Raw genomic sequence first — 115,343 nt, 5'->3', positions numbered from 1 at the left:
CTGAATGGCAGCTTTGACCTTGACTATGTTAACACCAACCTCAATGGCCCTATGGTATTTGAGCTACGTGAATCAGGCGGCCGTATCTTAGCAAAAGTGGGTGGTGTCGGTATCAGCTCTACGGCAAAAATTACCTTAAAAAATACCCCATCTTTTATTTTTAAAGCCTATGGCAGGATCAACTCCCCCGAAATCTGGGCAACCGCAGACTACAATGCCTTCAGTGGTGAAGTGAGTAATATCAGAGTGAACCCGGTGAACCTGAACATTGACTTTGAAACGCGCTTTTTGGGGATCAGCATCCCAGGCCTGTCAAACCTGATAGACAACTTTGTTGAGTCCAAGCTATCGAGCATGGCATATGCCGCCATTAACAGTGATAAGTTAACCGGTTCTCGTACTATTTTCTCCCTGGATAAAGCGATCCCGAGCGGTGAATTTTTCTACGGTGGTGAAGATTTGGGTGTGAAGGCAAAAGATGCGATTCGCCACATCATCAGTGGCCAGTCCGTCCGTATTTCAGTCTCGGGTAATTCACTGGGCTATACCACGCATTCCGCTTCTTTAAACGTTAAGCTCTCTGACACGCTGGAAATACAGTTAGATAGTCAACGCAGAAAGAACCCGCTGGGCCCTGATAACTGCCCAGTAACCTGCCACTAGAAAACTTAAAAAGTAATCTGAGGCACCGCTGTCAGTGCCTCATATTTCTGAACTCAACGCGTGCTTACTTGATCACCCACTTTAGGTAAGGCGCGTTTATCTAGCAGTTTAAAATCACGCAAATCGATCAGGGCACTGAAAACCTGTTCCTGTCGGCGATACACTATCAATAAGTTGCCCTGTTTGTTTACAGCCTGTGTTATCAGCTCGCTGTAACCGCTGATGATTTCGGTGTAGCCGGAGCCATCAAGACGACTCAAAGCAAAAATAAAATCATCATTGTAATCCAGCTGCTGATCCGCATTACTGTCTTCATTGATGAGCTCGTAGAAAATCGCCTCATTTTGCTCATTCAGCCGAGAGCCTTCTTGTTCCAGGGTACCGAAGCGATAGATAAGCTGATCCACTGAGTCGAACAGCCAACGTGATTCATTGGTACTGGCGTTGACCAAAATGGCGTTTTTCATACGCGACTCTCGATAACTGCTATACATTTTGTGTGGCCCACTCTGGCGATTAAAACCTTCTACCATAGAGAGCTCTGTCGCGTCGACAGTCAGCTTTTCAGATTCCAGTGGGATTAAAAAGTAATCGTAGTCTCCCAGTTGTACCGGATAACCCAGGTCCCAGTTCTCTTCCTGATCTTTATCCTCAGCCAGGTTCAACGGTACGTTTTGCTCATTACGCTCCCTGAACAGGTCCTTGCTGACTTCATAAACAAAGAGTGCGCCCAAAGACAACGCCATTAGCAAAATGATCAGGCCGTTAATCCGCCAGATCCAGGAAAAAAAAGTCTGTGTTTTCATAGTGGCACAGGGTCCTGTGTAGTGTGATAATTTACTACTATGCCTTTATTTCAGGCACAAAAAAAGGCGCTGATCGCAGCGCCTTCTCATTATGGGTGTTATGCCTGAGAGGTCATGGGCTCAGCGCCAATTGACTGTGCCTTCATTTCCTGCGCATACACGCGTTTCGTTGCGGCCATACAAATAGCAGCCAATAGCAACAGCATAGTATCCACCAGCAAAACGTCCCGCAGCGCAGCACCGTCGAGCAGGCTGGACGTGCTGTAGAACAAGGTCCAGTCGCTGATAGCCGTAATTGCAAACAGCGCAGCAGACGCGCTCAGCAACGCCTTACAGAACAGCTTTTGGTTGCTCATCAGTTGCGATACCACAATACTGATAACCCAGATAAGGTAGAAGCTCAGTTCAATCAACTCTACCCGCCCCAGATACTCAACCGGCAGCGCTCGTGCCAGTACGAACCCTGCCGCAGTAGCCGCCACAACACCAATAAAGCTTCCTGAGGTTAAGCGCCTTACAAAATTAAGGCTACGCTGGCTTTGGTTACGTTGTTTAGCGCGTTTAGCAATCCACATCAGATTACCTGTGATGATCACATAGGCAGTCGCCAGACCAAACAAGAAAAACGCCAGGCGCATGCCATAACCCGCAAAATCACCAAAATGCAGACTGGCAATGGTCGACAAGCCGCCACGCACGGCATTGTCATAGTTGTCCATGGTCAGATAAATTTGCTCCTGACTGCTCATCAGATAGCGCACTTCACGCCACAAGGAAAAGTCTTCGTTACTGGTCGCGGCGAACACCAAAATCGCATTCTCATCACCAAAGTGCTCAATGCTGATCCTTTGTATAGTGACATCACCCATAGTAGCCATAGCTCGACGATACATGTCATCGACGCCTGTCATGGCCATACGCTTATCGACTTCTTCGAGGTGAGGCTGATCGAACCCGGCCGCATCCAGCAAGGCTTCCTGATTGCCCTGATACAAAATTACCGCGTAGGAGATCTGGTAAATAATCACCAAATTAAATACCAGGCCAGTAAATGCATACATCAGGTGCATCGGCAGGCCCATAGTACCTATCAGGTTATGTGCATCAAGCCATTTATCTTTATTACCGTCTTTTCGATACTGAAAGAACTTGCTGAACAATTTGCGCCAGTGGATCACTATGCCACTCAGGATCGCCACAAAAAAGAACAAGGTAACCAGACCAACAAAATACAAGCCTGCGCGTCCCAGCCCCAGGTCGTAGTGCATTTTGTACAGGAAGTGAGCATAGTTATGCGTATCGCTGCTGGCTACGATTTCCCCTGTAATAGCGTCCAATAATAAGGCCTGATGAAGATGGTCTTCACCGGTGATAGGATCTGGCTGAGCCAGCTCGCTCTCAAACCGGGCCTCAATAAACGGATTGTGCTGGTCAGGGGCATATATAAACATGCCACCATGCATATCCACCTGATAATTTTTCTCAATAGTGGCAATGGCTTTATCAAAAGCCGGATGCTCAGTGTTATGAGCAGCATCAACCAACAAAGGAGTGCGTTCCCAGCTGGTGATATTGTCCTTAAACAAAGTAATAGCACCGGCAAAAAACACCACAAACAAGACGGTAGAAATGATCAGACCGACCCAGGCATGCGCATTGGTCAGTGATTTAAGGGTTTGATTGTTCATTGTCTGATTTACCTCAGCACCATCAGGGCAGTATTAAGTAAAACGGATGGCACCAGCGCCAACATCAAGGCCCTGAAAGACTTCCAGGCCGAAGGAAATGAGTAAGCCCATACCAGCGCCGCAGCCCAAATGGGAAACGCCAGAATAAGGCCAATTAAGAGACGGGTTCCCTCTGAAAATGGCAACAGTAAATTCAGGTTAAGCACCACAGAAATGGATAAGAACAGACCAATGAACAAACCCGATAGTGTTTTAGGCCACATAGCTTGCTCCCCCAAAAAGCAGGCTAAACAAACACACGCCTCCCGTAATCGACAAGGTGCGCCCTCTGGAATAACCCGAGCTAATCGTCACCGTAAACAAACTCAGCATAAACACCACCAGCGCCGCCAACATCGACGAAACCCAGGGGTAATCAAAGCTAAAAGTTACAATACCAAGTAAAAATAAAGACATAGCACCAAATCCAGCTAAAGGTCTGGGTAGTGCACGCGGGATGACAATTTGTCGCTGACTGCCGAGATACAAACTCAGTGCAGCAAGCCAAAGCGGGATAATTGCAATAAAACTCATATTTATACTAATCGTTATCATTTGCAATTATGGTACGGTTTTAAAACCAGACATTCAACTACAAAGCACAAAATATAGTCGCTCTGGCGCGAAGGTCACCCCTATTCGGTCATTATCTGTGTGTCCTGGTCATGGCTATTCAGCTTCATTAAAGTTTTGTTTCTTTGAACAATTTCTGCTTGCAACCCCGATGACTTTGGGATTAGATGAATTCAGGGCTGCATGAATAGGGTCCTCACTAGCCGATACATAAAGTATTGCTGCATATCCACGCACTCTGACAAAATGATCAGAATCAGAACAAGGAAAGGACCATGCATATTGAACTAAAACAGGCCTGCGATATCGACAAACCCTATTTGTTAAACCTACGCCTGCAAACTATGGTGGAGCACCTGGAACGGGAGGGGGTTTTTCTCAGTGACGAGGCACATTTGTGTCGGCTTGAGGAAGACTATGCTCATTCTCACTTGCTGATCATTGATCAGGTAACGGTCGGTACCCTCAAATTCCGACTGAGAGACAAGCAAGTGGAAGTGATGCAGTTACAAATTGATCCTCAATACCAAAAGCAGGGGCTTGGCCGTAACACACTCAGGCACATGTTTGCGCAATATCCCGAACACACTTTTCTCCTGACTGTGCTTAAACATAATCCGGCCCGTCATTTATATTTTTCACTGGGCTTCAGAACCTATGATGAAGACGAATTTGAATATCATATGCGCCGGCCAGCACAGAGTAAATTTACTGCTTAGTTTGCACAGAGCCGGATAACAGACGCTGAAAATGTAAATCAATCAGTCCGTCAATGGCTGCCTGATTGCGCACGATGGCCAGATTGAACTGCTGCAATTGTTGTTCACTGAACAAGCCTGGCCGGATCATATAATGTGCGGGGTTTTTATGGACGGTCAGACGACTTGCTCTCACATGCGCCTTGTAGGGGTTACGATTTATTAAATAAATACCCGTGAACAAATCTTCCACCGCATAGTCGACACGCTTTTTGACCAGCAAATCAAAACGCTCTGTGGCCAGGTTAATATCCACCACACAATCCGGACACTGCTGAACTATGCGTGAAAAGGCGTCGCCATAGACACTGCCGCGATTCACGGCCACGATAGATTTGGTTAAAAAGCTTAAGGTTGGCGCAAATGCACTTTGAGGACTCAAAGGGTTATCAACGTGACGAAATAACTGCATCACCTCATCCCGGTACGGCAAACTGAACTCCGAAAACCGACGTCGTTCCTGGGTAAAGCTGGCTGCAAAAATCACATCGACTTTGCCTTTTTTAAATTCTTCAAAGGTACGGCTGGATGAGGGAAATGATACATAGCGCCAACATAAATTGGCACTTTTCAGGACCAGCTCGAGGATCTCAATATCCAGCCCGTGATATTGCTCGTCTACCCGGTAAGAATAGGGTGGCCAGTTGTCGCTGGCACTGACCGTAACGGTTTGCGCACAGGTCTGTGCCGCTGAAAGAAATGGGGTAAAGATCAGCATACTGGTCAGCAAAAAGCTAACACAATGACGAAAAAGTCGCATTTTACCCACCTCACCAACTAATTACCTGTTTATAACATAGCATTCTCTTTAATCGACCACTTTATAAAGTCATAAACTTTACACAACAAATAAAATCAAGCTAATGATTTTTATGACTTTTATAGAAACCCCATCACGGGTACAATCATAAACTGGGTAAGCTAATGCTCTACTCTTAGGATTTTATTTTTAAACAAAGGAAAAACAATGAAAAAGCTCATTGCCAGCGCAGTTGTGGCAATCGCACTCAGTGGGTGCACATCCGTCAACATCACCAGTTATGTTGACCCTAAGTTTCGTTCTGTAAAATACGCCAATATTTTGGTGGATGCAAACATGCAAGACTTCGCCATGAAATCAACATTGGAAACGGCTGTATGTGACCAGTTTGCTAAAAAGCTCAGCGAAGTCACTTGTCTAAAAGCAACAGACCATTTCCCGCCAACACGCCAATACACACAGCAAGAGTGGCGTACACAGTTCGAAGGCTCAGGTGCACAGGCCAGATTGCAGATAGAATTGCTATCCAAAGAAAAAATGGCCATAACCAGTACCAGAATGAGTGCCAATCAGTTTGGTTTTAATAGTTTCAGCTCAAACACGACCACGAATATCGAGAACAAGTTTCAAATTACCATGATTGATAAAGGCGATCAGGCCGTTGCCATGACAGCAACGGGTGTACTCAAAGCGCAGGAAACTATTTTTGCCGGAAATAAAGCCTATATGCGCGTCCTGGCGAAAGAGATTACTAAGGAGCTGCTTAAAAAGCAGTTGCTAGAAACGCGTCAGGCAAGTTCCGATAAATAAGCGCTATAGACAGCAACTTTGTTTATAAGCCCTTTTGATATGCGACGTGAGCGCATCTAGCCAGCATTGGCTCACAATGCTGGCATCACTATTCAACTCAGCCATCAAACCCACTTCTTGCGTGCGAACAAAACGAACCTGTAACCAATGATAGCGCTGCGCGAACGCAAATACCTGCTCATCTGTCAGCCAGTCCTGCCCACTCAGACCAAACCTTGGCTGAGCAAACAACTGCTGCTCCGGCAATTCACTCTGATCTGCAAAAGCGACCGACACTCTGGGTGCCTGGGTTTGCACCAGCGTTTTAAATGCCTCATCTATGCTAAACATACTTAGCCAGCCATAACTGTGCCCACCCACCGGGTATCTGGCTAAATCCGCTTGCGTCTGTGCCAATTGTGAACCAGGTTCCTCACCCGCATGCAGCAGCAACGGCGCACTGTGAGCAAACCAGCCCACAGCCTGCCCCACTTCCACCGAGATCCCGCTGTCATCGCCTGTGAAAGGCTGTCTGCCATTGTTTTCCAGTGCCACCGCAACGGCATTGTCACCGCTACATTGATGGTAACTGTGTGCCAGGGCAGCAAATAACACCACTTGTAGTGATGTGCCCTGACGGGCTAAACGCGGCAATAGCAGAGCTAGCTGCTGTGGATTGGCCAACTGTACCTGGCTATAAATAGGCTTATTGTTGTGAAGCTTTGTGAGTTTACGCTCCGCTTCCTGACAAAATGCACCACGCGTGCTGAGCGCTTCCCGCCAGTAGCTGAGATCGGCATTAAAATGGCCCGCCATGACTGCATTGTGACATTGCCGCTGCCAATGCAATAGCGCCCAGTCTCGCTGTCTGTCGAAGTGTTTGGGGGCGTTCAGCAGGCTTTCGAGGTCGCTACTGAGTACTTGCAAGCTGATATCATCCACCAACAAATGGCTGATCCCTACCGCGACTATATGCCCATAGCGACTGCGATAGCTGGCGATGGAAACCAACTGTTCAGTCAACGAAGACTCTGCCAAACAAGCTTTAAATGCCGCTCGGGCTTGCTGTTTAAAATCATCAAAGCTCGATACCGTGAGCTCAGCACTGAGGTGTAAAGCCCCTTTACTCACATGCTGCGTCATGTTTACGGGGTCAAAGCGCAACCTTAAAGCCGGGTATTTCAGCAGTAATATACGCACAACCTGATGGACTTTTTCGCAGCTCAGCTGTTGTTGAGTAAACAACATAGTACATACCTGCCAGCGCTCAATCCCATCAATATGGATCATGGCCAGCTTATTAGGCAGAGCAAAGTTAAGCAACGCTGGCTCAAAACGTAATGAGGTGCGAGCTGATGAAGACGTTAACCGGGCCAAAGGTACATCGCTGAGCAACTGACTTAACGATACTGACCAGCCATGTTGTCTGGCACGGGTTTGTAACGTCAGCGCTTTCAGCGAGTCACCTCCCTGTGCTTTGTAACCTTTGTCCCTATCGAGTTCGGCCAAAGATACATTCAGACTTCGCGCCACCAGCTCTGGCAACGTTGCCACCTGTTCGCGTTGCTGTAATCTAAGTTCGGCAACACGCTTTAAAGCTGGCTTATCAATTTTACCAATCGCAGTGGTTGGCAGCTGCGTGTAATAAAAAAACTGCGCTGGCAACATATAGGCAGGTAACGCCTCGCTCAGCATTTTACGCAGCGCGGTCGTATCCGCATCATTGAGGTCGCCCGCTATAAAAGCGATCAGCTGAGTGTCAACACATAATACCGCCGAACTGTGGATGCCCGGGTACTGATCCAGCACGGCTTCAATGCCTTCCAACTCAATCCGATGGCCAAGCAAGTTAACCTGATTGTCCAGCCGCCCAAGATAGGTGATCAGCCCCTGCTCATCCCGGCACACCAGATCGCCACTGCGATAGAAGCGCTGCGTCCTGCCAAGGCGCGCCATTGAAATAAACTGCTGGGCTGTTTTTTGCGGCTCTGCCAGATATTCCAGAGCAACCCCTGCACCACCGATCAGTAACTCACCTTGTCTGGCCGGTCTGCCCTGCTCGTCCACAATCAGCAAAATACTGCCCGCCGAAGGCCTGCCAATGGGCACCCGACTGCGCTTTAAATCTGCCCGGGTTACCTGATGTAAGCAGGAGGTCACTGTGGCTTCGGATGGACCATACTCATTATATAATGCAATGTGTTCAAACAAATTAAGCCTATCCCATTGACGTACTATGTTGTGACTGAACTCTTCACCGCCAAGGATCACCGTACTCAGGTGCATGCTCGACAGCCAGTGACGTGCTTTGGGGTCTGCCAAAAAGTTCGCCATCAAACTGGGGGGCACATCAATATGGGTGATTGCCTGCGAGATGCAGACCTTTGCAAACTCGGCCGGATCTAGTACTGAACCTTGTGTGAAACACACACAAGCTCCGGCTGACAGAAACATCAATAATTGCTGCAAAAAGGCGTCTGTTGAGCTGGATAAAATACATAAGGCACGATTGCCCGGTGTCAGCTGGTATTGTTGCTGAGCGGCCTGGATCTGCTGAGCCAGGCTGTGCCGCGAAATCGCGATGCCCTTTGGCTGGCCTGTGCTGCCAGAGGTATACACATGGTAGGCAACGCGCGTAGTCTCATCCTGATTGTCTGTCGATACATTACAAGTCGCCGATGCATCATCGGCCAAAACGCAATCCAGCTCGACTCGACAACTTGGACCACCTAAACCTGGGTCATCCTGACTATAAAGTACAACGCGCGCGTGGCTGCGTGCCAACATATGCTGCTTGCGTGTAACAGGAAAATGCACGTCCAGACAGACAAAAGTACCGCCAAGCAACAGTACGCTGATTATCCCCACGGCGCTTAAGCGCGGATCATCGCCATACACAGCAACACAATCATTTGACTGAATTCCCAAGCTGCGCAGCTGCTTAACACATCTCATCACTTGCCCGCGCAGTTCGCCATAATTGCAGGTCCAGTTATCGCCCTGAAGTGCCACAGCCTGACTCGGCTGATTCAGGATATTGGCGACCATATCGGCCAGGTTGACTACGCTCATGCCGACTCCCTGTGGGGTGCAAGCCCGGTAAAGCCATTGACACCGAGCAGCATATTGCTCCAATGTATCAGCTCCTGACCTTCCATCCAGGGCTCATCATTATCAAAGGTATATTTACGGGTAAACGCCAGCCCGGGCCGGCTGTGTTCAACCAGCTCGTCATGAAAGGTGGCCACCAGCAGAGCGACCTGAGCATTTGGGCACACTTGCTCAAGCGTCGCTTTTAATTGCAGCGTGTTAGCCAGGATCTCGTCCGGCGTTTCAAACTGCCAGTCGGCATTTTCTTCCAGCGCCACACTTAAAAAAAACAGCACACTGTCAAGTTCGGCCAGTTCAGAAAAGAAGCGATTGCAAATACCATCAAACTTCTCACGAAATGCGGGATACTCACGCACCAGATCATGATTTTCAACCGCAAAGTCATGGGCAGAAAGATATCCCGCTGAGCGATCGGCATATTTTCGATATTCTTTGCAATCAGGTTCATAAGGCTCCAGGTTCTCCAGTAAGAGTACCTCTTTGCACCGCGTTTGCAGTGCCTTGTCGAGATCGGCCACAGAACGACCACCGATCCAGTCAAATGGTCCACGCCGACAGCCCAGCTCCAGCTGACGGGTCAAATGACGGGGACGGCAATCCATGCCAAGACTGTGTACACGGCTATACTGCCCAGCAATGAAAGGGTTACCAGTTTGGGCTACAAAGTGATTGCTCATGCGCACGCTCCTTTACCTTGTAGTTTGTTCAGACAAACTCGTCCTATCACCCGCCACCAGGTTGGCACTTCCAGCAGTACGCGTGCAAATGGAATAAGACACAACTTCAGCTTATGGTAGGGAATGGTGCGAAACTCGTCGCTGGCTTTGCTGTACAACCAGAAGGTTTCAACAAAGCCCAGTGCCGTCCACGTCAAAACCAGGGCCACGCCGGCAGTACTGCTGATGAGAAATGCCAGCAGTAAGATCAGCGGCATTAATAAAAAAATGCTCACTGAAATCATATCGATCCGATGGCGCAGTCCCAATACGGTTTTCTCTGCCATCTGGTTGCGATAAAACGCCGCTTTATGCAGCGCGACCTCCACAAACCCTTGCGACCAGCGCCGACGCTGATGCAATAAAGCACCGAAGGTTTGCGGCGGCTGTGTCAGCGCCTCGATCTGAGGTGCGTAAAACACCGTATAGCCCAGCTCCAGACCCAGCAAACACGTTTCTCTGTCTTCACCGCTGCGCAGCCCGCTGTGCCGGGACAACAGATCTTCTATGACTGGCCGCTTATACAAGCAGCCCGCACCCGGCATAATTGGCACACTGCCCTCATTCTTACTGAATTGATAACTCGCTCGCTCCAGCGCATATTCCAGCATCTGAAACTGCACCGCAGGCGTGCTCCCGGCTGTGGGGCGCATACTGAAATAGCAACCCATTGCAGTGGCGTCCGCCGCTAACTTATTGTATATATCAGGCAGGTTATCCAGTCCCTGAAGCTCAGTATCAAAGTCGGTAAAAATGATGTACTGATGAGACAAAGCTTGGATCACAGTGTAAAGCGCCCCAATCTTTTGGCCATTTGGCGTCACCCGGCTGAGGCTAAGATGTGTTAGCTGCTCTGTGTTGGCCAAGAAGGGTTGATCGGTAGAGCCATCATCAATCAGGATAATATCAAGTTCGGGATGACGGGCTGCCAGCCCATCAAAGTAAGCCAGTCGCTCGGCAAAGTGTGTTTTATCACCCGCTTCATTGTAAAACGGCACCAATATTGCCGTCGTTTGCGTTGTCACCCTTGGTGCCAACCAGGTTAACTGATAATCTTTCATAGCAAGCTCCTTAGTGGGATTTAACCAGCGACAACGACTGTGCCGGATAGGGATGAAGCTGACCATCACGCATCAGGTAATGGCAGTCACAACAATCAAAGTACGCCTCATCATGGGTGATCACGAACAGGGTTTTGCCCATGGCCTTCAATGTCGGTAACCACTGACGGTAAAACACCTGACGACTTTCCGGGTCGATGTTGGCGGCAAATTCGTCCAGCACCAGAATAGGACGTTCTTCCATCAAGGCCTGCACCAAAGCCAGGCGCTTCATCTGGCCTGTCGACAAGCGGGTATTGGTAAAGCAGCCGTCACGAAACTGCACTTTGTCGCTCAACGCCAGCTTGTCCAGCCATTGATTGATCAAGGCCTCATGCATCGGCTGACCATAGCGATTGGCAAAGACCACACTGTCGGCGGAGATGCCGGAAAACAGCTGGCGATAAGCCAATAGCTGAACATCATCCAGTTGGGTGTTATCAAGCCAGATCTGGCCGCTTCGCGGCGCATACAAGCCACTGAGTAAGCGCATAAAGGTCGTTTTTCCGGAGCCATTACCGCCAGATATAAACACGATATCGCCTTGATTAACCTCCAGATTAATCGGCCCCACAGTGAACCCTTGCTGGTACTCAAACATTAACTTGTGGAGCGTCAGCCGATGCGAAAACGACACGTTAGATGGCGCAACACTCTGCTCCCCGGCTTCACTGGCCAGTTGCTTGATTTCAGATAACTTTTGTTGAGAAACCTGGAGCTGACTAAGCACCCGGAACAACTCCATACTGCTGTGGAACGGGCTCACCATAAACAAAGTGATGATCACAAAACTGATACTCTGCTGGGGCGATAAGGCAAACCACAGCGGCGCAACAAATACTGCCACGGCAGCCAATAGATAAAGTGCGGCCATCAACATCAGCTGATTATGCGCAAAACGACATTCCGCCATGATTTTATTGTGCTGGACCGCAGTCGCATCCCGGGTCAGATGTTCCTGATACAGCGAGTCATTGCGCACAGCATTTTGCTTCACTTCCCGGATCCCCATCAGCAGATCGTGCAAGTGTGTAAAGAAGCTGTCCTCAGCCTCTCGCGCACGTTCATATCCCTGATGAATGCGGGCAAAGCGTAAGCAATAGGCCGTCACTGCAATCGCTATCAGACCCAGTGCAAGTAATGCCCCCATAGGGGCAATCACAAACATGTAAATCAGTGCCGCTATCACGGTGAATAGGTGTCCCACACTTAACGCGACGAACTGATTAAGCTGGCTGAGTGTGTTGGCATCATAAGCAATCGCCGAGAGGATCCGCTCCTGGCCAAATTGCTCAATCATCTGTAACCGGGCGTGACGCACCGCATCCAGAATATCCAACCGCACAGTCTTGATAGTGGTTTCGGTCAGTCGGATCACACTACGCTGAAAGGTCAGCTGCACCACCACAAAACCCATGAATGCCACTGAAAACCACACAGCGCCCTGAGCCAGGCTGGCCGAATTGCTGCTATCCAGTTGCAGTGCCATGGTGAAGGTATGTAGGATCAAAATGGTGGTGCAAGCGCTTAAGCTGCTCAATAAAACCAGTTTGAGTGACAGCACCTGCCACAAGGCTCTGCATTTTTCTATCATGCCTGTCCTCCCAGACTGCGGGCATACAAACGCGGTGAAAGCTGCCATAACACGCCACCGAGCAACAACGAGCCGTAATACCGCAGATAACCATGAGTGCGGAACTTACGCTCGTTGTGAACAAAGTAGCTTTGACTAAGCCACACATAATGTCCCCCCTCGCGCTGGCAACGCACGCCCAGATCGGTGTCTTCGCCACGCAATAAACGTGTGTTGAAGCCACCAACGGTTTTAAACAAGTCGGCCGAAACAAAACAATTGCCGCCCATGCTCAGATGACGCTGATTAAAACGATTGATATCAGTCGCGACAAAACGACCGAGCCAGTGACCACTGTCGCTCCTCAGTGGCGCAGTGCCATACACAGCTCTGTGCTTGTCTTTGGTAAACTGAGCAATCTGCGCTGGTAGCTGTGCACTGCACACAGTATCAGCATCGAGAAATAGCAGCATGCTGCCACTTGCCTGTGCAGCGCCATAATTACGCGCCGCAGCGGCACTGCCTGCTGAGATAGTAAAGACCTGTTCAGTGTAGGCCCTCGCCACCTGTACGGTAGCATCCGAGCAGGAATCACAGACCACGATCAGCTCAGCATCCAGAGGCAACTGCTCAACCAATAGCGGTAAAGTCACTGCTAACGTTTTTGCTTCATTATGAGCAGGCAAGATCACGGACAACATACGCACCTCTAGAGTAAAAAGTTATGCGCGTCGGGACATGCGTTGAGCACCTTTAGGCTTTGCTCACGCATCGTCTTAGCTGCGCGCTGGTATGGCTCAGATGCAATGAGCTCCTCAATTGGGGTATCGAGTACATTACCAAATACCAGATCAGGGAACTGCTTGGTCATCACCAGCTTGCCACCAATATCAACATCCAGTTTCACACCCATTTTGAGATAATGTGGCCGTGCTGGCATTTTGCCGCGATAGTACTGACGGATTTCATCCGCATCATAATCCGGCCCGAACAACACCGGGATCTGTGCCGGATAGGCACGCAATGTGTCTATGGTGTCGATGACGTGTTCAATATAATCCGGGCGAAAGTCCCCCATATCAAATCCGGTATAGGAGTTAGGCACAGTGTCGAAGTCTTCACAAAAGCGGTGGTATTCGCTGCGCGCCATCATGTCCACGACCCACAGGTGGTTGTAGATCATCCAGTCAACACCGGCCTGTTCGCACTCATTAAGTAACTCAGTCGCCCGGTCCAGGTTTTTGGCCATCATGGTGTTCTCTACCCCGATCAGCCACTGCTTGCCCTCTTTTTTACCGTCAGCCAGCAACTTAATACCGGCCATGGTTTTGTTATAGGTGCCTTTACCCCGGATCGAGTCATGGATGTCTTTCGGTCCGTCGATGGAAATCAAAAAGGCCAGCTGATCATGATACTTACTCAATACCTCAAAGTGGCGCTTAATCATCAGGCCATTCGTACAGATGTAAATAAAGCACCCGGCTTCAGCCAGGCGGCTAAGAAACTTAGGAAAATCAGGGTGTAAAGTGGGCTCTCCCCCGGTCAGTATGATGTCGCAGCGCTGACGCTCGACAAAATCAAACAAATGACCACTTTGCTCATAAGGGATGGCCGTGGGATCCAGGCCATGGTGAAAGCCTGTTTCACGCCACTGAAAGCACTGTTCACAGCGCAAATTACAGCTGCTGGTCATTTTAATGACCAGCTTGCAGATATTATCTGCTTCGATTTTTCCGCTCGCTGCATAGCGTCTGAGGGCGTTAGCCACTCGCTCGGTGCTGGCCTGATGATGGGCGGTAAACCCTGGGTTTCTGACCATAAAATTCTGATGTGCCTGCGGTAATTCGCTGACCGCCAGTTGCGTGGCTTTCTTAGTCCACATAATCGACTCCTACAATATTATTTGCTACTTGCGAGTAAATGATGACAAATCTGGTTTGATGCATTGGCGTTCACTAAAGTGGCAGCCTTCATGATGGTCTGGCTGCGCAGTGATGCCGATGCCTGTATCTGGCTGAGCAAGTCACTGAGCTGCTGATCATTGCGTGCATTCAATGCCGCGCCCTGAGCGACAAACACCGCTCGATTGTGTTGCTCTTGCCCGGGTAAAGCGCCATGAATGATCAGGCAGGTATTGGCCAGGGCCGCTTCGGTCAGGGTCAGACCACCGGCTTTCGTAATTATGATGTCCGCTTGGGCGTAGTAAGGCTGCATATCCGACACAAACCCGGCCAGTTGCAACTGATGTTGGGCTATTTCTTGTGCAAAACGAGCCCGTAGTTGCTGTTGTAAAGTCTCGTTCTGGCCGCAAATGACCGTTACCGTACCCGATGGATCCTGAGCCAATAACAACGCCACTGTTGAAGCCGAAATGCCCAACCCCCAGCCACCGCCACAGAGTAAAATGTTCAGAGCAGCCTCGTTTTTCTTCGCGGTATCTTTGTCTGTAACCGTTAAGTCCCGGGCTACCTCAGTCGGGATCCCCAGCGGCAATATGTCGGTCCCTCTGGCGCGATGCCAGTCCAACACAGGATGACTGTACTGATGAGAAACAAACAATTGAGTTAACGGGGTCCGCCAGCCATTAGAGATTTGATAATCACCCAGCACGCCACTGACTTCGACCTTATGCCCTGCCAGTCTGGCAAAATAACGGGCAAAAAATGCACCGTAATAACTACAGGCAACCACTTGGTTATGGCGACGCAGCACCGCTTTCGCTTCTTGCAGCTTGTCATTGCCTTTAAGCGCCAGCCACAGCGGTAACAGTCGATAGAGAAACGGGTAAAACCAGCGGCTTGCATATAACTTGCTGTGATGTTGCTTACCCGACATGCACCACTGGTAATACTGACCAAACAGTAAGTCGGACAGCCACTGTGGCAAAAGATCGGACACTGACATCAGCTCAACGGTTTTGCCTTGTTTACGAAAACCGCTCGCCAGAGCCTCTGCCAGTGCTCGTGACCCCGCGCCAGACTCCACATATAACAGGAGCATGCTACTGAACCCGCTCAAGTGGACGTGTGGTGTTAAGCCATAAAGCTCTAACTTCAGCCAACTCCAGCTTCATCACCACCATATCCTGTTGCGGACCATAGAAGCTTTCGAAACGACCCAAAGAAGTAAACTGCAAAGAATGATAGATATTGAGAATATTGGACTGCGTGGTGTCGGCAAACACCTCAATATACAGCTCTTCATAGTTGGTTTCTTCCAGCAAGACCTTTAGGGTATCGAGCAGCATTGCCATTTTTACCAGAGGTGAGACATCTTGGTCAGCTACAAACCAACCACCCCAGACAATGCTTTTTGGGTCCCATAAGCGATAATGATAACCGGACATGCCAACCAGCTGTTCGCCTTGTTTAAAGCACCAGTAGTGACGACCATTGTCTATCCCCGCCGCCAGACAACGACGATGAAATTCAATGGTGCGGATGGTATCTTCGTTCAGTCCATCTACCATAGCATGCTCGATAAATTCGAGTTGCTCGTCGCCAAATGACACCGCTGTCTTTTCGAGTTGCTGATGACGCATAAAGCGCTCGGTACGGCGCATTTTTTGTACCAAAAGTTCTGCTCTGCGATCTTTAAATTGCTGTTCCATATCCGGCCACCCATTTTGTTGCTTTGCTTTGATGGGCTGCAAGTTATTATAAGTATTGGATAAAATCGCTTATGAAAAAGTGATGAATGGTTACGAGAGCCCTATGAAGGCTGATCAATGGTTATTCTAACTGATGATAAAACAGCCCATTTCAAAGCCATTAACATGGTCTTTTTTGCTTAACAACAGGCTACAGAATCCGTCTTATTTCCGAGCTGGAAAAGCACGTTTATCTGTGTCATCTTAACCGGAACTTGTGCAAACAAAGAGGCCAATCATGCCGATAATCAAGCCACAATTTTGCTGGCTGATACCACTCTTTTTGTCTTTAATGGCATGTGTATCACCGCCACCCAAGGTCGTTGAATGGCCAGGCGGCAATTTGTTGTTATCAGAAGAGGCGGCTACATTCAGCGGCGAAGTTGGACGGCGAACATTCGAGGCGACTATCTCTGCACTGTGGCATGAAGGCGCACACTGGTATGTCATTTATGCCTGCAGCGCTTATGAGCAAAACACGGACACAGAGCGTTTTTCTGTTGGTGAGATAACCTCTGAGTCAGCGCCCATCGGTACTCCTATCACACTTGATTGTGGCTTAGGCGTTACTTTGACTGTACGACCGTGATTATGGGCCGTTATAGTGCAGAGGGAAAGGCGGCTGTGATGCCACGCAAAACGCCATCAACGGGTTCATCCAGAACAAGAGCCCGTGTCGAACGTGGGATGATGGATGAAGAGGGTCAGATTTGTGCTTTACCGTAAGACACCTGAAATGGCTATTCGAAATACCCAAACACCAGCCAGAATAAGAAAGCGCACCACATGGTCACAACAACTTTCCCCGTCATGCAGGCCTTGAGCAGGTATCAGATTGCGGGCGATTGGAGTGCCGAGCAATACGCAAACCAAAGAACCACCTTAAACAAAAATGTCCCGAAAAACATCCCAACAAGCCTTGCACTCATTAAATGGTTGAGTTAAATTGCCAATTCAAACAACTTGCACACACAGTTTTAACAAACAAGGAAACAAACATGAAATTAAAGTTAAGCAAAAAGAAGATGAAGACTTTGTCAGCTGACAACTCAAATCTGCCATTTAATATGACACCAAATGTTGCGGGTGCAAGAGTCAGAACCACTGGTTGTGCTATAAACAACAGTGAAATCGGCTTAACACATTGCCTGGAGTTCACATGCGGTGTTGATGGATGTCGAGGCACCATCTAAGGTAGTTTATAATAAGCTCTTAGCCATCCTAATAAGGATGGCTGTTAGCGTAAACTGCTTTATCAGAGATTTATTTTAGCTATATGTCATAGCATTTCATCACCGCTTTGGACACACCACTTTCTCGGCTTTTAGGTGATACATTTCAATATCCGGATGACTGAAAAACCCCACTTCCCAGGGGTTTTTAGAGATAAACAACTCTCTCACTTCATTAAACAAAGCACTGTTGGTGGCTATCTGATGCACCCGCCCGGTGATGATGGAGTAGTTCCATTCAACATAGTTTTCAAAGGTAAAACTGGCACGATTGTCGATGGCAAAGTAGCACTGATTATCGCGCTTCATCAGGCTGGATTTAAAGGTTTGTGGCAGAGTAATAAAAAAGACATCATCATCGGTACTGGATAAAAACGCCATCACTGTGGTGTGCGGTTGTGATTGCGCCTTAGTGATCAACACCCCGACTTTGTTGTCGTGTTCCTCATCATCCATCACAGGGGTTGTCGTTAACGGCGTGCATGACAAAGGCGTTTGCACACGCGGATCGACTGGAAACTCATACCCCGGCGCACGGTATTCCAGTTCCACCGAAATCCCGTAATAAACCTGATACTCAATTGGAGAAACGGTTACCTCTGTCTCGTTCAGTGCAGTTACCCGACCTTTGTAAGACAAACGATAAACACTCAGTTCAGCGTCATATTCACTGACACCGGTGCGATTATCCAGATGTACCGTGACCAAATCTCCAGCCTGCAATGCATGCGTTTCCCTGAGCTGGAGAAGGAGTTGATTGTCATCGTCAATTTGCGCAAAACAGATGAACACATCGATGCCGCCCAGATGTGTCTGGTAAGCTGAAGCAACGGCAATCACGGGCGATGGAATAAACTGATTTAAAGACGACATAACACTCCCTGAAACTGGGTTAGCAATCTACTTTTGACTGTATAACTCTAGCATACGGGCGTAAAAGCGCGTGCTCTGCAAAGGCACACAACCATTCTTTTTTACAGAATGATAGATACGAAATTCGCACATTTTGTTCTCTATTCAGAATCCGTAAAGTGGGGCTATCACAGCTTAGGAGCGTCATCACTATGCCATTACTTCGTCGTGGCTCAGAGCGGGGTCAGGTAAACCTGGGCTGGCTGCAAAGCCTGCATACTTTTTCATTTGGTCATTACTACGACCCAAAACATATGGGATTTTCCATGTTACGCGTTATCAATGACGATACAGTGGCCCCGGGTATGGGATTCGATACCCATGGCCACCGGGATATGGAGATCATTTCTTATGTGATGCAAGGTGCGCTGGAACACAAAGACAGTAAGGGCAATCATCACGTTATTCCGGCCGGAGATATTCAGCTGATGAGCGCCGGTACTGGGATCACCCATTCCGAGTACAACTATTTTGCGACTGAGCCAACCCGCTTTTTACAGATCTGGATCCGACCTGGCAAAAAAGGGCTCAACCCCAGCTACGCACAGGCTACGATTCACCAAAAAGGGCCCCTTACGCCACTTGTGACCCCGGACGGACAGAGCGACTCACTGGTCATTCATCAGGATGCCAGGCTCTATCGTTTGCAGTTATCTGCTGGCGAGAATGTGATCCTGAACACACCTGGGCGCTGGGGCTACCTGCACCTCATTAAAGGCGCGGCTCAAACCTCGCAAACACATCTTCACACAGGTGATGCAGTGGGCCTCACAGAAGAAGAGTCTATTGAGCTAACCGCAACAGCCCCACTTGAGGCGCTGTGGTTTGAATTACCACCCGGTTGAGTTGCGCTCTTAGGCATGATCCCTTAGGGTAGGAAGCTTGCACCTAAAGCACCAACAAAACAATGTAAATACTCACTACCTGCATTGTTTCTTATCTTGAGGGAGTAAGGCATGCCAATACATGTGCAATACAATCAATCACAACTACTACAGCGCCTGAGCCATTCATTTGATGACTACAGCGGGCCCGCTCGTTTGCTGCACAAACAGCTCAACGACAGCACAACCTTTGACGTGCTGGGTGAACATGCCGTTGCGAGTGGTGCACTGATTGTGACGCTGCTGGATCACCCGGTGCACAGTCAAGCACCGGCAAGTCAGACAACCTCTCAGACTACGTACTCAACGACCCAAAGCAGCGCTGAGCCCCGTACCTGCTGGCTCAATTATAAATTGTCAGCATCACTTGGCACCACCACGATGCAACCCCGCCAGCAAGCAAATAACATATCGGGCCAGGCCAGTGCGCAAATGCAACTGACAGCTTGCCTGAGCGCCCGCCCCGGTAACATCATCGCGGACACACTCGCAACGCAATTGACCACTTTGCCTTGCATTTATTCCTGCGAGGACGTCAAAGCGCTCAAGCCCGGCGAGTCTCTCGCACTTGATACGCAGGGTACATTAACGGTCCATACTTCCATAAAATGGAGTGAGTTGCTGTGTCGAAACTTTCATCTGTTCAGCCGCTGGCTTGCACAAGGAGAGCTGCTGGATCTGTCGTTCAATGCCAGTCTGAACGCCGACCTTGAGGTCTCCATCGAGGGAGGTTTTCAGGTGATATTTTTCCGGCCTGTCGACACACCTCATATACTACGTCTTAGCTATGTCAAATCGACCTCAAACAGCACACAAGGCACAGTAAATGCCAATATCACTGCAAAACTGAGTAACCGAGATGCGTTTCAGGTCGCATACACAGCTATCGTCGAGGCTATCTTTCAGCGCTCTGAGGAAGAGATTGAGGCGCTGACAGCCCACTTGCCTCCACATGCCCTGCCAGATCAACTGCTCCCCGTTGCGACAACGCTCTTAAAACGACTGGGCCTGGACAAACTCGAAGAACTAAAACCGCGGATCAAAGAAATTCAGCAGTGCCTGGAAACCTCTATCTGTACAGCCGCTCAATCAGGTGTTGAGCTAAGCTTCTACTACCATTACCATCGTGTGCAGATGCATCAGGCACTTTTGCAACTGACAGTGTGCGACGACGCACTCACACCGGCATTGCATGAAGCCACAGTGACCGGCACACTGATGAGTCAACTGGACACACACCTGAAACAGATAAATGTTGAGCAGTTTTTCAATCAGCGTTTAACACAGCAACATCACACCTGGGGTTTTCACTTCAACGTCTTTTCCTGGCAGGCGATGAGCCGCGAAGATACCAAGTTTCAGATTATCACCCAGGAAAATGTTCATGGTGAAGTCAAGCTGTCCGGGCAAGGCCTGCGGTGTTATCAGGACCAAACGGACGAAGAGAAACGCCAGTTTTATATCGACTTTGAAGCGGCTATGCCAACCTTTAAAGCCCCGGTTGTGGTGTCAATGCAGGACTTTGATCTAACGCTGACCCTGGCACATAGCACACATCAGGACAGCCTTAGCGAACAAGCAACCTGCCAGCTGGCTGATGAGTTAGCGATCTGGGGACTCATTCCACCCGGTGAAGTCGATACTCTTGCCGGACAACTCTATCACAAGCTCAAAGCGCAGACAGATATTCAGGTCACTCTGACACTCACCATATCTCATGATGTATTTCGTGACTTGTTGCCAACACTGGCAAACGCGGACTCGACCCGATTGTCCAAGGCACTGGCAGCCGCTTTGCCTCGTCACCTTCAGATGCCTAACTGTCGGGCCAATCCATTATTAAGAAGCGCTTTTTATGCACCAGCCTTTGCACACTACCTCAGTGCCGACGAGTCAGACGCCGCTACCCTGATTGAACTTGCAGCCACACGTTTGAAACAACTCAGACAATATGACAGCGCGCATAAAGAACGAGACTGGCGCAGCAAATCAGGTCCGACGCTTGGCCGAGTGATGCAAATGCACCCGGATCTAAAAGCAGATCTGGACAATCTGATAGCAGGCATGCACAAGCTGAATGGACACGACACGCTCAATGGCGACCCTGAAGTACTGCAAGCCATCTATCATTTATTCGATAATATGGGTTCACAACACTTTTATATGCGCTTTTTTGCTCACTATCTGCAACTGAGCCTGACTGAGTTGGGTTATCAGCACACCGCGCTGCAGAGCACAGGGCTGATTGAATTTGGCGCAGCGACCGCAAGACAAGCCTGGTTGCTGTCAGGTGTTGCGCCAACGCGCCATTCTCTGTGACTGGCACATTGACGAAGCCAGCAGTGTATCTTAACCAAGGCTATGATTATTTTGCAGGCAGTGCCCGGTATCCGGGTAACTGCTCAAAGCGCGCCAGCCAGTCAAGTACGCGTGGAAAATCACGTAAGCTCGGCTCAAGTTTGGCAATCAGCGCAGTATAACTGTACAAGGCAATGTCAGCCAAAGTTGGGGTCTCTCCAGCAAGCCAGGGGCTTTGCTCAAGCTGAGTGCTTAACAGTGAAAATAACCTCAGCGTCTGCTGCATGGCATGCGCTTCATTGCCGGGCTTCCCAAGCACCCGGATCCCGCGCAGTGCCACGGGACCGGTGCACAACTCACTGGCAGACAGGGCAAACCACCGCTGGATCTCAACCTGAGTCGCCAGATCGGTAGGATACCAGGCTCTGGCAGGATCATATTGCCGGGCAAGATAAAACAAAATGGCGTGAGAGTCGGTGATAACCGTGTCCCCATCAACCAAAACAGGTATCCTGGCAGCCGGATTGAGGTGGACAAACGACTCAGACAAGTGTTCACCGGATTTAATATCAACGGTCACAGTCTCTATGCTCAGATCCAGCATTGACGCAAGTGTGAGCACTTTATGGCTGTGCCCGGACAGTGGAAAATAGTAAAGCTTAAGATGACTCATAATAGCAACCAAATGCTCCTTATCGTGGTATTGGTCAATCATTAAACACCAAATGTCTGACAGAATAAAATGAAGAATATTGCTGACTGACTCTAGGAGGTTGCTGCGATGGCTGTTTTTCGCTCAGCGTTTAAAGGGCACGCTTACAATGCTCACTCATCAGATCAATAAAACATCGGATCTTGGCCGGGACATACCCTCCGGGTCGATAAACAGCATGCACAGGAAACCCCTCGAGCTGATAATCGGGTAACAAGGCCACCAGCTTGCCACTGTTCAGCGCTTCTTTGAATGCCCACCTAGGTCCCAGATGCACCCCCTTGCCTGCCAGTACAAGCTGCCTGACAGCAGATACGCTGTTCACTGTAAACCCCCCTGACACTTTGACTTGGGTCGCTTTTTTGCCTTTGAGCACTTTCACCTGAGCATTACCCTGTGCACGGGAATAAAACACAAACTGACATCGCTCAAGCATAGAAGGGTTATTCATTTCGCCCACTTGGGTGAGGTAATCCGGACTGGCAACCAATACCCGCTCAGCAGTACCCAGCCCTCGACAGATCAACCCGGAATCGGGCAACACACCAATACGCACAGCCACATCGATGCCATTTTCGGTCAGGTCTTCGAAATGGCTCCCCAGCCGCAATTCAACCTTGAGATTATCGTAAGTCGCCTGCATCTGACTGAGTACAGGCACGACAAATTGATTGCCAAAATCGACCGGCGCGGCAATGGTTAAAGTCCCGCTGGGCTGGTCCTGCAAACCCCGCAGACGATTTTCTAATTCTATCTGCTGTTCCGAAATATGTTTTAGCCCCTGAAAATAAACCAATCCGGCTTCCGTCGGCTGGGATCGGACCGTGGAGCGGTTAATCAGTTTAACACCCAAGTGCTGCTCTAATGCCGCCACCTTACGACTCACTGAAGAAGGGTCTGTGTTAAGTTGCTCGGCAGCACCTTTCAAACTGCCGGCTTCAATGACCTTGAGGAATGTCAGCTCATTTGCATTCATTACTTTTTGCATTTTTCGCAATTAATAAATGAAAATTTATGGGATACCTGAAATAAACGCAAGCAACTAAGCTTACTTTCGTCAACTAATCCAACAGGAGTAAGTATTATGTCCACCTCAAACACGCTTTTTGATTTGACTGGCAGAGTCGCCATTGTCACTGGATCTGCGCGTAATATGGGTCGTGCCTTTGCCATTTCACTGGCCGAACGAGGCGCGAATGTTGTGGTGCATTATCATAGTGATGCATCGCTGAGTGACGCACAGCAGACCGCAGCCGAGATCACTCAGATTGGCAGGCAAGCACTCGTGGTTCAGGGCGATCTGAGCCAGGAAAACCAGGTTCAGTCGCTCTACAGTCAAACACTGGAAACCTTCGGCCGGGTAGATATTGTGATCAACAATGCCGGTAAAGTCCTGAAAAAAGCCATTGCAGATATCTCAGAACAAGAATACGACCAGCTGTTTGCCATCAACACCAAAGCCCCATTCCTTATGATGAAACACGCTGCCCGACATATTCAGGATCAGGGTCGCATTATCAATATGGGCACCTCTCTACTCGGAGCGTTTACTGGCCTGTATGGTGCTTATGCCGGTGCCAAAGCGCCGCTGGAAGACTTTACCCGGGCACTGGCAAAGGAAATTGGCAACCGTGGTGTCACTGTCAACGTCGTGGCACCAGGCCCGATAGATACCGCATTTTTTCATGGCGAGGAAAATGCACAATCCGTGGCTTATCTGAGCGCAGCCAGTGTTCTGAATCGCCTGGGTAACGTCGACGATGTGGTGCCCATGATTGATTTTCTGGTCAGTGAAGAAGCACGCTGGATCACCGGCCAGACTTTATTTGTCAATGGTGGTTTCGTTACCCGCTAGAATCGATATGACCAGCTCAGGCGCAGATTGCGGGGTGCCTGAATATACTTCACAGGAGAGACGCCCCGGGCATTGCCATGATAATAGGTTTTGTCTAACAGATTTTCGATATACAAACCCAGGGTGCTCTCTCCTTGTGTATAGGTCAGGTTCACATTGAGAGTGGTCCATGCAGGTATGGTGACTATCTCAGTGCCGCTTTGTTGAAAACGGTTAGCTTCGGTCTTTACTTTATCCCAATGATCAACAAAAGCTGAGATCTGCCAGTGTTGATCCAGGGTGTAACCCAGTCCCAGCTTGACCTTATGACTGGGTACATCCAATCTGACTGATTGCGCTGCCACCTGGGTTTTGTCTGGCGAAATATAGCGCAGGGCCAGTTGTCCGTGCCAGCGCCGGGCCTGCCAACGCAATTGGTTTTCCCAACCTGAGACTCTGTGTTCTCCTGCGACTATAGTGCGCCAGATCTGGGTATTCGGATCCTGTACTTTTTGATAGAAGTTCTTCGCCTGCATACTATACAGAGCAGAAATATTAGCAAATTCAATCTCGCGCCAGCGAAATTTCTGGCTCCAGTTAAGCTCATACATCTGCATGCTTTGGGACTCTATCTCGTCATCAACCACCAAATCGAATTCAAAAATGGTTGGCGGACGAAACGCCTTACCATAGGTCAGTTTGAGTGCCTGGTCTGGGTCTGGTTGATAAACCATGCTGATCCGGGGCAACCAGCTGGCATTGGTGTAATCCTGGCGGTGATATCTGAGCCCGGCATTGACCTTAAGCGTGCGCTCGCCAAAGTGCCACAGCCTGGAATATTGCCCAAACACAGCATGCTTATCAGAACGTTCTTTGTCTGTCGGCCAGGAGTCAGGGGTGATCAGTTTAACGCCGTCTTCAGTTTGCCGATATTTGATTTTACGACCAATTTTGGTACGCCAGCCATCATACCCCAGTATCCAGTCCTGATCGGCGCTGGCCTGATAGGTCCATTGGGTATTGAGCCGAATTCTGTCCGACGGACCAATATCTTCGCGCTCTGTATATAACATCAACGCTTCATACCGGCTTGCCTGCTCAGAATTATCAACACTAAGACGGTATTTCTCTTTGTACTCACGAAAATAACTCAGCTCAACATTGCCCGACCAGTTTGCCGACGGTTGCATCTGCTTACCCAGATAGTAGCTACTATACCCGCGATAAGCGTCATCGCCGGTAATATAATCGAACGCCACCGCTTCTATGCCACTCACATTGGTTGTGCGGGTGAGGTTATTGCCAAAGTAAAACCAGGGGGTGCTGAGCCGGGTGTCCAGCGTGATGTTTTTCTCACGATTGCGAAAATCATCCGGGTTATGGTTTCTTAACCCATCTTTGCTGTTTCGACTAAACGCTTCATCATCGACGATAAATTCACGTATTTCACGATAATCCAGATCACTTTCAAAATAACTGGCCGATACCGCCAGCTCAATCTCGCCTTGTTGAAAATGAAGCAAGCCGTGACCGTGACGTGTCCCCACCTCACCGAGCATTAAAGCGACTTCATTCACACCACTTTCCAGGCGAGTGATCACGTTGATCACCCCTTGGGTTGCATTGCCACCGTACAGAGTTGAGTTTGGCCCTTGCAAAATTTCAACACGCTCAATTCTGGCACTGGGAAAGTTATTCATAATGAAGGCTTCGTTAGCCAGCAGATTTTGTACTTCCCGGCCATCTATGAGCATCAAAGTACCCGACATATTGCCGGTAAAGCCTCTCTGACCACCCGGCAACCAGGCCCATTGATAGAAATAATCCATATTGGGTACAGAGGCGAGGATCTCTTTTAAATCGCGCCAGCCATAACGTTCGATATCAGAGCGACTAACCACATACACGGTACCGGATGACGCCAGCCAGGTTTCGCTTTTACGTGCCGCAACGGTCACATCCTGATCGAGTAACTCTTCAAACGACATCGCAAATACCGACTCCTCCTGCGCCTGTGCTACAACCAGCGAACAAGGCAATATCGCGAAGAAAAACAAACAAGTAACTAATCGAGTCATATACTGCTTACTGAACAAAGCACCTTTGGCAAGTATAGCTAAGCATTTTGACTTTTGAGTGAAACCTGGATGCAAAAAAGCCGCCTTAATCACTTAATATTTCGTCATAACGATGCGATGAGTATATTTCCTTTTTGCTCATTGCATATGCTCACTCTATGAATACTCAGGTTGCAGTCTGATGTGCTTTAAAGTAAAAAAGCCAGCTATATCGCTGGCTTGTTATTTATATCGAACTCAATATGGTCACTTAAAGTTGGTCTTTTAGATACTCAATTGCTGCCATTAGTTGGTTATCTTCGTTAACAATAATCGAATCCAGCGTGCGGGGAACATAAATATCAGGTTGCACACCTCGCGCAATCAAGGCAGAGCCATCTGCATTATCTGCACGCAGACCGGTATAAATTAAAGTGACTCCACCATTTGGGTCTGAGCTAAAATAGCTGGCGGGCATATAGTCTCCATTAATACCTGACGTGGGCACACCTAAAACAGGGATCCCCGCTTCCTTAACAAAAGTCAGTGCATACTCAGTTTGACTACGCGCAGTCTTTGATGATAGAGCAATTACAGGTACATGCAGTGGGGAAGTTGACACTTCGATCGTCGACGGTAACGGCAGCTGATAATTGGCACGTCGCCCGGGTCCCTTTTGCCAGTACTCATACAAAGTATGATTAGTGACAGGCTGTTTAATAAACCAGGATAGCCCTTCATGCCAGGCTAAAAAATCTCTCGGGTAATGTCTCAAATCGAGTACAACAGCGCGCGCCTTTTGCAGTTGTAATTTCGCTTCCTCCAGGTTTTCCTGAGTCAGGTTATACAGTGAAAGCTGCCATAGCCCTTCCTCTAGCTCTGTCACCACACTGGACTCTCTGGGCACAACGGGGTGGTGTATTGTATAGTTTGCTTCACCAACCGGTATGGGCGTGGCTTCAACCTGAACGCTTGATCCATCCGCTTTTCTGAATTCAGCACGGATAGGGTCATTTAAAGCGGTATAATTCAACAGCAAAGTGGCCGAGTACGCACTGATATGCTCACTGCGAGCAAGCCAACTGGCTCTGTCATCAACCATACTCGCAAAAGATTCATCATTAATCGCAATTAGTTCATCACCAATCTCAAGCAACTGACTTTCGGTCTCGCTGATCCCGGTTACCACCGCCTTATCTTCAACCCACCTGACTCTAAAGGGATATTCGTAGGTATTTTTGGGCTGATAACCATCGGGAAAGTAAATATAGACATGATTATCCTGCAACTTTTTAAACTCACGCTGGATGGCTTTTGCCCGTTCAAACTGCGTCTCTGCTGCACAGGCCTTTAGCAAGCGACCAAGCGCTTGTTGCCAGTTGACTTCTATTTGCTCAAAATAAGGCCAGAAATGCTGAATTTCACTCCACATCCCCGACACAGTCGACATACAAACAGGCAATGATTTGAAATCCGTACCGACTTGCCAGCGACGATAATCGCGGTAACTTTGCCCCTGTTCACTCGCATGCTGAGGCAAGACCAGAGGCAGTAAAACCGTGCGCCAGCCATAACGAACTCGGACAAAGTCACGCTCTGGCAGAAACCGGTTTTGTTTTATTTCACTGTATGTATGGTGCGAAAGTAACCGCTGATAGGCATAAAATGTTCTGGCAGCCGACTGCTTCCAGGCCACAGCCGGATCGCTATCGGACAATTCCGGCAGTTGCTGCCACAAGTCATTTATAAATGGCGCAATTTCACGTAGCTTTTGCAGGCCGAGTTGGTGTCTTTGATATGAATGGACCTGACTCATTGCCACCACTGTCTCGGCAACAAACTTATCCCAATCCGTTTCCGCGACCGCTTGGCTGGGGTAGAAAAACCTCACTTTATTTGCCAGTTTAACGAATTGCTTCACATCTTTGAGTAACGCCCTGTCGAGCTTCAATTCGGGTAGTGGCATCAGTGAGGTGCCATCCGCCTGATGCTCCGTGCTCTGCGCCATTACAGCCGGCGCCGTACAAAACCCTGATACCACCAAAGAGGCAATAGCTAAGTTCCTTATTTTTATCATTTTTAATCTCCTTTTGGTCAATCAATTTTTAACCTAGCAGCAAATAAAGGTACATACAACGGCAAAAAATAACCCGAAAAACAAGGGCAGCCCGCCATCTGAAGAGGTGAAAACATCAACAATCCGGTAAGTTGGAATAGTGAAGAAAAGTGTTCATTAACAAATCATCTAAATTTCATTAAGAGGTTCAATGGCCGCATAAACCACTTACATACAGCCACAAACAGTTCGGTTCATGCTGAAATAACAAACAGCCAAAATAAAGTTTCATTGATTTTTTCGATACAATAAAGTTCATATATATTAAATGGTTAGGTGATGGTATTGATTTTCAAAAAGCAACACTTACAAAATGTCAACCTTGATATTCCTCTTTGTTCACCTTAAAATTTATTTTTATTGAACGATCAATTAATAAAAATATGCCAAAAGTCGGAATGGAACCTGTGCGTCGCCAGCAGCTTATTGAGGCGACTTTGCAATCAGTAGCTGAGCTTGGATTACAGGCCACCACAATTAACAGCATCAGTAAAAAGGCAGGCATGTCTTCGGGGATCATTAGCCACTATTTTGGTGGCAAACAAGGTCTCATAGAAGCCACAGTGCGCTATCTGCTGAGCAGTCTGCAACGCAGCTTATTGCAACGCACAGCTCAGGGATGTACGCCGGAGCAACGCCTGATGTTTATTGTCGAAGCCAACTTTGCCGTGGTGCAACAACAGCGAGACACCACCCGTACCTGGTTAAGCTTTTGGGCGCATTCCATGCACGATGCTGAATTACATCGCTTACAACGCGTCAATGCTCGCCGACTTTACAGCAATTTGTTGTACTCGTTTAAACAGTTAATGGCCCCAGCCAAAGCGCGCGAAGCCGCAGAGCTGAGTGCCGCCATGATCGACGGCCTGTGGCTCAGAGCCGTTCTCAATAAAGCCGATGATGCGCAGTTTGATAGCGCGCAGGATCTGGCCAAGCGTTATATCCAGTCCCTCATCCAACAACTTGGAGTCTAATATGTCCACACCTGTCTACCAGAACTTTATTCACGGCCGCTACCTTGCCAATCAGACCGGCGAGCAGTTTGCGGTAAAAAACCCTGCGACCGACGAAGTCATTTATCACGTTGAAGTGGCCGATGCGCACATTCAGGAAGCCGCCATTGACAGTGCCAAAGCCGGGTTTGCGCAGTGGTCTGCCATGGCACCCATTGAGCGCAGCCGAATTCTGAATAAAGCAGTGGTGCTGTTACGTGAACGTAATGATGAACTGGCTAAAATTGAGGTGCTGGATACAGGCAAACCCTGGCAAGAAGCCGAGTGTGTTGACATTCAAACCGGTGCTGACGTAATCGAGTACTTTGCTGGACTGGCGCCTGCACAGGTTGGCCAGCAACAAATGGTCGGCAATGATTTTTACTACACCCGCAAAGAGCCGTTAGGCATTTGCGCGGGTATCGGTGCCTGGAACTATCCACTGCAAATTGCCTGCTGGAAATCAGGCCCGGCACTGGCGGCAGGTAATGCATTGATCTTTAAACCGTCTGAGGAAACGCCTCTAGGCGCGCTGAAACTGGCCGAGATTTTTATCGAGGCAGGTATGCCTGCGGGTGTCTTTAACGTCGTGCAAGGTGCAGCTGAAGTTGGACAATGGCTCACGCTACATCCGGCAATTGAAAAAGTGTCATTCACCGGTGAAGTGGGCACCGGTAAAAAAGTCATGCAAAGCGCGGCTTCTAATCTTAAAGACGTGACTATGGAACTGGGCGGTAAATCGCCGCTACTGGTGTTTGATGATGCCGATATCGAGCAGGCGGTCAGTGCCGCTATGCTAGGCAACTTCTACACTCAGGGCGAGATCTGCACCAACTGCACCCGTGTTTATGTACAGCGCGGGGTGTATGCGCAGTTCCTTAAGCAACTAAAAACCCGTACAGAGCAAAATATCATCGCCGGCGATCCCCTAAACCCCGAGGTGAACCTGGGCGCATTGATCTCGAAAAAACATCAGCAGCTGGTGCTGGATTACATCGAACAAGGCAAGCAAGAAGGGGCCACTGTGCTTACCGGCGGTCATGCCCTGAGCCCGGCTTCGGCGCCTAACGGCTACTTTGTCGCACCGACCATCTTCACTGACTGTCATGAAGACATGACTATAGTTCGCGAGGAGATCTTTGGTCCAGTAATGTGCGTCATGGTGTTCGATGACGAACAAGAAGCAATTGAGCGCGCTAACAACACCCATTTAGGCCTCGCAGCTGGCGTGTTTAGCCGTGATATTCAACGTGCACATCGTGTTATCCACCAACTGCAAGCTGGTATTACCTGGATCAATGCCTATGGTAATTCTCCGGCCGAAATGCCAGTTGGGGGATATAAACAATCCGGTATTGGCCGCGAAAATGGTATCGAAACACTGGATCATTACACCCAGACCAAGTCTGTTTACGTAGGTATGAGCCAAATCGAAAGCCCATTTTAAGCAAGGAGCCAGACTATGAAAAAAGTATTCGACTACATCATTGTCGGAGCTGGCTCAGCGGGCTGTGTACTGGCAAATAGACTGTCTGCCAATCCACAACACCGGGTTTTACTACTAGAAACCGGTGGCAGTGACAAAAGTATCTTTATTCAGATGCCCACGGCATTGTCAATTCCGATGAACACCGACAAATACGCCTGGCAGTTTCATACTGAGCCCGAGCCTTATCTGGACAACCGGGTGATGCATTGCCCACGCGGCAAGGTACTGGGCGGCTCATCATCAATTAACGGCATGGTGTATGTGCGTGGCCACGCCAAAGATTTTGATGAATGGCAGCAACATGGTGCGCAGGGGTGGGATTATCAGGCCTGCCTGCCATACTTTAAGCGTGCCGAAAGCTGGTATCTGGGCGAAGACCCGTACCGGGGCAGTGAGGGTCCGCTTGGCACCAACAATGGTAATGAGATGGCCAACCCGCTTTACCGCGCATTTATTGAAGCCGGTGCACAAGCTGGATATGCCACCACACAAGATTACAATGGCGAGCAGCAAGAAGGCTTTGGCCCGATGCACATGACAGTGAAAGATGGCCGCCGATGCTCCGCCAGCCGTGCCTACCTTGACCCTGTAAAGGGGCGTGACAATCTGACAATCGTGACTGGCGCCCTGGTGCATAAAGTACTGCTGGCAGGTAAACGCGCAGTCGGTGTTGAGTACCAATGTAAAGGTAAAATCCACAGCGCCAGCGCCGAGCGTCGCGTCGTCTTAAGTGCCGGCCCAATTGGCTCGCCTCACTTGTTGCAGTTGTCGGGCATCGGCGATCAGGCAACTTTGCAGGCCGTCGGTGTTGAAGTTCAGCACCACCTGCCAGGTGTCGGTAAGAACTTGCAAGATCATCTGGAGTTTTATTTCCAGTATAAATGTAAGCAGCCGATCACACTGAATGGCAAACTGGACTGGTTTTCCAAAGGCTTGATCGGTGCTCGCTGGCTCCTTAATAAATCAGGTCTTGGCGCCACCAACCATTTTGAGTCCTGTGCTTTTATCCGCTCTAAAGCAGGCGTAGAGTGGCCGGATATGCAATATCACTTTTTACCCGCTGCCATTCGTTATGACGGCAAAAGTGCATTTGACGGACACGGTTTTCAGGTGCATATCGGCCATAACAAGCCAAAAAGCCGCGGTGAAGTCACCCTTAAATCAGCCGACCCCACACAGGCGCCTAAGATCCAATTTAACTACCTGGCCCATCAGGGTGATATTGAAGGCTTCCGGGCGTGTGTCCGACTCACTCGTGAGATCATTGAACAACCGGCGTTTGATGCTTATCGCGATGGTGAAATTCAGCCAGGAAAAGACGTACACAGCGACGCAGAAATCGACGCCTTTGTGCGCCAGGCGGTTGAAAGCGCCTACCACCCATCCTGCTCATGCAAAATGGGTGAAGATGACATGGCTGTGGTGGATTCAAACACTCAGGTGCATGGCATTGAGGGACTGAATGTGGTGGATTCATCTATCTTCCCGACAATCCCTAACGGCAACCTCAACGCGCCAACCATTATGGTCGCAGAGAAAGCCGCAGACATTATTTTGGGTCAGCCAGCCCTTAAAGCAAACAACGCTCAGGTTGCCATTGCGAGACAATGGCAGACAGTACAACGTAGCACGGAGATTTAACAAAGCCACCTGCGGCCCAACCGGGTCGTGGGGTCTGCAGTGGTGCTCGATACAAATTGGTTGTATCGGGTTAATGCGGAAACAATAAAAAACGGAGAGACAATGAGTTATTTTTACTTATTTTGGGAGGGTGACAATGACAGTATGGCTTAGTGCAGGCATTGTATTCACCCTGGTTGCTATCGCTTTTATTCTATTAAAATGGGGAAATTTACGCTGTGTCGGTGTGACACCGGTTAAAACTTTTACCTTTATTGCTATCTTATTTACGTCCGGCCTGGATGTTGGACTTATCATGTTTCCGCTGACGGAGTTTGCGGGTTACGCAGACATAAAAGCAAGCCCAGAATATGCGTTTGCCAATCCACTCGCCATTGAATTTGGCTTTTGGGGCTTCCTGATCTGGGGATTTTATTTTCTGACGTGTTTTTATTTCTGCGTAATAGAACCTAAGGTGAAGTTCTTCGAAATTCCCTGGGTTAAATTTATCAATAATGTCGTTATTATTGGTACTTGCGCCTTTACGGCCTATCTGTTGCTGACTAACCTGCCCTGGTATATGCCAAGTGTGGGCGATGGCGAGTCCATCGTGCCAACCTTTTATCTCATCGTGTTCGCCGCCATTTGTTTTGCGGTGTATTCAAGCACCAGCCTGAAGTATGTACGCATTCTGAGTATCTCTACGACCTGGATGTTTATCGCCCTGATCGCCTTTATGTGGGCCTCTGCGTTCGTATTTGGTGACAGTGAGATGAGCGCCTTTACGAATAACATTGCGATGCTGGGTAGCTACTTCAGTAATATCAACGAGTTTGTGTTGCCACTTAACGATTACCACGAATTTTATCTGTTCTGGTGGTTTGCGTGGAGCATTATGATAGGTCAGTTCACCTCGCGTTTTGTCGGTGGCCTGAAAACCTATCAGGTACTGGCTGCGATGCTGGTGTTCCCGTCTATTCCCATCGCTGTCTGGTTTAGTGTCTTGTATCACTATCATGAAGCGGGGATCGACACTGCGGGCATCAAGAACCTTGCCATGGTAGTGGTTGGCGTGATTTTCGTGATCAACTCTCTGGACTCATTAGTCCGACTGTATACCGACAACCTGGGTTTGACGGTTAAAAAACTCGGGAAACGCAACTATATTTTGTTTAATATTGCCGCCCTGTCGTTGCTGACGCTGCTATTTAAACTAAACTTTTTGCAGATACAATGGGTTGGTGCACTGGTTATTGCGCTCTTTTTTGGCTGCTTTGGCTATATTTGCTATAGCAAATTCAAAACAGTGGCCAACATTACCCGTTCACCGAAAGAGAATACCATCGACTTCAGCCGTATCGAGACCGTAAACTAAGGTTCAAAAGAAATGAAAATAAATTTAAAAACAACACTCTGCGCACTCCCTTTGGCTATGCTATCTAATCTCGCTGTGGCAGGTTTGTCGACCACCATTACTGCTACGTCTGACTATACCTTTAACGGTGTTTCACAGACGCAAGGCGATGCGACTATCCAGGGCAGCCTGGACTATGCCGATGATGCGGGTTGGTATGTGGGTACTTGGGGATCAGGGGTAGATTTTGGTGACGACACCAGCCATGAGCTCGATTTTTACGTTGGTAACACCACTGACCTTTCAAGTGCCTGGTCACTGGACTATGGTATTGCCTATTACAGCTACCACGGCTTCACCGACGCCAGCAGCTTTAACTACCCAGAAGTCTATTCCAAGTTTGCCTATGCCAGTAGCCTGGGGACGACGAATATCAACCTGTGGTACAGCTGGGATTACGCCGGTAAAGATGTTGGTCATACCATTATGATGCTGTCGCATACCTTTGATATCGCCGACAACCACTCTATTACCCTGAGCGGCGATGTATCTAATTCATTCGATGCAGATAAACATGCCTGGGATGAACTCGGGCTAGACAGCTCCTATACACACTATTATATCTCTTATACCACCACCCAGTTTGATTTCGATCTGACCTTTACGCTGGAAGACACCACGATTGATGGCGAACATTCCGACGACCGGTTCGTGTTCGCGATTTCAAGAACATTTGACTTGTAATCTCTAAACAACCAGGCACTTAGCGCATAAGTGCCTGGCTAATTGCTACTCTGTTAACCTCAGCAGTAAATGACAATAACTCCTTATTTCACCCTGTTAAAGCTCATCAAACTCAATACTCGTCCCAATCAGAACAACAAGCGTTTTGCTGCCAGAACAAACACCAAAAGTGCGCTCTAATTAGTACGTTTAGCGTTGGGATCAAGACAATCAGCTGGATATCTATGGACTCAAATTAAAAACAAAAGATTGACTACAGGTTAACATTTTATTAGTTTCATAGTGTCACAAAAATGACATGTTATAACAAAACAAGGATACAACACTTATGAAATTTACAGTTAAGAAGACTAACCTCAAGCGCCTCTCAATGGATAAAAAGCTCATTATGCTCAATAAAACCCGCCGTATTGCAGGTGGACAAGATGACAACTACCCTGAACCAGTAGAAACTGACATGACTTGTGAGTCAGGGTGCATGTGTGATTCTGATATGTGTATAGAGGTCACCAAAGAATCGTGTGTTTGGTGTTAATACAGGTGATTATTGATTTTTACACTTAGGCAGCTGGCGAGTTCAGCTCGCTGCCTAAATAAAGCTATTTTGCAAATAAACCTATATACACCTACTCAGATTTCATGACTGTCACCTTACGAACCACAACGAAAAGCACTTGGTACAGCGCCCGTCCAACGTTTAAACGCGCGTCGAAAGCTATGCACATCGGCAAACGCCATGGTGCTGGCAAGCTGACTGTTATTCCACTGATTAAGGTCCATCAAGTGCAACGCTTCTTGCCCCCTCACTTCATCAACCAACAATTTAAAATTGGTGCCGTCTTGTTTGAGACGACGCTTGAGTGTGGCCGGGCTCATGCCCAGATAATTGGCGGTATATTCCAGCGACCAGGCCTGTCCAAGGTTCTTTCGAAACAAGCGACGTAAGTGTGCCTGAAGCAATTGCGGTGGGTGCGATACCTGACTGGCACTGCGTTTTGCCTGAGCAAAGCGCAGTGCACTGGCCTCTTTGAAAGGCTGATACATCACCTCGTCTGACAGCACAATCGCGCAACGCGGTGCATTAAACCGCACATGCTCACCCAGATAGACCGGATAATGAAAATCCTGCCCGGGTTGCGACCAGGGCAGCTCGATCTGTATCCAGGTCTGTGCGCCTAGCTGCTCTTTCAGCAACAAGCGACAAGCCGACAGGACAATCTCAAACACCATTCGTTGTTGAGTGCTCAACGACGCTGATTCAGTCAGCCTGATATACAGCTTGCCCTGGTGTCGCTCAACATTAAACTGGATCAGCGTCTCAAACCCTTTTTGTACTCTTGCCCAGGCCGTCAGTGCGCTGTGCAGGTCAGGGGCATACCGCCACAAATCAAACAAAACATGACCATGTCCGGTCGCGATTCTTTGTCCCAGCTCCATCGCTAATTGCGGCTGCTCAGCAAGCTCTCGCTTGAGCTTTTTCAGGATAATTAGTACGTTGACTGGGGCAACCTGGGCCCCCGGATAGGCCAAATCTTCAAGAAACAACTGAGACCCACGGATCAGGTGCTGTGGTTTTATCTGATAGTGTTCAGCCAGCTCTAATATGGTAATCAGGAAGTGTGCCGGCATGCGCTTATCATGCAAATAGGCAAATTTCAAAGACATCGCCCATCCTCCCCGTCCATAGCCACGGAGCTCGTGCGTTTCGCTCCCGCCAGCTGCTGATTCAGTCGTTCGAACAGCGCCTGCTCTGATTCCCCGGCAATTCGGGTGGCCTGTACTGTGGTCACCGTCAACGTCCCCTTTAGCGCTGAGTTACAACACGCCTGGATCAACTGAGAGAAGACTCTGGCCTCATCCGGTGGTGTTTCGGGCAGTAAAACCGCAAACCGATCACTGGTGTAACGGCACGCCAGATCCGTTTCTCGCAGCGCAATTTCCAGCGCAGAGGCAACCTCATTGAGAGACTCGTCGCCTTTTTGCACACCATGTACCCGGTTGTATTGAGCAAAACCCTTTATATCAACCATCACCAACGAAAGCGGCTGGTTGCGTTTATCATGCAATATCGCTTCACGGTTAAGCTGGATCAACAAGTAGCGTAGGCTGTAAAGCTGAGTTACGGGGTCAATCAGGCTATGTTCACGATGAAAATGCTCTCTTTGTTTCAGCTGACGATTGACCGCTTGCTGTTCGCGATACCAGGTGACTAATCCCCAGGTTAGCAAGGTCATACTGACTGGAGCAGGCAGCGACTCAAGCCAGGTAAACAGGTGGCTTTGTAGCGGGTAAGCAATGAACTCATCCAATAGATCCAGCCAGGTTGTAAGCCAGTAAGTTGCGGAACCCAGCAGCAATACCGTGGTAACCCGGCCTCTTGGACGACACAACATCAAGAGGATAAACCAAATAGCTGACATCATCGACGTAGTGGCCTCGCCCGCGGCGTCAACCCAATCGATGTCATTTACAGATTTCAGGTCACCGATGAAAAGCGCCAACACTGTCAGCAAGATACTGACACAGAGAGTTAAACATAAGCTGCTGACATTCTTCATCTTTTTAGCCAATTGCGCATTCATCTAGGTATCCTAGCTCGGATATATGACACTTTTAAGGCAAGATCAATAATGGTCTGAGCTAATTGGACCCGGCCAGAATGGCTCACTTAACTTGTCCCAGTTTATACAGCCCTCTGAATAAAACTGAATATCACCATGATTTTATTACGTTTTATATGAGATAAAGACGATACTGTTAAGACAAAGCAGCTCACCATGACAACTATATTGTTCTATCTGCATCGTTTTAGGTCCATCGACTGCCAAACCCAGCTCAGGGTGAAACAGAACTGTCACACTACCTGCTTAAGGTAGCGCTCACTTTACACCCGTTGATGGTTTGGCGGCCTGCACACAACACCTGATGTTGGCTCGCTTCTGTCAGTTCTCTGTGATGTCGGAGCAAAAATATGAACATACAAACCTTATCCAAAACCATGCTTACCTTAGGTCTACTGGGCGCTTTAAGCGCCTGCCAAAGCCAGCAGCCACAACAAGTAGCTACGCAAACACTACCAACCAAAATACAAGGCTCCGTCGAGGCGATTGTTGACAGCTGGCACTTACCCGGAACAGATCAGGTATTAACGGCATCAGAACACCATGGACTCAGTCTACTTCAGGGGAATGTACGCAAAGCGCAACTCCCGGGCGAATTTAAACAACTCCGCCTCAGTGCGATGAGTGACAACCAGTGGCTATATGCCGCACTTGAAGGCAGCAAAGACAGTGTATTTGTGGGCACGCTGGATGCTACTGATGCACAACTGCAACCACGCTTTGAGCTCACGCAAACCGGACTCCTGGTTGATAACTTCTGCTTATTTGCAGATCCGGCAGATCAGACTCTGTCTATCTTTGTCTCCGATGGTCGTGGCAGGGCTGAACAATGGCTGCTTCGCCAGCAGCGGCGTTGGTTGCAAGCCCCCTTACTACTACGCTCAATATCTTTGCCCTACGATGCCGACTCCTGTGCCGTGGACCCTGGTAATGGCTACCTCTACATCAGCGAACCACTGGGGATCTGGCGCTATTCAGCACGCATTGAAGACAATCCACAGTATTATCCGGTCTCTCTGGTTGCCCCATACGGCGAGCAGCAAGCACCCGCAATAAGCCTGGCAACCAGTCACTCTGGCGAACTATTTGCGTTACTGGAAAATGGCCAGGAGGTCCTTTACTGGGATACACCAGACGCCGCAGACAGCTGGATACCCGCTGACACGTTAGTGCTCAAAAATTACCAAGCCACAATGATGAACCTCAGCCAGTCACCGGGGCAACAAACTGCCGAGTTGGGCTTTGCCAATGAACAACAAGGCAGTTATGCCAGTGCACATATTGCACTTAAGTCTGCCCCAACCGCGCAAACGCTGCCAATAGTTCGACCCAAAGCACAAAGCCACCCTGCTGAACAGTTTGGCGATGCGATGGATGACCCAGCCATCTGGGTGCATCCGAGTAACCCCGCTGCTTCTCTGGTACTGGGGACACACAAAAAACAAGGCCTGGAAGTCTATGACCTCAAAGGTAACCTGTTGCAACAGTTCAAAGATGGCCGACTCAATAATGTCGACCTGCGCGATGGTTTCAGCTGGCAGGGTCGCACCATCAGTATCGCTGCTGCAAGCAAGCGCAATGATGATAGTCTCGCATTTTATGGTGTTGAAGCTGATGGCACAGTGTTTAGGCTAGGAACTGTGCCAGCCGGGCTTGATGAAATTTATGGTCTCTGTATGGCCGCTTTTGAAGGCACCCATTATGTATTTGCCAATAATAAAGCCGGTCTGACAATTCAGTACGCATTACAAGCTAACACAGGCAAAATTGCCGCCGCAAAAGTACGCCAAATATCATTGAACTCACAACCGGAAGGCTGTGTGGCAGATGATGAGCGCGGCCGCTTGTTTATTGGCGAAGAAGATGTTGGGATCTGGGCCACCAGCCTGAACCCGGCGGATAACAGTCAGCCTGTGTCAGTAGCCAAAGTGGGTGAGCACCTTGTTGATGACGTCGAAGGCCTTGCCTTATCGTTTGGCAAATCACCTGTTCTGGTCGTTTCCAGCCAGGGCAACAACAGCTATCAACTATACGAAGCAACGCCCCCATACCGACATCTGGCCGGGTTTCGCGTCGGTCTGGATGGCTTTAACGGCATTGATGGGGCATCAGAAACGGATGGCCTTGCTTTGTCCACCCGCCTGCGTACACCAGACTACCCCGAAGGCCTGCTGGTGATCCAGGATGGTCGTAACCGCTTTCCGGATAAACCACAAAACTTTAAATACGTTAGCTGGCAGGATGTGTTAACAGCCACGGGGTTAAGTGACACCCCGAAATAGCGCTACGCACGCTGTATGTAGGCTTTACTTTGGCTTATAAAGCCTGTTTAAGTCAGCCTGCCTGTACAGTCCAGCACCTACAAAAAACGGGCTAGTTTATACCCGTTTTTTACCGTTTTTGCTGTGCAATCACACATCAAAGTGCATGTTCAAACAGCACGCATGGTCTGACATTAATACTCGATTGCTACCAGCTTGCACCACGGTCCAATTTTGGTCATATTGGAGTCGATCGTTACGGTCATAGCAATATCCATTGCTTTATTGGCCAGTAACGCCGAAAAAATAGCGGCATCTTGTGCAGGGTGCAAATAAGCCATATTCTTGACACAGCCTGATGCCGAATCCGAGAAATTTTTATCAAATTTCACCAATGCCATATCGGCATATCGTGAGTCTGAATATTCTACAGTTCTCATCGAAATACTGAGCATTTTTGCATTGCTTACGGCGAAATGTTGCGCATTAGCATTAAACGCAAATATCACTGCAATTAACAATAATAATTGTTTCATCATTGTTCCTAAGTTATGGGGAGGGCGCTCATACTAGTGGCGCTACACTATTTGTCAACAGCCAGGTTCAAAGAAGGCCTCACCTTAAACAGGTCATTCATAAAACAAAAAAGCCGAGCGCATTAGCCCGGCTTCTCAGTTTTGTGCCTAAGAATGGCAACTAATCTGTCGCAACAGATTAGTTTTTCACAATGGCGTTGTGGTACACGTTCTGTACGTCGTCACAGTCTTCCAGCATGTTGATAAACTTCTCGAAGTTTGCCAGATCGTCTTCACCTGTGATCTCAACGTGTGTTTGCGGAACCCAGGTAATTTCATCTACTTCGAAAGTGATACCGTCAAACGCTTCAATCAAGGCTGTTTTCGCTTTGAAGTACTCAGTGTGAGGTGCAAACACGGAAACCTGACCGTCTTCTACTTCAACGTCCGTCACGTCAACATCCGCCATCATCAGCGCTTCCAGTACGGCTTCATCGTCATCACCGGCGAAGCCAAGGATAGCAAAGTGATCGAACATGTGAGCAACACAGCCCGGACTACCAATTTTTGAGTCTGTCTTTGTGAACGGCAGACGTACATCCTTGATAGTACGGTTCGGGTTATCAGTCAGACAGTCCACAATCACCATACAGTTACCAGGGCCGTAACCTTCATAACGTGCTGGTGAGTAATCTTCACCTGCACCACCGGCCGCTTTTTCAATCGCTTTTTCAATAACGTGTGCCGGAACCTGGTCTTTCTTAGCTTTATCGATCAAACGACGAAGGGAGAGGTTGGTGTCTGGATCAGCGCCACCATTTTTTGCGACTACATAGATCTCTTTACCATATTTTGAGTTTACTTTGGTCTTTGCCGCTGCCGTTTTTGCCATGGCGTTTTTGCGGACTTCAAATGCTCTACCCATCTTAATTCTCGTTTGTGCAAATTAAATTGGACAAGATTCTAACAAGACATTGCATTTTGGGCCATACCCAGACGAGAATTGCCCGATATTGCGATATTTACTCTGAGATTTTTAGGCAAACTGGCCAGTTCGAGCGCGATGATGCAGACCTAGTGCCGCAGGCAGGTCAACAAATCGCTCAATGATGATATCAGCCTGCTGAGCATAGTCTGGCAGGCCAACGGGGGCAAACAAACAAGCATGCATACTGGCACGTTGTGCAGCTTCAATGTCGTATTTATAATCACCCACATAAACACAGTGTTGATAAGGTAAAGACCAACTATCAGCAACCATATGCAGTGCCTGAGGATCCGGCTTAGGTAACGCATCTTCGCGTGTCAGCATATAGTCCAAATCCAGACGGCATCGCTCAAGTTTTAGCTGCGCTGCTTTGGAATAGTTACGCGTGACTATGGCCATAGGCATGCCGATGGATTTAAGAAACGACACTGTGTCTACCACTCCGGGGATTGGTTCTGCATGCTGTGCGTCCTGCATCTCATGTTGATGGATCAGCGCCATGGCTTCTTCACGCATGTAAGGAGAAGGTAAAGACTCGACGAAATCGAGTAAGTCTGCATCACGATCACAGCCAATCTGTGCTTTGATTAAAGCGAAATCAAGAGAGGAGGTTACCAGAGTACCATCCAGGTCAAAAATCACACCTTTTACCATTAAATCAGCCATTCATATTTCCTTATCACCAAGGCTTCAACCAAACTAAACATAGGGTAAGCCGAAACACCTTGCAAAGATATTAAAAATAAAATTATCGAGGCCCTACCTGCTGGTCACATCGCAGCAATGGGACCTGAAATTCATACGCACGCAACCGTTGTACGGATCATTTGAAACCGAAGTAGGAACATGCCATGGTAAAGATAAACAACTCAACAAGGAGCCGTGATGGATAATCCTATCGAACAGTTTCTATCCTGGTGGCAACAGGCCAAAGCTCAGTCTAATCTCAAGCAACGCAGCGCCATTTGTATTTCTACCTTGGACGAACAGGGCTTCCCCAGTGGTCGTTTTGTCGACCTTAAAGCGGTGAGTGATGCCGGTTTTACTTTTTGCACGCACCTGGGTTCGCACAAAGGACAAGACTTGCGACGTAATCCCAAAGTGGCTTTGACAGCCTGGTGGGACGCCCTGGGCTATCAGGTCCGTGTTAAAGGACTGGCATCCGAGATCAGCCGTGCCGATGCACTGCGTTACTGGCAAAGCCGCAGTCATGACGCTCAGCTCACCACCTTAGCCTGTCAGCAAAGCCAGCCGCTGGTATCAATGCAAGCCGTTACCAGCAAACTCGAAACACTTAGTAATGACTATCAGGCACAAACGATACCACTCCCCGACGACTGGGGGGGTTTTATTATACAACCGCTCAGTATCGAGTTTCTGACCTTCAAAGAAAGCAGGCTCCATGTGCGCGAACTCTACCAGCATGAAAATGGGGCTTGGTATAAAACCCTGTTACAACCTTAGTAAGTGTAAAGGCCCTTGCCATCTTACCGGATTTAATCAGCTCACTATGTGTAAGAAAAGCCTGTCACTTAAGCACCAATGACATCTGTCATGCCCTTGTCATGACAGATCACACACGTAATCACCCATGCCATTTCGTAAAGTTATCCCATCAAAACAATGACTCATCAAAGGATAACTAACATGACTAAACACCTGACTCGCACCACCGCCTTGGCCTGCATGCTTGCCGCACTTTCGACCAGTGCGATGGCACAAGATCTGACCATCACATTCAGTGGCCTGGCACACCAATCTGGTACCCTGAAGCTCGTCGCTTATGACTCTCCGGCCGCGTTTATACAGCAACAAGCATGGCGGGTGGCGCAACAGCACGTATCAGGCAACCAGCCTGAACTCATATTACGCGACGTAGAACCCGGACAGTACAGCTTTATGGTTTATCAGGACCTCAACAACGACGGCAGGCTGAATCGAAACCGCTTTGGTATACCAACTGAACCTTATGGTTTTAGCAATAATGCAATGCTCACAGGCGCCCCCCAGTTCCCGCAACTGGCGGTACACGTCACGCAACAAAATCAGAATTTAAAAATACGACTGCGTTGACCAAAAAAGTGTCACAGCAAGCCACCTGTCTGTGACACTTACCCCATACACCGCCAAAAAGCCCCTCTCCATTAACATACCCGTAATAGAAATGCTGTGTACCCACAACAGAATCATAGTATTTTTTTCTTATTAAATATTATGAAGTTACTGGATCAACAACGAAACTTTATGCAATAGTGTGTGCGTAAAGTGATCCAAAATTGTCACTTCGCACTATATTTAAACAGCTATTTACGCTAAAACCCCAAGAAGTGAGTCGTGCATGCTCAAAACAATAGCTAAAACCATATCCAGCCACCTTACCCTTGTTGTTCTGCTTCCATGCTTGCTGTTGGGCGGCGTCATTTTTTATGACGTGTCAGTGTCAGCAAAACGCATGAATGACGCCTATGACGCCGAATACAATTCCTTTTTGAGCCATGCTGTGCTCGCGCTGATACACGAAACGCAAAAAGAGCGGGGTGCTTCCGCAGGCTTCATCGGTTCGCAAGGCCAAAAATTTCAAAGCAACCTGACACAGCAACGCCGTCTGACCGAAAGCCAGCTCACTAAGCTGAAAAGCGAGGTGATACACTGGGACTTATCGGAAGACATGACGCGCGAGCTCAACATATTGCTGCAAAAGTTTGACCAGCTCGACACTGTCAGGCGCAAAGTCAGCTCGCTCTCTATGAGCCTGCCTGAAGCATTAAAATACTACACCGACATTAACAATCAGGGCCTGCATATTGTTATCACCGCAGCGCGACTGAGCCGCGATTACATCGTTGCAACTGAGTTAATGGCGATATACAACTTCTCCAGCGCCAAAGAATCTGCAGGCATAGAGCGTGCAGTGCTGACAAATGTGTTTGCACAAGATAGATTTACCCCGGCACTTCGCACCCGCTATACCCAGCTTCACACCAAACAAGAAGTCTATCTGGCTGAAGCACTCGAAGCATCGCCCCCAGAGATGAAAGCCATGTTTTCTGCGGCATTAAACAGCAGAGCCATGAAAAACGTTGACGCTTTCAGAGCCACCGTCGCAGATCGGGATTCGGGGTTTGGGCAAGAGCCCGAAGCCTGGTTCTCAGCCGCTACTCAACGGATTAATGCGCTTAAAGAAGCTGAAGAAAAAGCGCTGACACTGGTCGATAAAACGGCCATCAAGATTCAGGAAGGAGCGGTTACGGTTCTGGTGGTTGAATTGATTATTCTGGTGATAGGCTTACTGATAACAGCTGCGCTGTTCATATCCATCCGGCTTCGCCATCAGCAGTCTGCCAAGATTGCAGAAGGCATTATCATCGCAATGAATCAACGCAACCTGGCACATGAAATCGGTGTTCTTAGCTCAGACGAGCTTGGTAAATCGGCAACCGACATTAACAGCCTGACCCGACAGTTTGCTGAAGATCTGATTGAGTTTGGTCGAGCGTCGCAAAAAATCACCACATCAACCCACGAAACAGCTTGTGCCATCAGCCAGAGCCAGACCAATTTGGTTGAACAGCAATCCGGTGTGCAAACCATTGCCTCAGCGGCTGAGCAAATGAGTGCCAATATTCAGGTCATCGCCAACTCTATGATAGAAAACGCGGCTGCAGCAAAGTCCGTGTCGGAGGAATCAGTCAATGGTCAGAAGGTCGTGACAGACGCGGTGCAAGTGATCCAGCAAGCATCCTTAGATATGGAAAAGTCTGCGACATCCGTTGATGCGCTGAACGAGCGGGTGGGCAGCATTTCGGGCATGGTTGATATGATCCAGAGTATTGCCGAACAGACCAATCTGCTGGCACTGAACGCGGCTATTGAGGCAGCCCGGGCTGGCGAGCAGGGTCGTGGCTTTGCGGTGGTTGCCGACGAAGTACGTAGTCTGGCCAGTCGCACTCAGCAGTCCACAGAAGAAATTTCGGCACTGGTGAGCGAACTACAAACCAGTGCCAAGTCTGCCTCGGACGTCATTACCCAGGGCAAAGAAAATGCCATGCAGGCCGCCGAACGAGCCGAGCTCATTAAAGAAGCGTTAGGCAAAATAGTCGAACAGGCGAAGCAGGTGGAATCAGTGACGGATTCGGTGTCAGTGAATACCCAGCAGCAAAGCAATGCCATTGACGAAGTCAGCCGACATATAGTAGAAATATTTGCCAAGGCCACCGAAACAGTAACCGGGGCCGAACAAATTGCCGTGGCAGCCTCTAATATCGCAGAGGCCGCAATGGATATGGATGAATTAATTGACCGGTATAAAGTGACAGACTAAATGATCTCACACCCTTTCGATACGCTGCGCCTTGGTAATGGCGCAGCTTTGTTATTTACCCCTTGCCCGGGCACTAAAGGCACCACATTGGATGAGTCAGTTCGACAATTGCATGACGCCGGAGCACAGGCGATTGTGACGCTCATGTACCCTTCGGAGTTAGAAAGTAACGAGGCAAACGCCTTACCTCAGGTGTGCGAAGGCCTTGGCATGTCGTGGTTTCAGTTGCCCATTGCAGATGATGCCCCACCTAATGAAGACTTTACGCAGGCATTTGTGAAGAGCTGGCCGCAGCTTAATGCCATCCTGTCTGAACAGGGTACCGTTGCAGTGCACTGTAAAGGCGGCTCAGGACGCACAGGACTGGCCATTGGTTTGATCATGTATCAACTTGGACTGGATAAAGCGGACATCATCCCTCAGGTACAAGCACTGCGTCCAAAAGCGTTAAATCACCCGGCTCAGCTTGAGTTTTTCAATCAATTTTCCCGCTTCGAATAGTCATTCCATATTGATTGCCACTGTCATAGCACAGTGGCAAATGCATTACGCAAACCCATATTGCTGACGAAAATGCTCTAAGACTTTGAGTAGCTCTGTCACTTTTTGCTCATCATATGCGTCATCATGGGCCCGTGCAAAGCGGCCATGGTCGTTGTCAAAATACTGGCCGGACGCCCTGGAGAATTCCTCCGACAACGCCGCCCGAACCAATATATCCGCGCCTTCCTGGACATTGCCCCCGGCGACACCATAGGCCTGCTCAACCATTTTTGACCCCAGAAATGACTTCGGATTTACCGCAACAACCGTCGCCCGGGAATCATCAGAGGCTGCGCCCAGTTGCATTGACCACATGGTCAGGGCGAGCTTACTTTTGGCATACGCGGCATTGTCCGACAAGCTACTGGATGCAATTATCTCTTGTGGTATCAGAGATGCCTGCGCTGCCGATGATAAGTTGATCACTCTGGCACCTTGCTTCATATCTGGCAGCAAAGCTCGGGTCAGCAGATAAGGGGCAATGGTATTCACCATAAAGCGTACATCAATCCCCTCAGGCGTGATTCGCTCTGGTATCACAAATACACCGGCATTGTTGATCAGCACATCCAGCTCAGTACCTGCCTGCTTAAGCGCATTGACCAGATGCTTGATATCACTGATCACACTCAGATCTGCGGTGTAAGTCGCAACACGTTCCGGCTCGATATGCGCCGAAAGTTCAGCTTTGCGCGCCGATAGCTTTTCAGCATTTCTGCCATGTAAGATCACGCGGTGGCCCAGCTCAAGGAGTGTTCTCGCCGTGGCCAGTCCAATCCCATCGGTTGCGCCGGTAATTAATATGGTTTTTGTCATCACTGTATCGCTCACTGAAGTTAATAGGGTCGATTAAAAAGAACCGGAGCGCACTCACGGTACAGATACAGCATAGATTATTTAGGAAAGATTTATTATTGGGCAAAATAAACAATCAGTATTTTACCTTTATTGATAATAAAACGCGATGTTCAGTGGTCAGCGCCAGAAAAACAGCTGCTCTGCGCAAATAAAACAAAGCAGCCATAATCACGATTTACCCTTGCTTTCTGGCAGCCTGATAAGCCTCGCGGCTTTGTACCTGGTTAAGATAGCGCTGTATCTGTGGTTTATCATTCAGCAGCTTAAGATTAGCCGCAAACTCCAGTGTGATGGTCATCATAATGTCTGCTGCGCTAAATTGCGGGCCGGCAAAAAACGTTTGTTGCGACAACGTTGCTTCAATATAGCCCAGATCCAGTGCCAGCTCTTTGGCAATGTATCCATCCATTGGCGTGCTTCCATCACGCTGCTCCATACCCAACAACAAAGTCGTGATCACTGGCAGTGCCAGAGATCCTTCGGCGAAATGTAACCATTCAAGATACTGATAATAATGGGTATCGCTTTTTGCAGGGCGCAGCGCTGTCGGCTCAGCCTGATCAAGTAAATACTCCATGATGGCCCCCGACTCACACAGCACCAGACCGTTGTGTTCAATGGCCGGCGCTTTATTTAGCGGATGAACCTGGCCCAGGCTTGCTGGTGCCAGGCGGGTATGCGGATCACGCTCGTGGTGTACCACTTCGTAAGGCAGCCTAAGCTCTTCAAGCAGCCACAGTACGCGAGTTGAACGTGACTGATTAAGATGGTGTACTTTAATCATGAAAACATGGATCCCTTTTCGAGAACAGTCGGCCGTACATATCAAAAACGACCGACGAGGATAACAATAATTACTGTGTAAGATGCTTAGCCAGTGCCACACCCACAGCGTGTGCGCTGGCCGGATTCTGACCCGTTATCAGGCGTTCATCTTCGACCACCAGCTCCTGCCAGGGCTGCGCTTTTCGGTATTGCGCCGCTTTACGGGCAATGGCTTCTTCAAGCAAGAACGGAATATCGCTGATGGTGCCAAAATCAATTTCCTCTTCGCGGGTAAAGCAAGTGACTGACTTATTCGCAATGAGCGACTCCCCGCTGCTCAGGGTGATCGGCAATAAGGCCGCAGGACCATGGCACACTGCCGCTACCACCCCACCCGCTTCATAATGGCTTGCTGCCAAAGCAGCAAACTGGTCGTCGCTTGCCAGATCACTGAGCAGACCAAAGCCACCCGGATAAAAAATCGCATCATAATCGCTCACATTCAGCTCTGAAGCTTTCAGCGTATTGGCTATTTTTGCCTGCAATTCAGGATCTTCAAGCATCTGCCGATTCACCTCATCGCCTTCTGCGTCCGTACCATATAAAGGCGCCTGACCACCCGCAATAGACGCCAGATCAAAGGCAATTCCCTGTGCTTTTAATATATGACAGACATGTGTCAGCTCCGGGGCGTAGGTACCATTTGCCTGATCTGTTTCGCCTAGGGTTGCGTGGTTAGTGACCGGAATTAGAACTTTTTTCATCGTACTTTACCCTCCTGAGTTATTTGAACTGTGTGCGCAGTACTGGCATATTTCGTGGCCATTGCGTGGTGTGTACTCACTGTAGATTATTTCTCATAAAATGATAATGGCTGTAACTGGCAAACACTTTTGCCATACTGCAAAAGTCATTTCGTACAAGTTACAGGCTGTTTATATCAGTCCCTGATGCGACCAAATCCATTGGCTCAGACAGAAATTACCTTTACCTTAGCTGAAGTTTTACAGCTAATTACAACTTTTCCACAGAGCTTTACATCCTTAAAGCGGGTCAGTCTATATGGTAGGAGTCTGTTGATTATTGGACGTATCAATTAAAGGAGAGATCATAATGCCCAGATGGAACCCGACTTTTTTCACTGCCTTCTTTTTTATCCTACTTTGCTCACTCAGCGGTTGTCATAACAGTAACCAGGAGCTGGTTGAAGACCGTGTCATCACCTTCAGTTCAGACGAAAACACGTTACAGGCCAGACTGGTGGTACCTAAAGTGCACCAAAGTAACGATGCTATCGTTTTGCTTGTACATGGTGATGGCGCGATGGATCACAACGCCAATGGCTACTTTGAGCCAATTATCACCACGTTAAACGAGCAACGATACGCAACTCTGTCCTGGAGTAAACCTGGCGTTGGCAATTCTGATGGCGACTGGCTGACACAAACGATGTCACAACGTGCAGAAGAGGTCCGCAGTGCTATTCGCTATCTGAGACAAAATGGTTATCCGAATAATCCCATTGGCGTCGTTGGCTTCAGCCAGGCAAGCTGGGTGCTGGCCGAATTAGGCGATGAACCCGAAATCACCTTTGCCGCCCTGATAGGTGGTGCTGCAAACTGGCGGGAACAAAGTAAATATACCATGTGGTTGCGCCTGATAGAGGAAGAAAAAATTCATCCTGACGACACGACCGTGTGGCAAGAGATTGAAGAGCTCAACGAGCTGGAATATCAGCTCATTAAAAGCGGATTCAATGACTATCTGGGCAGTGACCTACACTTGCATCCATTTATGGCACGACCATTGGAGGATGAAGCACGCTTTCGCTTTGTACGTGCCAATATTGACTCCGACGTCAGTGTTGGATTTGCCCAGATCCGCTTTCCAATGCTGGCGCTCTTTGGTGATTCAGATATCCGGGTTGATATTGAACATAGCCAGCAGGTATTTGCCAATACCCTGGGTGCGTCAGACAAACTGACTCAAAAGGTGATCAGCAATGCCTCCCACGCCCTGCTTAAAACCGAGCTGTCGATGCGAGCAGCACTGTATTTAACGGAAGATGATTTTGCTCCAGGCGCACTGGACACACTGGTCGAGTGGCTGAATACACAGGCTCACAAGGCTCCATCACAGCGCTTATAGGTTCAAACCTGGGTGAAGCAGCAAGCCAGCTTCACCCTCTTTTCACTTTTTAGTTGCATGATAACCACAAAATCAATACCTTAGGTATATAACAATAAAGAATACCCGATCATGCTGTACATCATACTCACCATTGCACTGCTGGCGCTCAGCGCTTTACTGTTTACCCCCTCATTCAAAGCTTTTACGCTCCGTTACGAAGTAGCCTGTAATTTTATTCTGACCCTGGTTGCCACCTTAGTCGGTGTACTGCTGGCAATAGCGATCAGCAACTACGATGCAGACAAAAAAGAAATCAAAGACTTAATTAAGGTACTTTATGCCGCCGAAGCGGTGGTTGAGGAAAGCCTGGACTACAGCGTCAAACTCAATGAAATTTACCAGGAAAACCCTGAACAATTTGGTAAACAGGGCGACTTTTTTGCCCGCAATCCACTCGTTTACCCGCACTACCTGGATAATATGCTCACTCAGAATTTGATCAGTAAAAACTTGTCACAGGAAGGGTTAAGTGAGCTGAACGAGCACCTGATCACATTGCAGCGCTCAAAGCAGGTTGCCCCTCAGGCCTTTATCGCCAGTATGCGTTACATCCAGCAAGTGCTGATTTTAGAGCGTCGCTTTCAGCTCAGAGAAATCTCAGCACAGGAGTACCAACAAGCACTTGATGCGCATGAAGAACAACTGGTGTATCAACAACAAAAAGCAAAAATAATAAAGCCTGCCATGCGTTTATGACTTACCGCAACATGGCGGCAGCAGGGATTGCTCTGTAAGGTCTGTCAGTATTCCGTTAATTTATCTGCATACCTCAGGGGCCTGATAGTCCAGCTTCATTAAATCAAAGTAGTTTTGCCCCAGTGCGATATATCGAAATGCCTCGTCATCCAAATATTGATTAATGCGGCTGTTGACCTCAACTTCACGCTTGTAATCCCTTTGTTGGTAGCCTTTTGCTGCCACAAAATCACTGCCGGTTAGAATACGTTTTGGATAACGATTAAAAAAAGCCACATACTGCTCTCGTATTGCCGCATGACGAAAATACGCCTCATATAAAACCCGCCAGGAAATATCCAGCATCAGGTTAGGATAGGTATCCAGCAGACGCGATAAAATCGCGATATGCAGCTGTGGATCCAGCTTAGTTTGCTCCCGTGACAACCCCATATGGACCCAAACAATCGGGTTTTCCGGGTAACGGGCCAGCACACTTTCCATCAGATGCAAATACTTGGTTGGCGCCTGATCTGAGCCGATATCAGCATGAATGGACAAAGGCATGGGTGCCCTGCCGCCTTCAGGCGCTCTAAGCCGGGCCATAAACGGCGCCCAGTCATCGATTCGCTGCGGCGGCGTTGCCCGGTGCGTATGCGCAAACAATGCCTGCTTCACCAGATTCACCTCTCCCATCCAGGTAAATGCAGGTCCAAATTCATCGTCCAGTAATGCCATTTTTTGCGCGACATACTGCGGCTCACTGAGGTCGGCAAAGCTCATTGACAGGGTCAGATGAACATCTGTATTTGGGTGCAATAGCGCATTGGATGCATTGATAATATCGTTTCTGATGGTCGGCTTAATTTCACCTGTCGGACACACTGAAAAGCGCTGACAACCACTTTGCGCGCTGAACATTTGTCCGATGCCAAAGGCATTGACAAATAAAACACCAGCAGGCTGAAAATAGCCTATGAGTTCAGGGTAAGGAACCGCCTCACCACCGAAAGGGCGAAAATGAGCATGGGCATCCACCACAAACGTATAAGGCTGTGTGTCCCTGTCATAACAAGCCTGCTCTGCGCCCGGCTTAAACTGTGTCAAATGACGCTCGCTTAGCGTGCTTTGACAAGCCGCTGTCAGGGCCATCACCATAGGTAGCAGTACAGCACGTAATTTATGTATTTTCACGGTTTCTCCCTGCCTGATTGAGCAATGGCAACATGGCAATTCCGGACTTTTGGTCCGCTTTTGCAATTGATATCAGCATGAAATATATAACCAATTGTTATCACTATACAATTTTTCTGGTTCATTCTTTGCTGTAGACTAAATCCTGATCACCGACCGTTCAAGGGATATTGACCATGTCACAGCGCTATCGCGACTTTATCTGGTTCACCTGTTTACAGCCAGCACTTCTGCAATTGCACAGGCAACCGCGCTGGGCATTGAGCATGCTTGTCCTGCTGACACTGACACTCAGTGCCGTACTCTGTGTTGCTACTGTACTTTACCACATCTGGTTTAAGCCACTTCCCTACCCTCAGCCACAGCACCTCCACCTGCTGGATCATCACCGTCAGGGGAGTACCTCAGAGCTGACAGATCAGGGCTGGCCTTACCCGGCACTCACTGAGCTGTTATCAGCACCGGGTAAACACACATTACTGACCCTCTACTATGCCGAAGAGGTCCTCCTGGACACCCTCTATCAGGAAAAAATAAACACCGCGTATGTCAGTGGCGACTGGCAAACTATGCTGGGGGCTGAATTCATTCATGGCCATAGTAATGCGTTTTTAACCGCACCAGACACTCAACCACACGGTGCGGTGATCAGCCATACGCTGTGGCAAAGCGCATTCGGTGGCACACCAGATATTTTAAAATACCATGTTAATATCAATGGGGTACGCCACCCTATCCAAGGAGTAGTTAGTCCAGATTATCATCCACCTGAGCTATTAAAACCCGGCTGGCAGCCAGAGCTCTGGCTGCCCTTGCGTTTCAACAACTCTGAATATAAAGGCTACTGGCAAAGCCCCGATCCACACATTCGCGTCCTGCTACGCACACCGACACCTCAAGCACAACTTGCGGACTTACAAGCGAGAGCCAATGAATCAGCAGCCTTGCATGCACCAGCGCAACTCAGAGACTGGCAAACCCGTTTGACCGGACATCCTCTGACCAAGGCATTGCGTGGTGATCATCCGGTTATTGTTATTGTCTTTACCTGCACGCTGGCGTTATTGTTGCTAGCTAGTCTGAATCTGGCGCAAATGTTTTTACTCCAGTTGCTGCAAAGCCGACATCAGCTGGCTGTGCGATCTGTGGTTGGTGCAAAATACACAACTTTGCGCAATACCTTGCTGTGTCAGCTGACTTTATTAATAGTCCCAGCACTGGCATTCGCCCTCGGACTAACGCATCTGGCACTAAACTACAGCAACACATGGATATCACAGTTCATTTATCAAAGTGCACAACTAACCGTTAACTGGCAGATCGTATCGCTGGCATGCCTGCTGGGGGGTGTAATCCTGGCTTTGTTCATGATCTTAAGCCACAAACATTGCCAGCCAGAAAAGTTGCTGAGCAGTCTCAAGCGCAGCGGCAAAGGTCAGGCTGCGCAACTATCGCAGACAACCATCAGGCGCTTCGTTGCCTCTCAGGTATTATTGGTTTCCCTGGCCATTTTGGCTTGTACTCAGCTTGTTTGGGACAACCTGAAGCAGCTGACTCACCCGCTGGGTTTCGATACCCAACAAATCTATGAACTGGAGTTCAATGTTGCAACGCTTGACTGGCAGGGCTGGCCAGCTTATGCGCCAATGGCTAAAGCGTTTAAACAGTCTTTGCTGCAAGAGCCAGGTGTAATAGCAGCCAGTTTCGCCCGTACTCCGCTTAAAGATGACTTTCAGTTCAATGTCACCGCATCGTGGAACGATACCCGCTATCTGCCATTTCATCGCAATGTGGATCAAGACTACTTTTCGGTACTGGCACAACGTCTTATTGCAGGGCGGACCTTCACCGCACAGGACATTGAGGAACAACGTCCTGTGGTGATCGTCAATCGTACATTCGCCCGTCAGCTAGGCGGTGAGGTGCTGGATAAAACGCTGAATATTGATGGGGTAAAAGCACAACGTATCATCGCGGTCATCGACGACCTGCAACTGCCAGGTAAACCCATTCCTCCGGCACGCTTTTACCTGCCGAACTTTGGCTCAGCGACTTACCTGCTGGTTAAACTCGCACCTGGGGTGACTCTGAGCAAAACACAACTCAGTACGCGGTTAAAACAACAGCATCCACAATTTGTCCTGACTCAGTGGCGCGCATTGGCAGAGGAAGTCGCCCATGCCCATCAGTATCGGCGTATCACAACCTGGCTGTTGGTCGTTGTCAATCTGCTGATCCTAATCATTACCACCTATGGCATATACAGCCTGCAAAGCTACGCAGCTTATCTTCAGCAAGGTGTAGTCAAAGTTCATTTGATGCTGGGAGCAAAACGTCGTCAGGTATTGTTGGCAAGGATCCGAGCATTTTTGCAGCCCGCATTGCTCAGCCTTGCACTTGCAGTGATTGCGATAAGCTTGAGCTGGCCCTGGTTCGACTCCTTAATGGCATTTTCTCCCAGTCTGACACTCATTGTAGCAAGCTTCGCCGGTGTAATTATAACTCTGGTGGCTATCAGCCTCATCACAGCCCGCCAATATGTTCCCACCAAGCGGTTGTTATGATGTGTAAAGGGGGTTTCCATCCCCCCTTTTTTTAGAATACTAACCGCGGACCTCTGCGGCTTGTTTTAATCGCGATAAATCCCGCCACAACACTGGTGCCACTATCAAGGTTAGCACCAGATTAGACACTGGCACAGATAGCCATACTCCATCTACCCCAAGCTGATATGGCAGCAAGTATAAAAATGGCACCTGAATGACCATGTTACCCAGCGAGATCAGCAGAGATTTTCCTCCCTGATCCAATGCCACATAATACATGGCGGCAAGAAAAATAAACCCATCCAGAAACACCATAGACAAATGCAGACGCGCACCATGTTGCGCCTCATTAAGCAGTGCCTGATCCCGAGTAAAGAAGGACACGATCGCTTCGGGAAACACGTTCAGACACAGCACAATCACAAGACCCACTGACAAGCTCACCTGACATGCCAGCTTAAGGGTCGCACGGATCTTCTCGATTTGCCCCGCACCGTAATAATAGCTCACCGGTGGCTGCATACCACTGGCAACCCCTTCAGCGAAAAAGTAATAAATTACCCCAATATAACCGATGAGCGCAAAAGCTGCGACGTGCAAGGACTCACCATAAGTCAGTAGCTGCTTGTTGTGCAGTGCAGTAATAAATGCAAAGTACAAAAACATTGCGAGCCCCGATGCGCCCTGAACTAAGGTGCGCCCCGCCAGTTTCTGAGAAAAAGTCAGCCTGCTTAAGCTCAGTCCGATACCCGCTTTTGAAGAGCAAAAATAACTCAGTGCCAATATGCCCACCAGGGATTGCGATACCACGCTGGCCCAGGCTGCACCTGCAAGCTGCCATTGCAACAACACGATAAACACATAATCGAGAACAATATTGGTCAGCGCCCCAAGTATCAGTAACCGCGTAGCCACACCCGGACTGCCATCATTACGGATCAACATAGGTAACGCGCCTGCTGCCATAGTTGCTAACGCTCCCCAGCCAAATACCGACAAATAGCTGTAACCAAACCTCAGCACCTCACCGCTGGCTCCCTGCAAATCAAGCAACAGACTGCCACTGGCATACAAACCCAGACTGGTTGTCATTGCCAGTATCAGCAGCAACCAGATACTGGTTGCCAGCACAGCATGCGACTGTTCGCTGTCTTTGGCACCGCGAAACAAAGACAACAGGCTCCCGGCACCTATGCCTACCAAAGTACCGAGGCCCGCTATCAGGCCTACTACAGGCCAGGCAATATTCACCGCAGCCAGGCCATCTGCCCCGATAAAATGACCAACGAAGACCCCATCAACAACCTGATACAGCCCATTCACCATCATGGCGGCAACAGCCGGTATGGTGTAACGCCAAAATGTTCTGGTAACCGAATCACTCTGCTTGCCTGTCGGATCTTTTTGATTTTGACTGAGCTCAGTCAGCTCAACATCATGCGTTTGCATAAAACTCCCCGCTCATTGCGAATAACCGCTATTATGCTTAACTATCGGATGAAAGAAAGTTAGTTACTATCCGCTTTTCGGATACATTGGAGTTTGTTATGCACTGGACACTCGATCAACTGGAAGCCTTTGTGACTGCCGCCAGAACGGGGTCATTTTCTGCTGCCGCCCGCAAGCTGGGTAAAGCCCAGTCCCGTGTCAGCACAGCCATTGCCAACCTGGAAACCGATCTGGGTTTTGAGTTATTTGACCGCACAGCCCGGTTACCAGTGTTAAATGCCGCCGGGCATGACCTGTTCGCAGAGGCAGAAGCTGTGCTCATGCAATGCCAGAGGTTACAATCAAGAGCGCTGTCTATGAGCTGCGGTGAGGAAGTATCTCTGACCGTCGCCATGGATGAGGCTGTGCCCATCAATGCCTTTGAAACTCTGTTCGAGCAGCTGTCACATCAGTTTCCTCTCCTGAAACTGTCTATATTAAACGGCTCACAGGACGATATTGCTGGCTGGGTTGATGAACAAAAAGCCGATCTGGGCATTTTATTTCACCAAAAGCCACTTTCACAAAGTCTCGATTTTACGCCGCTGGGCAGCTTTGAGCAGCGTCTGATAGTCGCCCCCGATCACCCGCTGGCATCACACTCACAGCCAACCGTAGAACAATTAAATCAGCATCGGCAGCTAGTGATCCGGGACCGTATTGGCAACAGCCAGTCTCAAGCGATTTCTTCTTTTCACTGGCATGTAGACAGCTATTACTATATCGCTGGCCTGGTGTTAAGAGGGGTGGGCTGGGCACTGGTGCCTGAGCATGTCGTAAAATCTCATTGGTTTAACGAGGCAGTTATCACGCTTTCCACCCGGCATATTCCCGGCTCTCTGACCGTAGACATGGGCCTGGTCAGGCGTAGAGACAAAGCCACTGGACCCGTCATTCACTGGATTTACGACACCGCTTTATCAATGGCACTTTAGAGCCAGTTATAATCCATTTGGCGGGCCGTTTTAATCGCCAGTGATTTACCAAAGTGCAGCTTTACCAGCTCAAGGCTCATGTCGATACCTGCTGACACCCCTGCCGAGCTGGTAAAATTCTGATCCATTACAAACCGTTTATCTTCACACACTTTCAGGTGCGGATAACTGGTTTGCAGCCGCGCCAGGTCATCCCAATGAGTGGTCACCGATTTACCGTCAATGAGTCCAGCTTCAGCAAACAAAAAGACCCCGGTGCACACAGATGCGCAACGACGGGTATGAGTCGCCGTTTCAGCCAGCCAGGCTAACACTGAGGTATTACTGAGTACCTGCTGATGCTGTCCACCAGCAACAATCAACAAATCAAATCTGGGATGACCATGAATACTGTAATGCGGGTTTACAGACAAGCCACCACGGCAACTGACGGGTGCATGACTGGGAGCAATCAGGCTTACATTTACGGGCTCGTCAACAAAACGGGCAGCCGTGCTGAACACTTCAAATGGGCCGCTAAAGTCCAAGACTTCAACGCCATCGTAAATAAAAATACCGATTTCCATTGAATGATCCAGAATAAGGAAGTTTTTGAGCTCCCTTAGTGTAGCGCAGATCTTAACCATTCATATCTATTTACACTTTGATTTTGGCGATTAATCGAGATCTGATTGCACTTTCATGAATTTGTCTTTTAGTATGCTTGGCAATAAAATACCAACAAGCGAAAACCAACTATGTTGAAAATCAAACTAACACTACTTAGCGCCGCCGTTGCGATCGGTCTGGCAGGCTGTAGCAGCACGCAGCAAAGCAGCACAACCACGCCAACCGTTGCGGAAAAACAATACCAAAACCCGCTGTTACAGCCTTTCACTGGTCCTTATCAAGGCGTACCTCAATTCGATAAAGTACAACTGAAAGATCTTGAGCCTGCACTGGACATCGCACTGGCTGACCATTTAAGCGAAATTGACCTGATTGCAAACAACACCGCTCCGGCGACGTTCGATAATACTATCGTTGCGATGGAGCGTTCAGGTCAGGCACTGGATCGCCTTTTTACCTACTTTGGTATCTGGAGCGCCAACAATTCATCACCTGAATTTCGCCAAATGCAGGGCGGCCTGATGGCAAAGTACGCTCAATACCGTTCTAAAATCACGCAAAACAAGGCGTTATTTGAGCGCGTTAAAACAGTGTATGACAGCCAGGAGTTTAAGCAACTGAGTGCTGAAGAACAGCGTATCACCTGGCTACAGTACAACAGCTTTGCTCGTAACGGTGCAACACTGGAAGGTGAAGCCGCTGAACGTTACGCCGAAATTAACCTGGCTTTATCAAAGCTACACGCAGACTTTGCCAATAATGTACTGGCCGACGAAGAAGGCTATGTCGTATACCTGACCAAAGATCAGCTTTCTGGTCTGCCTCAGTCCTACATTACCTCTGCGGCTGCCGCGGCTGAGGAGCGTGGCAAACCAGGCATGTATGCAGTTACCAACACCCGCTCTTCCATGGCCCCATTCCTGATGTACTCCACTGAACGTGAGCTACGTAAGCAAGTATGGCAGAACTACTACAGCCGTGGTAACAACGCAGGTGAGCACAACAACAAAGCCATCATCAATGAAATCCTGACATTGCGTCACGAGCGGGTGCAACTGCTGGGTTATGAAAACTACGCCCAGTGGCGTCTTGAAGATCGCATGGCTAAAGATCCAAAGAATGCCATGGAGCTGATGGATAAAGTCTGGCCAGCTGCAATTGCCCGCGTAAAAGAAGAAGTGGCAGACATGCAGGCACTGGCAGATAAAGAAGGGGCCAATATTAAGATTGAGCCATGGGATTATCGCTTTTACTCTGAAAAAGTACGTAAAGCCAAATACGACCTGGACTCTAACGAAGTTAAACAGTATCTCCAGCTGGACAAACTGCGTGACGCCATGTTCTACGTCGCAGGTCGCCTGTTTAACTTTGAGTTTACCGAAGTCCCTGAAGGCTCAGTGCCTGTCTTCCACGAAGACGTACGCGTATGGGAAGTCACCGATAAAACCAGCGGTGAGCACATTGGCTTATGGTACTTAGACCCGTTTGCCCGTCAGGGTAAGCGCTCAGGTGCATGGGCTACTTCATACCGTGGCCACACCACCTTTGATGGCAAAACCAACGTATTAAGCTCGAACAACTCAAACTTCGTAAAAGCACCAGCAGGACAGGCCAGCCTGATCTCGTGGAACGATGCAGAAACCTATTTCCATGAATTCGGTCATGCATTGCATTCTCTGTCTTCTAAAGTGAAATACCCAGGTTCCAACTCTGGCGTACGTGACTACACTGAATTCCAGTCACAGCTGCTGGAGCGTTGGCTGGTCACCGATGAAGTCATTAATCGTTTCCTAGTTCATCATGAAACAGGTCAACCTATGCCGAAAGCACTGGTGAATAAAATCAAGCAAGCAGCCAACTTCAATCAGGGCTTCGCCACCACTGAATACCTGGCATCAGCCATTATGGATATGAAGTTCCACACCACAAATCCAGCTCAGATTGGCGACCCGGTTGAATTTGAAAAATCTCAACTGACTGCCATTGGTATGCCATCAGAGATCGTCATGCGTCACCGCACCACACACTTTGGTCACGTTTTCTCCGGTGAAGGTTATTCAGCCGGCTATTACGGCTATCTGTGGGCCGAAGTGCTGACATCAGATGCTGCACAGGCATTTGCCAGCGCGCCAGGTGGCTTTTATGACGAAGAAGTTGCCGATCGCCTGGTGAACTACCTGTTCTCTGTCCGTAACGCAATGGACCCGGCAGAGGCGTACCGCAAGTTCCGTGGTCGTGATGCGGCAGTAGAAGCCCTGATGTTAGATCGCGGCTTCCCGGTCAATGCAGATAAGTAACCTTTGAATTCAAAAAAGCCCTGTTATAACAGGGCTTTCCCTTACAAACGGGATCTTTAAAACGCTACTCAATGATCTCTAGTAAGTGCAGCTTTTTAAATTGCTTTTCCAATGTTGCCATGCTGAATGGCTTAATAATAAACCCATCTACTTTTTCTAGTAACACCTGCTGTACCCGCTCACGACCGTTTTCACAGGTCACCATCACAAGCTTGAGATTTTTTAGTGCCGGTCTGGTACGAATTTCGTGGAGTAAAGCCAGCCCATCTATGTGTGGCATATTCAGGTCAGAAATCACCAGCTGGTAGGGTTTTGCCTCGAGTAGCTCCAGTGCTCGTTTGCCATCTGTCGCTTCATCTATGTCTGTAAAACCAAGCCGACGGAGCATACCTATCATCACATGCCGCATTGACGCCATGTCATCAACAACCAGTATCTTCACCTGTCTCTCCTTAACTTCACCGATAATAAGAATAAAAATTAGACCAAGATATCAGCAAAGTCGACTTTACTCGCAAGGATCAGGGAAATTCTTAATTTGATTCTTTGTTTAGTGATAAAGACATAAACACACTGAGTGGGTTATCACGATACAGACCGAAGCGTTCACAACGGTCAAAACCCAGGCTTTCGTACAAATTAATTGCCTGTTCCTGCTTCACACCCGTTTCAAGGCGGATCAGTGGAATTTGTGCATCGCCCGCGTAATGCAACAAGATTTGCATGATACGCTTAGACAAGCCCTTGCCCCGATACTGAGGTTTGACATACAAACGCTTTATTTCACCGTATAAGGTTTTATCGAATTGTTTAACGATGGCGCCACAAGCCACGATGCCCTCTTCGTTGCGTAGCCCAACAGCACGTACATTGGGTTGATTGAGCTCTTCCAGAGCTAAAGACTGATCGCTGGCAATGGGGTAGAGGGTATTCATCAAGCGGTCAATTTCTGCAAATAGTTCTCTAACACTTTGATCATCTGGTTTTAAATCAACTAGTTGCATAATTTTCCTTTCAACTGACAGTTACTTTCCGGGCCCAGTCAGACCCCATTTACACGACACGTAATCAGGTTAAGCGTAATGACTGGTGCGACAAACTAAAAGGACATTTTAACGTACTTTGCAGGAAATATAACTAAATATATTCAGATTAAATGGTAAGGAAACATGTTGCAGCATGTAATTAACGAAGAATGTCAGACGGTGTCACGTCTGTCGGGTACATAGCCATTCATACCCTCCATGGCATCTTACCATTCAGGCTAGCCAAAGGGTGATAGCAAGCAACAGTATGGTGGCAACCGTGGTAAAAAGCAGTGAGCACTGATTCTGACCAGTACGGTCTGATTGTGAAAACAACATAAACAACTCTCCTATGCTTCCCCCCAACGTAAAAACCACAAAAGTATTAATAAAGGAGAATGCACTACAACCAAAAGTAGTAACATAGATAGCAAAAAATGACCCAAAACACCAGAAAATAGTGCAAATATTATCCTAAAAACTAGGCCAATAGTCCGGCTAGCACGTACAATTTCATACAATACAGCAACTTAAACAACTCCGCTAATTTGTATAAAAAAAACACAAAAGCTTGGGTTTTCGCTAATACGGACCTATATAAGGAAAAAAGGAGGTATCATGATCACATTAAAAGCAGCCCATAAAGACAATTACAGTGATGTATTTGCGCTACAATTGTTGCCTGAAGACCTGAATTTTATCGCGTCGCCAGCCGAAACTCTGGCCGAATCAGCGTTTTTTCCATACTACCGAAACCTGCTTATCTACCATCATCAAACGCTGGTCGGGTTTATACAGTATCACCCCATGGAGCCTGAGGACACAAAACATGAATATACCATCACACAGCTGGCAATAGACAAGCGCTTCCGTCGTCAGGGATTTGCCAGACAAGCCCTGAAACAGTTACTGACACAACTCAGAGCCAAGTCTGATTGTCAGGTAATTTCTGCCGTCTATGCAGAGGGCAATGAAAGAATGCGCAGTTTGTTCAGTGACATGTCTTTTGAATTTAAAGGCCGCTGGGGAGACACTGCTTATCTGATGGAGTGGCATCGTGACACGCCTCTGCCGGAGGTATACCTCAGCACAGTGTGGCAAAAAAACTTCGAACATTTGGGTGACCTTGAACTACATGAAGCTCAACAGCCGTTGGTGGCCCCAAACGAATGGACTTTACTGGAAGCAGCCTATAATCCGGGTTATGAAGTGCGTGCGGTCAACTACCAGGATAAGCAAGTCGGGTTACTGATGTGGGTCCCTGAAAAACCGCATCGTATTTCAATTTGGCGCTTGATGGTTGATAAAGCCTATCAACAACAGGGCATAGGCAGACAAGCGCTGCAAGCGGCACTGGAAGAGATCCGTAGCCTGCCAGAGGTAACAGAAATCGCCATCTGTTATGTACCGGACAATCCGGTCGCCAAAGACTTTTATGGCAGTTTTGGCTTTGTAGAAACGGGCTTCGATGAAGAGGAAGAAGAAATGCTTGCTGAGATCAGGTTAGCCCACTGTAAAGGGGCTTAACACAAAGGAATAAGTTGCTGTGGTTTCGCGTAACGAATGCCGGCGTCATCAAACGCCTGCACATCCTCCTGTGAATGATAATGGTATACACACAATCTGTCTAAAATGGCTGGCGGGTACTCTCGTAACAGGTCGTCCAACCCGGCATGGCTGGGGTTACCAGATGCCACACAGTCATGAAAAATGATTTCTCCCTGAGTCACCTGATGGATCAGTAACTCGGGAATAGGGCGGGTATCACCGCTGTAAAAGAATCGCCCGGGAAGATGCAAAGAAAATGCACTACCGGGCGCCTGGTGGCGAACCGGATAGCAGTTCAGTCGGAGCTGTTGATGAAAAAAGTGCTCACCAACGGGGTGCAACTCAAAAGTATGCCAGATATCTTGGCGTAACTCCGCCAGTCCGGTGTATGCCAACATCGCACACAAAGACTGAATAAGCTGAACTGGTACATATAAACGCACTTTTTGTCCGCTTAATGCCGCCTTAAAATACAACTGCTCCAGGCCGCCAACATGGTCGTAGTGCAAGTGAGTGATAAATACGGCCTGAGGCAAAGATTGGCTGCCAAAAGTACGTTTGAATCGCGCCAGCGTATCATGGCCGCAATCAATCAATAACCAGGGAGTGTCTTCACAGCAAATTACACATGCTGCATTACCAAGCTCTGCCGCACTGGCCGCACCAACGCCCAAAAATAGCGCACAATCAGGCACTGGCACCTGTCGATGGGTGTGATGCGGTTTATCTTGTGTTGGCCGGGCCACTATCGAATCTAACATCAGTCTGCTCGTCAATATTCGCCACTCGGTACAAACCCAATGCTAGATGTAATAATTGACATTCCCGTGACAAGGCCATACTTGGCGAATAGGTGGTTACACCAATATTTAGTTAATATCGCTAAATTGAATCAATTTACGTCCAAACCACCAATCGCCATAAACACGTAAGGTACTGATATAAATAAACTATCCTTTTTGGCATTTGTTTTGCTATATTCCAGTCAAATGAAAAAAATAACAAATTGGAATTGCGCCATGATCAAAAAACTTTCTCCCTTATTCGCAGCACTCGCACTCAGTGGTTGTGTGATTCATATTGATGGTCACAGTAAAACAGTAGCAGACGTGGAGCTGCACAAAACCCTGACGCTGGACGCCACAAATTTAAACAGCCTGATGGCAGATACCAGTTCAGGCTCATTGGATATCATCGGTGATGACACGCTTACACAAATCGAAGTTGATGCAAAAATACTGACAGACAAAGATCACAGTTATCAGCTTACGCTTGAACAGGACGGCAACAACGCACGACTGATCGCAAAACACAATGCCAGGGTTGGTATCGTCTGGTACAGCGGCAATAGCCCCAGAATCGATCTGACTGTCCGCGTACCCAACAATCTTACACTGGATATTGACGATAGCTCAGGCGACCTTGCTATCAAAGGCATGACAGGAGACATAGAGCTGGAGGACGGCTCGGGCGATATCAGCATCAATGGTGCAGCGAATGTTAAAATTGATGATGGTTCAGGGGAAATGATTATCCGTGGCGTCAGCGGCATGCTGGATATCGAAGATGGCTCAGGCGACATTACCATTCAGGGTGGCAACCAGTTGAAGCTCGATGACGCGTCGGGTCAGGTATATATTACCGACATGCGTGGGGACCTGGATATTGAGGACGGTTCCGGCGATATCCAAATTATTGGCGGGCGTTCGCTTACCCTGGATGATGAATCAGGCAACATCAGTCTGACCGATATGAGCGGTGACCTGACCATTGTAGATGGCTCCGGAAACCTTGAGATCCGCGGCGGTAATTCACTTGATTTACGCGACGACTCAGGATTTATCCGGGTTCAGGACTTGCAGGGCAATGCCAAGGTCAATGATGGCAGTGGCAACCTGGTGCTGCAAAACATCAAAGGTCATGTGACTATTGACGATGATTCCGGCGATATCGAAGTCATTCAGGCAGGTGGCCTTACCATCACCGGTGATTCCTCCGGCGGCCAGCGTATTGAAAAGATCCGTGGCGAAGTCAATATTCGAGATTAACCGCGCCCACAACGACACCTTTTGCAAGCAAAGTGTCACCTTTTGCCAGTGAATTGTGTGCGCTCAGCTTCTACAATGAGCGCATAACTTCTGCTAACAAGGTGACATCATGACTTACGCAAACACAGCCCTGATCACAGGCGCATCTTCAGGTATTGGTTTAGAACTGGCGCGCTTACACGCACAGCAGGGCGGTGACCTTGTTCTGGTCGCCCGCTCTGAAAACAAGCTCAATGCCCTGAAAAAAGAGCTGGAGCAATCCCATGGTGTCAACGCCTGTGTGATCACTGCCGATCTCACCGAACCGGCGTCGGCGCAGGCCATCTACAATGAAACAAAACGCCAGGGCATAGAGATTGATATCCTGATCAACAACGCCGGGTTTGGGGGTCATGGCTTTTTTCATGAACGTGAATTACAGGCTGATCTGGACATGATACAAGTCAATATCAGTAGTCTTACTGCGCTCACACACCTCTTCGTACAGGATATGACAACCCGTAAACGCGGCAAAATCCTGAATGTCTCGTCCACCGTCTCCTTGCTACCGGGTCCATTGCAGGCAACTTACTACGCGACCAAAGCGTTTGTGACTTCTTTTTCTCAGGCACTGGCCGAAGAGCTGCGCGATCACGGGATCAGTGTCACGGCGTTGTGCCCGGGTCCGGTTGCCACCGAGTTTGCCAAAACCGGTAACTTGGAAGAGCTCGCGGTCTTTAAACAAGGAAAAAGCCCCGAATCCGTTGCCAGGTGTGGTTATCAGGCGATGCAAAAAGGTAAACTTCTGGCCTTTAACGACCCTATGCTAAACTTTATGCTCAACTGGATAGTGCCTTTGCTACCACGTCGGCTGGTACTTGCACTGTCACGCCGTACGATGGAAAAATAATGAAGCGAACAGCAAAATTTACCTTGTCACCACATTGCCTGATCTTATTCAAAGATCTCGACCTGGATCAGGCGCTGCTGTTAAAACAGGCAAAGCTACCTGCAGATCTGTGGCATAGCTTGCCCACTTCAGTAACGGCGGCCCAGTATTTTGACCTGTGGCATGCGATGGAAGCACAGCTTGGTGAAACATTACCGCTGAAATTGGCACAACATCTTAATATCGAGGCATTCGATCCAGCCATTTTTGCCTGCTTATGTAGCGCCAATCTGAGTGCCGCTATGCACCGTCTTAGCAGCTACAAACCATTGATCGGTCCGCTGACCCTGGACGTGCACGAAGATGCGCAAGGCCTGTTACTCAGCCTGGACTGCTATGGCTACGACAAACCCCTGCCGAAATCGCTGGGTCTGTGCGAACTGGCTTTTTTTACCCAGCTTGCTCGCCTGGCAACCCGTACACAGGTGATACCCAAAACCCTATATGTGACACAACTTCCGGACAATATGGCTGATTTTGAAAACTATTTTGGCACCAGTCTGACACTCAGCAATCAGGTGGCGATACGTTTTCATCAAGCAGACACACAGCGACCCTTTATGACTGAAAACGCCGCTATGTGGTCTTTTTTTGAAAATGATCTGGCCCAGCGTCTGGCTGAACTCGATGCCAGTGCCAGTATGACGCAAAAAGTCAAAGCGCTGCTGATGGAATTACTGCCCTCAGGGCAAGTGAGCGCAGAGCAGGTAGCAGCCAAGCTGGCGATCAGTAAACGTACATTACAGCGTAAACTTGATGGGGAATCAGCAAACTTTCAGTCGCTGCTGAGCGCGCTGCGATCCGACCTAGCCCGACAGTATCTGCGTCGCTCCAGTATGTCGTTACAGGAAATCGCCTTTTTGCTGGGCTTTAGTGATGCCAATACCTTTATTCGTGCGTTTAACCAATGGAATGGCGTCCCTCCTGGCCACTTCAGAAACCAGAATGAGCACAGTGTAGGCAAGGATTATTCAATTTAATAGAAAAGTTGGATAGGCGTTTATTCTCATTACACATAAAATTTAGTGTCATACTTTTGGACGCTGATTTTGAAAAATTTACTCGCCTTAACCTTTGCAGCCCAACTCTGTGTACTTTGGCCTTCGGTCTCACACAGCGCAGATTTCGCTACCTATGAGCAACAATTCCCACTGAAAGGGAAAAAATCATTCCGCGCTGCACTGGAAGAAGGGGAGGCGTTACTCACGCAATCAACGCTCACGGCGCAACAGCGAACCTTTGTGCTGCATCGTACAGCTTTGCATCTGGTACGACTGGGAGAGTATGACCGCGCACAACACAGGCTGGATGCACTCGCGACGCATTTAATCGCGCACCCTGACGATTCTATGCAAGGCAAATATCACTGGGTAAACGGTGATCTGGCCTTTCGTCTGGGCCACAACCAAAGTGCTCAAAGCCACTTTCTCAAAGCCAGCGAGTTTTTCTCCCGCACCCAGGACTGGCGCATGCTCAGCCATGCCTATCGGATGGCCGCCAATGCCGTTGCAAAAGGCAGCCCGGATCTGAACGCCATTGAGCATATTGCTTTGGCAAAGCACTATGCTGAACTGGACAATAATATCCCGTTGCACAATGCAGCCTTTGATACAGAAGCCAGGATATATAAACTCTTTGGCCAGTTAGACAGGGCACTAGAAAGCCGTCAGGCCCAGCTTAACTGGCTGCAGCAGCAAAACGTGCCGGACGAGGCCATGTTATCCGCAACTTATTATGGTCTGGCAGACATTTTTGTCGATTTTGGTGACCACCAGGCCGCGCTCGACGCCTTCATGCAATCATATCGCTATGACGAGGAGGTGAATGATCGCCTTTATATGGCACAAAACCAGATCAGGATCGCCGAGCAACATCTCCAACTCGGAGAGTTAACTGCCGCTGATAAGGCATATGGACAGGCAAAAGCCCTCAGTGAATCAATCGACCACAAGCGTAATCTGGGCTGGGCCATTGCCGGGCTGGGTCGTGTTGAGTTGAGCAAAGGTAACTACCCTCAGGCCGCAAATCTCATCGGCCAGGGCCTGACTTTAATCAGCCCGATCCATAATAAGCTACTCCACAGCCAACACCTTGTCTGGTACGCCAGAGCATTGAGTCACAACAGCCCGGAACTGGCCATTGAACAGTTAATGCCTTTTTTCAAAGCCGAGCCGACCGATACTATGGTGGAAGCCGCAAAGGTGCTCGCATTTGCCTATCAGCAACAACAAGACTTTGCATCCGCACTGCGCTATCAGACGCAGGCCACTGAATTACTCGAGCAGCAGACAGAACAGTCGCGACTGACCCGTCTGGAAGCCAAAAAACGTGACGCTGAACTCCATTTAGAAACGCTCAAGGTGAATCAGTTGCAAAGCGGACTGGATGAGCAAAAACGCCAGAACAAACTACAAAGTGTTATCCTGGCAGCTGCGATTATCGTGCTGCTAAACTTTTTCCTGATGTTTTACCTGTACCATCTGAAAAAACGCAAAGTCATGGAAAAAGAGGCTGGGGTGCTAAACCAGGCGTTGACACTCAAACAGCAGTTATTGGCGGATGTTTCTCATGAACTGAGAACGCCGCTGACCGTACTCAAACTGAATATCGAAGCACTCCAGCACAATCTCATTACCGATCCGGACGCCACTTACACCCTGATGCAAAGCCGTTTATCTATGTTAAATACGCTTATTGCTGATATTTACGAGTTAGCGCAGGCAGACACACATAGTCTGCAACTGGATTTGCACACCCGACCTGCCAAAGCACTGTTTGATGAGTTACTCAGTGCAATCCAGCCATTAGTCACGCAAAACAACCTGACACTCAGTGCACGAAACACACTGTCAGACACACTGGAGGTTACCTGCGATATTAACCGGATGCATCAAATCTTCAACAACCTGGCACGTAACAGCTGCCATTACAGTAACAAGCCCGGTCAGGTCAGTGTCACCATTGCCCAACAAGATGAGCAGCTGGTGTGTCACTTTGAAGATTCCAGCCCGGGTGTCAGTGACGAAGACTTGCCTCGTCTCACCGAGCGACTGTATCGCTGCGATAAATCCCGCAGTCGTGATTTAGGCGGCTCAGGTCTGGGCCTGTCCATCTGTCAGAAACTCACAGAATTACATCAGGGACAGCTGTCCCTGTCTCACAGTCAATTAGGCGGTCTGCGGGTCACACTGACACTGCCGCTCGCAGCACGCGCCCCCTCTGGCGACTAAACCCGGCCGCCTTCCCCTTTTTACAGTTTTACTTTAGAGTAATTCGAACTAGGCTAAAAACACCATCGCCTGAGTGCATTGCACTGAGCGAGCGTTGCATTCCATTTTTCCAATTGAACTGATTAATTTAACCCATTATACAAATGAATCGATTCGCCTGATAATGGCTACATCGAAATCAAAGGAGACAAACAGTATGTTAAACAATATCGAAGGTCAGACAATTCCTCAGGTAACTTTCCCGGTGCGTGAAAACGACGAATGGAAAAACATCAGCACAGATGACCTGTTCAAAGGTAAAACAGTAGTGGTTTTCTCGCTACCAGGCGCCTTTACTCCAACTTGTTCATCTACACACCTGCCGCGTTACAACGAGCTGGCTGGCGTATTTAAACAAAATGGTGTTGACGACATCGTCTGTATTTCAGTAAATGATACCTTTGTCATGAACGCCTGGGCCAAAGATCAGGAAGCTGAGAATGTGACACTTATCCCGGACGGAAACGGCGAGTTTTCTGAAGGCATGGGCATGTTGGTTGACAAAAAAGACTTAGGCTTTGGTAAGCGCAGCTGGCGTTACTCTATGCTGGTTAAAGATGGCGTTATCGAAAAAATGTTCATTGAACCAGACGTACCGGGCGACCCGTTTGAAGTATCAGACGCGGATACCATGCTTGAATACATCAATCCGGAGCAGGTTAAGCCTCAGCCTGTTTCAATCATCACTAAACCTGGTTGTCCTTTCTGCGCCAAAGCAAAAGCGCTGCTGGATGAGAAAGGTCTGGTATATGAAGAACTGGTATTAGGTCAACAAGCCACACTGACCAGCCTTAAAGCTCTGTCTGGTCGTGAAACTGTACCGCAGGTGTTCATTGGCGGTAAACACATTGGCGGCTCAGACGACCTGGCTGCACACTTCGCTTAATGCCCGTAGCGGCCTCTTCATTAGGCCAATATTAGTGTAAAGGGGCTTAACAGCCCCACAACTCCCCTTGCTCAGAGGTAAAACATGAAACAACTTGAAACTGACGTCGTCGTCATTGGTGCGGGCACTGCCGGGCTCAGCGCCTATCGAAATGCCAAACAATCTACTGACAAAGTGTTAATGATCGAAGCCGGTGCGTATGGCACCACTTGCGCACGGGTCGGCTGCATGCCCAGCAAGTTGTTGATTGCCGCTGCGGAAGCTGCACACAGTGTCACCGAAGCCCCCAAATTCGGGGTCAATACCACAGCGCCAGAAATCGATGGTAAAGCCGTGATGGCACGGGTACGCAGCGAACGCGACCGGTTTGTTGGTTTTGTGCTGGAAGCTGTAGATGAGCTGCCTGAGCAAGACCGGATCAAAGGGTATGCGCGCTTTTTAGATGCCAACCGAATTCAAATCGACGACCATACCGTGATCACTGCAAAACGGTTTGTCATCGCAACCGGTTCAAGGCCCAATATTCCAGGTTTCTTCCAGGCATTTGGCGACAAACTGATCATCAATGATGACGTATTCGACTGGCAAGATTTACCCGAGTCAGTAGCCGTGTTTGGTCCGGGGGTGATTGGTCTCGAATTGGGACAAGCGCTGCACCGTCTGGGCGTCAATGTGAAGCTATTTGGCGTGGGGGGCAATATTGGACCTCTGACTGATCCGCAGATCCAGGACTACGCCAATACCGTTTTCGCAGAAGAGTTTTATGTCGATAGCGATGCCAAAGTTTCTGATATGAAGCTGGTTGGCGATAAGGCACAGCTGACTTATGTTGACCGCGAGGGTAAACCACAAACAGAGCAGTTTGACTTCGTACTGGCGGCAACGGGCAGGGTACCCAATGTTGATAAACTGGGTCTTGAAAACACCGGCATTGAGCTGGACGAGCGCGGCGTACCGCTTGCCGACCCCTACACGATGCAATGTGGCGACAGCCATATTTTTATCGCCGGTGATGCCAGTAATCAGATCCCATTGTTACATGAAGCGGCCGATCAGGGCACCATTGCCGGTCAAAATGCCGGACGATTCCCGGATGTACGTAATGGCCTGAGACGCGCGCCCATTGCGGCCGTATTCAGTGATCCGCAAATCGCCATGGTCGGTGAGAGTTTTAAACAACTCAATGAGCGATACGGTAAATGTGGTTGCTTTGCGATTGGTGAAGTAAGCTTTGAGAATCAAGGTCGTAGCCGAGTGATGCTCAAAAACAAAGGGTATATGCACTTGTATGCAGAGCAAGGCAGTGGCCTGTTCCTGGGCGCAGAGTTCATCGGTCCCTCAGCGGAACATATGGCGCACCTGCTAGCCTGGGCCGTACAGAATAAAATGACGGTCCCTCAGATGCTGGATATGCCCTTCTACCACCCGGTAATCGAAGAAGGCCTGCGTACTGCATTGAGAAACCTCAACGCCAAACTCAAATTTGGTCCGGATATCATCCAACATTGTATGGAATGTGGTCCGGGCGCTTAACAGCTATGCCATAGCCCGGGCGTGTTTGTACTTTCGGGCTAATCACTGTTGCGCCGCTCAGGCATCGTATCGACCTGCCTGGTGCGTCGCTTCATTACGCACCTGCTCAAACTTATCAAACGCATCAGACACCGCCTCTTTACCCGTCGCAGTCATTGAAATGGTTACCCCACAACTTAGGTTTGAAACAAGAAAGCATTTGTCCAGCCAGCAGCAGTCTGGATTCAAAGTGGATAGGCACGCAGTAATTGGGGCAGTCGATTTTAGATTTTATACTCATCGTTTAATCCTCACTTTTAAGGGGGTCAGGTTTTTCGCGAAAATATCAAGTAATGTGGTCATTCCACGTGGCAGAAAAGCAGGCCGATAAAATAAACTGCGTTTGCGTACGTGCCATCATGCCATTTGCATCTGTTGCAGCTTTCAGTGGGCCACAGATAAGCGGCTTCATAGGCAGGCCACTGATTTGCTGCGCCTCAGATAACGTTCACTATTCGGGTCAACATTGGATGCCATGTTAGGCGTCAGGCGGAAGTAACAATCGGTGCTTTGGGGCGATAATTCAGGGACATCTGGCAAAGACAAACTGGAGGATAAAGGGACAAAAGCACTTACACAGAGTAACCGGCAGTGATACCATCAATGCCTGTTATGTGTTCCACTATTTATTCAATAAAGGACCTCCCGTGATACAGAGAATTGATACCAAACAACGCATGAGCCGCATCGTCAAACACAACGGCACCATCTATTTATGCGGCCAGGTGTGTAAAGACGCTGAGCAGGGCATTAAGGAACAAACCGCTACTATGCTTGAGAAAGTCGATGAGCTGTTACTTCAGGCTGGCAGTGATCGTGAGCATATCCTGTCTGCCACAATCTATATCAAAGACATGCAGTATTTTAGTGAAATGAACGAAGTATGGGATGCCTGGGTGCCTGAAGGCCACGCGCCTGCGCGCGCTTGTGTAGAGGCAGCTATGGCAAGAGACACCTTGCTGGTAGAGATTTCAGTGATTGCAGCTGAGATCAACCCAGCTTAATACAGTCAGCCCGGTTTTGCGCCGGGCTGATTTTCCAGCACACCTCAAACTATTCTCGTGCTATTTGAAATGCCTGATTTGTCCTCACGTAAAGCAGGGCAGGTGCCTTGGCTTTCAACGCCATCTTTACGGCATCCTGAGCAGCAAGATAACTGCCAGGTCGCAACTCCGGGCTTTTCTGCGTGTTTGCCTGCAAGACAGTAATGGCCCCCTGGATCACCACCGCTTTAAACTCTGTACCCGTGCTGGACAGGGTCACCTTTGTATCTGCCGGCAATTTCACCAATACGCCTGTCAGCTGTGCTTGCTGCCACAGGTTTGCCAGTTGAATACCTTCGCCTTCGAGCTGCGTTGACGTATGCTGATCCAGCCAGGTCAGGTTTGCATAGTGAAGATTAACGGGCCGCTCGCCATTGTCAAATTGCTGTGCAGAGGGTTTAACCAGATAAGGGCCTTTGTCTATTTCAAGGTAAATCATATTGCCCGGTGCATTGGCGGACGTAATGTGATCTTCCCCGGCCGGTTGAGTCCAGTAAGACCCCGGTGGCATCCACATCGCTTTGGCTTGAGGATCATCGTTATGCAGCAGGCCTTCTATCACAATACCGCGATAAGACACATTATGAATATGAGGCGGTGACGAGAAGCCTGGTTCAAACCTCACTAACATGCCGGTCGCACCGGGCTTTGTTCTGTCTCCCCACAAGTTCGCAGCCCTCGGGCTCTTATCACCCCGAGCCGGATTCAGATGACCCCATTCAATTTGCTCGGTACTGATAATCGTTACCTCGTTACTGCCCGGGCTCGTATCCTGAGCCTTTAGAGAGTGAGAGAAAAAACACGCCGACATAATTAAAGCACTGAGTAAACTGGATTTTGCCACGAAGATAAGCCTCTTGTGAAAACGACAAAGCGAATGTACATCAGTTTAAGCCCTTAGAGACAAACGATAAATTGGCTACAGGTTGAAAGATTATCAAGGTTTGATTGATAATCATCCTAAAAGTGCACTTTTTCACCCCAATTCCTGCTGGCAGGCGTTATAGGTTTGATCAAGTTGCCAGCTACTCAAAATAAGGAATACACATGTTGCAAAGAAGCGCGCTGCTGTTGCTCACCCTCGTCATCTGCTTTTTTCAGGCGCAGGCACTGGAGGTAGAGAATGTCCGCTTTAACACTCACAAAAACAAGCTGACTCAAATCCTGATCCAGTTTAACGAAGAGGTTGCTCAGCCGGGCCAGGTACCCAGTCATGCTCAGCTATCTCGCATCAGGCTTTCGGATAAGTATAAACAACAATGCCGCTGGCGCTTTGTAGCGCTGAATAAACTCAGCTGTGATTTGTATGCCAATATTAGCGCCTATGTGCCGTTAGAAGTACGCATTGAAGCAAAATTCCCCGGTCTCCACGCTCAATTACAAAAAGACTATACAACACAGTGGCATAGTGCACACTGGCCCCTTTATATTGATGAGTCCCACGAACAGCAGCTTCAGCTGAAATACCCTGCTTTCTCCGACACAGACAAGCGCGCAGTGTGGGACATCACACACTCCCTGACCTTTACACTCGATGGTCAACCAGTAACACCAAGCAAACGGCACTATGACGAGTACAGTGATAATCGGGGTTATTTGCTCACCTTTGATTTTGCAGCATCACTGCAACCTGGCAGCCTGGAAATCACCTTGCCAGCTGGTTTTCGGCCAACAGAAGCGCATATAGCTTTACCTGCGCCACAACCGATCCCGTTTCAGGATCAGACCTCGCAACCTCCCGCAGAGGCCAAATTTATGGGTGTTTTCTGTGAGCAATCTTATCCGTTTGACTCTTTCTGGTACAAGACCTACCACGCACTCTCCCTGGACGACATAGCTACTTGTGCACCTGAATCTCTGGCATTCGGATTCAATCATGAGGTAGAAAAGTTCTGGCTTATGGAGTCTGTGATTTCACCATCCGTTTCGACCCAGCCGGTTATCATCACAGGCAGTGCCCGTGAAAACCCAGGAGACGATCTCTACTACTACCCGGTTGCGCTCAAAGGAGATACCGACTACCAACTCAACTTCAGTGCATTGCGCTCTGACTCAACCAAACAAGCCTTGTCAGAGGCTGGTACGCTGCATTTTCGCACAGCCCCCAATAGTCCATATTGGCAGATAAGTGACCAATCTGGCGAAACATACCAAGCAGATATGCACGCTGAGTTACCACTGATGACACGCAATACGCAGGATCTCTCAATTCAGCTTTACCCGGCAAAAACTCTGACACAATTACATCACTGGCTTACAACCAAAAACCGCGCCACACTGCTCACCGCCTTGCCCGATGTACCAAGCCATGTGGACAATCAGTTGCACCAAACGCGTTTGCCCGTCAGTGCCCGGTTAAATGACCAAAGTGGGGTCCTGTTTTACGATATACAAGGAACGAGCACCGCATCCATTTATGCGAGCGGCGTTGAAATGCGCCGGCATCAGCACACGCTGACCGCCTCCGATTTTAACCTGACCGTGCATCATGGACCCGGCCTCACCCTTCGCAGCAGCGAATTTGATACGGATGCCCCAATGGCAGACGTTGAGGTTTTTCTCACCTGTCCGTCATTCATCACTCCTAAACAGCTGGGAGAGAGTGAATCTAATGGCTTGTTGACGCTAAGTTATGGCTCGTGGCAATCATTACTACCACACAATGACGTTGACTGCTGGCTGTGGGCTAGCAAAGGCGAGGCACATGCCATGCTTAATATCACCCCAAAACCTGCCAGTGCCATCACGGGCAGTCTGCTCAATAGTCAGCCAATTTACCAGCCAGGCTCTGCCATTGATTTGAGTGTTGTGCTGTATCAACACACCCCGAATGGCCTGCAACCTCTGCTTGATAACATCAATCTGATCCTACGCGACAGAGACACTGACCATACGATTCAACTGGAGCAAAAGTCGATATCTGAATTTGGCATACGACAATTTCACCTCGCGAAGGGGTTAGACAAAGCCAGCATTTATCAGGTGAGCGCCGAGGTAGCAGGAAAGGCATATTTTCTGGGTGATCTCCTTGTCTTTGAGTTCATTCCGCCTGAAGTAGAATTTAACTGGCAACACCCGGACAAGGCGTATAAAGACCAACCACTGACCATCTCAGTCAGTGGGAAAACAATGAACGGCTATACGGCAGACAACCTCAGTGGCGAGTTAAAGTACCAGTTTATCCGCTTTCACTATTCAGACCTGCCCAGCAGCTGGCCGCAAGATTACGAATTTAGCAGCAGCAGAGAAGCCCCGGAAAACCAACATCAACAAGCTGTTGCATTAAATGCCGACGGCCCTGGAGCATCTGCCCGTTTTACTCCCACTGAGACCATGCCGCTGGTTCGACTCGCATTGTCTGGCAGAGTGGTCACTGAGCAGGGCGAAATGCACTTTTTCGATCAGTCACTGACCTACCTGTCGCGGACACATTACATTGGCTTAAAAGAATCAGACGATAAAGTCCATATCATCGCTGTTGATCAGGACGGTGCGCAGCTATCGGTACCGGCGGCCGTCTATGTGGAAGTATCGACCAGTGAAAGTGGAAAAGAGCGCACGGAGCAAGTTTTGCTATGTAAAGTGCAAACGCCTGCATACTGCGACCTGCCAGACAATGAGTCGGGCTATTATTCGCTGGATATCCGCAGCGGAAAACAAAACTACTTATGGCAACGTTACCTGTTCAGGCACGGCCCCTCAAACGATGAGCCTACGTCAGCACATAAACTCATCTTATCTGGTGACAAACAAGTCCTTGCCGGACAGGAGTATGCTTTCTCACTTGATGCTCCACAAGACGGTGAAGCCCTGGTTTTCGTCACTGCGGGTGAGCATCAGGCATTACACTCCTTCGCTGTCACACAGGGCCGCAACGACTTAACATTGTCAATACCACATAGCTGGCGTCCCGGCTTTGAGATGACAGCAGTCATGCCACATACAGACAAACAAAGAGCCGCATTACGCCAGCAATGGCAAAACCAAGCCAATCAAGCATTGAGCGAATGGCAAGCTCAGCCTCGCTTTACGCTGGCGAGCTCTGCACCTGCACTGCCAAATAAACCAAACACCCATGGCCAATTCGCCAGACTCACAGTGGCCGTTTTGCCAGCTCAAAGTTTATCACTTGAAGTAACGCACCCGGATGCGGTTCCGGCCAACGGTCAACTGGACATCACCCTGTCGAGCAATCAGGATGCGGATATTCAGCTCTGGCTGGTCAATGATGCGTTGTTCAACATCACGTATGACGAGGCCACAGATACAAATCTGGCGGAATTGTTTAATCAGAGGCGCTATCAGCAACGCATTATCAGCAGCTACAACCTGAACAACTGGCTGGTTGACCCCCAGCTTACTCAGCAACTAGAACAGACTAGTCTGAATGCTAACTATGAGGCACTGAGAATGGCCGGCTCGAGTATGGCCGACAATAATTCACAAGCATATGCGCTGGCACAGTCAGTATGGCAACCTGTTATATCACTGAATGCTAACCAGGAAAAAACCGTCACACTGGCGTTGCCTCAGCTGCTCGGACGTTGGCGTGCCTTTGCTGTTGCACTGAATGCGCAGGATACTCAGACGTATACGGGCACCCTGACCAGTCATGCTCAGCTGGAGTATCATGTATCACATGCGACACATTTCATTCAGGGCGATGAAGCCATCATCACAGTCAGAGCAGCAAACCGAGCGAATGCAGCACAACAAGATACAGTACAACTGACACTGAACGGTCGAACGCTCATTGGCCAAAGTATTGTGCTAAACAGTCAGGGAGAACAAGTCATACATGTACCGCTCCCCGAATTACCCCCCGGCGAGTACACGCTGAAACTTCACAGCAGGCGCCTAAACAAACCTCGATTCTCAACCTTTAAAGTGAGTGACAATAGTCGCACTGTCCAGGCAAGCTGGCTACTCGACCCGACTCATCAAAACACCATCGCGCTGGCGGATGACGCAACGCTTGTCTCTGGCGAAGCGCACCCCGTTGAGCAGCTCGCACCTAATTGGTCGGCATTGATACAACACCATCAGCATTACCCGCATCAATGCTGGGAGCAAACCTTATCCAGAGCCTTAAGCTACAGTGTAAACCCCCTTGCCAGCCAGATTTGGCCTGATGGCAAAGCGTCCCTGCAACACGCTTTAACGAGAGGGGAAACTGAGAATTTAAGTTGGCATCATGACATTGGCTATGCCTATTACCCGAATCGCAACGCTGACCCGATGCTGAGCGCGTACACTCTGCTCGTCAGTCACTGGCTGAGTGGCAGCAACTTCGACCTCAACACCGACCAAGAAACTCTTGAATCGATGGCAGCTAACCTGCTTAAGGCATTGCAAAGGGCCCCGCACAATCGACGCAATTTCAATGATGACAGTGCCGACTGGCAGTGGTGGGCTCTGGCACAGAAGGGTCAGGTGACACTCGAGCAAGTTTTGAGCTGGCGACAGACGTTCGGCGTATCAGGTACCCGCAGTAATTTGCTGCAACTCTTAGCAATGAAAGCCGCAGGTTATAACCAGCCTGAACTAGAAAAAGCCCTTACCCGGCTGCTGGATGAAGGCTTCCAGGATCAGACCCTCAGCGCACTCTCCGGACCGCAGGAGCAGTGCCTTGCATTAATGCTCACAGAGCGCAAGACGTTAACCGCGCAGCTCAGCAAACTGGCCATCAGTCGTCAACATCGACAGGGACATTTTGGTAATACACTGACAGATGGGATCTGCTCACTCGCCCTGAAAGGCCATCGCAAAAGCGCTTCAGTTCCCGTGACATTTACACAGCACAACTCCTCTCAGGACAATGAGCAAAGCTATCATATTGACTCACCTCTGAAAGAAGCATATTGGCTAACAGTGCAGAGCCGCCAACCACTGGCGTCTCCCACTGTGGTAAATAGCGGACTTGATGTGACACGTCGTTATCAGCTTTACGATAACAATCGCTGGCTGCCATTTGCAGGACAAACACTCAACCCCGGGGACCTGATCAAAGTATCGCTGGAGGTCTTTTCGGCCGAAGACCGGGCACATGTGTTGTTAACCGATACTCTGGCTGGCGGCTTGTATGCACTTAACCCTGAACACCGTTATACCCAGTACAAAAACTGGTTACAGACAGATTACGCTGATATCACGCTGCATCTGCAACAGACTAAACAGGGTGCACAACAGGCCACCTTTTATCAGGCACACCTCAGCGCCGGCACCACCACATTTGAATATCTGGCACAAGTGCGGGCCAGCGGCCTGTATCTCGCCCCGCCAGCCAGAGTTGAAATGATGTACCTGCCAGAAATTACCGGCAACAGTAATGCGGAGACGATCTCTATAGCCACCTTACCCTAAGCTTTGTGCATTCCAGCACCACACACTCGCGGGCTGAAAACTCACCCCGCGAGTTCATGTATGGGACCTCTTAGCTCAAAGAGACTCCAGACAAATTGGTGCTCAGGTAACGTCTTACTGACCTGTGCAACTGAGTGATAACGAGCAAAGGGCTAGCTCTGAAAAAGCCGTTTTGCCTCATTCATATATTTCCAGTATTATGGAATTATATGAATGAGGAGCAAGATATGGAACTGGCATCTGCGGCAGATAAACTCGCTGAACTGGGACACACCACCCGCTTAAGTATTTTCCGATATTTAGTGAAAGGGGGCACGCATGGCGTACCCGTTGGCGAAATACAGGCTGCGCTAGATGTGCCGGGTTCTACTTTGTCTCACCATATTAACCGGCTGGTAAAAGTGGGGCTGGTCAAGCAAAGGCGAGAAAGCCGCACACTTTATTGCGTGCCTCAATACGATGCACTAATAGGGCTGATCGGATTCTTGCAAGAAGAGTGTTGTGTCAATCAGTCAGACGATCCCAGCTGCAGCAATACCTGTGATACCGCTCAGGGCGAGCCAAGCTAGCCACAACATGCGCCCTGTTGCGCCTTTGGTGCACCAGGAAATCTCAGCTGAGACGCGCGAGCGGCCTCCGCATTACCCGCCAGAGATTCGACAATCGAGCGCACCTGCTCATAGCCGGTGAGCATTAAAAAAGTCGGGGCACGTCCGTAGGATTTCATACCCGCAATGTAAAAGTGCGCATCATCATGGGACAACTCATCAATCCCGTGTGCGCGCACTGAACCACAACTATGCAAATTTGGGTCAATCAATGGTGCAAGCCGCGTTGGCGCTTCGACAATATGGTCCAAATCCAGCCTTAACTCTCGCAACATCTCCAGATCGGGCCTGAAGCCGGTCGCAACAATGATGTTATCAACCTGCATCCCGATATCCGCTCCCGCCGCCAAAGCACGGATATTCAGCCCATGTCCGGCCCGGACAATCTCTTTAATCTCTAATTGAGAAACCAACTTTAGCGTATCATTTTCTATGGCCTTTTTGGCAGCCAGCCCGAGCTGCCGGCGCGCAGGCACTTTGTCGTTAATGCCTTTGCCGAGAAGCTTGTCGATGTTGTTTTTACGCATACCCCAAATCACTTCGGTACCTGGCTCTGCCCCTTGCAGTTTCAACAAATCCAGTGCGATATTCATTGCCGAGTGACCGGCACCCACCACCAAGTTGCGTTTTCTTGCAAAATCGCTTCGCTGAGTACCCAGAATGTCCGGAATACCATAATAAACACTCTGCTGATTGGCCAACTCACCTGGCACGGGCAAACCATCAAGCCCCAGCGGACTTGGACTCGACCAGGTACCGGACGCATCTATCACAGCATCACTATGCAGCACCTGGCTCCCTAGCTCATTTCGACAATGCACAACAAAATGTGCACTGTCACGACCTTGCGTTGTATGCTTACTGATCCCCGCTTTAGACACACCAAAGACCTCTGTGCCATAGCGAATATGCTCAGCCAGTTCAGGTAATTTGGCCGCAGGTTGTAAGTATTGCTCGACGACTTGCCGGCCAGTAGGAGTTACATTGGCGTCTACGCCGGGCCAGCCATGCTGAGTTAGCAGGTTTACCACTGCCTCATCCAGCATATAAGACCAGGGCGTAAACAAGTTAACGTGTCCCCACTCGAGTATTGCTGCGCCTACTGTATCGCCTTTTTCAATAATGGTGGGGCGGATCCCTTTTTCCACCAGTCGAGCTGCCGCAGCCAGGCCGATGGGCCCGGCACCAATGATGATGACTTCTTTGATTGGTTTCATATCAGATTACCTCTTGATTAATCGTATCTAGCTCAGGCGGTCGGCTTAGCCTGCCAACCCCTAAAAACAAATAAACGTTTAAAAAATAAGGGTATATAAGTACCCGGCAGTCATCGCCATCCCGAGTACCACACCCAGAAATGCCAGGATCATCTGCGTTCTGAAAATGGATTTAAGCAGAATAACTTCGGTCAGGCTGGCACCTGCACTGCCAATGATCAGCGCCATGACCGACCCCAGTGCCATGCCTTTTTGCACTAAACCAGCACTCAGAGGGATCACCGCAGAAGCTCGGATATACAAAGGAATACCAATAACGGCGGCAAGTGGGATGGCATACCATTTGTTTTCACCGGCATAGTCAACAATGAGCTCTGTCGGTACAAACCCGTATATAAATGACCCTACGGTGATACCAAGCAATAAATAGGGCAGGGTAGTGAGGAAGTCTTTCCAGGTTGTTCGCCAAATTCGCAACCAGCGATTTTCTGCCTGCTTTGTGCCTGTAGTGGGATTTTTTCTATCTCCACATTGGCTACTTTCCGGGTTAAGCGGCGTCTCTTTGCTCGTCTGGCCGGCGTTGCAAGCCGACTGACTGACCGCTGCCTGGTAGGCTTCATCCCGAACATAACGCTCGAATCCCAATCGCTCCAGCAAGTAGCCCGACACCACCGACGTGATCAATGCAACTGCAAAATAAAACAACGCCACATCCAGGCCGAACGTCACAATCAATAACCCAATAACAATAGGGTTTAACAGTGGACTGGAAAATAAGAAAACGGTAACGGGCCCAAACCCGGCCCGTGCCTGCAATAGCCCTTTTAAAAACGGGATCGTTGAGCAGGAACAAAACGGGGTGATTGCTCCCAGCAACGCCGCAATCATGTAGCCCTTGCCTTTGCGGGCACTCAAATTTTCCCTCACCTTTTCAGGTGTAATGTACTCCTGCAGCACACCCACCAAATAGCTTACGACTAGAAATAACACGGTTAACTCCAGCGCAAGGAACACAAACATATCGGCTGCTTCTCGAAGCATGACCTGCATTTCTGGTGACATAGATCTCTCCTAATGTGATTTTATATTTCCAGTATTGTGGAAATATAAAATCAGATCAATCCATATTTCTATAAATATGGAAATAACTTGAAGGAAATCTACATGCCTGTCACCCGGAAACGATGGATTAAAGCCAATAAACTTTTGAAATTAATATGTATTTGTCATAAAAAAGATAGACGGTGGTCAGTCTTGGACATACGCGTGCCACCAAGGCTGGTCGTTGTATCAGAGAATCAAAAAACATACGCGTTAAACCCAAATCAATCACAGCCGTAGCTTTAATATGCTCAAACCTGGCTGCAAATGGCCAATTTTTACTTGGGCACAAGCCCATAAAACGCTATATCTCCTGCGCTTTTAACCAGTTCATAAACGTTTGTAAGCGCGCTATCCGGGCGGAGTTAGGATCGTAAACCAGATAGCGTTTCACCGGATTGGGGTGGGGCAGTTGGAACGGAATAACAAGTTCACCGTTATCGAGCTGACGGCGAAACAGATACGGCACAGCCAGGGTAACACCATGGCCGTTGGCCACAGCGCTGAGTGCCATATCCGTGCTATTAACATAGGTCCAGTGTGGGTGATCGACATAATCTACTACCTGCTGCGCCTCAAACCAGCCTGGCCAGTCATATGCACCGGGCTGCTCCAACGATACCAGCCAAGTAGCCAGCAGATCAGCCGGGGTATTGAGCGTTAAAGACGCTGCCAGCTGCGCAGAGCATACGGGTAACACGGGTGAAGCGCCAAAGTACTCACAGGCCAGCGTGGTTGGGGTATGCTTTTCGACCTGTGTACCAAAACGGATCGCCAGATCAATGCGAGCGTGTCGCAAGTCTTCAAAACTCGCGGAAGAGTGCAGACGAATGCTGATCTGTGGATACAAGCTGGCGAACTCCTGCAATCTGGGCATCAGCCACAAGGTATTAAATGCCTGCGTAGAACTAATGCTGAGCTCTCCCGCTAATTCTTCCTGACGTAGACTATTAATGCCGTGACCGATCATAGTTAAAGCCGGTCCGGTATGCTCTGCCAACGTACACCCGGCCTGAGTCAACTGCATATGTCGGCCGACTCGCACAAATAACCGTTGCCCCAGCTGCCGCTCCAGCATCCGCATTTGCTGACTGACTGCAGCCTGTGAAATACATAACTCGGCGGCGGCCAGACTATAACTCTGATGTCTTGCCGCACACTCAAATGTCACCAGCAAATTGATATTTTTGAACACGATAGGGCACTTCCGAATTCCAGGACAGAAAGTATTATAAGCTGAGCTTATAGTACAAGTCGATTTTTATCGTTGGTCTTTGAAACCGGGTAACCGCACTATAGTGACTACAAAACAGTGATAATATCAGCGAGATAATATGCAAGCATTCAAACAACTACACCAACAAACAACTCCGTTTTTACTGGCTAATGTCTGGGACGCCGCCAGTGCTAAAGCTGCACAACAAGCAGGATATCAGGCATTGGGGACTTCCAGCGCAGCCGTTGCCAGCGTACTGGGCTACGATGACGGCGAACAAATGTCTTTCGACGAACTCCTTTTTTTGGTTGCTCGGATCAGCCGCGCCACCGACTTACCTTTAAGTGTTGATATCGAGGCAGGTTACAGCCGTGACCCGCAAACAATTGCAAAGCACATTCAACAACTTGCGCAACTGGGTGTGGTCGGAGTTAATCTCGAAGACAGCCAGGTAAATACAGTCCGCACCTTAACGGATGCCGATGAATTTGCGGCACGGTTAAAGGCCGTACGTCATGAGTTAGCCGCTCAGCAAATCGACATCTTTATTAATGTGCGCTGCGACGCTTTCTTGCTGGGTCTCGACAACGCGCGCGAGGAAGCAATGCATCGGGCACATAAGTATCAACAGGCAGGCGCCGATGGTTTGTTCTTACCCTGTATTACCCAACAAGCAGATATTCAGGCCATCACTGAGACTTGTCAGTTACCTCTGAATGTCATGGCAATGCCAGATCTGACCAATTTTGACACGCTTAGTGCACTTGGGGTGAAACGGATCAGTATGGGCAATTTTGCCTTTGAAGGGATGTACACCCATCTAAACACCCAACTTCAAGCGATCCGCTCGCAGGGGAACTGTGCGCCCCTATTCGGCTGATCAATCAAACTGCACGCGCGGCGGCCAGTGCTGCGCCCAGGTATGGGTTGGTGTTTCTTGCTGTGCTTCCAAAGCAGTGACCAGGAAATCCAGAAATACCCGTACTCTGGCAGGTAAATAGGCGCGTTTTGGATAAATCGCAAACACCCCGCTGTCTGGCATAGGTGCTCTGAACGCGGGGTAAAGCGATACCAAAGCCCCGCTTTTGAGTCCCGCTTTGGCGAGGAAGTGCGGCAACTGAGCGAATCCAAAGCCATCGGCACACAATTGGGCCATAGCTTCACCATCATCCGTAATATGCGTGCGATGTAGCTCACAGAGTTGATAAACACCGTCCGCATCTGGCAAAAAAATCGGTTGCAGCTGCTGCGTTTCCTTTATCCTAAAGCCTATCCAGGCATGTCCGTTGAAATCGTCCAAATGAACAGGTGTGCCATGCTGATTGAGATAATCCGGTGACGCACAAACCACAAAATCCATCGGGCTCAGACAGCGCGCAACCAGACGGCTGTCTTTGACAAAGCCGGTGCGTAATGCCACATCAATGTCCTGCTCGATAATATCCACATGCATATCATCAAGGGATAGTTCCAGTGTGATCTCCGGGTAACGCTGACAAAACGCTTTAAGCAAGGGGCGTAGATACAAATGACCATAACACACCGCAGAATTAACGCGTAACCGCCCTCTGGGGGCATCATTGAGCTGCCTGAGTTCATCTTCACAGCTGGACAGTGCCTGAATGCTCGAACGCACGGTTTGTGCATAGTGACGCCCGGCCGCCGTGATCTTCAGTTGACGGGTAGAGCGCTGGAATAAAGTTATCCCGAGCTCAGCTTCCAGCCGGCTCACGGCTTTACTGATGGTGGAGGGGTCAGTATTGCAAACTCGTGCCGCGGCCGCAAAACTCTGCTCTTCGCAGGTTGCCAGAAACAAGGTCAGCGATCTCAGTTTATCCATGAAAGTCAGTCCTGTGATTTGGGTAAACACCTTAGGTATTGGCACTATATCAGCAATTATTCATGAATAGTATTCACGACTAAATGGCCAGAACTGTGGTTTTTCAACCTCTCGCAGCCACTTAAAGTATCCGCAAAGATACTCAGGAGGCGACAGACTATGTTAAATCGTACTGCAAACAGTGCAGCAAGCTCATGGGTCAGTTATTTTTGCCTGGCATTCGTTGCTATGGCCGGACTGGCCTACCTTAATTTTTTACCTGCGGTCGTGGATGCGCTGGCAGGCAGCATTGGTTTTTCCCCACAACAGGCCGGCACACTGGTTGCCAGCAACGGCTACGGCGCATTACTGGGCAGTATCTGCGCCATCTTTGTGGTTCGCCATATTGCCTGGAAGCAAGCCTTACTCATTACTTTCATCGCATTGTGCACTATGGAACTCTGTACAGCGGCATGGAGCACTTACACTAGTTTATTAGTCTGGCGATTTATCGCCGGTGTACTGGGCGGATTTAGCGTAGGTGTGTCATTTGCCGTACTCGCGCGTTTACATAATCCCGACAGAGCGTTCGGCGCATTACTGTTGATTCAGTTTGGTATCGGCTCACTGATTATCTATGCCATACCGCTGCTCGAAACATTGCTGGGTGACTACGCGGTGTTTTACACCATGGCAGGTTTGGTATGCCTTGCCCTGTTATTTTTGCCCTTGTTACCCGCATTACCAGCCCAAACGCCCCCCAAACAGCAAGCAAAACGTTTGCAGTTATCAGCCAAAAGCAGCCAGTTACTGCTGGCGATGCTGCTCTTTCTGGTTGCAGCGAGTGGGATCTGGGCCTATGCAGGTCAAATTGGGCTGGCGGCAGGGATGTCACAGCAACAGACCAGTCAGACGATTGCAATGACGGGCTTACTGGGACTAGGTGGCGCGTTGTTACCCATACTCAATCCAAACAGGGCTCACCGCGCAATGTGCTTAAGTGGCGGTATTTCACTTTCAGCCATAGCTGCCTTATTGCTTTGCTTTGCACACTTTGACTTGATCTACATGCTTGCACTGGCCCTGCTGTTTTTTGCCTGGCCAGCGGTACACGCCTATTTGCTTGCAGTAACGGCAGAGCTGGACAGCTCAGGTCAACTCGCTTCCTTCGCAGCGGTAATATCCAGTGTCGGGATGGCATCCGGACCGCTTCTCGGTTCCGCATTACTCAGCAACGATGCCTTCACTACGATGTTGAGCATCTTTGCTGCACTGCTTGCCCTCTGTCTGATATTACTGCTCGGGCCACTAAAATCCCCCAGGCTGGCGCAACCTCAATTAAGCACAACGTTTGATCAAGATTACCAAACCACAAGGAGTATCCGATGATCAAATACATACTGAACAAAATGCTCATTTCAATGCAGAAAAAGTACGACTACGACGTCACCTATATGCAAGATGTGCTGTCTGCGGATCTGAGTGCTTTTTTTAAATATCTGAAGTTTCAGTCTATGGCAGATTATCGTGGCGGTTTACCTGCCGCCCCCTTGTATGCAGCTAAATTACGCGCCATTTTGTGGGACGACTGTGGTCCCTGCACTCAGTTGCTGGTCAATATGGCATTGGAAGCCGGCGTGCCCGCCACTCAGGTCAGTGCAATTATCAATAAGGACCTTGCAGCACTGCCTGATGAACTGGCGCAAATCGTGGAGTTTACCGACCTGGTTCTGGCCCACAATCCCGGTGCCGATGATATTCGTCCACATATCCTTTCAAAGTGGGGAGATAAGGGACTGATCGCCATTGCCTTTAGCATCAGCTCATGTCGTGTCTACCCGGCGCTTAAATATACTCTGGGGCATGGCAAAACTTGCAGCCGTGTCGTCGTGAACGAGCAAACACTGACTCCGCCAGACAAAAACAATGCGGTAACAGGGTAAATATTATGAGCGGAAAAGTCATCACATCCATTGCTGTCTTGCTCGGGCTGGCGGCGCTGGCAAATGGCGTGTTTATGCTCTTCTATCCACAACAGTGGTATTGGAGTGTGCCCGGTGTGCCCGATAGGGGCTTTTATAATCAGCATTTTATTCGCGATATCGGCATGTTGTATATGCTGATTGGCGGGGCATTTAGCTACGGCGCTTTTTATACTCGCTACCGTTTTCAGATATGGCTGTTTCCCACCTTGTGGTTAAGCTGTCATACGTTGTTTCACTTTTGGGAAGTGCTGGTCGGGATCTGCGGACCTATTTTTCTGCTCATTGATTTTGCGGGCGTCACCTTGCCCGCCTTGCTGGGGCTGTGGCTGTGTTGGCATGTAAAAAGGGAGCAAATTGATGCATAGCAAGTACGCAGTGCTGTCGACGCTGTTGTTCGGCTTAGGGTTGGGTATGCTGCTCCCGGTCGCCCAGCCTGCTCAACCTGTCGTCACGCAGCAAATCATGCAAAAAACAGCGCGAAACCTGAGCCCATTTGAGTTACGCAGTGTACACGGCAGGTTTGATCAACACACACTATTGGGGCAGTGGACAATCGTCATGTTCGGGTTCACACATTGTCCGGATATTTGCCCAACGGCACTGTCCCGGCTAGCGACTCTGGAAACACACTTAACAACACACTCCGCCCGAAAAACATTGGCGTATGTGTTTATATCCGTCGACCCAAATCGAGATCCAGTACCTGAGCTCAACCAGTATGTGCACTATTTTAGCGACTCTTTTATAGGAGTTACGGGCCATCCAGAACAACTGAAATTACTGGCTCGCAGTGTTGGGGCGCAATTTCAGGTTACCGCAAAGTCGGGGGATTACCAGGTTGCCCATTCCACCATGCTTTATTTAATTGGTCCAGAGGGCAAGCTGCGCGGACGTTTTAATATTGATACTGATCTGGCTGAGCTCGCTCACCAACTCAATGGCTTCATAAACGGAGTAAGGAGGCAAACAACTTAACTTCACAGACGCTCTACTGAGGGCATTCATGTCATTGATACGCCCGACTTTCTGTTAAGGGTTGAGCGGTACCTGAGCAGGAAAGATTCTTTCAAGGAAAATAAAGGACAAAGTTATGAAAAAAGTACTAATACCTCTCGCCATGTGTATTCTATCTGGCACGGTAAGCGCCGCTGATGAATGCGGCTATTGGGAGACCTACTACGTAAAGAACTGCTCGGTTGAACAAACTTCTCCCGTGACCATTTGCCATTTTTATACCGATTATCCAAACCAGGGAGCACCTAACAGCGTCACTACCAGCTATGATGGCCATGTCGCTTGCCCCACATCTTATTTATGGTGGGATCTGGATCGCACCGAGCATACCACTAAAACACGGGTTGTTCAGGATCCTAATCACTGTGTCTGGGAAGCAAAGAGAAGATGGGTATTCCATGACAATGCGCCAGGTTATTGCCGCTTTTAATGTCAGCTTGTAAAGGGGCTTTACACTCTGTAGATTGGAAGTCTAACAGATAAAGAAAAAGGCAACCTGTGGTTGCCTTTTTTCGCGATTAATTCGCTTTTTTGATCGCTTTTTTCAGCTTTTTGATTTTCGCTTCATGTTTTGCGATTTTACCAGTACGTTTCTGTACTTCTTTCTTTAGCTTTTTAACATCAACTTTCTTAGCCATCCTGATCTCCTTTGACCGGTTTCTCTTGCTCTGGCTTGTGTTTTTTCACAAACCGCTTAATAAACTTTCTAATTTCGCGGGAAGAAGACGTATCCAGCTCATTGCACAGGGCAACAAACTCATCTCTTTGCGCTTTATTAATACGCACAATCAATTGTGCATCTTTGTTGTTTGCCATGCTTTGCTTCCTGCAAGAGGGCATCTCTGAAGCCCTTGTGTATATACAACGTATATACATTTTAAACGCCTGTCAACTCTGGACTGTGTTTTTGTTCAGCCCACTGAGCTGACACCCCATCTAACAAAGGCCAAATAAGTCCCATCTATGTCTGTAATTCGTCTCTTTTCCTGCGCCTTAACTCCCTACACTAATCTCAACATACACACTCAATATACAAACAGGAGAAACTTATGAATAAAGCACTACTGGTTATCGACACTCAGGATTCCTTCTATCACACACCTTACTGGTCTGTGCGTGATATCCCCGATTTTCAGCATAATTTGACCCAGCTGATTGGGGCATTCCAGCGCAACCAGTGGAAAGTAGTCAAAATTCTTCATAGTCGGGAAGACGTCGCTGACAGTCCCTTCAACCCGGCGTCGGGATTTGTCAAACCGATGGCATTTTTGGATACTCAGTTTGATAAAACTTTTTATAAATCGGTACATAATGCCTTTACCGATACGGGATTGGCTACATGGCTGAAGCGAGCTAAGATAGACTGCGTCGTAATTTCAGGTATTCGAACAGAACAATGCTGCGAAACGACGGCACGTGTGGCCAGTGATCTGGGACTTGACGTTGAATTTGTGACTGATGCCACTTTAACCTTTGATATGCAACATCAGCCCAGTGGAAAACATTTTAGTGCACAAGACATAAAGACCCGGACAGAGCTGGTACTGGCAGAGCGGTTTGCAACCGTTCTTCGAACACGCGACTATCTGGCATAAGACTACCGGGAAACACACACATGACCATGCCAACACCCAGACAATTTTATTTTGTACTGCTCAATGACACCTTACCCCTTGATCTGGCAGGGCCGTTACAAGTGTTGCTTGAGGCACAGCGTGCAGGACAGGCCATCGACATACATTATGTCAGTGCCGAAGACACGCAAATTATGGATGGTGGCCTGAGACTACATCAACTCAAGCCCTTACCTGCTAAGCTGAATGCAACCGACGTGGTCATATTACCGGGCTGCAATGACGCCTTTGCAACCTATAACAACCCGGCTGGGTTACGCACCCAGCAATGGCTAAAAGCTCAGGCCAGATATGACCCATATATCTTGTCTATTTGCTCAGGGGCTGTGCTGGCAGCCAAAGCCGGGTTAATGGAGAACAAAGCCTGCACCACGCACTTTGCACTCATTGAGCGCTTTCGCAGCACATTTCGAGCCTGTAAAGTTGCTGATAATCGCATTTTTGTCCAGGATGGTAAGCTATTCAGCAGTGCAGGCATCAGTTCCGGTATCGATATGACACTACACTTTGTCTCGGTGTTATTCGGAGAACACATTGCAGCCCGGGTTGCCAGAGAGATGCTGGTGTACTTTCGTCGCAATGGACAAGATCCTCAGCTCAGCCCCTGGCTCTGCCATCGTAACCATATGCACCGGGCTTTACATCAGGTGCAAGATTTGGTGTGCGGCCAGATAGGCAGCCCACACAGTTTGCAAACACTGGCAAGTGCGGTTCACCTGTCAGTTCGCCAGTTGAGCAGGTTGTTCAAGCAAAACCTCGGGATCACCCCGGGTGAATATGTGAGTGGTATTAAAGTTGCTCATGCTAAAGCCCTTCTGTCGAGGAGCAATATCCAAATAGAGGCCATCGCTGATGCCTGTGGTTACAGCAGTGCACGTCATTTTCGTCGTATCTGGAACCAGTTTGAAACACTGTCTCCTTCGCAATACCGCCAGGCTCATCAACAGTAAGCGAAACCCATGCGTTTCGCTGGCTTTGCCTTGTATTAAATATTAAACTTCTATTTTTCATAGAGATATAACAACAATAAGATGGCAACTTTAGAAATTCTAACCGCACCTGATCCCAGATTGCGCGTCACAGCCAAACCAGTCACCGACATCGCATCAGTTCAAACCCTGATCGACGACATGCTCGACACCCTGTACGCAACCAGTAACGGCATTGGGCTGGCAGCAACTCAGGTTGGCCGCGAAGAAGCGATTGTGATCATTGACATATCAGACGAACGCAACGATCCGCTGATCCTCATCAATCCTGAAGTAGTGAGTGGCAGTAACAAAGCAATGGGGCAGGAGGGGTGTTTATCTGTACCTGATTATTTTGCCAATGTTGAACGCTACACTGAAATCACAGTCTCAGCACTCGACCGTCATGGAAAGTCAGTAACAGTGCAAAGCGATGAATTTCTGGCCATTGTTATGCAACACGAAATCGATCACTTGTCGGGCAACTTGTTTATCGATTACCTGTCGCCACTCAAACGTCAAATGGCCATGAAAAAAGTAAAAAAATACGTCAAAGCGCAAAGCAAACAAGGCGCTTAAACTAAGCTATGCTCAGATATTGGCCAACAAGATTTGATTTAACATAATTATTGCTGGCTAATATAAACTCAGGCGACAGCACTCACCCAGTGATCCACCTGAGCTTTCGCCTGCCTGGTCGCCACTTCACTGCCAATATGCGGCATACTGATCCCATATGCGGTGATCACATCAATGTCTGCAATACCAATAAAGCTGAGCACCTGTTTGAGATAGGGCACCTGAAAATCAACGGCGTGCATTTCTGGCATCGACATATCAGCTCCCGCACTGGCAATAATGACGGCCTGTTTACCCTCTAATAAGCCCTTCGGGCCCTGCTCTGAATAAGAAAAGGTCAAACCAAAACGACAGATCTGATCGATGTAATTTTTCATCAAACTCGTCACACTAAAGTTATGCATGGGAGAGGCAAAGACAATGATGTCAGCCTGTTTTAGTTCATCAATATAAAGCAATGATGGCTGTGCAACCGCAGTTTGCTCTGCCGTGAGTGCATCCTGATCACCATAAAAGCTATTGAGGATTTGATTATCATAAACTGGTGCTGGCGTCTGGCTCAGATCGCGCACTGTGAAAGCCAAGCTTTCATTCTTATTTTGCAATTGTGATTGTAAATAATCAGCTATCTCACTGGATACAGAAAACTCGTTTGCCGGACTCGACTTGATAATAAGCACTTGTTTTGTCATTGTAATAACTAAATATCTTTGAAATTTTCAGACATTATTGCGTGAAGGTGGCTTACGAAAAAGTGCATCAGCCACAAATCAGTTTTGTCTTTTTGACAAAAATAAACTAGATTATCTGGGATAAAAGGCATCTTGGATCACAATGGATAAGCTTAGAGCACTGCGCTATTTTAAGCGTGTTGTTGAATTGAATAGTTTCAGCGCTGTTGCCGAGGAGTTTTCGGTACCTGCTTCTTCCGTATCACGGCGTATTAAAGATCTCGAAGCGTCGCTGGGGATCGAACTGATCAAACGAACGACTCGCCACGTCAGTATCACAGAATTAGGGCAGATCTACTACCAACATATTGGTGAGATCCTCAGTAAGCTGACCTACGCTGACGAACTGATCTCACAGAGCTTTGACAACCCGAGCGGCACGCTAAAAGTCAGTGCGCCTCCCGGCCTGTCAAAGGCGCTGCTGGTGCCCTTGTTTCGGCGTTTTCGCCAGCAATTTCCAAACATTTTGCTCGACCTCGACTATACCAACGAATATGCACTCTTCGGGCAAGACTCTGTCGACCTGGCAATCAGGGGCGGACCGATTGACGATGCCCGTCTTATCGCCAAACCGCTCATTCGCAGTGGCTTTACACTGTGGGCGCACACCCAACTGGCTGATCGGCTAAATGCTCAGTTTGGCACCACCAATTGGTCAGTCGATCAACTCTGTCGTTGTCCGGCCATCATGTTTCGCAGCAAAGCGGCCCTCGTCCCATGGTGGGTGCACGAGCAAGGCGACTGGCAGCCAGTGTCGACTCAACCCGTTCTGATCAGCAATGACAGCACGACCTTACTGGATGCGCTCGCTCAGGGCGAAGGCCTGTTGCTGGCACCTGACTGGCTGCTCCCCGCACACCTAAAAAGCGAGGTAACACCCGTTGCACAGCACCTTAAATTGTCACCCGGTAAAACACACACAGTAGAAATAAACCTGGTATATCAACACGCCAAATATCAGCTCCCGAATATTAAACTCAGCGTCGACTTTATTTGTGACTACATGCGTACTCATGCTGTCGATATGGTAAAATTCTGATCTGAATTAAGGTATTGAATTATGTAAACTAAATTAGATACCTCGGTGAGCACACCGGTATTCAGGGCGCCCGCCAACAGATCACTATTTTACTAACTTAGCTTCCTCATGTTCTAGCTCATGAAATTCACAGAATTGAGTAATAAACCAGCCGATCTTAGGATCGCGCTTACGCGTCCGGTGCCAGTACAACGTCAGCTGGTAATCAGGCACCGGAAGCGGCGGCGGTTGTAACTGAAGGTTTAATCTGTCACACACCTGTAAGGCATAACGCCTGGGCATAGTCAGCAACATATCACTTTCTGGTAGTAACGTTGGTGCCACCAACACATGTGGGGTTGTCACTGCAATGGTTCTGGATTTCTTAATTTTTGCCAGTGCTCTGTCGACTATTCCCCGACGCTCGTTCCATGGTGCAATCAAAATATGCGGGTATGCAATAAAAGTACTCAGATCTAATTGTTTTTTGCATGGGTGAGACTGACAACGCACTGTCACGTAAGCGTCCTCAAACCAGCTAAGCTGGGTCAGACTCTCAGAAAACTCCTGCTGATGGGCAAACCCGCATACCAGATCCAGACTCTCCTCTTTCAAAGCTTGCTCTGCAATACGTTCTTCAAGCTGAACAAAACGGATATCCAGATTTTCAAACTGGCCAACCAGATGGGCCACAAAAGGTCGCAAACACCAGGCCGTGTAATCCGTCACAGCTATCGTTAGCGTGTGAGGTTCATTTGCATCAAACGGGCTGGCTTCTTGCAACCCTCCCTCAAGCATCTGCAACGCCGGCAACACAGTCTTTGCCAGTCGATGTGCATGCGCGGTTGCCAGCATACGATTATTCACCCTAACAAACAGCTCATCACCCAGGCGCTCCCTAAGCCGGGTCAGTGCGTGACTACACGCAGACTGACTGAGATTCAGCTGCTCGGCAGAGAGCGTAACCGAGCCATTCTGATACAAAGCAGCAAACAGTTTAAGCAGATTAAGATCCAAATTCGGCAAATGTTTCATTAATTATATGCATCTAGCCTGTGCAATCTATGCACTTTATTCATTTATAAATTGAGCTTACACTGAGTCACCATCATGTCAACTTTGGAAATAAACAGCCGATGAGTATCACGATCCGCCACGCAAAAAAAGGCGATGCAGCAACAATCTTGCATTTTATCAATGAACTAGCCATCTATGAGAAAGAGCCTGACGCAGTACTCAATACAGTCGCTGATATTGAGCAAAAACTATTTGGCGACGATGTACGCGCCCACGCCCTGATCTGCGAGCAAGATGGTGAGGCCATTGGTTTTGCCGTGTATTTCTTTAATTATTCGACCTGGCTTGGCAAATACGGTCTGTATCTGGAAGATCTGTATGTTGCTCAGGATCAGCGCGGACAGGGCGCAGGGAAAGCACTAATGAAGTTTCTGGCTCAACTGGCCATCGAAAAAGACTGTGGTCGTTTTGAATGGGTAGTGCTCGACTGGAACAAGCCTGCGATCGATTTCTACAACAGCATTGGTGCCAAACCTCAGGACGAGTGGATCATTTATCGCCTGACGGGTGATGAACTCAGAGCGTTTGCCGAACAGCCTTGAGGGAATGAGCGCATTTTAAATGACACCGTAGTAAAAGTGCCAGGGCGCAACGTTAAACGTATTTGCCCTGCATTTCCTGTAGCTCACGGGGCAACTCCACGCCTTCACGCTCAGCGATCGCAAACATGGCGCGCTGCGTGAATCCGCCGTAAATGTTGCCGTCTTTGTCTGTGATCTGCCAATCCTCAATGTCATCGAAGTGGCAGGTGTAATTATGCGCAAGTTTACCCTGATGCGTGACAGGTGGCGTGACCAGAAAGACACTGATCTCATCGCCTTTTATCCCTTCAACGTGTGCACCAAGGTGTTCAGAAACACCACAATCGCTTTCAAAGTCGAGTTTAACAAAAGCGTCCTTAGGAAACTGGCGATACAGGGATTTGAATTCCTCTAATGACGCTTTGGCATCTGCCACAGCCTGAAGCAGCAAAGGATCATTTGGGTCAGTCTCCAGCGCAGGATAATCCTCGGAGCTGGAGCTATAGCGGTTGTGAAGCCAATAAGCCAGCACAATAAAGACAACAATTAAACCCCAATACATAGGCTCAAACTCCTTGTGATTGCGACATCTGTTAATTTGAGCTTAGCAAACTAATCCGCCGGAAAAAAGCCGGTATCAGGATTATACCGGCCAGGTTTGATATGGCTTAATTTGATTTAGGCGCGGCACTGCTGCCAGCCAGGATCCCACCATCAATATTCAGTTCAATCCCTGTTACATAGGCAGACTCATCAGACGCCAGATAAAGCACCGCATAGGCCACATCCATAGCATTGCCCATGTGTCCAAGCGGAATATCGGCAGCAATACCGGCAATTGCTGCATCCCGAGCTTCTCCTTCACCTAACATGGCATCCCACATAGGCGTTAAAATGGCACCCGGATGCACAGAGTTACAGCGAATAGGGTAGCCTTGCTGAGCACAGTACAGGGCCACTGATTTACTGTGATTACGTACTGCCGCCTTACTTGCAGCATAAGCTGCTGCGGCCGGGATCCCTACCAAACCGGAGCGAGAGGAAATATTGACAATACTGGCAGCCTGAGAGGCTTTCATAAGCCGGATCCCATATTTGCAACCCAACGCAACGCCATCACTATTGGTGCGTTGCACTGTATGCCAGCTCGCTAAATCTAAGTGTTCAGGGTCATGCGGCCCCGCAGTTTCCAGAAACCCCGTTATACCTGCATTATTGACCAAAATATCCAGCCGGCCGAATTGGGCTTGTACAAAGGCTTCAACTGCTTGCCAATGCGATTCCTCAGATACATCGAGCAGATGGAAATGCGCGCGTTCGCCGAGTGTGTCGCACAGCTTTTGCGCCTCTTCAGCATTGTTGTCTGTAATGATCACGGTGGCACCTTGCTCAATAAAGCATGTCGCAACCGCAGCGCCAATACCACGTGCGGCACCGGTTATCAGGGCAATTTTATTGGTTAGTCTGGGCATAATATTCTCCGTTTATAGCAATCAGATGATTTGCAGCAAAGTGGCAACTATAAACAGAGTAACCAAAACGCAGTCAGAGTCAGGCTGGCAGAGAAAGCCGCAGCGATATCATGCAGAGTAGAAAGAATACGTAAGCTTGAGTTGATATCAAAGCATCAAAACTGGCGTGTGGTCACTCTGCTATACCACCACAAATGCACGTTCTCAATGAACGTTCAGTCATAGCGTTTACTCAGCATTACATTAAATACTGATTCAAAGGGTTAGCAGTTGTGATAAACCACTGGCAGTCTTGCTTACTTCAATTTGTGTGATCTCGTAATTCGCCAGTCCGGCGAGGTAAAAAGGGTCGTTGTGTAGAATTGCTTCTAACTCGGTTTGATTTTTTGCGGTAGCGAAAATCATTCCTCCAGTTCTGGGAACCTTTCTGCCAGACGCTAAAAAAACACCTTGCTGATAATATTACTGTAAAAACTGAATATGGGCAGGTAAATGCGCATCTACTTCTTCGAGTTCAACGGTGTACGTGATATTTACGACAAACACTCTTCACCGCTCCTTGCGAATTTGTATTATCAGTGCAGTTGTTTTAAAAACCACCACAAGTGTATAAGTCTTAGATCGTTTTGTAAACCGGCACTGTATTAAGTCATTATCGCATGTGTTATCGCATGCGTTATCGCACGCGTTTGACTTTAGGCGCCATATTTACCAAAAAGCTGTCTTTATTGACCAGAAAACCACATATACTACTTATGACAATAAAGATCCCATACATAGAACCGATATACACCCAGTCATTATTCTCAGCCAATAACATCACACATGTGCCATCATTTACAAAGAAAACATTTAACACAGAAAATACGAATACACTGCGGTAATAAAAAAGGTTTCCGGTATGACTGGCAAAAGAAGATAGGATCAGTGCAAATAAACCAAGGTAGAATCCGATAACGGACAGAGCACCTGTTTGATAGCTTGGGTATAATGCCAGTAGGGAGAGAACGATAGCTGACCAACCCGAAATTCGATATAACATGTTCAAATCCTTTGAATGTAATTTGTTAAAATTTGTAATTCTAACTCGTTCCAAATTATGAGCGATACAGTACCAAATAGCAACCCATATGAGTTAATTCATTTTCCAATTATTTACATAATGCTCTCGAAAAGCTTATAAACACTGGGTTTCGACTGTTTAAAAAGCAAACAGCACCTCCCGAACTCGAGTTCTTAATACGGGTAACACGTCAGCCTCAAACCAGGGACGTTTTTTGACCCATAATTGATTACGTGGGCTGGGATGCGGCAGTGCTATTTGTCCCGGCAAGCCAGCTCTCCACTCAGTCACCGCCTGAGACACACTGACAAAATCAGCGATATGATAGCTTTGTGCATATTGACCAATCAAAATAGTTAACTCAATGTTATTAAATACCTCAAGCAAAGGGGCCCGCCAAGTCTGCGCACAGATTTTAGGTGGCGGTAAGTCGCCTGACTTGCCCCTACCGGGGTAACAAAAAGCCATAGGTATAATCGCGAACAAGGCCGGATCATAAAACTGGGCCTCAGTGACCCCTAACCAATCTCTCAGCCGTTTACCACTAGCATCGTTAAACGGTTTACCGGTTTTTTGCACACTCAAGCTGGGGGCCTGACCGGCAATCAGAATTTTCGCAGCAGGCAGTCCCTGGATCACCGGCCTGGGTTCGAAAGGCAACTCTCCCCGACATAGCGTGCATCGCCGAACACGCTCAATGATATCCACGTTTATATTCTCCTCACAACGCAATATTCCCAGGTAAGTATATCAGTCTGCAGACCAATAAAAGAGTACACGAGTGCGTTCACTAAATATCCAGGATTTAACCTAAGAGGAATTAGATATTCCTTTTGGCATTAATATTTGTACATTTAACGCATTTGCTAATGATAATTACTGTTATTTGTAGCGCGATTCAGTGATAATTCGCCTCCCTATTTTTGATCAAAGAACAAGTATGTCGCTATCGCCTTACTTTGCTTACTTTACAGCCTATCGCATAAATGTTGTTACCCGGTTTGCACTCGCCATTTTCGGGGGATATGCCTGCACCGCGCTTTCTATCAGTCTGATGAGTTTGCTGTTACCGGTTTCCAAAGTGGATGCGGTGCTATTCAGCGTGTGCCTGAGTGTGCTCATCCACTGCCTTATTTTTATCGCTGTATTCGCAACAAAATCGCTCCGCTTCCTCTGCGGTGGTTTACTGCTGCTTGCAACAGTGCAATGGCTGCTAATCCTGATGTTAAGAGGATAATAATGAAAGACAGTTTTTTTCGTTCTATGACCTGGCTCCATACCTGGGTCGGATTACTTTTTTGCTGGCTGTTGTGGCTGGTTTTTTTTGCAGGCACGTTAAGCTTTTTCCGTCAGGAAATTTCACTGTGGAGCAAGCCTGAGCTACACCCCCACAGCATGGAAGTTCAGAGCTCACAACAAGCGCTACTGGATTACGGCTTTGCACGCCTGAACACAGAAGCGCCTGACGCAGCACGATGGTGGATCAGCTTGCCGTCTGAGCGCAACTCGCTACTGCGCGTCTCGCACCTGCCCTATGCGGAGCCGGGCGAAAAAGCCAGTTGGGTCAACCATAACCTGGCAGCCGATAGCAAAACTCCCGTGACTCCTAGAGAGTCAAAAGGCGGGAGCTTCTTTTATCGTCTGCATTTTGACTTACATTATATGGATCGTACCACGGCGCGCTGGATAGTGTGTCTGGCCAGCCTGTTTATGTTGGTTGCTCTGGTCTCAGGCATTGTGATCCACAAACGTATTTTCAAGGATATGTTCCAGTTCAGAGCGGGCAAGGGCAGCCGCAGCTGGCTCGATGGACATAACCTGAGCTCCGTACTGGCTTTGCCATTTCACCTGATGATCACCTACACCGGACTGATCACGCTTATTTTTACGCTTTTCCCGTATCCGGCACAAACGGTATATGACGATGGAGTAAAGGAATTCAGAAAAGAGTTTTATCCGGAACGACAACGCCCTCAGCTCAGCAACCAGACACTGACTGATCCGGCTTTTGCCCAGTCATTAGATCACTTTTTTACTAACTGGCCAGAGCAACCCATTTCGCGCATCATCATAGATCACCCTCAGGATGCAGCGGCCGTAATGAAAATTTACGGCGCTAACCGCAGTGAAATAAAAGACGAGCAAGCCGTCTGGCTGTATTCAGGCCAAACAGGCGAACTACTGAACACGGTACATCTCGAAGACAGCACTGCGGCGCAATTATATGGCGGTATGATTGCCATGCACACCGGGCGTCTGGCTTCCCCCGGCTTACGTTGGTTGTACTTTCTGTGTGGCCTGGCAGGCTGCGCTATGATTGCCAGTGGCTGCGTTATGTGGGCCAAACGGATCCGAGAGCGCCAAAAACCCACTCAGCCAGCCAGTTTTGGTCTTAAACTGGTCGAATCGCTTAACCTGGCAGCCATCATGGGTTTGCCGCTGGCTACAGCGGCATTCTTCTACGCCAATCGACTACTGCCTGTCAGCAACAGCGGACGTGCCGATCAGGAAGTGCTGGCATTTTTCCTGACCTGGGCTGCAACAACGCTGTTTGCCGCTAAGTGGCGAAATGCCCAAGGCTGGCGTACCCTAGCACTCGCCAATGCCTTTGTCTGGCTCATGCTGCCGCTGTGCAATGCACTTACAACACAAGGTAATTTAGTCCGTTACATCAGCAATGGTCAGTGGTCATTGGCTATGTTCGATATATTGGCTCTGTTAGCCGCAGGCGTGTTTTTTTGGCAGAGTAAAAAGCTTCGGTCAGCCCAACAAGGTCAGCCACTGCGCGCCCGCAGGGAGCGTGCCGCATGATGTACCTGATAGCGACCTTGTTATGCCTGTCCAGCTTCACGGCCTTCGCGCTGGCTAAGACACCACACTACAAAGCAGTATTTGGGACAAGGCCCGACCAGCTCAAGAGTAAACGATATCTGCTTGCAGCCTGGATCATGCTTTTACTAACCCTGATCGTCGATATCAGCCAGGCCATTGGATACGGCAGTCTGATGTTCTGCGGCCAGATGGCCCTCGCCGTGTTACTGCTGGCAGTCATGCTGTCCTTCCGGCCAGGCTGGGTAAGATCACTATTTTACCTACTCCCCTCAGCCACACTTATTGCGGTTGTGCTTGCCACTTTATAACAGCCAGGGGCTGAGCCACGCTCAGCCCTTATTTTATTTATAAATCAAACAGGTAGACACGATAACTCGATATATTTCCCAACCAGCTGGAACAAAAAATTACCAACTTGTGCAAAAATTCCGCTCATACATCTCTCATCCACTATCGGTTCACCCGGCTCTTAGTAAAAAACCCGCTCTGTATGACGCTGTGTATTTCGAGCGTTAGTAAAATGATGATCTCTGGCCCAAAATAGCGCTTCTCAGTTGGTAAAAATACGATCCAGGAACAAAAGTAGTTAGTAAATTGCTGATCTCAGAGCGGTTCGCTTTATCTAATAGTTAGTAAAATAATGATCTATGGTCATCACCAACCCGGTTTACTCGCCACCTTCCGGCCTCAAAATAGCCATAAAAGCCAACAATACCGACCCAGAGACCACAAACCTGCCAAAATGCCTTCACAGTTAGTAAATTCGTGATCTGAACCGGCGTAAGTTAGTAATACTTTGATCTGGATGACGATAACGTTAGTTAATACATGATCCGGCTGAATACTCCAGTTAGTAAAATAACGATCTGTCGACGCTTGAGCGTAACGAATACCCGCTATACTGGCTGAGTTAGTAAAAACCCGATCTCACTGTACAGATCCAATCTACAGGAATAGCCGTTTAATAGAGGCAATACATTAAAATAATCAGCGCAGGGGAAAGCACATGATCATACTGATTGTAGGCGGATCAGGCGGCATAGGGCAGGCACTGGTTAATCGCTATGCCAGTGAGCAACCCGAAGCCCACATATACGCGACCTACCGAACCTCCAGACCCGAAATATCACCGCAAAACGTCCAATGGTGCCACCTCGATGTAAGCCAGGAAGACAACGTCAGAGCGTTGGCTGCTCAGCTGCCTGAAGTCGATGTGCTCATAAATGCCACCGGACTGCTACACACGCCCGACAAGCTCCCAGAGAAATCTATTCAGGAATTTGACCCTGACTTTTTTAACGACAACCTTAAAGCCAATACGCTCCCAACGCTGTTATTAGCCAAGCACTTTGCAAAAGCACTGAAAGCAAAACACCCGACTTACTTCGTTGCTCTGTCAGCCCGGATCGGTAGCATTTCAGATAATCAGCTGGGTGGGTGGATCAGTTACCGCAGCGCCAAAGCAGCACTGAACATGGCGCTCAAAACCATCAGTATTGAGTGGCGTTATAAACTGCCTAATTGCTGCGTCCTGGCTTTTCACCCAGGTACAACCGATACCGCCTTATCTGTGCCTTTTCAGAAAAATGTGCCGCCCGGCAAGCTTTTTTCTGCCGATTTTGTGGCTCAGAGCCTGATTGATCTGATCCAGAGCAAACAGGCATCAGACAGCGGAGGGTTTTATAGTTATGATGGTTCTGCGATTACCTGGTAGTAGATCACTCAGGTTTAAACGGACCGTGCATCTGCACGTGTCCGCTCTGCCCGTTATGCACAGCGATATAACGAGCAAAGGGCCCAATCTTATACAAATAATAACGCATGCCGTCAGTCGCCAATACATTACCCACAACACACACTTGTCCGTGCTTCACTTTATACATTCTGTTTGTTTTTGTTTCTTCAAATGTAGGGCTACTGACTTGCTCATGGACAAACCGTTTATCAGCATCGGAGCAGTCTGCCATACCTGCCAAACCCGCAAAGGAGGCAAGTAACCCCATAAATAGCAAAAATCTCATGTTTAATCGCAAATCACATGCTTGTTGGTTAAAAGACCCATAGAATTAAATGAAAACTATTATCATTAGAGGCTTATATGCATATTTCCGCACGCGTTATCGTAAGCGTTATACTGCTCACCACCGTGTTGTTTTACAGCCACACGGGCGCAGCGCAAACCACACAAGTTGAGGTTTACACACCCAGTGCAACAAAGCAACCCAGGGTGATGACCCTCAGCGGCTCTGTAGAAGCCAGACACCATGCACAACTGGCCAGCCAGGAGTCTGGGCTGGTGCAAACTTTACTTGTTGACGTGGGTGACAACGTCACTCAGGGCGAGCCACTGTTAAAACTGGATGCCACACTGGCCGAACTGAACCTGGCGCAGGCCAGAGCCGGGGCACAGGCGGCAAAAATATCGGTTCAGGAAGCACAGCGATTACTCGATGAAGTGGAAGCCCTTTCAAAAAAGCAAAGTGTCGCACAAACACTGATTGGCGAGCGCACCGCCGCACTGGCCAATGCCAAAGCAGAACAAATCAAACAACAGGCTCTGGTGGCGCTGGCCCAGGAAAGACTCAATCGTCACACCCTGTATGCCCCCTTTACAGGCGTGATTGGACAACGCTCTGTAGACATGGGCGAATGGGTCACCCCAGGCAATCAACTGTTTACTCTGGTCGCAGAATCAGACTTACGGATTGTGGTTAATGTGCCACAGGAGTACTTCCCACTGTTGCGCTCAACACCTAATCTTCCGGTAATGGTCACGCCTGATATCAACGCAGCTAAGCCCATCAAGACAGAGATCAGCCGCATTGTTGCCGTCACGGATCCGTCCAGCAGAACCTTTACGGCACACATAGATTTGACCGATACCATGGCAGTCCATGCTCAATTTACTCCAGGTATGTCGGCCCAGGCAGATCTGTTGCTGAACGCACAAGACGGTGCGGTCTGGATCCCTAAAAAGGCCGTAAAGCAACATCCGGATGGCGGCAGCAGCGTGTTTATTGCAGACAACAACACAGCCAAACGAAAAATGGTCACTATCACGGATTCACGACCAGACTATGTCGCTGTAACCGGCCTGACAGGTAATGAGTCGGTGATCACCACGGGCATTGAGCTGTTAAAAGAAGGCACACAACTGCAAATCAGCGCCAGGGCAGGTAACCTACAATGATAGAATCAGCGGTAAAACGCGGCACTTTGGTGGCCGTGGTGGTGCTGATCACCACCATTTTGGGCCTGGTTTCAGCGCTCAACATTCCCGTGCAGATGATCCCAGACCTGGAAGTCAGAACGATTACCGTACAAACGGGCTGGCCTGGCGCAACGCCACAAGATGTGGAGAAAGAGATCCTGATAGAGCAGGAGCGCTATCTGCGTAGTTTGCCAAACCTGCAACGCATGATCTCGTTTGCCGAAATGGGCGAGGCAACCATAGAGCTGGAGTTCCCCTTTGGTGTTGAGGTTAACGATGCGCTTATTCGGGTAAACAATGCGCTCAGCCAGGTACCCGCCTATCCGGAAAACGTCGACCAGCCACGGCTATTTTCCAGCTCCTTTTCCAGCAATGCCTTTATGTTTTTCCTGCTCAAGCCACAACCAGGTAACCCATTACAGTTAGACATGGATCTACTGCGGGACTACGCAGAGGACTATATCCGACCACGCATGGAAAGTGTCACAGGCGTCTCCGAGGTGCGTATTGGTGGCGGTGCACAACGGCAGATCCAGATAAAAGTAGATGCTGCACGTCTGGCTCAGCGCGGTATTAGCCTGAGCGATGTCAGAACCGTGATCCGCGACCGTAACAGAGATACCTCAGGCGGTGACATAGAAAGCGGTGAAAGCCGCTATCTGCTACGTGTAATTGGCCGCTTTGAGCAACTCAGTGAACTGGAAAACCTCATCATAAAACGCGACGGCAACGCCAATGTATTGCTTAAAGATGTTGCCAATGTAACGCTGGATCATTTCGAAACCCGCGGTGTGTCTTATTCCAATGGCGAGCGTACTTTACGCCTGTCGGTGCGTCGCGAAAGCGGCTCAAATGTGCTCGACATCAAAGAGCAGATGCTCCCGGTGGTTGAAGAAATTAACCAACAATTACTGGTACAAAACGGTCTGGAACTGACCTTGCTTAGTGACGATGTCCGCTATGTGAAAAGCTCACTTGAAAACGTCTGGACCAACCTGGCGTTAGGTGCACTGCTGGCTACTCTGGTCATGTACTTCTTCCTGCGCTCAGGACGAGCCACCTTAGTTGGGGTCATGGGGATCCCACTGTGTACCATCGCTGCATTTTTTGCCCTGATGAGCTTTGGCCGAACCATCAATGTGATCTCCCTGGCTGGCGTAGCCTTTGCCATCGGGATGACAGTAGACAACACCATTGTGGTGTTAGAGTCAATCGTTCAGGCCAAACGCGAGGGGATCAGCCGACGCTTAGCCGCGATTAATGGTGTAAAAGAAGTCTGGCCTGCGGTATTGGCATCAACCGCCACCACAGTGCTGGTATTCGCGCCTATTTTATTTGTGCAACAAGAAGCCGGTCAGCTCTACTCTGATATTGCGATTGCCATTTCAGGTGCCATCATCGCCTCCATGCTTGTCGCCATTTTTGTGGTGCCTGTCGCACTGGCGAATTTTGGCAAAAAACAGGATCTGGAAGAAAAGCGTCAGGTTGAACTGGGCAGCTACTGGTTGAAATTGTCGCGGTTGTTTACCCGCAGCACCACCCAGGCACGCATTGCCAGTGCCGCTTTCATTATCGTGATCATGGGCCTGGCAACTACCTTGATGCCTGCCGCCGAATATTTGCCAGAAGGAGAGGAGCCTAAAGCTTTCTCTATGATGATAGCGCCGCCCAACTATAACCTGACCGAAATGGAAAAGATTGGTACTGAACTGCGCGCCTATTTTGATGATTATGTGCAGGCAGACAACGGTGATTTTCTGGCGGGTAATAAGGACATGCCACCGCTTGAATACTACGCCATGTCCGTATCGGTTGGACGGATCTGGTTCTTAAGTGCACCGGTAGAGCCGGAACACATTAATCAGATGATGAGTGCCATCACAGACAAGTTCAGAAGCTACGAGGGCATGCGCGCTTTCTCGGCCAGAGGGTCTATCATTTCCAGCAATGACGGCGGTACAAGGGCCGTGGCTGTGGATATTGCCGGTGCAAATATCACAGACTTGTACAGCGCTGCAGAAGCAGTTTATGCAGAAGCAGACAAACTGTTCGACAAGCCACAAATTAACTCAGACCCCAGATCGCTGACGCTCGACCAGCCATTGATAGAGATCCAGCCCCGCTGGGCACGCCTGGCAGAACTGGAGCTCGATAACCGCGACTTTGGTTATGCGGTGGCCGCAATGAGTGATGGTGCGTATGTTGATGAGTTCATCCTCAATGATGACAAAGTTGACATGTTCCTGTTCAGTGGCGCTGGCAATCGCCAAACCATAGAGCAGCTATCGACAACACCGATCATCACGCCTAACGGACAAGTACTGCCGCTTAACGCGCTGGCCGATCTGGTAGAAAGTAAAAACAGTAATTCGGTGCGTCGCGTTGATGGCAACCGAACCGTCACTGTTTACATCATTCCACCGAGAGACGTCGCGCTGGAAACAGCCGAGCAAATAGTGCGTCAGCAACTGTTACCTAACCTCTGGCAACAGGGCAAGATTGCTCAGGGCATTAAGGTTAACATCAGTGGCGCAGCGGACCAGCTGGAAGCAACCAAGACGTCGCTCTCTGGCAACTTTGTCATTGCGCTGGTGCTGAGCTACCTGCTGCTTGTGGCTATTTTCACACACTGGCGCTATCCACTGTTTATTCTGGCCACTGTGCCTCTGGGTATGGCCGGGGGATTACTGGGGTTAGTGACCGTTAACGGCATCAATAGCACCTTGTCGGCAATGGGCCTCAGTGCCTTCCACCAGCCATTTGACATGATCACTATGCTGGGCTTTTTGATCTTACTGGGTACTGTGGTGAACAACCCAATCTTGATTGTCGATCAGACCCGACGCTACGTCATGGAACAGGGGTTGAAGGTTAAAGAAGCGGTTCAGCAGGCTGTTGCAAAACGCCTCAGACCGATACTGATGTCAACCACCACCACCATCTTTGGTCTTGCGCCTCTGGTGCTTATACCGGGTGAGGGTACCGAGCTGTATCGTGGCGTAGGTATTATCGTACTCAGTGGTATTTTGGTTTCAACGCTACTCAGCCTGACCTTTTTGCCAGCACTTCTGGTGGCAGTGATGAAGGATGAAAAGCCAGCCTAAAAATATCTTAGCCCAAAGCGCAATGCTTCGGGCTTTGCTTAATCAGCAACGAAAATAGTCCCCTGCAAATACAATACCCCAAACCCGGATACCAAAACCCGCTCACCTGCTACCTGACAATATAATACTCCACCACGCTGCGAAGACTGATAGGCCATCAGTTCATCGCGACCCAATAACTCTGCCCAGTAAGGGGCCAGCCCTGCATGAATAGAACCGGTAACCGGATCTTCATCGCCGCCATTGGCAGGCCAAAAATAGCGAGAAATGAAGTCATAATTGTCAGCCCGTGCTGTTGCTACCACGTCCAGTGGAGCCAGCTGTTTGAGTAAATCACTATGGTATGTCAATTGCGCTACCGAGGAAGCTTGCTCATACACAGCAAAGTAGGCCTGACGATTTTTGAGCACCTGTACGGGCTGCTCAGATAAGCCTTCCAGTAACGCGGCTGGAGCTTGTGCAACCGGCTCAGGTTGCTGGTTTGGAAAGCTCATTTCTATTCGCTGATCCGGCAACTGATTAACGGTTAAAGGACCCACCTCACGGGTAAGGAAGGTGATCTCACCCTGGCCACCTAAATGATTAAAAATCACAAACGATGCAGCGAGTGTCGCATGACCACAAAAGGCGATTTCTGTCAGCGGAGAAAACCATCGGATCTCAAAGTGATGACCTGATGCGGTATCAACAGAGCGAATGAAAGCCGTTTCGGAGAGGTTGTTTTCAGCAGCAATCTGCTGCATTGTGCTGACTTCTGGCCATAGATTAACGGGGACTACGGCGGCCGAATTGCCTTTGAATTGAGCCTGGGTAAAGGCATCTACTATGTATATGTCATACTTCATCATGCTTCCTTATCAAGGAGCATACTGACACTCCAATAGCCGCGTCAGCACACTCAATCAAATCACTTCATTGTGACTCATAGTAAACACAATGGAGCGGGAAACAATCACTTTTCTTGTCGGGTTATCAACCAAACCAAGCCAATGATTGCCGTCATGGCGAGACCCGACAGCAAGAAGGGATCTACAATCAGGGTATCATGAAACTCAAACTTACCTGATGAAATCGATTTCCAGCCCATAAAATGCTGATTCGCAGCAACAACGGCGCCAAAAAAGCCCATGACCATAGCCGCATACTTACCCATCCAATGACGCCCGGCACCCGTGAACAACATCAAGCCAAGTAGACCAATCACGGTACGTTGCACACGGCAATAAGGGCAGACATAAACCACGCCCATTAGCTCAACCGCCCAGGCAAGGATGGAGACTCCAATCGCAGCCAGGCCCAGCCACTTGGCATGGCGAGTATAGGTTTCTAACTCAAATAACATACATTTACCTTTCTTAATCAAAGAGCTATTCGGATTATAGTCAACAGCTCATACAGCACAATTAAGATATATTATCACATATTCGTTAAGGATATAAATAAGATGATTAAGGAATAAGAAAGCTAAAATACAACAGAAAAGTGGCCTGAACAGCCACTTCGAGGCTAGCTTATTGCTGACGTGACCCTAGAGTAAGCAGGGCAATCATCAATACCAGAGCAAGCACGTCTATCTGCACTGCATTTAAAGAAAACGCGCCGGCGTTACCAGTCAGACGGACGGTAGAAGAAAATAAAATGCCAAAAGACAGTTCAAAGTCTTTCAACCAGGTAAAACCGATTTGAATACCCCCAAGCCCCGTATACTTGTAATTAAGTACGCCAAAAGAGAAACTGACAACCTGTAGCCCCTGATTCAGTATCGATAACCAATACCACTTTGCCAGCTCTTTAACCGCCGTATAACCCGCAGCAGCACTGAGCAGGATAAAAGGCACACTAATAAGAGACAACCATGAACTTAGGGGCCCGAATATCAGCCCGACGGTCATCACAAATGCGGCCAGCAGTTGTATATAGCCTATGACTTTCACACGCCTTTCAGTAATGTGGGGGGTTTTTTTTGCTTGCTGTTGTTCGTGTAATTCAGCTTCCCCCTGGCGGGCATGTACCTCAGCGAGCAGGGCTGAATAGTGCTCTGAGTCAGGTGTGATTTGTTGCAGCGCTTCATGAAGTTCAGCCGGAGTATATTGAGAGTAATCAACTTTTATCATTGTTATATAACCCAAAAAGATACGACATTGGATGATTGCGCGAGTGTACGCTATTTACCCGTGTTCAGCAGCAAGTATTGTCGTCCCCCGGCTACAACTAACGACACCTGGCCGACATAGGATGACCATCGACATATTGGATCAGATCCCATAAATTGCCATAGAGATCTTCAAACACAGCGACAGTGCCATAGTCCTGCACAGCGGGCTCACGCACAAACTGTATCCCCTTGGCTTTCATCCATTCGTAATCCCGCCAAAAGTCATCGGTACTTAAAAACAAAAACACACGACCGCCAGTCTGATCACCGATAAAGGAGTTTTGTCGGGGTTTAGAAGCTTTTGCCAACAATAAAGCCACCCCATGAGAATTCGGGGGAGCCACTACAACCCAGCGTTTATCCTGCTCGGCCTGATAGGTATCTTCTATCAACTCAAACCCAAGCTTACCCACATAAAAGTCGAGCGCTTCGTCGTAGTCGTTAACCACCAGCGCAACGTGCGCAATGTTCTGTTTCATAGTGACCCTTAAGCTTATTTGTGGGGCTGAAACTTCTTGGTCATGCCCTGGCTCTTTGGTGCAACCAGTCTGTACCCCAGTTTTTCATAAAATACCGGCTCATCGGCAATCATAGACACGTAAGACCCGAGCAATGCTACAGACGACAAATATGCATCAATCGATTCCATCACACGACGACCCAGTCCTTGTCCCTGATAAGCTGGATCGACTGCCACATCGACTACCTCAAAATTACAGGCGCCATCACCGACCACCCGACCCATCGCAATCAATTTTTCGCCATCGCGGATCGACACACCATACAGTGTATTAGGTAAGCCAATTTCAGCCGCTTCCAGCGACTTTGGCGACAGCCCGGCCTTAACGCGCATATCGCAATATTCCTGAGCAGAAGGTACTTGTTTTATTAATTCTAGCATCGTATTCGTCTCCTATTTAGATACATAGTAGACCACAAAATACTGTATATATAAACAGTCATACAAAAATAAATGCTACATTATAACAAATTAAGATTGTTGATACTGAACGCGCGCCGGCGCCTTCTTAGACAGTGTCATCCCTCTTTACATTAGGGGATCCGGAATATTTAACGTTGCACACCCGCGGTTACATCGGCACTATATAGTGTTGAAATAACAATAATAAAAAACAATTTTCTACTCAAGGATCCTGATAATGAAAACAATCATACCCAAACTCACAGGCGTACTCGGTGGTGCCATGATCATGTGCCTAAGTGCGCAATTTAGCTATGCAGATGAAGCACAGGCCATGTCATCCGATGCACTATTGCTCACTCAGGTTCAGGTTGTTGACGTCGAACAACAAGAGATCCGCCGCAGTGCCGTATTGATTGAACAAGGCAAGATAGCCGCTGAATACCCAGTGCCTCCGGCCAACTTTAAGGGGCAGACACTCAATCTGAATAATCGTTGGCTTATCCCGGGCTTGATTGACATGCATGTTCATGCGTTTGGCAATCGGGCTCCTCATGCCAAATCAGATTTTGCCGGAACTGAAAAAATCTCCCAACGCGTGCTGTATGCCGGTGTCACCGGATTTGTAGACTTATTTGGCCATGAGCTAGGCCAGATAGCCGCACGGGAAAAGCAAAGAGCAGGCGCCTTTGTTGGTGCTGATATCTACAGCAGTTTATCTTGTTTGACAGCCCCGAAAGGTCATTGCACAGAATACGGCCTGGAAACACGCACTATGTCGACCCCAGAAGAGGCTATCGCTCAGGTGCAGAGTCTGGCCAAAGCCAAGCCCGATGTGATTAAAGTGGTATATCAGCCCAGTGACGATCAGCCCTCGATTGATAAGGCCACCTTTGCTGCCATCGTCCAGCAGAGCAACAAATTCGGGATCAAAACCATCGTCCACCTTAAAACCTGGCAGGACGTCATCGATGCCATCGACGTAGGAGCCACAGCATTCACCCACATGCCCGGCGCGCCGATCCCGGCAGGACTGGCAGATAAAATTGCAGCAGCAAAAATGGTGGTGATCCCGACCATGACAGTGCATACCGATCTGACAGACTTTCTGTTCGACAAATCAGTGGTCGCCTCAAAGCTGCTTCAGGCCATGACAACCCCAGCCATCATTGCAGGTTACCAAAGTGAAGAAACAATGAAAAAGTGGGGAGACAGAGAAGCAAAGTGGCGTAAGCTGGATGCGCAAAGAACCGCCAACCTGGCCGAATTAGTTAAAGCCGGCGTCACTGTTTTAAACGGAACGGACGCTGGTAATTATGGCACCATTCAGGGCTACTCAGTACACAGGGAAATGCTTAAATTAACCGAAGCGGGCATGTCGAACTGGCAGGCGCTGGCAGCGACAACCACACAGGCAGGCGCATTTTTGGGGATAAACAACAGCCTAAAACCGGGTGCCCAGGCAAGCTTTGTGATACTTGACGCCTCACCAATTGAACATATTCAAAATACACAAAAAATACATGCGGTGATCCATCAGGGCAAAGTCGTAGACCGGCTTAAAGCGCTTAAAAACGGATTTTAATCCCGGGTGCCGCTTCCATGACGCGGCACCTTTCATCAACAGGTAAGTTTTTAATGCGTAGTACATCTATTGGCCTGCTGGCAGGCCTATGTCTTTCTATTTGTTTGCTGGTGTTTTACCCACAAGATCAGCATAAAGCCGAGCATATCAAAGTTGCGAATCCCGTCGTCGAACAGGTTCATAACCCGGACATGACGAATACAATTGTCAGCACAACACGCCACCAACCCGAGCAGCAACAGGTGCCGGCCGAGTCGGCTGAAGCACTGTTTAAGCAAGCCATGCAAATACGCCTGTGCCGCAACGTACCGCGTACCGACGAAGCGTTCAACCAATGGCTCGAACAGGCGTTATCTCGCGACGAAGTACACGAGATAATCGAAACCATGAAAGCCAGATATCAGCGCTGTCTGAGCAACACCAACCGTGATGAGAACTATGTAGAGACGTTGATGCACGCAGCCCTAATGGGCTCAGATAAAGCGGCCGACACACTCTGGCTACTTGCCCCGGCCGAAGTACATCAGGCACTGAATTTCAGTACACTCACCAGAGATGAACAAGTCGCTCAGATGAAAGCATTCACCGCGCAAAAATATCAGGTGACTGAGCAAGTCGCTTTGCTAGGCGGGGAGAAGGCCACCTTACAGTTGATCCGAGGCTATCAAAATCTGGACCCTGACACAGGCGGGCAAAACTATATTCAGGCGCTGGCATACAGTCATTACTTTTTGCAAACCCGTCAGGACAGCGAGGTATATAGTCGCGTTGAGTGGACAAGGCGACATCTGGAACAGCGTATGACACTCGATGAAATTACTCAGGCACAACAACTGGCCAGTGAGTTACAGCATCGCGAATGAGATCATTAAGCCATACAAGTGAATACCATGTGGCAGGACTTGGTTTGCTCCGTCAGACAAAGATCGACAATAAAGACACCACCGTATACTGACCGCATAATTTGTACATTTTTGCATGGCAGGATTATTATCCAGCTCCTTCAACGAATAAAGAGGTGTTCATGAAACCCGGTTTGACTGTTTCTGCATTAACGTTAGCCTTGCTACAGGCCTATTCAGCACAGGTTGCCGCTGACACAGCAGGTGCCGACCAGATTGAAAAAATCACGGTCACATCCACCCGTACAGCCAGAGCAAATACCGATCTGGCGCTGAGTGTGGGTCAGGTATCCGAACAAACCATTGCTGACGACAATGCACAACATATCTCAGAGTCATTGCAAACCATACCGGGCGTTTTGATCAATCAGTTATCTGGCGGACAGGGGCACAACGCAGCCGTCCGTATGCCGATAAACTTTGACGGTTATACCTTGTATTTGCAGGATAATATCCCGCTGCAATCTGCTGCTTTTTATACCCATAACGCACTCTGGTGGACCACCAGCAACATTGGTCTGTCACGCCTCGAAGTACTACGAGGTGCAGGTACCAGTTTACATGGCGCAGGTGCCGTTGCTGCAACAGTCAACGTTTTATCTAAGCCAGTAACAGCCGACAAAAATTCTCTCGGTCTTACACTGGGTGAGCATGGTTATTCACGCATTAACAGCAGCACCACCTGGCTGGACGACTACCAGGGTGGATTGCGCGTATCAGCGGCCTATCTGGAAAACGATGGCTGGCGAGACCATAACGCTGTTGAAAAATCCGAGCTGGACGTGCGCCACGAATATCAGCTGGACGACAAGCAAAGCCTGACCACCTCATTGATTGCCTCATCACTTGATCAGCAGATCCTGACCACACTGAGCATTGAACAATTTGAACAGGATCCATCTCAGTCTGGTCTGCCTGATGAGGTGATCGCTCTGGATCCGCGCAGAACCACGGATTATATGCGCCTCAGCACTGAGTATCTGTATGAGGATAAAAACCTGAGCGTGTCCCTTATCCCTTACGCGCGTCACCGCACATTGGAACACCTTGCCACCTGGCAACCCAATATGCCGGTAGAAGAAACAGAAGTCACTACATTCGGCCTGCTGGCTCTGGCCAGCTGGTCTCACCAAAACAGTGCTCAGACAACTCTGGGCGTTGATTTGGAGCATACTTCCGGAGACACCTATTCATTCCAGCCTACCACTCGGATCACCACTGGACGTGGCGCAGCAACTTACCCTCAAGGGCATGTATTCTATGATGACACCACCACCTTCAAAAGCGTGTCACCTTACATCCAGCACCTGGGCTATATTACTGATGCACTGAGCTATACTCTGGGCGCGCGTTTTGACCACAGTGAATATGAGTTTGACAATGCACTGCCCAAATACAAAGACGACGGCTTTGGCAATCGCTCCATTGCCTCACGTAAAGATACCTTTAGCCACCTCAGCCCTAAGCTGAGCCTGAATTACTTGCTAAACGATCAGTCCAGTGTCTACGCGCGCTTCGCCAATGCAATGCGATTACCTACCGCACCTGAAATGTATCATCTCAAAAGCCGCCAAAGCAGTGCGCAACTGGGGAGTCTGAAAGAAGAAACGTCCGATACCTATGAACTGGGCTACAAGGCTAATCTGGATGCACTGTCGATTGAACTGGCTTATTACCTGATGGATGTAGACGACGCCATTGTCACGGCATTCAGCGATCTGGGCGCCTCATACCGGGTCAACGCTTCCAGTGTCAGACATCAGGGCTTTGAGCTTGGGCTGAACTACCAGTTTAACCGCGCATTTTCTGCTGCGCTGGCCTACAGCCAGTCCGACCACGAGTTCCGTCACTACATTCGCGATGAGGGACGAGTTCACCGTGAGACAGGCGAATCGATGGAGCAAGATTTATCGGGCAATAGCCTGCACATGGCGCCGGAATATGTTGCCAATTTCAGGCTCAACTACACCAGCCAGGCCATCAAAGGACTCAGGCTCACCGCTGAAGCCAAGAGTATCGGCGACTATTACCTGAGCGTAGAAAACACCGATACTTACTCTGGCTATACCGTGTTTAACCTCAAAGCCAACTACCGGCTCAACAAACGCGTGAAACTCCACGCCCGAATTGCCAACCTTACCGACAAAACCTATGCGCTGCAAAACGAGGAGCGCTTTGGCAGAACCCGTATCCAACCCGGCATGCCACGTACGGCATATGTCGGGATTAGCTATGATTTCTAGCCTCAGATACACGGCCCCCGCCTGCACCCTGATGTTACTCACATCAGGGCCGCTCGCGGCAGAGCACGTTCAGTTTGAGACAGGTTCATACAGAAACAAATCTGTACTGTATTACGATCACCAAACGTTGAGCCTGAGTAAAGTCGACTCAGGCAAAACCATCTCTGTGTGTGAACAACGCATTTCCGCGGAAACACTCAGCCACACATTGGCCTTTTTCAAAACCCCGGATATTCAGAGCTGGCAGCCCCGTTACTTTAACGAGGGACTCAAGGATGGCAATACCTTCACCCTTGATATTCAGATCGCCAACATCACTAAAAAAAATGCGGGCCATAGTGACCTTGCACCAGCCGGGTATGACAAACTCATCCGGTATTTTAATCAAGTGCTCATCGTCAATAATTGCCCGGCAATCCAGTAAGTCCGGAGCCTTGCTACCACAGCTCCCTGATCAGGCTGATTTTACCTTCTTTAAAACCAAATACGGCCAGCCTTGGCTCTTGCTGTTGCCAGCTGCCATCAGCCTGGTTAAAACCATAAGCATACTCTACAGCAATGTGGTTTTTACCCGGGATAGTTCGTAGCACCCGGATCTCGCGATTGGTTGCACTATCGTACCGGCCACTTTCATGGTTGCGTAAGAATGCGCGCCGCCAGGCGGATTTATCAAAATTAGCCAGATATTCCACATGCTCGTATTTAACCTCGTCGTGCATCAGGCCAATCAGGGCATCAATATCCGCAACCGTAGAACCTTTATAAGAAACAGTATCCAGCGCATCAAAGTACTGGTTTACTTTGCTCAGCTGACAGTGTGAGTTACATTTGGCTTCTGCGAATACTGATGATGACAATGAGAATAAACCTCCCCACATCAACACTTTTATTATATTTTTCTGTGATGAAAGTAGTTAAATGAGTCCATTGTTTCCTTTAAACCTGGCTCAACGGGAAAAAGACTACCCCCACCATAGCAGCTGAGCTATGTCTTTGACGACAAATACTTGAGCGCACAATGCTAAACAATTCCTGCAGGCGCCGACTATCAAGAAAAACCCTATCCCGTAGTCAATATTTCATATTAACCAAGTAAGGTATTGGCGCTCCAACCCAGTATAAAAAAGAGTCAAAACAATAAAAAACCAAACAAAACCTGCTCGGTGATAATTACTTAATTATTTATAGAAGCAAGAAAAATAAAGGATTAAAACAGACATTAAAAATGAATAAAAAAGGGAAATTGACTTGAAATGCAGCCACTGACTCGACCTATAAAGTGGCGTTAACCTGTCCTGTTCCCGACCAAACACTTAGCTTTCATTAACAAACAAGGTTCACTACAAAAATGATTAAAAATACAAAACTTTTTTTACTCGGTGCCATATTCATACCGACACTCTCGGTGGCCTCCACAGCCCCTCTCAACAAATTTCAGCCTGAGCATATCGGGACACCAGAATACCTGATAGATGGCGATATAGTATTGGACAGTGCAAGTGAATTTCACACCTTTTCTGCCAATCGCGCGGCTAATACGTCCGGTTTAGACAGCGCTGTGGGCTGGCCAAACGGCGTCGTCCCATTCCAGCTAGTGGGTATCGCCAGCGGCAGTCAGAATGAAAAAAACATTCTTGAGGCAATGGAGGAGATAGAACGGGCTTCTCGGGTGAATTTTGTCCATAAAACGTCAAGTCATTCTAACTATCTTACGATTTATGGCCATGCGCTTGATGATGAGAGGGAAAAAAACAAAATCTGCTCTGCGAATATCGGTTATGCAAATGGCGGTCGCCGTCAGGCGTGGATCCCCAGCTACTGTAGCGTAGGCACTGCCATTCACGAGTTATTGCATATCCTCGGTTATCGCCATGAGCACCAGCGGACCGACCGCGATTATCACACACGAGATGGTCAGCGCTACTCCCTTACAGTAAATGACCGCTACGTACCTTGTACTTTGCAAAGTGCATTCAGAACATCATCCCTGGTATCACGCTCGCGGCCATATGATTTTGAATCCATCATGCATTACAGTAATAGCGACAGAACAGGGTGCACCTCAGGCGACACAGGAAAGGCCTTCAGCTATCAAAACCTCGATAGTGGGGCAGCAATAAACACCCTGGGAAATTTTCGCATGTCAAATGGCGATCTACAGTCTTTACGCGATGGGTATGGTCGTGACAGGTCGCAAACGCCTGTATTTCTGGGGTCTAGCCACAAAGAGAAAACAAGCTTACGTATTTCAGTGGTCTGGTATCAGGTCCACGATTACCCTGACTACTTCAGAGTAAATGAAACATCTGAAGAGTTCATTGATATCAACCGAAACGGTAGATTGGATGTGGGTACGCCTATGACGTACCGTATCAGCGCTTCGGACTATTGGAAAGATGCGTTTGAAAT

At 48.8% G+C, this 115,343-nt stretch carries 108 protein-coding genes and 1 pseudogene (2 of these 109 cut by a window edge); 56 read left to right on the top strand and 53 right to left on the bottom strand.

Annotated features, from left to right (window positions below):
• Positions 1-663, top strand: partial view of a hypothetical protein gene (locus PRUB_RS22000; protein WP_010384342.1) — the 3' portion only. Its footprint begins 303 nt before the window's first position; the window shows 663 of its 966 coding nt (coding positions 304-966); the start codon falls outside the window, past its left edge; the stop codon is at positions 661-663.
• A 53-nt stretch (positions 664-716) separates the two neighbouring features.
• Here the strand turns inward: PRUB_RS22000 and PRUB_RS21995 are convergent, their stop codons facing one another.
• The 4 genes from PRUB_RS21995 to PRUB_RS21980 form a co-directional block, all read right to left on the bottom strand.
• Complete coding sequence (locus tag PRUB_RS21995; protein WP_010384344.1) at positions 717-1,469, bottom strand: hypothetical protein; 753 nt, start codon at positions 1,467-1,469, stop codon at positions 717-719.
• Positions 1,470-1,567: 98 nt separating this feature from the next.
• On the bottom strand, positions 1,568-3,157 hold the full coding sequence (locus PRUB_RS21990) for a PepSY-associated TM helix domain-containing protein (RefSeq protein ID WP_010384345.1): 1,590 nt from the start codon (positions 3,155-3,157) through the stop codon (positions 1,568-1,570).
• Positions 3,158-3,165: 8 nt separating this feature from the next.
• Entirely contained in the window at positions 3,166-3,420 is a 255-nt protein-coding gene (locus PRUB_RS21985; protein ID WP_010384346.1) for a hypothetical protein, read from the bottom strand.
• Complete coding sequence (locus PRUB_RS21980; RefSeq protein ID WP_010384347.1) at positions 3,410-3,730, bottom strand: hypothetical protein; 321 nt, start codon at positions 3,728-3,730, stop codon at positions 3,410-3,412. The genes PRUB_RS21985 and PRUB_RS21980 overlap by 11 nt, the downstream gene beginning before the upstream one ends.
• A gap of 314 nt (positions 3,731-4,044) precedes the next feature.
• On the opposite strand from PRUB_RS21980, the gene PRUB_RS21975 reads away from it, so the two are divergent.
• Complete coding sequence (locus tag PRUB_RS21975; protein WP_010384349.1) at positions 4,045-4,488, top strand: GNAT family N-acetyltransferase; 444 nt, start codon at positions 4,045-4,047, stop codon at positions 4,486-4,488.
• Here the strand turns inward: PRUB_RS21975 and PRUB_RS21970 are convergent.
• Positions 4,478-5,287 carry a substrate-binding periplasmic protein gene (locus tag PRUB_RS21970; protein ID WP_010384351.1) on the bottom strand — a complete coding sequence of 270 codons (810 nt, stop codon included), beginning with the start codon at positions 5,285-5,287 and terminating at the stop codon, positions 4,478-4,480. The genes PRUB_RS21975 and PRUB_RS21970 overlap by 11 nt on opposite strands.
• 207 nt (positions 5,288-5,494) lie before the next feature.
• Between PRUB_RS21970 and PRUB_RS21965 the strand changes: the two genes are divergently transcribed.
• The gene (locus tag PRUB_RS21965) at positions 5,495-6,097 is read left to right on the top strand and encodes a hypothetical protein (protein WP_010384352.1); all 603 of its coding nucleotides are present in this window, start codon (positions 5,495-5,497) and stop codon (positions 6,095-6,097) included.
• 3 nt (positions 6,098-6,100) lie between these two features.
• Here the strand turns inward: PRUB_RS21965 and PRUB_RS21960 are convergent, their stop codons facing one another.
• Genes PRUB_RS21960 through PRUB_RS21925 form a run of 8 tightly spaced genes read right to left on the bottom strand, consistent with a single transcriptional unit; the run spans position 6,101 to position 16,186 of the window.
• Entirely contained in the window at positions 6,101-9,148 is a 3,048-nt protein-coding gene (locus PRUB_RS21960) for an amino acid adenylation domain-containing protein (protein ID WP_010384353.1), read from the bottom strand.
• A complete protein-coding gene (locus PRUB_RS21955; RefSeq protein WP_010384355.1) occupies positions 9,145-9,864 on the bottom strand; it encodes a DUF1796 family putative cysteine peptidase in 720 nt (239 codons plus the stop codon). Before PRUB_RS21955 ends, PRUB_RS21960 begins: the two co-directional genes overlap by 4 nt.
• Positions 9,861-10,964, bottom strand: a complete 1,104-nt coding sequence (locus tag PRUB_RS21950; protein WP_010384356.1) for a glycosyltransferase family 2 protein — start codon at positions 10,962-10,964, stop codon at positions 9,861-9,863. Before PRUB_RS21950 ends, PRUB_RS21955 begins: the two co-directional genes overlap by 4 nt.
• Positions 10,965-10,974: 10 nt before the next feature.
• On the bottom strand, positions 10,975-12,597 hold the full coding sequence (locus tag PRUB_RS21945) for an ATP-binding cassette domain-containing protein (RefSeq protein ID WP_010384357.1): 1,623 nt from the start codon (positions 12,595-12,597) through the stop codon (positions 10,975-10,977).
• The gene (locus PRUB_RS21940) at positions 12,594-13,277 is read right to left on the bottom strand and encodes a glycosyltransferase (protein ID WP_010384358.1); all 684 of its coding nucleotides are present in this window, start codon (positions 13,275-13,277) and stop codon (positions 12,594-12,596) included. The genes PRUB_RS21945 and PRUB_RS21940 overlap by 4 nt, the downstream gene beginning before the upstream one ends.
• A gap of 8 nt (positions 13,278-13,285) precedes the next feature.
• Positions 13,286-14,458, bottom strand: a complete 1,173-nt coding sequence (locus PRUB_RS21935; RefSeq protein ID WP_010384359.1) for a radical SAM protein — start codon at positions 14,456-14,458, stop codon at positions 13,286-13,288.
• Positions 14,459-14,475: 17 nt separating this feature from the next.
• A complete protein-coding gene (locus PRUB_RS21930) occupies positions 14,476-15,576 on the bottom strand; it encodes a glycosyltransferase (RefSeq protein ID WP_010384360.1) in 1,101 nt (366 codons plus the stop codon).
• A gap of 1 nt (position 15,577) precedes the next feature.
• Positions 15,578-16,186 (bottom strand): hypothetical protein, encoded by a 609-nt coding sequence (locus tag PRUB_RS21925; protein WP_010384362.1) that lies wholly within the window; start codon positions 16,184-16,186, stop codon positions 15,578-15,580.
• Between the two features lie 277 nt (positions 16,187-16,463).
• Here PRUB_RS21925 and PRUB_RS21920 point away from each other — a divergent pair, with 277 nt between their 5' ends.
• The gene (locus PRUB_RS21920; protein ID WP_010384363.1) at positions 16,464-16,814 is read left to right on the top strand and encodes a hypothetical protein; all 351 of its coding nucleotides are present in this window, start codon (positions 16,464-16,466) and stop codon (positions 16,812-16,814) included.
• Positions 16,815-17,223: 409 nt separating this feature from the next.
• Entirely contained in the window at positions 17,224-17,418 is a 195-nt protein-coding gene (locus PRUB_RS21915) for a hypothetical protein (RefSeq protein ID WP_010384364.1), read from the top strand.
• A gap of 99 nt (positions 17,419-17,517) precedes the next feature.
• Here the strand turns inward: PRUB_RS21915 and PRUB_RS21910 are convergent, their stop codons facing one another.
• Positions 17,518-18,330, bottom strand: a complete 813-nt coding sequence (locus tag PRUB_RS21910) for a pyridoxamine 5'-phosphate oxidase family protein (RefSeq protein WP_010384365.1) — start codon at positions 18,328-18,330, stop codon at positions 17,518-17,520.
• Positions 18,331-18,521: 191 nt separating this feature from the next.
• Between PRUB_RS21910 and PRUB_RS21905 the strand changes: the two genes are divergently transcribed.
• Entirely contained in the window at positions 18,522-19,214 is a 693-nt protein-coding gene (locus PRUB_RS21905; RefSeq protein WP_010384366.1) for a pirin family protein, read from the top strand.
• 111 nt (positions 19,215-19,325) lie between these two features.
• Positions 19,326-21,572, top strand: a complete 2,247-nt coding sequence (locus tag PRUB_RS21900) for a hypothetical protein (RefSeq protein ID WP_010384367.1) — start codon at positions 19,326-19,328, stop codon at positions 21,570-21,572.
• Between the two features lie 46 nt (positions 21,573-21,618).
• On the opposite strand, the gene PRUB_RS21895 is transcribed toward PRUB_RS21900, so the two are convergent.
• Entirely contained in the window at positions 21,619-22,266 is a 648-nt protein-coding gene (locus PRUB_RS21895; RefSeq protein ID WP_052026450.1) for a glutathione S-transferase family protein, read from the bottom strand.
• 88 nt (positions 22,267-22,354) lie between these two features.
• The gene (locus PRUB_RS21890; protein WP_010384370.1) at positions 22,355-23,239 is read right to left on the bottom strand and encodes a LysR family transcriptional regulator; all 885 of its coding nucleotides are present in this window, start codon (positions 23,237-23,239) and stop codon (positions 22,355-22,357) included.
• Between the two features lie 108 nt (positions 23,240-23,347).
• On the opposite strand from PRUB_RS21890, the gene PRUB_RS21885 reads away from it, so the two are divergent.
• The gene (locus PRUB_RS21885) at positions 23,348-24,118 is read left to right on the top strand and encodes an SDR family oxidoreductase (RefSeq protein ID WP_010384374.1); all 771 of its coding nucleotides are present in this window, start codon (positions 23,348-23,350) and stop codon (positions 24,116-24,118) included.
• On the opposite strand, the gene PRUB_RS21880 is transcribed toward PRUB_RS21885, so the two are convergent.
• Both PRUB_RS21880 and PRUB_RS21875 read right to left on the bottom strand, forming a co-directional pair.
• Positions 24,115-26,175: a TonB-dependent receptor plug domain-containing protein gene (locus tag PRUB_RS21880; RefSeq protein WP_198452410.1), complete on the bottom strand. Its 2,061-nt coding sequence runs from the start codon at positions 26,173-26,175 to the stop codon at positions 24,115-24,117. The genes PRUB_RS21885 and PRUB_RS21880 overlap by 4 nt on opposite strands.
• A 250-nt stretch (positions 26,176-26,425) precedes the next feature.
• The gene (locus PRUB_RS21875; RefSeq protein WP_010384377.1) at positions 26,426-28,231 is read right to left on the bottom strand and encodes a S41 family peptidase; all 1,806 of its coding nucleotides are present in this window, start codon (positions 28,229-28,231) and stop codon (positions 26,426-26,428) included.
• A 422-nt stretch (positions 28,232-28,653) separates the two neighbouring features.
• Between PRUB_RS21875 and betI the strand changes: the two genes are divergently transcribed.
• The 6 genes from betI (at position 28,654) to PRUB_RS21845 (ending at position 35,004) form a co-directional block, all read left to right on the top strand.
• On the top strand, positions 28,654-29,244 hold the full coding sequence (gene betI / locus PRUB_RS21870; RefSeq protein ID WP_010384379.1) for a transcriptional regulator BetI: 591 nt from the start codon (positions 28,654-28,656) through the stop codon (positions 29,242-29,244).
• A gap of 1 nt (position 29,245) precedes the next feature.
• Positions 29,246-30,709: a betaine-aldehyde dehydrogenase gene (gene betB, locus PRUB_RS21865; RefSeq protein WP_010384381.1), complete on the top strand. Its 1,464-nt coding sequence runs from the start codon at positions 29,246-29,248 to the stop codon at positions 30,707-30,709.
• Positions 30,710-30,724: 15 nt separating this feature from the next.
• A complete protein-coding gene (gene betA / locus PRUB_RS21860; RefSeq protein ID WP_010384384.1) occupies positions 30,725-32,392 on the top strand; it encodes a choline dehydrogenase in 1,668 nt (555 codons plus the stop codon).
• A gap of 136 nt (positions 32,393-32,528) precedes the next feature.
• Complete coding sequence (locus PRUB_RS21855) at positions 32,529-33,746, top strand: choline transporter (RefSeq protein WP_010384385.1); 1,218 nt, start codon at positions 32,529-32,531, stop codon at positions 33,744-33,746.
• Between the two features lie 12 nt (positions 33,747-33,758).
• Positions 33,759-34,469, top strand: coding sequence for a TorF family putative porin (locus PRUB_RS21850; protein ID WP_010384386.1), 711 nt, complete (start codon positions 33,759-33,761; stop codon positions 34,467-34,469).
• A 328-nt stretch (positions 34,470-34,797) separates the two neighbouring features.
• Entirely contained in the window at positions 34,798-35,004 is a 207-nt protein-coding gene (locus PRUB_RS21845) for a hypothetical protein (RefSeq protein ID WP_010384387.1), read from the top strand.
• 116 nt (positions 35,005-35,120) lie between these two features.
• On the opposite strand, the gene PRUB_RS21840 is transcribed toward PRUB_RS21845, so the two are convergent.
• Complete coding sequence (locus tag PRUB_RS21840; protein WP_010384388.1) at positions 35,121-36,134, bottom strand: AraC family transcriptional regulator; 1,014 nt, start codon at positions 36,132-36,134, stop codon at positions 35,121-35,123.
• The gene (locus tag PRUB_RS21835) at positions 36,125-37,051 is read right to left on the bottom strand and encodes a GGDEF domain-containing protein (protein ID WP_010384389.1); all 927 of its coding nucleotides are present in this window, start codon (positions 37,049-37,051) and stop codon (positions 36,125-36,127) included. The genes PRUB_RS21840 and PRUB_RS21835 overlap by 10 nt, the downstream gene beginning before the upstream one ends.
• A gap of 389 nt (positions 37,052-37,440) precedes the next feature.
• Here PRUB_RS21835 and PRUB_RS21830 point away from each other — a divergent pair, with 389 nt between their 5' ends.
• Positions 37,441-39,372, top strand: a complete 1,932-nt coding sequence (locus PRUB_RS21830; protein WP_010384390.1) for a phytase — start codon at positions 37,441-37,443, stop codon at positions 39,370-39,372.
• A gap of 173 nt (positions 39,373-39,545) precedes the next feature.
• Here the strand turns inward: PRUB_RS21830 and PRUB_RS21825 are convergent, their stop codons facing one another.
• From PRUB_RS21825 to PRUB_RS21815, 3 genes are all read right to left on the bottom strand, one after another.
• Positions 39,546-39,887: a hypothetical protein gene (locus PRUB_RS21825; protein WP_010384391.1), complete on the bottom strand. Its 342-nt coding sequence runs from the start codon at positions 39,885-39,887 to the stop codon at positions 39,546-39,548.
• 178 nt (positions 39,888-40,065) lie between these two features.
• A complete protein-coding gene (locus PRUB_RS21820) occupies positions 40,066-40,791 on the bottom strand; it encodes a YebC/PmpR family DNA-binding transcriptional regulator (protein ID WP_010384392.1) in 726 nt (241 codons plus the stop codon).
• A 111-nt stretch (positions 40,792-40,902) separates the two neighbouring features.
• Positions 40,903-41,520 carry an HAD family hydrolase gene (locus PRUB_RS21815; RefSeq protein ID WP_010384394.1) on the bottom strand — a complete coding sequence of 206 codons (618 nt, stop codon included), beginning with the start codon at positions 41,518-41,520 and terminating at the stop codon, positions 40,903-40,905.
• 219 nt (positions 41,521-41,739) lie between these two features.
• Here PRUB_RS21815 and PRUB_RS21810 point away from each other — a divergent pair, with 219 nt between their 5' ends.
• From PRUB_RS21810 to PRUB_RS21795, 4 genes are all read left to right on the top strand, one after another.
• A complete protein-coding gene (locus tag PRUB_RS21810) occupies positions 41,740-42,318 on the top strand; it encodes a pyridoxine/pyridoxamine 5'-phosphate oxidase (protein WP_010384395.1) in 579 nt (192 codons plus the stop codon).
• A 183-nt stretch (positions 42,319-42,501) separates the two neighbouring features.
• Entirely contained in the window at positions 42,502-42,927 is a 426-nt protein-coding gene (locus PRUB_RS21805) for a DUF2141 domain-containing protein (RefSeq protein ID WP_010384396.1), read from the top strand.
• A gap of 265 nt (positions 42,928-43,192) precedes the next feature.
• The gene (locus PRUB_RS21800; protein WP_010384397.1) at positions 43,193-45,175 is read left to right on the top strand and encodes a methyl-accepting chemotaxis protein; all 1,983 of its coding nucleotides are present in this window, start codon (positions 43,193-43,195) and stop codon (positions 45,173-45,175) included.
• A complete protein-coding gene (locus PRUB_RS21795) occupies positions 45,176-45,676 on the top strand; it encodes a phosphatase domain-containing putative toxin (protein ID WP_010384398.1) in 501 nt (166 codons plus the stop codon).
• A gap of 45 nt (positions 45,677-45,721) precedes the next feature.
• Here PRUB_RS21795 and PRUB_RS21790 read toward each other — a convergent pair whose 3' ends face one another.
• The 3 genes from PRUB_RS21790 to PRUB_RS21780 form a co-directional block, all read right to left on the bottom strand.
• Positions 45,722-46,534 carry an SDR family NAD(P)-dependent oxidoreductase gene (locus PRUB_RS21790; protein ID WP_010384399.1) on the bottom strand — a complete coding sequence of 271 codons (813 nt, stop codon included), beginning with the start codon at positions 46,532-46,534 and terminating at the stop codon, positions 45,722-45,724.
• A gap of 217 nt (positions 46,535-46,751) precedes the next feature.
• Positions 46,752-47,360: a glutathione S-transferase family protein gene (locus PRUB_RS21785; RefSeq protein WP_010384400.1), complete on the bottom strand. Its 609-nt coding sequence runs from the start codon at positions 47,358-47,360 to the stop codon at positions 46,752-46,754.
• A gap of 70 nt (positions 47,361-47,430) precedes the next feature.
• The gene (locus PRUB_RS21780; protein WP_010384402.1) at positions 47,431-48,105 is read right to left on the bottom strand and encodes a type 1 glutamine amidotransferase domain-containing protein; all 675 of its coding nucleotides are present in this window, start codon (positions 48,103-48,105) and stop codon (positions 47,431-47,433) included.
• Between the two features lie 349 nt (positions 48,106-48,454).
• Here PRUB_RS21780 and PRUB_RS21775 point away from each other — a divergent pair, with 349 nt between their 5' ends.
• Positions 48,455-49,489, top strand: a complete 1,035-nt coding sequence (locus PRUB_RS21775; protein WP_010384403.1) for an alpha/beta hydrolase — start codon at positions 48,455-48,457, stop codon at positions 49,487-49,489.
• Between the two features lie 111 nt (positions 49,490-49,600).
• Positions 49,601-50,227 carry a hypothetical protein gene (locus PRUB_RS21770; RefSeq protein WP_010384404.1) on the top strand — a complete coding sequence of 209 codons (627 nt, stop codon included), beginning with the start codon at positions 49,601-49,603 and terminating at the stop codon, positions 50,225-50,227.
• Positions 50,228-50,287: 60 nt separating this feature from the next.
• On the opposite strand, the gene PRUB_RS21765 is transcribed toward PRUB_RS21770, so the two are convergent.
• Entirely contained in the window at positions 50,288-51,400 is a 1,113-nt protein-coding gene (locus tag PRUB_RS21765) for an amidohydrolase family protein (RefSeq protein ID WP_010384405.1), read from the bottom strand.
• A gap of 176 nt (positions 51,401-51,576) precedes the next feature.
• On the opposite strand from PRUB_RS21765, the gene PRUB_RS21760 reads away from it, so the two are divergent.
• Entirely contained in the window at positions 51,577-53,964 is a 2,388-nt protein-coding gene (locus PRUB_RS21760) for an ABC transporter permease (RefSeq protein WP_010384406.1), read from the top strand.
• A 39-nt stretch (positions 53,965-54,003) separates the two neighbouring features.
• On the opposite strand, the gene PRUB_RS21755 is transcribed toward PRUB_RS21760, so the two are convergent.
• On the bottom strand, positions 54,004-55,395 hold the full coding sequence (locus tag PRUB_RS21755) for an MATE family efflux transporter (protein ID WP_010384407.1): 1,392 nt from the start codon (positions 55,393-55,395) through the stop codon (positions 54,004-54,006).
• Positions 55,396-55,493: 98 nt separating this feature from the next.
• Here PRUB_RS21755 and PRUB_RS21750 point away from each other — a divergent pair, with 98 nt between their 5' ends.
• Positions 55,494-56,369, top strand: a complete 876-nt coding sequence (locus tag PRUB_RS21750) for a LysR family transcriptional regulator (RefSeq protein ID WP_010384408.1) — start codon at positions 55,494-55,496, stop codon at positions 56,367-56,369.
• On the opposite strand, the gene PRUB_RS21745 is transcribed toward PRUB_RS21750, so the two are convergent.
• On the bottom strand, positions 56,366-56,935 hold the full coding sequence (locus PRUB_RS21745; protein WP_010384410.1) for a DJ-1/PfpI family protein: 570 nt from the start codon (positions 56,933-56,935) through the stop codon (positions 56,366-56,368). The genes PRUB_RS21750 and PRUB_RS21745 overlap by 4 nt on opposite strands.
• 171 nt (positions 56,936-57,106) lie before the next feature.
• Here PRUB_RS21745 and PRUB_RS21740 point away from each other — a divergent pair, with 171 nt between their 5' ends.
• Positions 57,107-59,275 carry a M3 family metallopeptidase gene (locus PRUB_RS21740; protein WP_010384411.1) on the top strand — a complete coding sequence of 723 codons (2,169 nt, stop codon included), beginning with the start codon at positions 57,107-57,109 and terminating at the stop codon, positions 59,273-59,275.
• A 64-nt stretch (positions 59,276-59,339) separates the two neighbouring features.
• Here the strand turns inward: PRUB_RS21740 and PRUB_RS21735 are convergent, their stop codons facing one another.
• Together PRUB_RS21735 and PRUB_RS21730 are read right to left on the bottom strand one after the other, a co-directional pair.
• On the bottom strand, positions 59,340-59,717 hold the full coding sequence (locus PRUB_RS21735; RefSeq protein ID WP_010384412.1) for a response regulator: 378 nt from the start codon (positions 59,715-59,717) through the stop codon (positions 59,340-59,342).
• Positions 59,718-59,808: 91 nt separating this feature from the next.
• Positions 59,809-60,279 carry a GNAT family N-acetyltransferase gene (locus PRUB_RS21730; protein WP_010384413.1) on the bottom strand — a complete coding sequence of 157 codons (471 nt, stop codon included), beginning with the start codon at positions 60,277-60,279 and terminating at the stop codon, positions 59,809-59,811.
• A 639-nt stretch (positions 60,280-60,918) separates the two neighbouring features.
• Between PRUB_RS21730 and PRUB_RS26820 the strand changes: the two genes are divergently transcribed.
• Positions 60,919-61,827 carry a GNAT family N-acetyltransferase gene (locus PRUB_RS26820; RefSeq protein ID WP_010384414.1) on the top strand — a complete coding sequence of 303 codons (909 nt, stop codon included), beginning with the start codon at positions 60,919-60,921 and terminating at the stop codon, positions 61,825-61,827.
• On the opposite strand, the gene PRUB_RS21720 is transcribed toward PRUB_RS26820, so the two are convergent.
• A complete protein-coding gene (locus PRUB_RS21720; RefSeq protein ID WP_010384415.1) occupies positions 61,824-62,609 on the bottom strand; it encodes an MBL fold metallo-hydrolase in 786 nt (261 codons plus the stop codon). The genes PRUB_RS26820 and PRUB_RS21720 overlap by 4 nt on opposite strands.
• Positions 62,610-62,867: 258 nt before the next feature.
• On the opposite strand from PRUB_RS21720, the gene PRUB_RS21715 reads away from it, so the two are divergent.
• The 6 genes from PRUB_RS21715 (at position 62,868) to PRUB_RS21690 (ending at position 70,512) form a co-directional block, all read left to right on the top strand.
• The gene (locus PRUB_RS21715; protein WP_010384416.1) at positions 62,868-63,896 is read left to right on the top strand and encodes a DUF4097 family beta strand repeat-containing protein; all 1,029 of its coding nucleotides are present in this window, start codon (positions 62,868-62,870) and stop codon (positions 63,894-63,896) included.
• A gap of 109 nt (positions 63,897-64,005) precedes the next feature.
• Positions 64,006-64,785, top strand: coding sequence for an SDR family NAD(P)-dependent oxidoreductase (locus PRUB_RS21710; protein ID WP_010384417.1), 780 nt, complete (start codon positions 64,006-64,008; stop codon positions 64,783-64,785).
• On the top strand, positions 64,785-65,804 hold the full coding sequence (locus PRUB_RS21705) for an AraC family transcriptional regulator (RefSeq protein WP_010384418.1): 1,020 nt from the start codon (positions 64,785-64,787) through the stop codon (positions 65,802-65,804). Before PRUB_RS21710 ends, PRUB_RS21705 begins: the two co-directional genes overlap by 1 nt.
• Before the next feature lie 69 nt (positions 65,805-65,873).
• Positions 65,874-68,054 (top strand): ATP-binding protein, encoded by a 2,181-nt coding sequence (locus PRUB_RS21700; RefSeq protein WP_010384419.1) that lies wholly within the window; start codon positions 65,874-65,876, stop codon positions 68,052-68,054.
• A gap of 196 nt (positions 68,055-68,250) precedes the next feature.
• Complete coding sequence (locus PRUB_RS21695; RefSeq protein ID WP_010384420.1) at positions 68,251-68,979, top strand: glutathione peroxidase; 729 nt, start codon at positions 68,251-68,253, stop codon at positions 68,977-68,979.
• Between the two features lie 84 nt (positions 68,980-69,063).
• On the top strand, positions 69,064-70,512 hold the full coding sequence (locus PRUB_RS21690; RefSeq protein WP_010384422.1) for a dihydrolipoyl dehydrogenase: 1,449 nt from the start codon (positions 69,064-69,066) through the stop codon (positions 70,510-70,512).
• A gap of 325 nt (positions 70,513-70,837) precedes the next feature.
• Here PRUB_RS21690 and PRUB_RS21685 read toward each other — a convergent pair whose 3' ends face one another.
• The gene (locus PRUB_RS21685) at positions 70,838-70,963 is read right to left on the bottom strand and encodes a hypothetical protein (RefSeq protein WP_010384423.1); all 126 of its coding nucleotides are present in this window, start codon (positions 70,961-70,963) and stop codon (positions 70,838-70,840) included.
• 235 nt (positions 70,964-71,198) lie between these two features.
• On the opposite strand from PRUB_RS21685, the gene PRUB_RS21680 reads away from it, so the two are divergent.
• Positions 71,199-71,555, top strand: a complete 357-nt coding sequence (locus tag PRUB_RS21680; protein WP_010384425.1) for a RidA family protein — start codon at positions 71,199-71,201, stop codon at positions 71,553-71,555.
• Between the two features lie 49 nt (positions 71,556-71,604).
• Here the strand turns inward: PRUB_RS21680 and PRUB_RS21675 are convergent, their stop codons facing one another.
• Positions 71,605-72,438: a DUF4437 domain-containing protein gene (locus tag PRUB_RS21675; protein WP_010384427.1), complete on the bottom strand. Its 834-nt coding sequence runs from the start codon at positions 72,436-72,438 to the stop codon at positions 71,605-71,607.
• A gap of 203 nt (positions 72,439-72,641) precedes the next feature.
• Here PRUB_RS21675 and PRUB_RS21670 point away from each other — a divergent pair, with 203 nt between their 5' ends.
• Together PRUB_RS21670 and PRUB_RS21665 are read left to right on the top strand one after the other, a co-directional pair.
• Positions 72,642-77,957 carry an alpha-2-macroglobulin family protein gene (locus tag PRUB_RS21670; protein ID WP_010384428.1) on the top strand — a complete coding sequence of 1,772 codons (5,316 nt, stop codon included), beginning with the start codon at positions 72,642-72,644 and terminating at the stop codon, positions 77,955-77,957.
• A 227-nt stretch (positions 77,958-78,184) separates the two neighbouring features.
• Positions 78,185-78,526 carry an ArsR/SmtB family transcription factor gene (locus PRUB_RS21665; protein WP_040645364.1) on the top strand — a complete coding sequence of 114 codons (342 nt, stop codon included), beginning with the start codon at positions 78,185-78,187 and terminating at the stop codon, positions 78,524-78,526.
• Here PRUB_RS21665 and PRUB_RS21660 read toward each other — a convergent pair.
• From PRUB_RS21660 to PRUB_RS21650, 3 genes are all read right to left on the bottom strand, one after another.
• On the bottom strand, positions 78,523-79,782 hold the full coding sequence (locus tag PRUB_RS21660; RefSeq protein ID WP_010384431.1) for an NAD(P)-binding domain-containing protein: 1,260 nt from the start codon (positions 79,780-79,782) through the stop codon (positions 78,523-78,525). The genes PRUB_RS21665 and PRUB_RS21660 overlap by 4 nt on opposite strands.
• A gap of 78 nt (positions 79,783-79,860) precedes the next feature.
• The gene (locus PRUB_RS21655; RefSeq protein WP_010384432.1) at positions 79,861-80,844 is read right to left on the bottom strand and encodes a permease; all 984 of its coding nucleotides are present in this window, start codon (positions 80,842-80,844) and stop codon (positions 79,861-79,863) included.
• Positions 80,845-81,187: 343 nt separating this feature from the next.
• The gene (locus PRUB_RS21650) at positions 81,188-82,078 is read right to left on the bottom strand and encodes a LysR substrate-binding domain-containing protein (RefSeq protein WP_010384434.1); all 891 of its coding nucleotides are present in this window, start codon (positions 82,076-82,078) and stop codon (positions 81,188-81,190) included.
• A gap of 139 nt (positions 82,079-82,217) precedes the next feature.
• Between PRUB_RS21650 and PRUB_RS21645 the strand changes: the two genes are divergently transcribed.
• Positions 82,218-82,979: an isocitrate lyase/PEP mutase family protein gene (locus PRUB_RS21645; RefSeq protein ID WP_010384435.1), complete on the top strand. Its 762-nt coding sequence runs from the start codon at positions 82,218-82,220 to the stop codon at positions 82,977-82,979.
• Here PRUB_RS21645 and PRUB_RS21640 read toward each other — a convergent pair whose 3' ends face one another.
• Positions 82,980-83,939 carry a LysR family transcriptional regulator gene (locus tag PRUB_RS21640; protein ID WP_010384436.1) on the bottom strand — a complete coding sequence of 320 codons (960 nt, stop codon included), beginning with the start codon at positions 83,937-83,939 and terminating at the stop codon, positions 82,980-82,982. It lies immediately after the preceding gene.
• A 159-nt stretch (positions 83,940-84,098) separates the two neighbouring features.
• Here PRUB_RS21640 and PRUB_RS21635 point away from each other — a divergent pair, with 159 nt between their 5' ends.
• The 5 genes from PRUB_RS21635 (at position 84,099) to PRUB_RS21615 (ending at position 87,347) form a co-directional block, all read left to right on the top strand.
• On the top strand, positions 84,099-85,307 hold the full coding sequence (locus PRUB_RS21635; protein ID WP_010384438.1) for an MFS transporter: 1,209 nt from the start codon (positions 84,099-84,101) through the stop codon (positions 85,305-85,307).
• Positions 85,304-85,861: a hypothetical protein gene (locus PRUB_RS21630; RefSeq protein WP_010384439.1), complete on the top strand. Its 558-nt coding sequence runs from the start codon at positions 85,304-85,306 to the stop codon at positions 85,859-85,861. The genes PRUB_RS21635 and PRUB_RS21630 overlap by 4 nt, the downstream gene beginning before the upstream one ends.
• A gap of 5 nt (positions 85,862-85,866) precedes the next feature.
• A complete protein-coding gene (locus PRUB_RS21625) occupies positions 85,867-86,268 on the top strand; it encodes a hypothetical protein (RefSeq protein ID WP_010384440.1) in 402 nt (133 codons plus the stop codon).
• On the top strand, positions 86,261-86,878 hold the full coding sequence (locus tag PRUB_RS21620) for an SCO family protein (RefSeq protein ID WP_010384441.1): 618 nt from the start codon (positions 86,261-86,263) through the stop codon (positions 86,876-86,878). Before PRUB_RS21625 ends, PRUB_RS21620 begins: the two co-directional genes overlap by 8 nt.
• Positions 86,879-86,993: 115 nt before the next feature.
• A complete protein-coding gene (locus PRUB_RS21615; protein ID WP_155946369.1) occupies positions 86,994-87,347 on the top strand; it encodes a hypothetical protein in 354 nt (117 codons plus the stop codon).
• Positions 87,348-87,547: 200 nt separating this feature from the next.
• Here PRUB_RS21615 and PRUB_RS21610 read toward each other — a convergent pair whose 3' ends face one another.
• Positions 87,548-87,733: a hypothetical protein gene (locus tag PRUB_RS21610; RefSeq protein WP_010384442.1), complete on the bottom strand. Its 186-nt coding sequence runs from the start codon at positions 87,731-87,733 to the stop codon at positions 87,548-87,550.
• 233 nt (positions 87,734-87,966) lie between these two features.
• Between PRUB_RS21610 and PRUB_RS21605 the strand changes: the two genes are divergently transcribed.
• The 3 genes from PRUB_RS21605 to def all read left to right on the top strand — a co-directional run bounded on the left by PRUB_RS21605 (position 87,967) and on the right by def (position 90,098).
• Entirely contained in the window at positions 87,967-88,512 is a 546-nt protein-coding gene (locus PRUB_RS21605) for an isochorismatase family protein (protein WP_010384443.1), read from the top strand.
• A 20-nt stretch (positions 88,513-88,532) separates the two neighbouring features.
• Positions 88,533-89,501: a GlxA family transcriptional regulator gene (locus PRUB_RS21600; protein ID WP_010384444.1), complete on the top strand. Its 969-nt coding sequence runs from the start codon at positions 88,533-88,535 to the stop codon at positions 89,499-89,501.
• An 81-nt stretch (positions 89,502-89,582) separates the two neighbouring features.
• Positions 89,583-90,098 carry a peptide deformylase gene (gene def / locus PRUB_RS21595; protein WP_010384446.1) on the top strand — a complete coding sequence of 172 codons (516 nt, stop codon included), beginning with the start codon at positions 89,583-89,585 and terminating at the stop codon, positions 90,096-90,098.
• A gap of 68 nt (positions 90,099-90,166) precedes the next feature.
• Here def and PRUB_RS21590 read toward each other — a convergent pair whose 3' ends face one another.
• Positions 90,167-90,790, bottom strand: a complete 624-nt coding sequence (locus PRUB_RS21590; RefSeq protein ID WP_010384447.1) for an FMN-dependent NADH-azoreductase — start codon at positions 90,788-90,790, stop codon at positions 90,167-90,169.
• Between the two features lie 142 nt (positions 90,791-90,932).
• Here PRUB_RS21590 and PRUB_RS21585 point away from each other — a divergent pair, with 142 nt between their 5' ends.
• A complete protein-coding gene (locus PRUB_RS21585) occupies positions 90,933-91,868 on the top strand; it encodes a LysR family transcriptional regulator (protein WP_010384448.1) in 936 nt (311 codons plus the stop codon).
• 84 nt (positions 91,869-91,952) lie between these two features.
• On the opposite strand, the gene PRUB_RS21580 is transcribed toward PRUB_RS21585, so the two are convergent.
• Entirely contained in the window at positions 91,953-92,882 is a 930-nt protein-coding gene (locus PRUB_RS21580; protein ID WP_010384449.1) for a LysR family transcriptional regulator, read from the bottom strand.
• A gap of 101 nt (positions 92,883-92,983) precedes the next feature.
• Between PRUB_RS21580 and PRUB_RS21575 the strand changes: the two genes are divergently transcribed.
• Complete coding sequence (locus tag PRUB_RS21575; protein WP_010384450.1) at positions 92,984-93,466, top strand: GNAT family N-acetyltransferase; 483 nt, start codon at positions 92,984-92,986, stop codon at positions 93,464-93,466.
• A 52-nt stretch (positions 93,467-93,518) separates the two neighbouring features.
• Here PRUB_RS21575 and PRUB_RS21570 read toward each other — a convergent pair whose 3' ends face one another.
• From PRUB_RS21570 to PRUB_RS21550, 5 genes and pseudogenes are all read right to left on the bottom strand, one after another.
• A complete protein-coding gene (locus PRUB_RS21570) occupies positions 93,519-94,007 on the bottom strand; it encodes a DUF2314 domain-containing protein (protein WP_021032895.1) in 489 nt (162 codons plus the stop codon).
• 106 nt (positions 94,008-94,113) lie between these two features.
• Positions 94,114-94,917, bottom strand: coding sequence for an SDR family oxidoreductase (locus tag PRUB_RS21565; protein WP_010384452.1), 804 nt, complete (start codon positions 94,915-94,917; stop codon positions 94,114-94,116).
• A gap of 255 nt (positions 94,918-95,172) precedes the next feature.
• Positions 95,173-95,367 (bottom strand): annotated as a pseudogene (locus tag PRUB_RS26515) (YciI family protein); the annotation flags it as partial.
• A 226-nt stretch (positions 95,368-95,593) separates the two neighbouring features.
• Positions 95,594-95,959, bottom strand: coding sequence for a hypothetical protein (locus PRUB_RS21555; RefSeq protein ID WP_010384455.1), 366 nt, complete (start codon positions 95,957-95,959; stop codon positions 95,594-95,596).
• A gap of 159 nt (positions 95,960-96,118) precedes the next feature.
• Positions 96,119-96,688: a uracil-DNA glycosylase family protein gene (locus PRUB_RS21550; protein WP_010384456.1), complete on the bottom strand. Its 570-nt coding sequence runs from the start codon at positions 96,686-96,688 to the stop codon at positions 96,119-96,121.
• Positions 96,689-96,920: 232 nt separating this feature from the next.
• Here PRUB_RS21550 and PRUB_RS21545 point away from each other — a divergent pair, with 232 nt between their 5' ends.
• From PRUB_RS21545 to PRUB_RS21530, 4 genes are all read left to right on the top strand, one after another.
• A complete protein-coding gene (locus tag PRUB_RS21545; RefSeq protein ID WP_010384457.1) occupies positions 96,921-97,217 on the top strand; it encodes a hypothetical protein in 297 nt (98 codons plus the stop codon).
• Between the two features lie 2 nt (positions 97,218-97,219).
• The gene (locus PRUB_RS21540) at positions 97,220-98,791 is read left to right on the top strand and encodes a PepSY-associated TM helix domain-containing protein (RefSeq protein WP_010384458.1); all 1,572 of its coding nucleotides are present in this window, start codon (positions 97,220-97,222) and stop codon (positions 98,789-98,791) included.
• A complete protein-coding gene (locus PRUB_RS21535; protein ID WP_010384459.1) occupies positions 98,788-99,120 on the top strand; it encodes a DUF3325 domain-containing protein in 333 nt (110 codons plus the stop codon). Before PRUB_RS21540 ends, PRUB_RS21535 begins: the two co-directional genes overlap by 4 nt.
• Before the next feature lie 698 nt (positions 99,121-99,818).
• Entirely contained in the window at positions 99,819-100,526 is a 708-nt protein-coding gene (locus tag PRUB_RS21530) for an SDR family NAD(P)-dependent oxidoreductase (RefSeq protein ID WP_010384460.1), read from the top strand.
• A gap of 4 nt (positions 100,527-100,530) precedes the next feature.
• Here PRUB_RS21530 and PRUB_RS21525 read toward each other — a convergent pair whose 3' ends face one another.
• A complete protein-coding gene (locus PRUB_RS21525) occupies positions 100,531-100,833 on the bottom strand; it encodes a hypothetical protein (protein WP_155946370.1) in 303 nt (100 codons plus the stop codon).
• Between the two features lie 77 nt (positions 100,834-100,910).
• Here PRUB_RS21525 and PRUB_RS21520 point away from each other — a divergent pair, with 77 nt between their 5' ends.
• Both PRUB_RS21520 and PRUB_RS21515 read left to right on the top strand, forming a co-directional pair.
• On the top strand, positions 100,911-102,002 hold the full coding sequence (locus tag PRUB_RS21520; RefSeq protein WP_010384462.1) for an efflux RND transporter periplasmic adaptor subunit: 1,092 nt from the start codon (positions 100,911-100,913) through the stop codon (positions 102,000-102,002).
• Complete coding sequence (locus PRUB_RS21515; protein ID WP_010384464.1) at positions 101,999-105,127, top strand: efflux RND transporter permease subunit; 3,129 nt, start codon at positions 101,999-102,001, stop codon at positions 105,125-105,127. The genes PRUB_RS21520 and PRUB_RS21515 overlap by 4 nt, the downstream gene beginning before the upstream one ends.
• Before the next feature lie 38 nt (positions 105,128-105,165).
• Here PRUB_RS21515 and PRUB_RS21510 read toward each other — a convergent pair whose 3' ends face one another.
• The 5 genes from PRUB_RS21510 to PRUB_RS21490 form a co-directional block, all read right to left on the bottom strand.
• Entirely contained in the window at positions 105,166-105,972 is an 807-nt protein-coding gene (locus PRUB_RS21510; protein ID WP_010384466.1) for a PhzF family phenazine biosynthesis protein, read from the bottom strand.
• 107 nt (positions 105,973-106,079) lie between these two features.
• Positions 106,080-106,469 (bottom strand): disulfide bond formation protein B, encoded by a 390-nt coding sequence (locus tag PRUB_RS21505; RefSeq protein WP_010384467.1) that lies wholly within the window; start codon positions 106,467-106,469, stop codon positions 106,080-106,082.
• 169 nt (positions 106,470-106,638) lie between these two features.
• Positions 106,639-107,241 carry a hypothetical protein gene (locus PRUB_RS21500; RefSeq protein WP_010384468.1) on the bottom strand — a complete coding sequence of 201 codons (603 nt, stop codon included), beginning with the start codon at positions 107,239-107,241 and terminating at the stop codon, positions 106,639-106,641.
• A gap of 97 nt (positions 107,242-107,338) precedes the next feature.
• Positions 107,339-107,761 (bottom strand): VOC family protein, encoded by a 423-nt coding sequence (locus PRUB_RS21495; protein ID WP_010384469.1) that lies wholly within the window; start codon positions 107,759-107,761, stop codon positions 107,339-107,341.
• Between the two features lie 14 nt (positions 107,762-107,775).
• Positions 107,776-108,183, bottom strand: a complete 408-nt coding sequence (locus tag PRUB_RS21490; RefSeq protein ID WP_040645345.1) for a GNAT family N-acetyltransferase — start codon at positions 108,181-108,183, stop codon at positions 107,776-107,778.
• A gap of 259 nt (positions 108,184-108,442) precedes the next feature.
• Here PRUB_RS21490 and PRUB_RS21485 point away from each other — a divergent pair, with 259 nt between their 5' ends.
• The 4 genes from PRUB_RS21485 to PRUB_RS21470 all read left to right on the top strand — a co-directional run bounded on the left by PRUB_RS21485 (position 108,443) and on the right by PRUB_RS21470 (position 113,358).
• Entirely contained in the window at positions 108,443-109,789 is a 1,347-nt protein-coding gene (locus tag PRUB_RS21485) for an amidohydrolase family protein (protein ID WP_010384471.1), read from the top strand.
• A 53-nt stretch (positions 109,790-109,842) separates the two neighbouring features.
• A complete protein-coding gene (locus tag PRUB_RS21480; protein ID WP_010384472.1) occupies positions 109,843-110,652 on the top strand; it encodes a hypothetical protein in 810 nt (269 codons plus the stop codon).
• Between the two features lie 161 nt (positions 110,653-110,813).
• Complete coding sequence (locus PRUB_RS21475; RefSeq protein ID WP_010384473.1) at positions 110,814-112,934, top strand: TonB-dependent receptor; 2,121 nt, start codon at positions 110,814-110,816, stop codon at positions 112,932-112,934.
• Positions 112,924-113,358, top strand: a complete 435-nt coding sequence (locus PRUB_RS21470; RefSeq protein ID WP_010384475.1) for a hypothetical protein — start codon at positions 112,924-112,926, stop codon at positions 113,356-113,358. Before PRUB_RS21475 ends, PRUB_RS21470 begins: the two co-directional genes overlap by 11 nt.
• Positions 113,359-113,371: 13 nt before the next feature.
• Here PRUB_RS21470 and PRUB_RS21465 read toward each other — a convergent pair whose 3' ends face one another.
• Positions 113,372-113,791 (bottom strand): nuclear transport factor 2-like protein, encoded by a 420-nt coding sequence (locus tag PRUB_RS21465; RefSeq protein ID WP_242065342.1) that lies wholly within the window; start codon positions 113,789-113,791, stop codon positions 113,372-113,374.
• Positions 113,792-114,282: 491 nt separating this feature from the next.
• Here PRUB_RS21465 and PRUB_RS21460 point away from each other — a divergent pair, with 491 nt between their 5' ends.
• A protein-coding gene (locus PRUB_RS21460; protein ID WP_010384478.1) for a M12 family metallopeptidase crosses the window boundary here: on the top strand, positions 114,283-115,343 show its 5' portion. It continues 679 nt past the right edge of the window; 1,061 of the gene's 1,740 nt are visible here — the first part of the coding sequence; it begins with the start codon at positions 114,283-114,285; its stop codon lies off the right edge, out of view.

It is taken from the genome of Pseudoalteromonas rubra (assembly GCF_000238295.3).
Taxonomy (GTDB): Bacteria; Pseudomonadota; Gammaproteobacteria; order Enterobacterales; family Alteromonadaceae; genus Pseudoalteromonas; species Pseudoalteromonas rubra.
This window is presented reverse-complemented; position numbering and strand designations above follow the sequence as displayed.

Bases quoted from the DNA above. Each gene is read 5' to 3' on its own strand.
- PRUB_RS21975 (WP_010384349.1), top strand. From the start codon at position 4,045: ATGCATATTGAACTAAAACAGGCCTGCGATATCGACAAACCCTATTTG.
- PRUB_RS21800 (WP_010384397.1), top strand. From the start codon at position 43,193: ATGCTCAAAACAATAGCTAAAACCATATCCAGCCACCTTACCCTTGTT.
- PRUB_RS21500 (WP_010384468.1), bottom strand. From the start codon at position 107,241: ATGATAAAAGTTGATTACTCTCAATATACTCCGGCTGAACTTCATGAA.
- PRUB_RS21815 (WP_010384394.1), bottom strand. From the start codon at position 41,520: ATGGCTGATTTAATGGTAAAAGGTGTGATTTTTGACCTGGATGGTACT.
- PRUB_RS21820 (WP_010384392.1), bottom strand. From the start codon at position 40,791: ATGGGTAGAGCATTTGAAGTCCGCAAAAACGCCATGGCAAAAACGGCA.
- PRUB_RS21535 (WP_010384459.1), top strand. From the start codon at position 98,788: ATGATGTACCTGATAGCGACCTTGTTATGCCTGTCCAGCTTCACGGCC.
- betI (WP_010384379.1), top strand. From the start codon at position 28,654: ATGCCAAAAGTCGGAATGGAACCTGTGCGTCGCCAGCAGCTTATTGAG.
- PRUB_RS21770 (WP_010384404.1), top strand. From the start codon at position 49,601: ATGCTGTACATCATACTCACCATTGCACTGCTGGCGCTCAGCGCTTTA.
- PRUB_RS21895 (WP_052026450.1), bottom strand. From the start codon at position 22,266: ATGATTGACCAATACCACGATAAGGAGCATTTGGTTGCTATTATGAGT.
- PRUB_RS21790 (WP_010384399.1), bottom strand. From the start codon at position 46,534: ATGACAAAAACCATATTAATTACCGGCGCAACCGATGGGATTGGACTG.
- PRUB_RS21580 (WP_010384449.1), bottom strand. From the start codon at position 92,882: ATGAAACATTTGCCGAATTTGGATCTTAATCTGCTTAAACTGTTTGCT.
- PRUB_RS21880 (WP_198452410.1), bottom strand. From the start codon at position 26,175: ATGACTCGATTAGTTACTTGTTTGTTTTTCTTCGCGATATTGCCTTGT.
- PRUB_RS21990 (WP_010384345.1), bottom strand. From the start codon at position 3,157: ATGAACAATCAAACCCTTAAATCACTGACCAATGCGCATGCCTGGGTC.
- PRUB_RS21750 (WP_010384408.1), top strand. From the start codon at position 55,494: ATGCACTGGACACTCGATCAACTGGAAGCCTTTGTGACTGCCGCCAGA.
- betA (WP_010384384.1), top strand. From the start codon at position 30,725: ATGAAAAAAGTATTCGACTACATCATTGTCGGAGCTGGCTCAGCGGGC.
- PRUB_RS21845 (WP_010384387.1), top strand. From the start codon at position 34,798: ATGAAATTTACAGTTAAGAAGACTAACCTCAAGCGCCTCTCAATGGAT.
- PRUB_RS21805 (WP_010384396.1), top strand. From the start codon at position 42,502: ATGACTAAACACCTGACTCGCACCACCGCCTTGGCCTGCATGCTTGCC.
- PRUB_RS21720 (WP_010384415.1), bottom strand. From the start codon at position 62,609: ATGTTAGATTCGATAGTGGCCCGGCCAACACAAGATAAACCGCATCAC.
- PRUB_RS21795 (WP_010384398.1), top strand. From the start codon at position 45,176: ATGATCTCACACCCTTTCGATACGCTGCGCCTTGGTAATGGCGCAGCT.
- PRUB_RS21715 (WP_010384416.1), top strand. From the start codon at position 62,868: ATGATCAAAAAACTTTCTCCCTTATTCGCAGCACTCGCACTCAGTGGT.
- PRUB_RS21925 (WP_010384362.1), bottom strand. From the start codon at position 16,186: ATGGAACAGCAATTTAAAGATCGCAGAGCAGAACTTTTGGTACAAAAA.
- PRUB_RS21730 (WP_010384413.1), bottom strand. From the start codon at position 60,279: ATGCAACTAGTTGATTTAAAACCAGATGATCAAAGTGTTAGAGAACTA.
- PRUB_RS21570 (WP_021032895.1), bottom strand. From the start codon at position 94,007: ATGTATTGGGGTTTAATTGTTGTCTTTATTGTGCTGGCTTATTGGCTT.
- PRUB_RS21615 (WP_155946369.1), top strand. From the start codon at position 86,994: ATGAAAAAAGTACTAATACCTCTCGCCATGTGTATTCTATCTGGCACG.
- PRUB_RS21525 (WP_155946370.1), bottom strand. From the start codon at position 100,833: ATGAGATTTTTGCTATTTATGGGGTTACTTGCCTCCTTTGCGGGTTTG.
- PRUB_RS21640 (WP_010384436.1), bottom strand. From the start codon at position 83,939: ATGGATAAACTGAGATCGCTGACCTTGTTTCTGGCAACCTGCGAAGAG.
- PRUB_RS21740 (WP_010384411.1), top strand. From the start codon at position 57,107: ATGTTGAAAATCAAACTAACACTACTTAGCGCCGCCGTTGCGATCGGT.
- PRUB_RS21645 (WP_010384435.1), top strand. From the start codon at position 82,218: ATGCAAGCATTCAAACAACTACACCAACAAACAACTCCGTTTTTACTG.
- PRUB_RS26820 (WP_010384414.1), top strand. From the start codon at position 60,919: ATGATCACATTAAAAGCAGCCCATAAAGACAATTACAGTGATGTATTT.
- PRUB_RS21480 (WP_010384472.1), top strand. From the start codon at position 109,843: ATGCGTAGTACATCTATTGGCCTGCTGGCAGGCCTATGTCTTTCTATT.
- PRUB_RS21755 (WP_010384407.1), bottom strand. From the start codon at position 55,395: ATGCAAACGCATGATGTTGAGCTGACTGAGCTCAGTCAAAATCAAAAA.
- PRUB_RS21910 (WP_010384365.1), bottom strand. From the start codon at position 18,330: ATGTCGTCTTTAAATCAGTTTATTCCATCGCCCGTGATTGCCGTTGCT.
- PRUB_RS21965 (WP_010384352.1), top strand. From the start codon at position 5,495: ATGAAAAAGCTCATTGCCAGCGCAGTTGTGGCAATCGCACTCAGTGGG.
- PRUB_RS21590 (WP_010384447.1), bottom strand. From the start codon at position 90,790: ATGACAAAACAAGTGCTTATTATCAAGTCGAGTCCGGCAAACGAGTTT.
- PRUB_RS21585 (WP_010384448.1), top strand. From the start codon at position 90,933: ATGGATAAGCTTAGAGCACTGCGCTATTTTAAGCGTGTTGTTGAATTG.
- PRUB_RS21850 (WP_010384386.1), top strand. From the start codon at position 33,759: ATGAAAATAAATTTAAAAACAACACTCTGCGCACTCCCTTTGGCTATG.
- PRUB_RS21940 (WP_010384358.1), bottom strand. From the start codon at position 13,277: ATGTTGTCCGTGATCTTGCCTGCTCATAATGAAGCAAAAACGTTAGCA.
- PRUB_RS21625 (WP_010384440.1), top strand. From the start codon at position 85,867: ATGAGCGGAAAAGTCATCACATCCATTGCTGTCTTGCTCGGGCTGGCG.
- PRUB_RS21710 (WP_010384417.1), top strand. From the start codon at position 64,006: ATGACTTACGCAAACACAGCCCTGATCACAGGCGCATCTTCAGGTATT.
- PRUB_RS21575 (WP_010384450.1), top strand. From the start codon at position 92,984: ATGAGTATCACGATCCGCCACGCAAAAAAAGGCGATGCAGCAACAATC.
- PRUB_RS21855 (WP_010384385.1), top strand. From the start codon at position 32,529: ATGACAGTATGGCTTAGTGCAGGCATTGTATTCACCCTGGTTGCTATC.
- PRUB_RS21995 (WP_010384344.1), bottom strand. From the start codon at position 1,469: ATGAAAACACAGACTTTTTTTTCCTGGATCTGGCGGATTAACGGCCTG.
- PRUB_RS21600 (WP_010384444.1), top strand. From the start codon at position 88,533: ATGACCATGCCAACACCCAGACAATTTTATTTTGTACTGCTCAATGAC.
- PRUB_RS21660 (WP_010384431.1), bottom strand. From the start codon at position 79,782: ATGAAACCAATCAAAGAAGTCATCATCATTGGTGCCGGGCCCATCGGC.
- PRUB_RS21565 (WP_010384452.1), bottom strand. From the start codon at position 94,917: ATGCCCAGACTAACCAATAAAATTGCCCTGATAACCGGTGCCGCACGT.
- PRUB_RS21825 (WP_010384391.1), bottom strand. From the start codon at position 39,887: ATGAAACAATTATTATTGTTAATTGCAGTGATATTTGCGTTTAATGCT.
- PRUB_RS21635 (WP_010384438.1), top strand. From the start codon at position 84,099: ATGTTAAATCGTACTGCAAACAGTGCAGCAAGCTCATGGGTCAGTTAT.
- PRUB_RS21785 (WP_010384400.1), bottom strand. From the start codon at position 47,360: ATGATTAAAGTACACCATCTTAATCAGTCACGTTCAACTCGCGTACTG.
- PRUB_RS21690 (WP_010384422.1), top strand. From the start codon at position 69,064: ATGAAACAACTTGAAACTGACGTCGTCGTCATTGGTGCGGGCACTGCC.
- PRUB_RS21555 (WP_010384455.1), bottom strand. From the start codon at position 95,959: ATGTTATATCGAATTTCGGGTTGGTCAGCTATCGTTCTCTCCCTACTG.
- PRUB_RS21540 (WP_010384458.1), top strand. From the start codon at position 97,220: ATGAAAGACAGTTTTTTTCGTTCTATGACCTGGCTCCATACCTGGGTC.
- PRUB_RS21780 (WP_010384402.1), bottom strand. From the start codon at position 48,105: ATGAAAAAAGTTCTAATTCCGGTCACTAACCACGCAACCCTAGGCGAA.
- PRUB_RS21505 (WP_010384467.1), bottom strand. From the start codon at position 106,469: ATGTTATTTGAGTTAGAAACCTATACTCGCCATGCCAAGTGGCTGGGC.
- PRUB_RS21900 (WP_010384367.1), top strand. From the start codon at position 19,326: ATGCCAATACATGTGCAATACAATCAATCACAACTACTACAGCGCCTG.
- PRUB_RS21905 (WP_010384366.1), top strand. From the start codon at position 18,522: ATGCCATTACTTCGTCGTGGCTCAGAGCGGGGTCAGGTAAACCTGGGC.
- PRUB_RS21685 (WP_010384423.1), bottom strand. From the start codon at position 70,963: ATGAAGCCGCTTATCTGTGGCCCACTGAAAGCTGCAACAGATGCAAAT.
- PRUB_RS21520 (WP_010384462.1), top strand. From the start codon at position 100,911: ATGCATATTTCCGCACGCGTTATCGTAAGCGTTATACTGCTCACCACC.
- PRUB_RS21655 (WP_010384432.1), bottom strand. From the start codon at position 80,844: ATGTCACCAGAAATGCAGGTCATGCTTCGAGAAGCAGCCGATATGTTT.
- PRUB_RS21705 (WP_010384418.1), top strand. From the start codon at position 64,785: ATGAAGCGAACAGCAAAATTTACCTTGTCACCACATTGCCTGATCTTA.
- PRUB_RS21470 (WP_010384475.1), top strand. From the start codon at position 112,924: ATGATTTCTAGCCTCAGATACACGGCCCCCGCCTGCACCCTGATGTTA.
- PRUB_RS21930 (WP_010384360.1), bottom strand. From the start codon at position 15,576: ATGCTCCTGTTATATGTGGAGTCTGGCGCGGGGTCACGAGCACTGGCA.
- PRUB_RS21610 (WP_010384442.1), bottom strand. From the start codon at position 87,733: ATGGCAAACAACAAAGATGCACAATTGATTGTGCGTATTAATAAAGCG.
- PRUB_RS21875 (WP_010384377.1), bottom strand. From the start codon at position 28,231: ATGATAAAAATAAGGAACTTAGCTATTGCCTCTTTGGTGGTATCAGGG.
- PRUB_RS21955 (WP_010384355.1), bottom strand. From the start codon at position 9,864: ATGAGCAATCACTTTGTAGCCCAAACTGGTAACCCTTTCATTGCTGGG.
- PRUB_RS21885 (WP_010384374.1), top strand. From the start codon at position 23,348: ATGTCCACCTCAAACACGCTTTTTGATTTGACTGGCAGAGTCGCCATT.
- PRUB_RS21495 (WP_010384469.1), bottom strand. From the start codon at position 107,761: ATGAAACAGAACATTGCGCACGTTGCGCTGGTGGTTAACGACTACGAC.
- PRUB_RS21665 (WP_040645364.1), top strand. From the start codon at position 78,185: ATGGAACTGGCATCTGCGGCAGATAAACTCGCTGAACTGGGACACACC.
- PRUB_RS21890 (WP_010384370.1), bottom strand. From the start codon at position 23,239: ATGAATGCAAATGAGCTGACATTCCTCAAGGTCATTGAAGCCGGCAGT.
- PRUB_RS21960 (WP_010384353.1), bottom strand. From the start codon at position 9,148: ATGAGCGTAGTCAACCTGGCCGATATGGTCGCCAATATCCTGAATCAG.
- PRUB_RS21915 (WP_010384364.1), top strand. From the start codon at position 17,224: ATGAAATTAAAGTTAAGCAAAAAGAAGATGAAGACTTTGTCAGCTGAC.
- def (WP_010384446.1), top strand. From the start codon at position 89,583: ATGGCAACTTTAGAAATTCTAACCGCACCTGATCCCAGATTGCGCGTC.
- PRUB_RS21530 (WP_010384460.1), top strand. From the start codon at position 99,819: ATGATCATACTGATTGTAGGCGGATCAGGCGGCATAGGGCAGGCACTG.
- PRUB_RS21830 (WP_010384390.1), top strand. From the start codon at position 37,441: ATGAACATACAAACCTTATCCAAAACCATGCTTACCTTAGGTCTACTG.
- PRUB_RS21475 (WP_010384473.1), top strand. From the start codon at position 110,814: ATGAAACCCGGTTTGACTGTTTCTGCATTAACGTTAGCCTTGCTACAG.
- PRUB_RS21840 (WP_010384388.1), bottom strand. From the start codon at position 36,134: ATGTCTTTGAAATTTGCCTATTTGCATGATAAGCGCATGCCGGCACAC.
- PRUB_RS21510 (WP_010384466.1), bottom strand. From the start codon at position 105,972: ATGAAGTATGACATATACATAGTAGATGCCTTTACCCAGGCTCAATTC.
- PRUB_RS21970 (WP_010384351.1), bottom strand. From the start codon at position 5,287: ATGCGACTTTTTCGTCATTGTGTTAGCTTTTTGCTGACCAGTATGCTG.
- PRUB_RS21670 (WP_010384428.1), top strand. From the start codon at position 72,642: ATGTTGCAAAGAAGCGCGCTGCTGTTGCTCACCCTCGTCATCTGCTTT.
- PRUB_RS21810 (WP_010384395.1), top strand. From the start codon at position 41,740: ATGGATAATCCTATCGAACAGTTTCTATCCTGGTGGCAACAGGCCAAA.
- PRUB_RS21515 (WP_010384464.1), top strand. From the start codon at position 101,999: ATGATAGAATCAGCGGTAAAACGCGGCACTTTGGTGGCCGTGGTGGTG.
- PRUB_RS21620 (WP_010384441.1), top strand. From the start codon at position 86,261: ATGCATAGCAAGTACGCAGTGCTGTCGACGCTGTTGTTCGGCTTAGGG.
- PRUB_RS21945 (WP_010384357.1), bottom strand. From the start codon at position 12,597: ATGATAGAAAAATGCAGAGCCTTGTGGCAGGTGCTGTCACTCAAACTG.
- PRUB_RS21485 (WP_010384471.1), top strand. From the start codon at position 108,443: ATGAAAACAATCATACCCAAACTCACAGGCGTACTCGGTGGTGCCATG.
- PRUB_RS21775 (WP_010384403.1), top strand. From the start codon at position 48,455: ATGCCCAGATGGAACCCGACTTTTTTCACTGCCTTCTTTTTTATCCTA.
- PRUB_RS21920 (WP_010384363.1), top strand. From the start codon at position 16,464: ATGCCGATAATCAAGCCACAATTTTGCTGGCTGATACCACTCTTTTTG.
- PRUB_RS21950 (WP_010384356.1), bottom strand. From the start codon at position 10,964: ATGAAAGATTATCAGTTAACCTGGTTGGCACCAAGGGTGACAACGCAA.
- PRUB_RS21935 (WP_010384359.1), bottom strand. From the start codon at position 14,458: ATGTGGACTAAGAAAGCCACGCAACTGGCGGTCAGCGAATTACCGCAG.
- PRUB_RS21745 (WP_010384410.1), bottom strand. From the start codon at position 56,935: ATGGAAATCGGTATTTTTATTTACGATGGCGTTGAAGTCTTGGACTTT.
- PRUB_RS21630 (WP_010384439.1), top strand. From the start codon at position 85,304: ATGATCAAATACATACTGAACAAAATGCTCATTTCAATGCAGAAAAAG.
- PRUB_RS21545 (WP_010384457.1), top strand. From the start codon at position 96,921: ATGTCGCTATCGCCTTACTTTGCTTACTTTACAGCCTATCGCATAAAT.
- PRUB_RS21605 (WP_010384443.1), top strand. From the start codon at position 87,967: ATGAATAAAGCACTACTGGTTATCGACACTCAGGATTCCTTCTATCAC.
- PRUB_RS21985 (WP_010384346.1), bottom strand. From the start codon at position 3,420: ATGTGGCCTAAAACACTATCGGGTTTGTTCATTGGTCTGTTCTTATCC.
- PRUB_RS21760 (WP_010384406.1), top strand. From the start codon at position 51,577: ATGTCACAGCGCTATCGCGACTTTATCTGGTTCACCTGTTTACAGCCA.
- PRUB_RS21835 (WP_010384389.1), bottom strand. From the start codon at position 37,051: ATGAATGCGCAATTGGCTAAAAAGATGAAGAATGTCAGCAGCTTATGT.
- betB (WP_010384381.1), top strand. From the start codon at position 29,246: ATGTCCACACCTGTCTACCAGAACTTTATTCACGGCCGCTACCTTGCC.
- PRUB_RS21490 (WP_040645345.1), bottom strand. From the start codon at position 108,183: ATGCTAGAATTAATAAAACAAGTACCTTCTGCTCAGGAATATTGCGAT.
- PRUB_RS21980 (WP_010384347.1), bottom strand. From the start codon at position 3,730: ATGAGTTTTATTGCAATTATCCCGCTTTGGCTTGCTGCACTGAGTTTG.
- PRUB_RS21695 (WP_010384420.1), top strand. From the start codon at position 68,251: ATGTTAAACAATATCGAAGGTCAGACAATTCCTCAGGTAACTTTCCCG.